Origin of the sequence: Micromonospora sp. DT31 (assembly GCF_049841795.1) — a bacterium.
Taxonomy (GTDB): Bacteria; Actinomycetota; Actinomycetes; order Mycobacteriales; family Micromonosporaceae; genus Micromonospora.
Genome location: NZ_JBNCKZ010000014.1, coordinates 1 through 113,916 on the forward strand (window position 1 = coordinate 1; position 113,916 = coordinate 113,916).

The 113,916-nt window shown below is 72.7% G+C and carries 97 protein-coding genes, 3 tRNA genes and 2 pseudogenes (1 of these 102 only partly in view); 68 read left to right on the forward strand and 34 right to left on the reverse strand.

Annotated elements, in window-relative coordinates:
- Window positions 1-825: 825 nt before the first annotated feature.
- The 6 genes and pseudogenes from ACLQ2X_RS21245 (at window position 826) to ACLQ2X_RS21270 (ending at window position 4,373) form a co-directional block, all read left to right on the forward strand.
- Window positions 826-1,614, forward strand: a complete 789-nt coding sequence (locus tag ACLQ2X_RS21245) for a peptidoglycan DD-metalloendopeptidase family protein (protein WP_425682826.1) — start codon at window positions 826-828, stop codon at window positions 1,612-1,614.
- Window positions 1,615-1,788: 174 nt separating this feature from the next.
- Complete coding sequence (locus tag ACLQ2X_RS21250) at window positions 1,789-2,742, forward strand: hypothetical protein (protein ID WP_425682827.1); 954 nt, start codon at window positions 1,789-1,791, stop codon at window positions 2,740-2,742.
- Between the two features lie 440 nt (window positions 2,743-3,182).
- Window positions 3,183-3,347 (forward strand): multiple cyclophane-containing RiPP AmcA, encoded by a 165-nt coding sequence (gene amcA / locus ACLQ2X_RS21255; RefSeq protein ID WP_425682828.1) that lies wholly within the window; start codon window positions 3,183-3,185, stop codon window positions 3,345-3,347.
- A pseudogene (locus ACLQ2X_RS21260) lies at window positions 3,344-3,609 on the forward strand (hypothetical protein). The gene amcA and the pseudogene ACLQ2X_RS21260 overlap by 4 nt, the downstream one beginning before the upstream one ends.
- Window positions 3,591-3,900, forward strand: a pseudogene (locus ACLQ2X_RS21265) (cyclophane-forming radical SAM peptide maturase AmcB); the annotation flags it as partial. The pseudogenes ACLQ2X_RS21260 and ACLQ2X_RS21265, both read left to right, overlap by 19 nt.
- A 227-nt stretch (window positions 3,901-4,127) precedes the next feature.
- The gene (locus tag ACLQ2X_RS21270; protein ID WP_425682941.1) at window positions 4,128-4,373 is read left to right on the forward strand and encodes a DUF4326 domain-containing protein; all 246 of its coding nucleotides are present in this window, start codon (window positions 4,128-4,130) and stop codon (window positions 4,371-4,373) included.
- On the opposite strand, the gene ACLQ2X_RS21275 is transcribed toward ACLQ2X_RS21270, so the two are convergent.
- Entirely contained in the window at window positions 4,363-5,247 is an 885-nt protein-coding gene (locus tag ACLQ2X_RS21275; protein WP_425682829.1) for a hypothetical protein, read from the reverse strand. The two genes, ACLQ2X_RS21270 and ACLQ2X_RS21275, sit on opposite strands and share 11 nt — an antisense overlap.
- 228 nt (window positions 5,248-5,475) lie before the next feature.
- Here ACLQ2X_RS21275 and ACLQ2X_RS21280 point away from each other — a divergent pair, with 228 nt between their 5' ends.
- Window positions 5,476-6,039 (forward strand): kinase, encoded by a 564-nt coding sequence (locus ACLQ2X_RS21280; protein ID WP_425682830.1) that lies wholly within the window; start codon window positions 5,476-5,478, stop codon window positions 6,037-6,039.
- A gap of 14 nt (window positions 6,040-6,053) precedes the next feature.
- Here ACLQ2X_RS21280 and ACLQ2X_RS21285 read toward each other — a convergent pair whose 3' ends face one another.
- Both ACLQ2X_RS21285 and ACLQ2X_RS21290 read right to left on the reverse strand, forming a co-directional pair.
- Window positions 6,054-6,350: a hypothetical protein gene (locus ACLQ2X_RS21285; RefSeq protein WP_425682831.1), complete on the reverse strand. Its 297-nt coding sequence runs from the start codon at window positions 6,348-6,350 to the stop codon at window positions 6,054-6,056.
- A gap of 263 nt (window positions 6,351-6,613) precedes the next feature.
- The gene (locus ACLQ2X_RS21290) at window positions 6,614-8,128 is read right to left on the reverse strand and encodes a sigma-70 family RNA polymerase sigma factor (protein WP_425682832.1); all 1,515 of its coding nucleotides are present in this window, start codon (window positions 8,126-8,128) and stop codon (window positions 6,614-6,616) included.
- Window positions 8,129-8,410: 282 nt separating this feature from the next.
- On the opposite strand from ACLQ2X_RS21290, the gene ACLQ2X_RS21295 reads away from it, so the two are divergent.
- Together ACLQ2X_RS21295 and ACLQ2X_RS21300 are read left to right on the forward strand one after the other, a co-directional pair.
- Window positions 8,411-9,313, forward strand: coding sequence for a ParA family protein (locus ACLQ2X_RS21295; RefSeq protein WP_425682833.1), 903 nt, complete (start codon window positions 8,411-8,413; stop codon window positions 9,311-9,313).
- 14 nt (window positions 9,314-9,327) lie between these two features.
- A complete protein-coding gene (locus tag ACLQ2X_RS21300; protein WP_425682834.1) occupies window positions 9,328-9,741 on the forward strand; it encodes a hypothetical protein in 414 nt (137 codons plus the stop codon).
- On the opposite strand, the gene ACLQ2X_RS21305 is transcribed toward ACLQ2X_RS21300, so the two are convergent.
- Complete coding sequence (locus tag ACLQ2X_RS21305) at window positions 9,713-11,866, reverse strand: HelD family protein (RefSeq protein WP_425682835.1); 2,154 nt, start codon at window positions 11,864-11,866, stop codon at window positions 9,713-9,715. The genes ACLQ2X_RS21300 and ACLQ2X_RS21305 overlap by 29 nt on opposite strands.
- A 197-nt stretch (window positions 11,867-12,063) precedes the next feature.
- Here ACLQ2X_RS21305 and ACLQ2X_RS21310 point away from each other — a divergent pair, with 197 nt between their 5' ends.
- Window positions 12,064-12,798 (forward strand): Clp protease N-terminal domain-containing protein, encoded by a 735-nt coding sequence (locus tag ACLQ2X_RS21310; RefSeq protein WP_425682836.1) that lies wholly within the window; start codon window positions 12,064-12,066, stop codon window positions 12,796-12,798.
- A 51-nt stretch (window positions 12,799-12,849) separates the two neighbouring features.
- Here ACLQ2X_RS21310 and ACLQ2X_RS21315 read toward each other — a convergent pair whose 3' ends face one another.
- Together ACLQ2X_RS21315 and ACLQ2X_RS21320 are read right to left on the reverse strand one after the other, a co-directional pair.
- Entirely contained in the window at window positions 12,850-13,368 is a 519-nt protein-coding gene (locus ACLQ2X_RS21315) for a hypothetical protein (RefSeq protein WP_425682837.1), read from the reverse strand.
- A gap of 100 nt (window positions 13,369-13,468) precedes the next feature.
- Window positions 13,469-13,648 carry a DNA repair protein gene (locus tag ACLQ2X_RS21320; RefSeq protein ID WP_425682838.1) on the reverse strand — a complete coding sequence of 60 codons (180 nt, stop codon included), beginning with the start codon at window positions 13,646-13,648 and terminating at the stop codon, window positions 13,469-13,471.
- 243 nt (window positions 13,649-13,891) lie between these two features.
- Between ACLQ2X_RS21320 and ACLQ2X_RS21325 the strand changes: the two genes are divergently transcribed.
- On the forward strand, window positions 13,892-14,542 hold the full coding sequence (locus tag ACLQ2X_RS21325) for a GNAT family N-acetyltransferase (RefSeq protein WP_425682942.1): 651 nt from the start codon (window positions 13,892-13,894) through the stop codon (window positions 14,540-14,542).
- Between the two features lie 226 nt (window positions 14,543-14,768).
- Here the strand turns inward: ACLQ2X_RS21325 and ACLQ2X_RS21330 are convergent, their stop codons facing one another.
- A complete protein-coding gene (locus ACLQ2X_RS21330) occupies window positions 14,769-16,223 on the reverse strand; it encodes a glycoside hydrolase family 3 protein (RefSeq protein WP_425682839.1) in 1,455 nt (484 codons plus the stop codon).
- A 124-nt stretch (window positions 16,224-16,347) separates the two neighbouring features.
- On the opposite strand from ACLQ2X_RS21330, the gene ACLQ2X_RS21335 reads away from it, so the two are divergent.
- Window positions 16,348-17,544, forward strand: a complete 1,197-nt coding sequence (locus ACLQ2X_RS21335) for an ROK family transcriptional regulator (RefSeq protein WP_425682840.1) — start codon at window positions 16,348-16,350, stop codon at window positions 17,542-17,544.
- 72 nt (window positions 17,545-17,616) lie between these two features.
- Here the strand turns inward: ACLQ2X_RS21335 and ACLQ2X_RS21340 are convergent, their stop codons facing one another.
- Both ACLQ2X_RS21340 and ACLQ2X_RS21345 read right to left on the reverse strand, forming a co-directional pair.
- Window positions 17,617-18,618 carry an ABC transporter permease subunit gene (locus ACLQ2X_RS21340; protein WP_425682841.1) on the reverse strand — a complete coding sequence of 334 codons (1,002 nt, stop codon included), beginning with the start codon at window positions 18,616-18,618 and terminating at the stop codon, window positions 17,617-17,619.
- The gene (locus ACLQ2X_RS21345) at window positions 18,615-19,619 is read right to left on the reverse strand and encodes an ABC transporter ATP-binding protein (RefSeq protein WP_425682842.1); all 1,005 of its coding nucleotides are present in this window, start codon (window positions 19,617-19,619) and stop codon (window positions 18,615-18,617) included. Before ACLQ2X_RS21345 ends, ACLQ2X_RS21340 begins: the two co-directional genes overlap by 4 nt.
- 94 nt (window positions 19,620-19,713) lie before the next feature.
- On the opposite strand from ACLQ2X_RS21345, the gene ACLQ2X_RS21350 reads away from it, so the two are divergent.
- Both ACLQ2X_RS21350 and ACLQ2X_RS21355 read left to right on the forward strand, forming a co-directional pair.
- Window positions 19,714-20,592 carry an ABC transporter ATP-binding protein gene (locus ACLQ2X_RS21350; protein WP_425682843.1) on the forward strand — a complete coding sequence of 293 codons (879 nt, stop codon included), beginning with the start codon at window positions 19,714-19,716 and terminating at the stop codon, window positions 20,590-20,592.
- A gap of 16 nt (window positions 20,593-20,608) precedes the next feature.
- Window positions 20,609-21,502, forward strand: a complete 894-nt coding sequence (locus ACLQ2X_RS21355; RefSeq protein ID WP_425682844.1) for a ribokinase — start codon at window positions 20,609-20,611, stop codon at window positions 21,500-21,502.
- 47 nt (window positions 21,503-21,549) lie between these two features.
- Here the strand turns inward: ACLQ2X_RS21355 and ACLQ2X_RS21360 are convergent, their stop codons facing one another.
- Both ACLQ2X_RS21360 and ACLQ2X_RS21365 read right to left on the reverse strand, forming a co-directional pair.
- Window positions 21,550-22,314 (reverse strand): hypothetical protein, encoded by a 765-nt coding sequence (locus ACLQ2X_RS21360; RefSeq protein WP_425682845.1) that lies wholly within the window; start codon window positions 22,312-22,314, stop codon window positions 21,550-21,552.
- 121 nt (window positions 22,315-22,435) lie between these two features.
- Window positions 22,436-22,918, reverse strand: coding sequence for a DUF6232 family protein (locus ACLQ2X_RS21365; protein WP_425682846.1), 483 nt, complete (start codon window positions 22,916-22,918; stop codon window positions 22,436-22,438).
- A gap of 38 nt (window positions 22,919-22,956) precedes the next feature.
- On the opposite strand from ACLQ2X_RS21365, the gene ACLQ2X_RS21370 reads away from it, so the two are divergent.
- Window positions 22,957-23,385, forward strand: coding sequence for a nuclear transport factor 2 family protein (locus ACLQ2X_RS21370; protein ID WP_425682847.1), 429 nt, complete (start codon window positions 22,957-22,959; stop codon window positions 23,383-23,385).
- Here the strand turns inward: ACLQ2X_RS21370 and ACLQ2X_RS21375 are convergent.
- Complete coding sequence (locus tag ACLQ2X_RS21375; protein ID WP_425682848.1) at window positions 23,331-23,855, reverse strand: DUF6232 family protein; 525 nt, start codon at window positions 23,853-23,855, stop codon at window positions 23,331-23,333. The genes ACLQ2X_RS21370 and ACLQ2X_RS21375 overlap by 55 nt on opposite strands.
- 98 nt (window positions 23,856-23,953) lie before the next feature.
- On the opposite strand from ACLQ2X_RS21375, the gene ACLQ2X_RS21380 reads away from it, so the two are divergent.
- Window positions 23,954-24,727 (forward strand): enoyl-CoA hydratase/isomerase family protein, encoded by a 774-nt coding sequence (locus ACLQ2X_RS21380; RefSeq protein ID WP_425682849.1) that lies wholly within the window; start codon window positions 23,954-23,956, stop codon window positions 24,725-24,727.
- A 70-nt stretch (window positions 24,728-24,797) separates the two neighbouring features.
- The gene (locus tag ACLQ2X_RS21385) at window positions 24,798-26,420 is read left to right on the forward strand and encodes an acetolactate synthase (protein ID WP_425682850.1); all 1,623 of its coding nucleotides are present in this window, start codon (window positions 24,798-24,800) and stop codon (window positions 26,418-26,420) included.
- Window positions 26,421-26,471: 51 nt separating this feature from the next.
- On the opposite strand, the gene ACLQ2X_RS21390 is transcribed toward ACLQ2X_RS21385, so the two are convergent.
- The 3 genes from ACLQ2X_RS21390 to ACLQ2X_RS21400 are packed head-to-tail and all read right to left on the reverse strand — an operon-like array spanning window position 26,472 to window position 27,576.
- Window positions 26,472-26,867 (reverse strand): PLD nuclease N-terminal domain-containing protein, encoded by a 396-nt coding sequence (locus tag ACLQ2X_RS21390; RefSeq protein WP_425682851.1) that lies wholly within the window; start codon window positions 26,865-26,867, stop codon window positions 26,472-26,474.
- Window positions 26,868-26,893: 26 nt separating this feature from the next.
- Complete coding sequence (locus tag ACLQ2X_RS21395) at window positions 26,894-27,193, reverse strand: DUF202 domain-containing protein (protein ID WP_425682852.1); 300 nt, start codon at window positions 27,191-27,193, stop codon at window positions 26,894-26,896.
- Window positions 27,190-27,576: a YidH family protein gene (locus ACLQ2X_RS21400; RefSeq protein ID WP_425682853.1), complete on the reverse strand. Its 387-nt coding sequence runs from the start codon at window positions 27,574-27,576 to the stop codon at window positions 27,190-27,192. Before ACLQ2X_RS21400 ends, ACLQ2X_RS21395 begins: the two co-directional genes overlap by 4 nt.
- Before the next feature lie 41 nt (window positions 27,577-27,617).
- Here ACLQ2X_RS21400 and ACLQ2X_RS21405 point away from each other — a divergent pair, with 41 nt between their 5' ends.
- From ACLQ2X_RS21405 to ACLQ2X_RS21420, 4 genes are all read left to right on the forward strand, one after another.
- Window positions 27,618-28,415, forward strand: a complete 798-nt coding sequence (locus ACLQ2X_RS21405; protein WP_425682854.1) for a GNAT family N-acetyltransferase — start codon at window positions 27,618-27,620, stop codon at window positions 28,413-28,415.
- A 2-nt stretch (window positions 28,416-28,417) separates the two neighbouring features.
- Window positions 28,418-28,831 carry a hypothetical protein gene (locus ACLQ2X_RS21410; protein WP_425682855.1) on the forward strand — a complete coding sequence of 138 codons (414 nt, stop codon included), beginning with the start codon at window positions 28,418-28,420 and terminating at the stop codon, window positions 28,829-28,831.
- A gap of 167 nt (window positions 28,832-28,998) precedes the next feature.
- Window positions 28,999-29,778, forward strand: coding sequence for an electron transfer flavoprotein subunit beta/FixA family protein (locus tag ACLQ2X_RS21415; RefSeq protein ID WP_425682856.1), 780 nt, complete (start codon window positions 28,999-29,001; stop codon window positions 29,776-29,778).
- Window positions 29,779-29,789: 11 nt separating this feature from the next.
- Entirely contained in the window at window positions 29,790-30,749 is a 960-nt protein-coding gene (locus tag ACLQ2X_RS21420) for an electron transfer flavoprotein subunit alpha/FixB family protein (protein ID WP_425682857.1), read from the forward strand.
- Between the two features lie 97 nt (window positions 30,750-30,846).
- Here ACLQ2X_RS21420 and ACLQ2X_RS21425 read toward each other — a convergent pair whose 3' ends face one another.
- The gene (locus ACLQ2X_RS21425; protein WP_425682858.1) at window positions 30,847-31,617 is read right to left on the reverse strand and encodes an anti-sigma factor; all 771 of its coding nucleotides are present in this window, start codon (window positions 31,615-31,617) and stop codon (window positions 30,847-30,849) included.
- Entirely contained in the window at window positions 31,571-32,176 is a 606-nt protein-coding gene (locus tag ACLQ2X_RS21430; protein WP_425682859.1) for an RNA polymerase sigma factor, read from the reverse strand. Before ACLQ2X_RS21430 ends, ACLQ2X_RS21425 begins: the two co-directional genes overlap by 47 nt.
- Window positions 32,177-32,415: 239 nt before the next feature.
- On the opposite strand from ACLQ2X_RS21430, the gene ACLQ2X_RS21435 reads away from it, so the two are divergent.
- From ACLQ2X_RS21435 to ACLQ2X_RS21470, 8 genes are all read left to right on the forward strand, one after another.
- A complete protein-coding gene (locus ACLQ2X_RS21435; RefSeq protein WP_425682860.1) occupies window positions 32,416-33,246 on the forward strand; it encodes a DUF4397 domain-containing protein in 831 nt (276 codons plus the stop codon).
- Window positions 33,243-33,908 (forward strand): class F sortase, encoded by a 666-nt coding sequence (locus tag ACLQ2X_RS21440; protein WP_425682861.1) that lies wholly within the window; start codon window positions 33,243-33,245, stop codon window positions 33,906-33,908. Before ACLQ2X_RS21435 ends, ACLQ2X_RS21440 begins: the two co-directional genes overlap by 4 nt.
- An 86-nt stretch (window positions 33,909-33,994) precedes the next feature.
- Entirely contained in the window at window positions 33,995-35,170 is a 1,176-nt protein-coding gene (locus ACLQ2X_RS21445; protein ID WP_425682862.1) for a cysteine desulfurase family protein, read from the forward strand.
- A gap of 37 nt (window positions 35,171-35,207) precedes the next feature.
- Complete coding sequence (gene mnmA / locus ACLQ2X_RS21450; protein ID WP_425682863.1) at window positions 35,208-36,281, forward strand: tRNA 2-thiouridine(34) synthase MnmA; 1,074 nt, start codon at window positions 35,208-35,210, stop codon at window positions 36,279-36,281.
- Between the two features lie 98 nt (window positions 36,282-36,379).
- Entirely contained in the window at window positions 36,380-36,523 is a 144-nt protein-coding gene (locus ACLQ2X_RS21455; RefSeq protein WP_425682864.1) for a hypothetical protein, read from the forward strand.
- A gap of 63 nt (window positions 36,524-36,586) precedes the next feature.
- The gene (locus ACLQ2X_RS21460) at window positions 36,587-37,591 is read left to right on the forward strand and encodes a methionine synthase (RefSeq protein WP_425682865.1); all 1,005 of its coding nucleotides are present in this window, start codon (window positions 36,587-36,589) and stop codon (window positions 37,589-37,591) included.
- A 36-nt stretch (window positions 37,592-37,627) separates the two neighbouring features.
- A complete protein-coding gene (locus ACLQ2X_RS21465; RefSeq protein ID WP_425682866.1) occupies window positions 37,628-37,996 on the forward strand; it encodes a VOC family protein in 369 nt (122 codons plus the stop codon).
- A 26-nt stretch (window positions 37,997-38,022) separates the two neighbouring features.
- Entirely contained in the window at window positions 38,023-39,048 is a 1,026-nt protein-coding gene (locus ACLQ2X_RS21470; RefSeq protein WP_425682867.1) for an ADP-ribosylglycohydrolase family protein, read from the forward strand.
- A 61-nt stretch (window positions 39,049-39,109) separates the two neighbouring features.
- On the opposite strand, the gene ACLQ2X_RS21475 is transcribed toward ACLQ2X_RS21470, so the two are convergent.
- A complete protein-coding gene (locus tag ACLQ2X_RS21475) occupies window positions 39,110-39,742 on the reverse strand; it encodes a type II toxin-antitoxin system PemK/MazF family toxin (protein WP_425682868.1) in 633 nt (210 codons plus the stop codon).
- Between the two features lie 222 nt (window positions 39,743-39,964).
- Between ACLQ2X_RS21475 and ligA the strand changes: the two genes are divergently transcribed.
- The 4 genes from ligA (at window position 39,965) to gatA (ending at window position 46,656) form a co-directional block, all read left to right on the forward strand.
- Window positions 39,965-42,118 carry an NAD-dependent DNA ligase LigA gene (gene ligA / locus ACLQ2X_RS21480; protein WP_425682869.1) on the forward strand — a complete coding sequence of 718 codons (2,154 nt, stop codon included), beginning with the start codon at window positions 39,965-39,967 and terminating at the stop codon, window positions 42,116-42,118.
- 151 nt (window positions 42,119-42,269) lie between these two features.
- On the forward strand, window positions 42,270-44,777 hold the full coding sequence (locus tag ACLQ2X_RS21485; protein WP_425682870.1) for a putative bifunctional diguanylate cyclase/phosphodiesterase: 2,508 nt from the start codon (window positions 42,270-42,272) through the stop codon (window positions 44,775-44,777).
- 101 nt (window positions 44,778-44,878) lie between these two features.
- Entirely contained in the window at window positions 44,879-45,184 is a 306-nt protein-coding gene (gatC, locus tag ACLQ2X_RS21490) for an Asp-tRNA(Asn)/Glu-tRNA(Gln) amidotransferase subunit GatC (protein WP_425682871.1), read from the forward strand.
- Window positions 45,181-46,656, forward strand: coding sequence for an Asp-tRNA(Asn)/Glu-tRNA(Gln) amidotransferase subunit GatA (gene gatA / locus ACLQ2X_RS21495; protein ID WP_425682872.1), 1,476 nt, complete (start codon window positions 45,181-45,183; stop codon window positions 46,654-46,656). The genes gatC and gatA overlap by 4 nt, the downstream gene beginning before the upstream one ends.
- Window positions 46,657-46,782: 126 nt before the next feature.
- Here gatA and ACLQ2X_RS21500 read toward each other — a convergent pair whose 3' ends face one another.
- Entirely contained in the window at window positions 46,783-47,007 is a 225-nt protein-coding gene (locus ACLQ2X_RS21500) for a hypothetical protein (protein WP_425682873.1), read from the reverse strand.
- A 193-nt stretch (window positions 47,008-47,200) separates the two neighbouring features.
- On the opposite strand from ACLQ2X_RS21500, the gene gatB reads away from it, so the two are divergent.
- Window positions 47,201-48,694, forward strand: a complete 1,494-nt coding sequence (gene gatB / locus ACLQ2X_RS21505; RefSeq protein ID WP_425682874.1) for an Asp-tRNA(Asn)/Glu-tRNA(Gln) amidotransferase subunit GatB — start codon at window positions 47,201-47,203, stop codon at window positions 48,692-48,694.
- A 109-nt stretch (window positions 48,695-48,803) separates the two neighbouring features.
- Complete coding sequence (locus ACLQ2X_RS21510) at window positions 48,804-51,161, forward strand: transketolase-like TK C-terminal-containing protein (RefSeq protein ID WP_425682875.1); 2,358 nt, start codon at window positions 48,804-48,806, stop codon at window positions 51,159-51,161.
- Window positions 51,162-51,212: 51 nt separating this feature from the next.
- Here the strand turns inward: ACLQ2X_RS21510 and ACLQ2X_RS21515 are convergent, their stop codons facing one another.
- From ACLQ2X_RS21515 to ACLQ2X_RS21525, 3 genes are all read right to left on the reverse strand, one after another.
- Window positions 51,213-52,826, reverse strand: a complete 1,614-nt coding sequence (locus ACLQ2X_RS21515) for a metallophosphoesterase family protein (RefSeq protein WP_425682876.1) — start codon at window positions 52,824-52,826, stop codon at window positions 51,213-51,215.
- A gap of 54 nt (window positions 52,827-52,880) precedes the next feature.
- Window positions 52,881-54,056 (reverse strand): PQQ-dependent sugar dehydrogenase, encoded by a 1,176-nt coding sequence (locus ACLQ2X_RS21520; protein WP_425682877.1) that lies wholly within the window; start codon window positions 54,054-54,056, stop codon window positions 52,881-52,883.
- Window positions 54,057-54,170: 114 nt separating this feature from the next.
- The gene (locus ACLQ2X_RS21525) at window positions 54,171-55,976 is read right to left on the reverse strand and encodes a SpoIIE family protein phosphatase (protein WP_425682878.1); all 1,806 of its coding nucleotides are present in this window, start codon (window positions 55,974-55,976) and stop codon (window positions 54,171-54,173) included.
- Window positions 55,977-56,114: 138 nt separating this feature from the next.
- Between ACLQ2X_RS21525 and ACLQ2X_RS21530 the strand changes: the two genes are divergently transcribed.
- A complete protein-coding gene (locus tag ACLQ2X_RS21530) occupies window positions 56,115-57,041 on the forward strand; it encodes a 2-hydroxyacid dehydrogenase (protein WP_425682879.1) in 927 nt (308 codons plus the stop codon).
- On the opposite strand, the gene ACLQ2X_RS21535 is transcribed toward ACLQ2X_RS21530, so the two are convergent.
- Entirely contained in the window at window positions 57,035-57,430 is a 396-nt protein-coding gene (locus tag ACLQ2X_RS21535) for a PH domain-containing protein (RefSeq protein WP_425682880.1), read from the reverse strand. The two genes, ACLQ2X_RS21530 and ACLQ2X_RS21535, sit on opposite strands and share 7 nt — an antisense overlap.
- Before the next feature lie 238 nt (window positions 57,431-57,668).
- Between ACLQ2X_RS21535 and ACLQ2X_RS21540 the strand changes: the two genes are divergently transcribed.
- Window positions 57,669-60,080 carry an EAL domain-containing protein gene (locus tag ACLQ2X_RS21540; protein WP_425682881.1) on the forward strand — a complete coding sequence of 804 codons (2,412 nt, stop codon included), beginning with the start codon at window positions 57,669-57,671 and terminating at the stop codon, window positions 60,078-60,080.
- A gap of 23 nt (window positions 60,081-60,103) precedes the next feature.
- On the opposite strand, the gene ACLQ2X_RS21545 is transcribed toward ACLQ2X_RS21540, so the two are convergent.
- A complete protein-coding gene (locus ACLQ2X_RS21545) occupies window positions 60,104-61,123 on the reverse strand; it encodes a LacI family DNA-binding transcriptional regulator (protein ID WP_425682882.1) in 1,020 nt (339 codons plus the stop codon).
- A gap of 313 nt (window positions 61,124-61,436) precedes the next feature.
- Here ACLQ2X_RS21545 and ACLQ2X_RS21550 point away from each other — a divergent pair, with 313 nt between their 5' ends.
- A complete protein-coding gene (locus tag ACLQ2X_RS21550; protein WP_425682883.1) occupies window positions 61,437-61,751 on the forward strand; it encodes a glycosyl hydrolase 2 galactose-binding domain-containing protein in 315 nt (104 codons plus the stop codon).
- A 239-nt stretch (window positions 61,752-61,990) separates the two neighbouring features.
- Window positions 61,991-62,164 carry a hypothetical protein gene (locus ACLQ2X_RS21555; protein WP_425682884.1) on the forward strand — a complete coding sequence of 58 codons (174 nt, stop codon included), beginning with the start codon at window positions 61,991-61,993 and terminating at the stop codon, window positions 62,162-62,164.
- An 85-nt stretch (window positions 62,165-62,249) separates the two neighbouring features.
- Here the strand turns inward: ACLQ2X_RS21555 and ACLQ2X_RS21560 are convergent, their stop codons facing one another.
- Entirely contained in the window at window positions 62,250-62,969 is a 720-nt protein-coding gene (locus ACLQ2X_RS21560; RefSeq protein WP_425682885.1) for a hypothetical protein, read from the reverse strand.
- Window positions 62,970-63,362: 393 nt separating this feature from the next.
- On the opposite strand from ACLQ2X_RS21560, the gene pglW reads away from it, so the two are divergent.
- The 6 genes from pglW (at window position 63,363) to ACLQ2X_RS21590 (ending at window position 81,683) form a co-directional block, all read left to right on the forward strand.
- Window positions 63,363-67,472 (forward strand): BREX system serine/threonine kinase PglW, encoded by a 4,110-nt coding sequence (gene pglW / locus ACLQ2X_RS21565; RefSeq protein WP_425682886.1) that lies wholly within the window; start codon window positions 63,363-63,365, stop codon window positions 67,470-67,472.
- Window positions 67,469-70,978 (forward strand): BREX-2 system adenine-specific DNA-methyltransferase PglX, encoded by a 3,510-nt coding sequence (gene pglX, locus ACLQ2X_RS21570; protein WP_425682887.1) that lies wholly within the window; start codon window positions 67,469-67,471, stop codon window positions 70,976-70,978. The genes pglW and pglX overlap by 4 nt, the downstream gene beginning before the upstream one ends.
- Before the next feature lie 754 nt (window positions 70,979-71,732).
- Window positions 71,733-75,530, forward strand: a complete 3,798-nt coding sequence (locus ACLQ2X_RS21575; RefSeq protein WP_425682888.1) for a phage resistance protein — start codon at window positions 71,733-71,735, stop codon at window positions 75,528-75,530.
- Window positions 75,527-78,271, forward strand: a complete 2,745-nt coding sequence (gene pglZ / locus ACLQ2X_RS21580) for a BREX-2 system phosphatase PglZ (RefSeq protein ID WP_425682889.1) — start codon at window positions 75,527-75,529, stop codon at window positions 78,269-78,271. The genes ACLQ2X_RS21575 and pglZ overlap by 4 nt, the downstream gene beginning before the upstream one ends.
- A complete protein-coding gene (gene brxD / locus ACLQ2X_RS21585) occupies window positions 78,268-79,569 on the forward strand; it encodes a BREX system ATP-binding protein BrxD (RefSeq protein ID WP_425682890.1) in 1,302 nt (433 codons plus the stop codon). The genes pglZ and brxD overlap by 4 nt, the downstream gene beginning before the upstream one ends.
- The gene (locus ACLQ2X_RS21590; protein WP_425682891.1) at window positions 79,566-81,683 is read left to right on the forward strand and encodes a DEAD/DEAH box helicase; all 2,118 of its coding nucleotides are present in this window, start codon (window positions 79,566-79,568) and stop codon (window positions 81,681-81,683) included. The genes brxD and ACLQ2X_RS21590 overlap by 4 nt, the downstream gene beginning before the upstream one ends.
- 49 nt (window positions 81,684-81,732) lie before the next feature.
- On the opposite strand, the gene ilvD is transcribed toward ACLQ2X_RS21590, so the two are convergent.
- Window positions 81,733-83,580 (reverse strand): dihydroxy-acid dehydratase, encoded by a 1,848-nt coding sequence (gene ilvD / locus ACLQ2X_RS21595; protein WP_425682892.1) that lies wholly within the window; start codon window positions 83,578-83,580, stop codon window positions 81,733-81,735.
- Between the two features lie 110 nt (window positions 83,581-83,690).
- Between ilvD and ACLQ2X_RS21600 the strand changes: the two genes are divergently transcribed.
- The 5 genes from ACLQ2X_RS21600 (at window position 83,691) to serA (ending at window position 91,828) form a co-directional block, all read left to right on the forward strand.
- A complete protein-coding gene (locus ACLQ2X_RS21600) occupies window positions 83,691-86,138 on the forward strand; it encodes a putative bifunctional diguanylate cyclase/phosphodiesterase (protein WP_425682893.1) in 2,448 nt (815 codons plus the stop codon).
- A 180-nt stretch (window positions 86,139-86,318) separates the two neighbouring features.
- Window positions 86,319-88,220, forward strand: coding sequence for an acetolactate synthase large subunit (locus ACLQ2X_RS21605; protein WP_425682894.1), 1,902 nt, complete (start codon window positions 86,319-86,321; stop codon window positions 88,218-88,220).
- Window positions 88,221-88,341: 121 nt separating this feature from the next.
- On the forward strand, window positions 88,342-88,857 hold the full coding sequence (ilvN, locus tag ACLQ2X_RS21610) for an acetolactate synthase small subunit (protein WP_425682895.1): 516 nt from the start codon (window positions 88,342-88,344) through the stop codon (window positions 88,855-88,857).
- 34 nt (window positions 88,858-88,891) lie between these two features.
- Window positions 88,892-89,905 (forward strand): ketol-acid reductoisomerase, encoded by a 1,014-nt coding sequence (ilvC, locus tag ACLQ2X_RS21615; RefSeq protein WP_425682896.1) that lies wholly within the window; start codon window positions 88,892-88,894, stop codon window positions 89,903-89,905.
- Window positions 89,906-90,229: 324 nt separating this feature from the next.
- The gene (gene serA, locus ACLQ2X_RS21620; RefSeq protein WP_425682897.1) at window positions 90,230-91,828 is read left to right on the forward strand and encodes a phosphoglycerate dehydrogenase; all 1,599 of its coding nucleotides are present in this window, start codon (window positions 90,230-90,232) and stop codon (window positions 91,826-91,828) included.
- Between the two features lie 113 nt (window positions 91,829-91,941).
- On the opposite strand, the gene ACLQ2X_RS21625 is transcribed toward serA, so the two are convergent.
- A complete protein-coding gene (locus tag ACLQ2X_RS21625) occupies window positions 91,942-92,298 on the reverse strand; it encodes a hypothetical protein (RefSeq protein ID WP_425682898.1) in 357 nt (118 codons plus the stop codon).
- 327 nt (window positions 92,299-92,625) lie between these two features.
- Window positions 92,626-93,498 (reverse strand): FAD:protein FMN transferase, encoded by an 873-nt coding sequence (locus ACLQ2X_RS21630; RefSeq protein ID WP_425682899.1) that lies wholly within the window; start codon window positions 93,496-93,498, stop codon window positions 92,626-92,628.
- 220 nt (window positions 93,499-93,718) lie between these two features.
- Here ACLQ2X_RS21630 and ACLQ2X_RS21635 point away from each other — a divergent pair, with 220 nt between their 5' ends.
- Together ACLQ2X_RS21635 and ACLQ2X_RS21640 are read left to right on the forward strand one after the other, a co-directional pair.
- On the forward strand, window positions 93,719-94,750 hold the full coding sequence (locus ACLQ2X_RS21635) for a 3-isopropylmalate dehydrogenase (RefSeq protein ID WP_425682900.1): 1,032 nt from the start codon (window positions 93,719-93,721) through the stop codon (window positions 94,748-94,750).
- A 175-nt stretch (window positions 94,751-94,925) separates the two neighbouring features.
- Window positions 94,926-96,023 (forward strand): branched-chain amino acid aminotransferase, encoded by a 1,098-nt coding sequence (locus ACLQ2X_RS21640; RefSeq protein ID WP_425682901.1) that lies wholly within the window; start codon window positions 94,926-94,928, stop codon window positions 96,021-96,023.
- A gap of 48 nt (window positions 96,024-96,071) precedes the next feature.
- Here ACLQ2X_RS21640 and ACLQ2X_RS21645 read toward each other — a convergent pair whose 3' ends face one another.
- Both ACLQ2X_RS21645 and ACLQ2X_RS21650 read right to left on the reverse strand, forming a co-directional pair.
- Entirely contained in the window at window positions 96,072-96,803 is a 732-nt protein-coding gene (locus tag ACLQ2X_RS21645) for a tyrosine-protein phosphatase (RefSeq protein WP_425682902.1), read from the reverse strand.
- Between the two features lie 61 nt (window positions 96,804-96,864).
- Window positions 96,865-97,329, reverse strand: coding sequence for a PRC-barrel domain containing protein (locus tag ACLQ2X_RS21650; protein WP_425682903.1), 465 nt, complete (start codon window positions 97,327-97,329; stop codon window positions 96,865-96,867).
- 318 nt (window positions 97,330-97,647) lie between these two features.
- Between ACLQ2X_RS21650 and cimA the strand changes: the two genes are divergently transcribed.
- Window positions 97,648-99,246 carry a citramalate synthase gene (cimA, locus tag ACLQ2X_RS21655; RefSeq protein ID WP_425682904.1) on the forward strand — a complete coding sequence of 533 codons (1,599 nt, stop codon included), beginning with the start codon at window positions 97,648-97,650 and terminating at the stop codon, window positions 99,244-99,246.
- A gap of 1 nt (window position 99,247) precedes the next feature.
- On the opposite strand, the gene ACLQ2X_RS21660 is transcribed toward cimA, so the two are convergent.
- Complete coding sequence (locus tag ACLQ2X_RS21660) at window positions 99,248-100,240, reverse strand: endonuclease/exonuclease/phosphatase family protein (protein WP_425682905.1); 993 nt, start codon at window positions 100,238-100,240, stop codon at window positions 99,248-99,250.
- Between the two features lie 264 nt (window positions 100,241-100,504).
- Here ACLQ2X_RS21660 and ACLQ2X_RS21665 point away from each other — a divergent pair, with 264 nt between their 5' ends.
- The 8 genes from ACLQ2X_RS21665 (at window position 100,505) to ACLQ2X_RS21700 (ending at window position 106,611) form a co-directional block, all read left to right on the forward strand.
- On the forward strand, window positions 100,505-101,023 hold the full coding sequence (locus tag ACLQ2X_RS21665; protein WP_425682906.1) for a hypothetical protein: 519 nt from the start codon (window positions 100,505-100,507) through the stop codon (window positions 101,021-101,023).
- A 192-nt stretch (window positions 101,024-101,215) separates the two neighbouring features.
- Entirely contained in the window at window positions 101,216-102,265 is a 1,050-nt protein-coding gene (locus ACLQ2X_RS21670) for an AAA family ATPase (protein ID WP_425682907.1), read from the forward strand.
- A complete protein-coding gene (locus ACLQ2X_RS21675; protein ID WP_425682908.1) occupies window positions 102,262-103,260 on the forward strand; it encodes a DUF58 domain-containing protein in 999 nt (332 codons plus the stop codon). Before ACLQ2X_RS21670 ends, ACLQ2X_RS21675 begins: the two co-directional genes overlap by 4 nt.
- Window positions 103,257-104,216 carry a VWA domain-containing protein gene (locus ACLQ2X_RS21680; RefSeq protein WP_425682909.1) on the forward strand — a complete coding sequence of 320 codons (960 nt, stop codon included), beginning with the start codon at window positions 103,257-103,259 and terminating at the stop codon, window positions 104,214-104,216. The genes ACLQ2X_RS21675 and ACLQ2X_RS21680 overlap by 4 nt, the downstream gene beginning before the upstream one ends.
- Before the next feature lie 47 nt (window positions 104,217-104,263).
- Window positions 104,264-105,124 carry a S1C family serine protease gene (locus ACLQ2X_RS21685; RefSeq protein ID WP_425682910.1) on the forward strand — a complete coding sequence of 287 codons (861 nt, stop codon included), beginning with the start codon at window positions 104,264-104,266 and terminating at the stop codon, window positions 105,122-105,124.
- 133 nt (window positions 105,125-105,257) lie between these two features.
- The gene (locus tag ACLQ2X_RS21690; protein WP_425682911.1) at window positions 105,258-105,554 is read left to right on the forward strand and encodes a hypothetical protein; all 297 of its coding nucleotides are present in this window, start codon (window positions 105,258-105,260) and stop codon (window positions 105,552-105,554) included.
- Between the two features lie 9 nt (window positions 105,555-105,563).
- Window positions 105,564-105,989 carry an alternative ribosome rescue aminoacyl-tRNA hydrolase ArfB gene (gene arfB, locus ACLQ2X_RS21695; protein WP_425682912.1) on the forward strand — a complete coding sequence of 142 codons (426 nt, stop codon included), beginning with the start codon at window positions 105,564-105,566 and terminating at the stop codon, window positions 105,987-105,989.
- A gap of 49 nt (window positions 105,990-106,038) precedes the next feature.
- Complete coding sequence (locus tag ACLQ2X_RS21700; protein WP_425682913.1) at window positions 106,039-106,611, forward strand: GNAT family N-acetyltransferase; 573 nt, start codon at window positions 106,039-106,041, stop codon at window positions 106,609-106,611.
- Window positions 106,612-106,649: 38 nt separating this feature from the next.
- Here ACLQ2X_RS21700 and ACLQ2X_RS21705 read toward each other — a convergent pair whose 3' ends face one another.
- Together ACLQ2X_RS21705 and ACLQ2X_RS21710 are read right to left on the reverse strand one after the other, a co-directional pair.
- Entirely contained in the window at window positions 106,650-107,552 is a 903-nt protein-coding gene (locus tag ACLQ2X_RS21705) for a 3-methyladenine DNA glycosylase (RefSeq protein WP_425682914.1), read from the reverse strand.
- A 34-nt stretch (window positions 107,553-107,586) separates the two neighbouring features.
- Complete coding sequence (locus tag ACLQ2X_RS21710) at window positions 107,587-108,981, reverse strand: hypothetical protein (protein ID WP_425682915.1); 1,395 nt, start codon at window positions 108,979-108,981, stop codon at window positions 107,587-107,589.
- Window positions 108,982-109,160: 179 nt separating this feature from the next.
- Between ACLQ2X_RS21710 and ACLQ2X_RS21715 the strand changes: the two genes are divergently transcribed.
- The 4 genes from ACLQ2X_RS21715 (at window position 109,161) to ACLQ2X_RS21730 (ending at window position 110,516) form a co-directional block, all read left to right on the forward strand.
- The gene (locus ACLQ2X_RS21715) at window positions 109,161-109,964 is read left to right on the forward strand and encodes a fumarylacetoacetate hydrolase family protein (RefSeq protein WP_425682916.1); all 804 of its coding nucleotides are present in this window, start codon (window positions 109,161-109,163) and stop codon (window positions 109,962-109,964) included.
- Between the two features lie 107 nt (window positions 109,965-110,071).
- Window positions 110,072-110,143 (forward strand) — tRNA-Gln (locus tag ACLQ2X_RS21720).
- A 75-nt stretch (window positions 110,144-110,218) separates the two neighbouring features.
- Window positions 110,219-110,291: transfer RNA gene (locus ACLQ2X_RS21725), tRNA-Glu, on the forward strand.
- A gap of 152 nt (window positions 110,292-110,443) precedes the next feature.
- Window positions 110,444-110,516 (forward strand) — tRNA-Glu (locus ACLQ2X_RS21730).
- Between the two features lie 119 nt (window positions 110,517-110,635).
- On the opposite strand, the gene ACLQ2X_RS21735 is transcribed toward ACLQ2X_RS21730, so the two are convergent.
- A complete protein-coding gene (locus tag ACLQ2X_RS21735) occupies window positions 110,636-111,322 on the reverse strand; it encodes an IclR family transcriptional regulator (protein WP_425682917.1) in 687 nt (228 codons plus the stop codon).
- Window positions 111,323-111,371: 49 nt separating this feature from the next.
- On the opposite strand from ACLQ2X_RS21735, the gene leuC reads away from it, so the two are divergent.
- The 3 genes from leuC to ACLQ2X_RS21750 all read left to right on the forward strand — a co-directional run.
- The gene (leuC, locus tag ACLQ2X_RS21740) at window positions 111,372-112,814 is read left to right on the forward strand and encodes a 3-isopropylmalate dehydratase large subunit (RefSeq protein ID WP_425682918.1); all 1,443 of its coding nucleotides are present in this window, start codon (window positions 111,372-111,374) and stop codon (window positions 112,812-112,814) included.
- A gap of 14 nt (window positions 112,815-112,828) precedes the next feature.
- The gene (gene leuD, locus ACLQ2X_RS21745) at window positions 112,829-113,416 is read left to right on the forward strand and encodes a 3-isopropylmalate dehydratase small subunit (protein ID WP_425682919.1); all 588 of its coding nucleotides are present in this window, start codon (window positions 112,829-112,831) and stop codon (window positions 113,414-113,416) included.
- Window positions 113,417-113,576: 160 nt separating this feature from the next.
- On the forward strand, window positions 113,577-113,916 hold the 5' portion of the coding sequence (locus ACLQ2X_RS21750; protein ID WP_425682920.1) for an HU family DNA-binding protein. It continues 266 nt past the right edge of the window; 340 of the gene's 606 nt are visible here — the first part of the coding sequence; its start codon is at window positions 113,577-113,579; the stop codon falls past the right edge of the window.

Here is a 113,916-nt window from a genome sequence, read left to right on the forward strand (position 1 = left end):
GGACTGACCCCCGACGACGATCGGAGCCAACGTCGGATTGCTGATGGTGTAGCCGGGCAACGGCTGGTCCCCGGGGGACTCGGAGGCCAGGGCGGCGGTGACGGCCTCGACGGCGAGGACGCCGGTCGCCGCGGACTCCGCCGCTTGCGCCGATCCGGCGCCGACTCCCGCCGTCATGAGCAGCGCCACCGCGACGGCCGCCGCACGTGAAGCACGCTGGGGAAGATTTAGCTTCATTACTCGATGCTCTCCTTACTGTTGGGTCTGCTAACTGCAACCAGTCACGGGAACCGCGTGCTGAGGAAGCAGATTGCCGTCCGGCCCTCCGGCCGGATCAGGTGCACGACGCGTAGACGCCTGCAGCGCCCACCAGAGGTGCGCGGCGGTGGAGATGCAGAGTCACGGGTGCGGTCCTTTCGCAGGTCGGGCGCTGAGCGAGGGCGTGCGTCAGCGGGGCGTGCGTCGGCGGGCATGCGCCATCGGGGCGTCCGAAGAGGGGGAACGGACGGCCGGTGAAAGGCGCTCAGATGCGAGGCGAACCGCTTTGATTAGCGGCCTGACGCGCCCAGCGGATGGGTCCGCCGATGCGGTCGACGGGTAGCCTGGCAGAAAATTTCAGCCAGCGGAAGATCTCATCAGCCTGAATGTTCGAGCGAGAGTGCGGCGCTCGACACAATGATGAGAAAGAGCTCGAGGGCCTGCCGCACATTGCGAGTACATTCCGCGCCCATCTTGAGCATGCACATTGACTTACCTGATTAGCCAACTGATAGTTCGAACGATCAGGCCCGAAGCCACTCCGGTCAGTTCGTTGGAAGGAGTCACATGAAGACTCGTGTCATGCGCCTGCTGGCGGTGGCGCTGCTCGCCACGCTCGGCGGGCTCGCCGCTCCCAGCTCGCCGGCGTTGGCCGCGCCCACGTTCAAGGTGCCGTTCCCCTGTGGGCAGGCCTGGTCCGGGCAGACCCGCTCGAACCACAGCCCCGCGAACGCGGTCGACTTCAACCGCACCGACGACGCCGGCGACCCGGTCGTCGCGAGTGCGCCCGGCACGGTCGACGTGGTGAAGAACCTGGGTGACACCAGCTACGGCCGCTACGTACGGATCAACCACGGCGGCGGCTACACCACCTACTACGCACACCTCAGCGGATTCAACGTCTCCGTCGGCCAGAGCGTGCAGCACGGGCAGGTCATCGGCTACGTCGGCACCAGCGGCAACTCCTCCGGCGCACACCTGCACTACGAGCAGCGCCTCGACGGCAGCGACATCAAGGTCCGCTTCAACGGCACCCTCGCCCTCTACTGGGGCACCCGCACCTACACCAGCGACAACGGCTGCTCCGCCCCGGCGCCCGGCACCGCCACCGGCACCGTCAACACGGCCAGCGCACCCCTGACCGTCCGCTCCGGACCCGGCACCGGCTACACCTCCGTCGGCACCGTCACCGACGGCACCCGAGTCACCATCTCCTGCCAGACCACAGGCACCAGCGTCACCGGCACCTACGGCACCAGCACCATCTGGGACCGCATCGGCACCGGCCGCTTCATCTCCGATGCCTACGTCTACACCGGCTCCGACGGCTTCATCCCCGGCGTACCTCGCTGCTGAGCCCTGGTCGGTCCTCGATCCCGCTGCCCCGAACGCCGGCAAACGCCGGCAGTCGATCTAAGGAGAATCCTCGTGCGAAAAGTACCGCCCGGAACGGCACGTTCACCCTGGCGGCGACGAGCCGCAATCGCCCTGACCTCGGCCCTCGCCCTGGTCGCTGGCCAACTGGGGGTCATGGCCGGCCCCGCGGCAGCCGATGGCGTGATCAACGGCAACCCGGCGTTCATCCAGTTCTACGTCAACAACGTGGAGAACCTGTCGCGGGTCGACGACGTCTGCCCGGGTGACTGGCAGGACCTCGTCTACTACATGAAGAGGTACCAACTGAGCCCGGACATCTACCTCGTGCAGCAGATCAGCGGCCAGACCCAGATCAACGCACTGGCCAAGCGGATGACCGACGAGCTGAAGGGGACGTACGTCGGTATCGCCGCCGTCGCCAACCCCACCGTCACCAACAATGGGTGCGACAAACCGCAGCAGACGACCGGCATCATCTACCGGCCCGGCCGCTTCGAGGTGGTCAATCAGGGCCGCTGGCGCGCCAACCGCCTCGATGGCAGCTGCATCAACGAAACCAAGGACCGCTCGGCCCACCTCGGCATCCGGTTCCGCGACACGATCGCCAACAAGTACGTCAGCGTCTCGACCGTGCACTTCCCGGTGAAAAGTACCGGCGGAAACGCCTGCATCGACCACAACATCACCGAGTCGGGCGCCGAAACCGCCGAACTCGGCGCCACCAACCTCAGCGTCTGGGGCGGTGACCTCAACATCAGTGACCGGGACGGCTCGACGTTCCGATCCTGGTACAACAAGGTCAACGGCGACCGCGGCGGCGCCCTGGGCTGGCGCGATGCCATCTACCACGCCTGCAACAAGGCCAACCCCGCCACCGTGGCCGCCTGTGCCGCCGCCAACGGGACCCTCGGCAACAGTGCAAACCGCTACGACTACCTCTTCTCCAAGCTGCCCGGCGGTGCGAAACCCCGGATCGAGAACGCCAAGACCATCAGCTTCGACGAGGGTGACGCCGCCGACAACTACTACACCAACAGCGACCGCGAGGACCGGAACTACTCCGACCACCGAGCGGTGCAGGCCCGGATCTTCTACACCGCCGGCTGATCCGCCGGACCGCCGGTAGCGCTGCGTCTCACCGTGGCCTCAAGGAGCTGCTCGATTTCGGCTCCTTGAGGCCACCGCGTGGCGACGCGACCGAGGCCGCCCGCAACGGTGCCTGACCCGCACCCGGGTACACGCGCCACGGGGGCGCGTGTGGCCGGCGTGCGCGCCGACGCCGGTAGAAGGCGACGCGCCGGTGTCGGAATCACCGACAGGGACCCGCAGATGGAGGGATCGATGAGCGGCGCACCACGCTCCGGCCTGGGCCGCCGCCTCGACCCGTCCTGGAGCGAACTGTCTCGACACTTTCCCCGCCTGCGTACCGCCACGGGGGCTGCGCGGGTGGGTGACCGGCGACCTGCTCCCGGCCGCCGTCGTGCTGCGGCGGGCTCGCCATCCCCCCGGCGAGCCCGCCGCTCACGGTCCCTGGTGGGGGCGGCGGCATGACGATGTACGTCTCGCGTAACGCGACGTCCGGCCAGTCCCCGCGCCCCGAGCCCGGGCGGACGTCCTCCCCGGGGCAGCTGAGGCACGCTGACCCGCCGCTGCTCACCTTCGTGTGGCGTAGGCTGTTCGCGCAGCAGGCCCGCGAGGGCGGTCGCCGGTGACCGGGCCGCAGCGCCGACTTGCGGCGCACCGGCTCGCGTCGGCCGAGGTGGAACATCTGCCGATGCGTCCGCTGTGGCTGTGCCGCCGATGCGGCAGCCGTGGCCCTGCGGCGCGGCGAAGCTCGCGCTCCTGGCCGAGTACCGAGAAGTGCCGGTGAGCCTGTTCGTCTGCCTGGCCGGCTGTCTGCACGACGCGATCGACGACCTGCACCGGCTCAACCCGAGCGTCACGGGCAGCGCCGCCGCAGATCCCTCCGCCTGATGAGCGACGCGGTCGCGCAGGCCTGCGCGGAGTCGATCGCCCAGCAGAACAGCGGTCATCCGGTGAGTGTCGTGTGGCACGGGGGCGAGCCCACCGCCACACCCATCGGGCTGTTCCGGGATCTCTTGGCCCGGTTCGAGGAGTTGCGGCGCGCGGGGCTGGTGCGTCACGAGATCCAGGCGAACGGCACGCTGATCAACCGCCAGTGGTGCGGAGCTGTTCACCACCTACGGGTTCGAGGTCGGGGTCGGCATCGACGGACCGGGCGCGTTGAACCGGAACCGCCTCGATCTCTTAATCCGCGGGTTCGGGGTTCGATTCCCTGGCGACGCACCAACGAACAAGACCCTGGCCTGGTGGTTCACACCCCGGGCCGGGCCTTGCTCGCGTACGCGGACGGTGGGTGGTCGTCCGGTGCCTTCTTCGGCATCCACGCGCGGCCGGCCGCCGGAGCCTACGCTGGCGGCGTGGTGGGGCAGCCTCGGGTCCGGGTGCAGGGGGATCTCTATCACCCGGTGGTGCCGCCTGGTGCCGTGTATGTGGGGCGGCAGGGGTTCGGGTTGCGGCGTTCTCCCTGGGCCAATCCGTTCAGCCTGCGAAAACATGATCGGGCGGAGGCGTTGCGCCTCTACCGGCAGTGGCTTGTGGGGCAGCCGGCCCTTGTCGACCGGGCGCGGCGGGAGTTGGCGGGGAAGCAGTTGGCATGCTGGTGCCGCGTGGAGGATGCGTGCCATGCCGACGTGCTGGCCGACGTCATCGGTTGATGTGCAGCCGGTATCGAGCAGGGGGTCGTCTCGGTGCGTAGACGCCGCCGATGCTGAAGGATTGCGGCCTTGCAGCCTGGTTGCCCACGTAGAACGCGACGTCGCGGTCGGCGGCGCAGAGCTGGGCGAAGAGCTTGTGCCTGAGCTGCTCGGCGGCTTCCGCGTCGGGGAGTTGGCGCAGGCGGCGTTGTAGGGCGACGAACTCCCAGTCCCAGAGCTTCTGACGGTGACCGCGGCATCGACGGTCCGCGCATCGGTAGCGGTAGGTGCCGGTGAAGCGTGGTGCGTCGAGCGGGCTGCGCTTCTCCGGTTCCAGCAGGTCGAACTGGTTGAGATAGCCGGCGATCTTCTTGCGATCCTCCGCCGACCAGCCGGGATGCCGCTTGACCTGAAGATCGGCGATGTCTGCCGCGCGGATCAGCGCGATCGACGGTGCCTTCGGGTCGTCGCGGGCCTGTTTGTTGAGCTGGCACATGGAGTCCTCGACGAGTGGGTCGAGGAGGTTTCGTCGTGACCGCCAACCGCCAAGGTGCCGTTCGGTGGTGATGGTGGCCGCGATCGGTTTCCAGCTCTCGCGCCGCTGGTCCTGCCTGGCTGGCAGTGCGTCGACGTGGACGATGTCGTACTTGTGGAACTTGCTGTCGTCGTCAAGAGCGCGGTAGTGGATCGGGTAGAGGCGAATCCAGCCCGTCCACGGTGGGTCGATGCCCAGTGCTCCGACGCAGACCGTCTCCCCGTAGCGCGCCGAGGGGTTGGGTGCCGCCTTGACCGTGATCAGGAGGCGGAGTTTGGCTGGGCGTGCCAGGGCAGGCCGCGGGTTCGGATCTTCGTCGGTGCCCGGTCCCCACAGCGGAAGTTGGTCCAACGGAACCACCTACCTTGCCGAAAGCTTCCATCCAAACACTTTGAGTTACATAGACAGTCTCACATTCGAGTGGGCAAGGGCCACCCGCGCGGACGCCATTCGGTCGCGGGTCCGGCGGCCGGCCGGCGCGTACTGGTCCGATGGCGCGCTGCACGACGTGGGCCGGTTGGTCGATAATTTTGCTGCCACCCGCACCGGGCACCTCGACCACGTCCCGTACGAGCCCGAGGAGGGACAGTGCTCGCTGAACCGACCGGCAGCCCGGAAACGATCCTCGTCTGCGTCAGGGGCAACTCCGGCGCAGGCAAGAGCACCATCGCTCGGGAGCTACGACGCCGGCACGGCCGGGGTTGCGCCCTGGTCGAGCAGGACTACCTGCGCCGCATCCTGCTGCGCGAGCGGGACAAGCCGGGCGGCGCGGCACCGGCGTTGATCGGGCAGACCGTCCGGTTCGCCCTCGACCACGGCTATCACGTCGTCCTGGAGGGCATCCTGTACAGCGGGCGCTACCGCGGCATGCTGACCGCCCTACGGGACGGCCACCGAGGACGGTCACTGTTCTGCTATCTCGACGTGTCCCTGGCCGAGACGCTGCGCCGGCACCTCACCCGCCCGCAGGCCAACGAGTTCACCAGCGAGCGGATGAGCGGCTGGTACGCCGCCCAAGACGTCCTGGGCTGGCCCGACGAACTCGTCCTCCCCGAGACCACCGGGCTGGAACAGGCCGTCCCGGCAATCGCCGCTGCCGCGGGGCTGCCCCAGACCGGACGCGACGACGACCTGCTGCCGAATGTTCCGTAGAGCGGTCCGGCCGGCTACCGGTGATGCCGTTCGAGCCAGCCCTCGATGGTGGTGAAGTCGTGTCCGGTCAGCCCGAGACCTGGGTCGACCCGATGCAGCAGGGCCGGACCCGCGTGATGAGTCGACACCCACTGCTGATCGGTGTGGGAGATCTCGTCGTCGACCCAGACGAAGGGGCGTCCCTGCGCCCACTCGACCAGTCCGCGGGTCTTCCAGTGCAGGACACCGACCTCGTCGGAGTCGGGCCAGTCCACAACCGGCAGGGTCGGTAACCCCAGCAGGGGCGCGAGCACGTCGTTCGCGTCGCTCATCCAGGTCGTCGCCCACACCAGATCACAGGGCAGGGCCTTCAGCCGGCGGCCGTGTTCCGGATCGACCCTGTGCAGCAGGGATGAGCGTCCGCCGGTAGGGCCGGCGCCTCGGTGCGGCCATGCGACGTGCCCGGCTGAGCCGGCGTTGGTGTTCCGAACGGGGTGAGGGTGCCGTCCACGTCGAGGAACAGCAACGGGTGCGGCGGGGGAGCGGACATGACCCAGGAGGCTAACCCGCACCCCGCCGCACGGCCCTGCGGCCCTCAGTAGTCGATGTTGATGGCGGCGATCTGGCGGCTGCCGTTGGAGACGATGGCCGGGCCGGCGAAGCGGGAGCCGGCGTAGGTGAGTGCCGTCTTGTGGCCGGGGCTGTTGAACCAGGCCTCGATCATCTGCTCGGGTGTGGCGGTGCCCGACGAGGCGAACAGGACCTCGTGACCGCAGTGCTGCAGGCCGCTGCCCGCGTCCAGGTTCTTCCGTACGCAGGTCTCCGCGTCGCGGTGCTGCGCGGTGCCAAGCTTGACCTCGGCCAGCCCGAGCGCCTGACGGCGCTCGTTGAGCAGCACCAGCAGCCGTCGTTCCGCGGCCGACACGCCCGTCGAGGTGGTGGTGGACGTGTTCGCGGGTTTGGCCGACGACCTGGTCGGCCTCGGCGACGTGGTGGGCCGCACCGACCTGCTGGGGCTGGGGCGTGCGGTGGTCGGGGACGGCCGGGCCGCGGTCGGGGAGGGTGTGAGCACCGGTTCGGCGGCGGGCTCGGTGACGGCGGCCGGCGGCTGCACGGCCGCCACGCTCGCCGGCTGACGCGCGGCGTCCGGGTAGGTGGCGGCGATGATGCCTGCCCCGCCGAGCACGGCGACGGCGGCGACCGCGCCGACCAGGGTCTTGGGCAGGGCCGCGAGGCCGGACCGCCGTACCCCGGCGGTCGTGGCGTGTGCGCCCGGTCGGGCGAGGTGCGGCGTGCCGGCGGCGGTGTGCAGCGTGGAGGTGACGTCCGAGGCGAGGCCGGTCGGCGGCGGCGTGAGTGCCAGGCCGGCCAGCAGCCGCTCGGCGGGGACCAGATCCGCCGCCACGTTCGGGCAGTGCGCGCAGGTCCGCATGTGTCGCGCGAACCGCTTGCGCCACAGTGGCGAGGGCCGGCCGTCCCAGTCGGTGGCCGTGTGCGCCAGACCAGCGCAACCCGGCCGGGCGGTCAGGGCCCGCACCACCAGCCGGGCGGTGTCGAGCTGGGCCTTCATCCGGGCGACGCGGACGGTCACGTGGTGGGGTTCCAACCGGAGGGCGTCGGCCAGGTCGGCGCGGGAGAGGTGCCCGGCCTCGACCAGCCACCACAGGGACAGCAGGTGACGGTGGTCGTCGTCCAGCCAGCGCGTGGCCAGGACGACCTCCCGGCGCTGGTCGGACAGGCGGAGCTGGGTGAGGGTCAGGTCCTCGAAGTCGGAACCCGGGACGATCATGTGGTCGATGTCCTCCGACGGCGCGGGTGTGGTGTGCCGGCGTCCGGTGTGGGTGCGGATCTCGTTCATGGTGACGGCCACCAGCCACGACCGGAACTGCTGCGGTTCGCGGACACCCGCCAGCCCGCGCACGACGTTCAACATCGTGTTCTGCACCACGTCGTCGACGTCCGCCGACCGGTTCAGGGCCCGGCCGACGATGTTGTAGACCAGCGGTAGACAGTGCGAGACCAGCTCGTCCATCGCCGTTCGGTCGCCGCGGCGGGCCGCGTCCACCACCGCCGACATGTCGGCCCTGCCCGGGTACGGGTGATAGGACACGCTCACAACCTCGCCTTCGCGGAACGATCTCGTACACCGTGGAGACTGTCCGGTACGCGGTCAGGTCACAGAAAATGCGTGACGTGTCGGAGCGCTCGACTACGGTCTCCGCCATGCCATTGATCACAATCACCGACGACGTCACAGGCGCGCCGGGCGACCCGCCGTCAGCATCCGCGCGGTGCCCACCTCGGCAGTGAGCACGAACGGCGGATGCGGGCGGGTGCTCACCTCGACCGGGGAAGCCGATTGCTGCGATCATGGGCTGATGCGGGACGCGGCATGAGCATCACGTCGGTGATCAACTATAAGGGCGGGGTCGGCAAGACCACCATCACCGCGAACCTGGGCGCCGAACTCGCCGCCCGTGGCCGCCAGGTCCTGCTGATCGACCTCGATCCCCAGTCCAGCCTCACCTTCTCGTTCTACCCGGCCGCCGACTGGGAGCGGGACCTCGCCTACGAGAGGACCATCCTGCAGTGGTTCGGTTCGGTGCTGGCCGAGGAGCCCACCGACCCGCTGCACCCGTACGTGCTCACGCCGGAACCGGCGAACGCGCTGCTGCCCGACGGCGGTCGGCTCGACCTGGTCGCCTCCCATCTCGGACTGGTCGATGTGGACCTGGACATCGCCGCGGCGCTCGGCGGGTCGCGCTTCCAGCACGGCAGCCCGCACTTCCTGCCGCTGCACCGGGCGCTCGCCGACGCGCTCGCCGCCGAGGAGTTCGCCGGCTACGACGACATCCTGATCGACTGCGCGCCGAACTTCACCATGGTCACCCGCACCGGCATCGTCGCCAGCGAGCACATCCTGACCCCGGCGAAACCCGACTATCTGTCCACACTCGGCATCGACTACCTGCGCAGCAAGGTCTCCGAGCTGGTCCGCGACTTCAACCGGGTCGCCGCGCCCGGACCGACGATCGACCCGCAGTACCTGGGCGTGGTGTTCACTATGATCCAGTACGCCGGGGGCGGGCCGATCAACGCCTCGCGCAACTACATGAAGCACACCGACAGCCTGGAGGTCCCGGTTTTCCGGCAGACCATCCGGGAGAACAAGACCCTGTTCGGCACGGCCGGCGAACGGCGACTGCCCGCCGTGCTGGTGCCGAACGCCAACGAGACGGTGCAGCACGAGCTTCGGCAGCTGGCCAGCGAGTTCCTGGCGCGCACCCGCCTGTGAGAAGGAGAGTCCCGGTGTCCAACCCCGCCGACCTGGCCCATGCCGTCCTGCTGCGGGTGGCGGAGTTCGTCCGCGCGCTGCCCGCCGACCAGCTCGCCGCGCTGGCCGACGGCACCGCGAAGCTCGCCGTGGTCGACCGGACCCGGACGCGGACCGCCGCCCGGCCCGCCGCCACGACCGCGGCCGGCGTGGACGCCGACCGGGTCCGCGCCGACCTGGCGGCGATCGGTGACCGCGCGGCCGGCGCGCGGTACCTGGCCGACCTGAAGCTCACCGTGGCGAAACTGCGGGCGCTGGCCAAGGAGTTGGGCATCGCGGTGCCCGGCAAGGCCAGGAAGGCCGACATCGAGGCCGACATCGTGCAGTGGACGGTGGGCCGGCGGCTGGACTCGGCGGCGATCAGCCGTCCGTCGGAGGCTCGGAGCTGACCCCGTCCTCCGGCAGGAGGGTCGCCCGCACCTCGGCGAGCACGTCCGCCCAGAACGCCGGCGGGGCGGCGCCGCGCAACTGCCCGGCGAGGTGCTCGGCCAGCCGGCGTGCCTCCCGCCTGGTGAACGCCGCCGTCGCCTCGTCGCCGAGCGGCGGCCGCGGCCGGGCCGGGGCGTCCAGCGGCACCGGGTCGCCGGTGCAGACGATGTCGAGGTGCCCGATGGTGCGGGTCAGCGCCACGTAGAGCAGCCGGTGCCCGCGCTCGTCGCCGGCCACGATCTCCGCCGGCTCGACCACCACCACCGCGTCGAACTCCAGGCCCTTGGCCTCCTGCGGGCTGATCAGGTTGATCGCCCCGCCCAGTTCGCCCCGGTCGGCGCTGCTCCAGGCGATGCCGTTGGCGGCCAGCGCCGCCTCGACCGGGCGTCGCTGCCGCGCCGGGCAGACGACACCGACGAACCGGCCGGCCTCGGCGTGCTCCCGCGCCACCGCCACCGCCCGCCCGGCCAGTTCGGCCAGGCCGACGCGGTGCACCCCGGTCTCCGCCGGCCCGTCCCGGACCACCTCCACCGGCGCCACACCCGGCGCGGCCACCGGCAGCAGCGCCGCCGCCGTCGTGTACGCCTGCCGGGGTACGCGGTAGCCGTAGCGCAGCGGGGCGATCTCGACCGGATGCACGGCGGGCAGATGCGCGAGCACCTCGTCCCAGGAGTCGCGCGCCCAGGCGCCGGTGGACTGGGCGAGGTCGCCGACCACCGTCAGCGACCCGGTGGCGCTGCGCCGGGCCACCGCGCGCAACTGCATCGGGGACAGGTCCTGCGCCTCGTCGACCACCACGTGCGCGTACCGTCGGCCCGGCCCGTCGATCAGGTGCGCCAACTCGTCCAGCAGCGGCAGGTCCGCCGCCGACCAGGTCTCCCGGGACAACCGGTCCGCGCCGCGCCGGTGCAGCGCCGTCACCTCGGCCGGGCTGAACGCGTCCCCGGCGGCGGCCCGCAGCCGGGCGGACGAGCCGAGCAGGTCGCGCAGCAGGCCGGTCGGCGTCTGTTGTGGCCAGAGCCGTTCGGCGAGGTTGTCGACCGCGTCGGACCGGCCGGGGTTGACGCCGGTGCGGTCCGCCACCAGGGTGGCGAGCCGGTCGCGCAGCAGCCGCCGCCGGCCCGCGTACGGCAGGGCGGCGGCGCGCGCAGCGGCGAGTGCCTCGGCGACCTCGGCACCGGGCAGCGTGACGAACCGGCCGCCGACCAGCAGCCGTTCGGCCGGGTCGGGGGCGCCGACCCGAGCGTCCAGCGCGCGGGCCAGCAGGCCGGCCATCCGGGCCTCGCCCTTGATCCGGGCGACCGCGTCGGGTTCGACGCGCCCGCGCGGGACGTCCGGGGCGAGCCGGCCCACGTCGCGCAGGTCCACCCCGTCGTCGCCGAGGGTGGGCAGGAGTCGGCCGATGTAGCGCACGAACGTCGGGTGTGGACCGACCACCAGCACGTCCTGGGCGGACATCTCGGCCCGGTGCTGGAACAGCAGCCAGGACACCCGGTGCAGCGCCACGGCGCTCTTGCCGGTGCCGGGGCCGCCCTCGATCACCAGCACCTGCTCGCGCGGGGCGCGGATCAGCGCGAACTGGGCGGCCTGGATGGTGGCCACGATGTCCCGCATGGTGCCGGTGCGCCCGCGGCTCAACTCGGCAAGCAGGTGGGCGTCCACGGCCTCGGCGATCTCGGCGAGGATGGTGTCGGTGAGGTCGTCGATGGTGTTGCCGGTGCAGGTGAAGGCGCGCTTGCGGCGTACCCCGGCGGGGTTGTCGGGGGTGGCCTCGAACCATCCGGTGGCGGCCGGGGCCTGCCAGTTGACCACCAGCACCTCGCCGTCGGCGTCCCGGATCAGGTGTCGTCCGACGTACCGGGTCTCGCCCGCCTCGTCGTCGATCCGGCCGAATGCCACTGCGTGGTCCGCCACCCCGAGTGCCCGGACGGCGGCGTCGGCGTAGCGGCGCAGGTGGGCGGCGGCGGCGCCGTTGGCGGCTGCGGACGGCATCCGGGCCAGTTCGTCGCGACGCCGGTCCCGCTGGGTGGCCGCGGCGTCGAAGTACGCCTGCTCGGCGGCGATGTCGGCTGACCTGGACACCACGCGGCCCCCTCTCCCGCCGGCGCTGACGGTCCGGCCGACGGTCGGATCACCGTACCGTCCCTCGGGTGGTGGCCGCACGGCCCGCGGAGACGGCTCATCGGGTTGTCGAACGTCGATCGACCCGGTCCGGACATCGGACTCGCCCGCATCGTCAACCCAGCGTTGACGGCACGGGTTCGTCAACCTATGGTTGACGCATGACCGAAGCAGAGCCGCTCAAGATGACCCATCCGGTGCGCCTCGACGACCTGATCGCAGGCATCAAGAAGGCGCACGCCGATGCGCTCGACCAGCTCGCCGGCGCGGTGCTCGTCGCCGACCACCTGGACGACGTCGCCGACCACCTCATCGGGCACTTCGTCGACCAGGCGCGCCGCTCCGGGGCGTCGTGGACGGATATCGGCCGCAGCATGGGAGTGAGCAAACAGGCCGCGCAGAAGCGCTCCGCCGCCAAGGCCGAGGCCGCGGCGGTCGACCCGAACGGATTCGGCCGGTTCACCCCGCGCGCCCGCAACGTGGTGCTGGCGTCGCAGGAGGAGGCGCGCGCGGCCGGCAACGACGAGATCACCCCCGGGCACGTCGCGCTCGGGCTGCTCGTCGAGCCGCAAGGGCTGGCGGCCGCGACGATGGCGGCCCAGGGCGTACCCCCGGATCGGCTTCGGGAAGCCGTCACCGCGACGCTGCCGGCGCGGGCCGACCGGGTGCCGGACCTGATCCCCTACGACGCGCGGGCCAAGAAGGTGCTGGAGCTGACGTTCCGGGAGGCGCTGCGGATGGGGCACAACTACGTCGGCACCGAGCACATCCTGCTCGCACTGCTGGAGGAGGAGGGCGGCGACGGCGTGCTGCGCGGGCTCGGCCTGCAGAAGTCGGCCCTGGAGCCGGCGTTCGAGGCGGTGCTGGCCGAGATCGCCCGCAACGGGGCGGCCTGACCGGCACGCCGGGCACACGGCCACGGGGGCCGTGTGCCCGGCGTGCCGGAATCAGTCGGCGGTGGGGAAGCCGTAGCGGGCGGCGTGCTCCGGGTCGGCCGGGTCGACCTGACGGATGCCGGCGTCGGCGAGGCGTTTGTTCACCTCGTCGAGGTGTTCCCGGACCAGCCGGGCCTCCTCCTCGGTGACCCGGCCGCGGTGCGGTCGCCCGGCGTGCTCGACCGTGCCGTAGTCGATCTTCTCGGTGGCGCGGCGGGCCTTCGGCGGCTTGACCCGCTCGGCGGTGCGCAGCAGCCGCGCCATCGGCACGTCGGTGGCCATCGCGTCGAACTCGCTGGCGGTCAGCACCACCCGGCGCGGCTCACCGTCGCCGTGCCGGTCGTGGATCTCCACCACGGCCACGTCGAGCGCGGCGTCGTCGATGCTCTCCACCTCGACCGGGGTGGCGTCCAGGCGCACGGGGCCGGCGACCAGGTCCGGGTGCTCCAGCACGACGACCTTGACCACCTCGTCGTCGGCGCCCAGCACCTGGCCGGTGAAGTCGGAGACGTGGATCGTCTTCTTGCCCATGCGCGGAGCTTCTCCTGTCGTAGGCCGAAATCGGACCACAAGACGCTACCGCACAGGTGTGCGAAGTCCGGACGCGCGGCGGCCGGTGTGTCGGCGGACGTCAGCCCGTGGTGAGGCCGTGCCAGGCGGAGGTGGGCTGCGTGTTCCGCTCGGTCCACGAGGCGGCCCGGTGGCGGACCCCCCGGTACGCCCGCTGTGCGGGGAAGCGTCCGGCGTCGGCGATGTCCTGCCAGCCGCGTTCCGCGTCCTGCTGGAATCGGTCATTCGGTTCGTGAGGCATGACCACTACCGTCCCAGAGAAACTTGTCCATGTATGGAAATGGATGTGACGCGGGCCCGGCGTCCCCGGTTCCCGGAAGCGCCGGAGCCCTGCGGCCGGCGGCGGACGAAAAGATCGGCGTCCGTCGCTGGCGTGCCGACCCTCTACCCACCGGGCGGGCGGCTCAACCCATGCCCGGCAAACGGGTTCCGCCCGCACCGGCCTACCACCGCGGCGTACCATGATCACGTGCTGGATCGGCGGATGTTCCTCCACCTGGCGACCTGGCTGGGTCAGTGGCCCGCCGGTCCCGGGTTGCACGTCGTCCGGTCGCACCGTCGGGCCCGCCCGGCCTGGGACGGCCGGCTGCGCCCGGCCATCGCGGTCGCGACCGGCGACAGCACCGTGCTCTCGGTGGCCACCGACCGGGTGGAGGCCGTCCGCGCGCTGGTCCGGCGACGGCCGCCCGGCGAGTGGCTCGCCGAGCTGCCGGCGACCGTGGGCACGCCGGAGTTCACCGCACACACCTCCGTGCTGCGCTGGTGCGTCGACCCGGCGCCGCTGCCCGAGGTGGGGGAGTGGTTACCACCAACGCTGCCCGACCTGCCGCCCTGGCTGAAACTGTTCGACCGGGAGGTGCTGCTGGTCCGGGACGCCGACGGCGCATACCTGGCCGGGGCGGGCATCAAGCGGCACGACGCGTACGGGCACGAACTGGCGGTCGGCACGGTGCCGGCGGCGCGCGGGCGGGGGCTGGCTCGGCGCCTGGTCGCGCAGGCGGCCCGCCGGGTGCTGGACGAGGGGGCGGTCCCCACCTACCTGCACGACCCGGTCAACCACGCCTCCGCCCGGGTCGCCGAGGCGGCCGGATTCCCGGACCGGGGTTTCACCTCGTTCGGCGTCTTTCCCCGCTGACCGGTCGGCGCGGACCGTGGATCCCGGGCCGGATCCACGGTCCGCCGCCTTTCCTCCCACGGGCCCCGACATCGGTAACGCTATGTGCGTATCGGGGCGGCGGGCAAGGGGTGGCGCGCGCGTTCCTCCTGTCCGGTTGCGGACTTGACCTGGGGAATCGCTGATCCCCCCGCGATCGGCGTCGGTGACGCAGCGTGTGGATCAGGGTGGGCGCCGTCGGGCCGGCTCAGGCGGCCAGGCCGAGGGTCCGCGCCGCCGCGCGCCCGTTGGCGTAGCTGGCGCCGTAGGTGGCCACGAACGCCCGCGCGGCGCTCGGCCGCCAGGTGCCCGGCCAACCCATCTCGACCACCGTCACCGGATGGGCGGCGGCCAGCGCGTCGACCAGATCCCGCGCCCCGGGCAGCCGATGCAGGTGCCGCCCGACCAGCACGAGCGGGCGGACGCCGGCGAGCCGACGCAACTCGGCCGCGTCGGTCTCGCCGGCCACCGCGCTCACCTGCTCGACCTCGGGGGGCAGGTGCGGGCCCAACCCCCACGGCACCCGCCCCTCCGCGATGGTGGAGGTGGCGTGCACCTGCACCACGAGCGGCGTACCGATGCCGCCGAGATCACCCTCCACGCGCACCGCCCGCAGCGCGGCGGCGTACCCGAGCCCTTCGACCGGCGGGGGCGGGGCGTCGACGGGCCCGACCCCGGCGGCGAGGGCGGCGACCCGGCCCGCCGCCTCCTCGACCCGGGACCGGGTCAGCCGGCCGTCGCCGAGCGCCGCGACGATCTCCGCGGCCACCCGTTCGACCAGGTCGGCGTCGACCCGCGCGCCGATGCACAGCAGGTCCGCGCCGGCGGCCAACGCGCGGACCGCGCCGGGACCGGCGCCGCCGGCGACAAGCACCGCGCCCTTCATCTCCAGCGCGTCGGTGACGATCGCGCCGGTGAAGCCGTACTCGACGCGCAGCATGTCGTGCAGGACAGCACGGCTGAACGTGGCCGGCCCGTCACCGGTCAGCGCCGGCACCCGGATGTGGGCAGTCATCACCGCGCGAACGCCCGCGTCGACGGCGGCGGCGAACGGCGGCAGGTCACGTTCCCGCAGCACGGCCGGGGGTACGTCGACGGTGGGCAGCTCGTGGTGGGAGTCGGCGACGGTGGCGCCGTGCCCGGGGAAGTGTTTGGCGCAGGCGGCCACACCCGTCGACTGGAGACCGGTGACCGCGGCGGCCGAGTGGACCGCGACCCGCTTCGGGTCGGCGCCGAACGAGCGGGTGCCGATCACCGGGTTCTCGTCGGCGGTGTTCACGTCCACCGTGGGCGCCAGGTCGAGGGTGACGCCGAGGGCGGCCAGGTCCGCGCCGATCGACGCGTACACCTGCCGGGTGAGGTCCGGGTCGTCGACCGCGCCGAGCGCGGCGTTGCCCGGGTACGGGCTGCCGGTGGCGTGGGCCAGCCGGGTCACGTCGCCGCCCTCCTCGTCGATGGCGACGATCACGTCGGGGCGGCCGGCGCGCAGCGCCGCGGTGCAGGCCGCCACCTGGGCCGGGTCGTGGACGTTCGTGCCGAACAGGGTGTGCCCGGCGAGCCCGTCGGCGAGCAGGTCGACCGCCCAGTCCGGCGGAACCGGCCCGGGATGGGCGGCCAGCAGCGTGCCCAGCGCGAGCCGGCGCAGTCCTGGATCCAACCCCACGAGTGTCCCCTTTCCCTGCCGGGTCGTCCGAGCTGCCCCGATGGGGGTGGCCGATACGCTGGCGGGCGCCCCACGGCAGGCGTTTTGTGGTTAGCAAACTTTACTGAAAATCGAGGACGTTGGCATGAGTGCGACCCGGCTGCCCGGCACCCCCCGACTCCTGCGGGCGCTCAACGACCGTGCGGCGCTGGAGCTGCTGTTGGAGCGCGGCCCGCTGACCCGGGCCCGGATCGGCGAGCTGACCGGGCTGTCCAAGGTCACCGCGTCGCAGCTCGTCGAGCGGCTGGAGGAACGCGGCCTGGTCGCCCGGGTCGGTGAGCAGGCCGGTGGGCGGGGCCCGAACGCCCAGCTCTACGCGGTCCGGCCGGGCAGCGCGTACGTGGTCGGCGTGGACGTGGGCGCGGAGCGGGTGGTGGCCGCCTGCGCCGACATCACCGGCGCGGTGACCGGCCGGGTGGAGCAGTCCACCCGGGACACCGACGACCCGGTGGGCGTGGTGCACAACGCGGTGGTGCAGGCGGCCGGCAGCGCGGGGGCGGAACTGTCCACCGTCCGCCGGGTCGTGCTCGGCACCCCCGGCCTGGTCGACCCGCAGACCGGCGACATCACCTTCGCGTTCAACCTGCCCCGCTGGCACAGCGGCCTGCTCGCCGCGCTCCGCGAGGACCTGGACACCCCGGTGGTGTTCGAGAACGACGTGAACCTGGCCGCGGTGGCCGAGGCGCAGTCCGGCGCGGCGCGGGGCACCGCCGACTTCGTCCTGGTGTGGGTGGACGCGGGCGTCGGACTGGCGATCATGTTGGGCGGGCGGCTGCACCACGGCAGCAGCGGCGCGGCCGGCGAGATCGGCTACCTGCCGGTGCCCGGCGCGCCCATCCCGCGGGACGCCGCCAAACGGGCCAAGCCGGCGTTCCAGCAACTCGTCGGCGCCGACGCGGTGCGGGCGGTGGCCGCCGACCACGGGTTCGCCGTGGCGATGTCGGCCGAGCCGGGCGTGGCCGCGGCCGAGGCGGTACGCGCGGCCGTCGCCGCGGGGGCCGCCGGTGAGCCGATGCTCGACGAGCTGGCCCGCCGGCTGGCCCTCGGCGTGGCGAGCACCTGCGTGGTGCTGGACCCGCCGCTGGTGGTGCTCGCCGGCGCGATCGGGCAGGCCGGTGGGGCGGCGTTGGCCGACCGGGTGCAGCACGAGGTGGCCGCGATCACCCTGGTGCGGCCCCGGGTGGTGACCACCGGCCTGCCCGAGGAGCCGATCCTGCGGGGCGCGCTGCGCACCGCGCTGGACGCGGTCCGCGACGAGGTGTTCGGGTCGACGGTCGGCTGACTCCCGTCCGTCCGCCCGCCCCATGCGAAGGAATCTTTCACCAGCCGCTCTCCGTTCGCAAGGAGTTGCCGATCAGATGAGGTCGCGGCGGCGGAACACGGTGAACGCGCCGGCCACCAGCGCGCCGGTGAGCGCCAGCAGAACCACCAGCCCCGACATCCAGGTCACCGTGTAGGAGCCGTCGCAGAAACCGTCGAACCCGGTGGTGCAGCCACTGCCGTCCCAGAACCGCACCCCACCGGTCAGCCAGGCCGCCAGATAGCTGGACAGCATGAACCGGTCCGACTGGCCGACATCCAGGATCTCGAACACCATCCGTGCGCCGAGTTCCCACACCACGAGGTACGCGGCCACCGCGCCGAGCGCCGCCGACGTGTGCCGCCCCACCGTCGCTATCGCGAACCCGAGTGCCGCGGCGAGCAGCACCAGCGCCAGCCCACGCCCCCATTGCCCGGCCAGCGAAGACCAGTCGGTGCGCCCGATCAGGCCGGACGCCTGGCCGATCAGCCAGAACGCGCCGAGGTATGCCGCCGACGCCAGCACCGACAGCCCGAGCACCCCGCCCAGCAGCGTGCCCAGCTTCGCGGCGAACACCGCCGACCGGCGTGGCCGCCACAGCAGCAGGTTCATCACCCCGCCCGAATTCAGGTCCGCCCCGATGTACGAGGCGCCGACCAGGAAGCCGAACAACACCAGGAAGGCGATCAGGAAGTAGAGCAGCGATTCGGCCTCCTCGGCGAAGACGAAGACGTCGACCAGGTAGTCGGCCGCGGTCGGCAGGCTCTCCGCCCGGGCCGGGTCGATCTGGGCGCAGTCGCGGGGCAGGTACTCGTCCTCACCCGGGCTGAGGCTGCTTTCCTTGATCCGCACGCAGCGGTCGAACGCCAACTCCATCTCGCGCACATCATTGGCGGCCCGCACCTCGGCCCGGCTCAGCTCGACCGCCGTCGGCCGGTGCGAACCGCCGAGCGTGATCACCGCGGTCAGCGCGAAGGCAACGCCCAGCAACACCACCATGAGCTGCACGAAGCGTCGGGCGGCGAGCCGCTCCAACTCGGCACGGACAAGGTTCACGCGTCCACCCCCGGGGTCTCCCGTACGTCGAGGTCGATCACTCCGTCGTACGCCGGCGTGCCGTCCACCTGCCGTGGCAGCGCGGCCTGCTCCCGGTCGGCGGTCAGCTCCAGGAAGACGCTCTCCAGATCCGGCCGCAGCGGAACCAGCTCGCGTACCCACAGCCCCTGCTCACCCAGCGTGCGGCTGATCGCCTCCGGGTCGACCACGCCGGTCACCACCAGATGGTCCGGGTGGGCCGTCACCGACAGGCCGGCGCGGCCCAGCACCTGCTCGGCCCGTTCCGGCTCGGCCACCCGCACCTGCCACTGGTGCTGGTCGAACCCGGCGAGGACCTCGTCCACCCGCCCGTGGGTGACCCGCCGGCCCCGACTGATGATCGTCACGTGGTCGCAGATCACCTGGATCTCGGCGAGGATGTGACTGGAGAGCAGCACGGTCACCCCGGCCTCCGCCAGCGACCGGGTGAGGTCACGCATCTCCCGGATGCCGGCCGGGTCCAGCCCGTTCGCCGGCTCGTCGAGGATCAGCAGCTCCGGGTCCTTCAGCAGGGCCGAGGCGACCGCCAGTCGTTGCTTCATGCCCAGCGAATAGCCGCGCACCCGCTCGTCGCCCCGGTCGCGCAGGCCGACCCGCTCCAGCACCTCGTCCACCCGGCTGGTCGGCACGCCGCCGGCCAGGGCCAGCAGGCGAAGCGTCCGGTGGGCGGTGAAGTTGGCGAAGAACTGCGGGCTCTCCACGATCGCGCCGACCCGGCCGGCGACCTGCGGCAACCGCTCCGGGGAGTCGACACCGAGCACGCTCATCCGGCCGGCGTCCGGGCGGACCAGCCCGAGCAGCGCGCGCAGCGTGGTGGTCTTGCCGGACCCGTTCGGCCCGAGGAAGCCGTGCACCTGGCCGACCTCGACGAGCATGTCGAAACCGTCGACGGCGACGCGGCGCCCCCGACGCAGCGTGTGGAACGTCTTGCGGAGACCGGCGATCTCGATGGCCGCGCTCATCCGCGCACCCTCCGGCAGCGGTCAGGCATGGCTTGTTCCTCCGGCGACGGTGACAGGTGACACGGCGCCCCACCCTATGGCGGCGGCGCCACCCATGGGGGGCGGCCGGCCGGCTGCGTGGTTGGATGGTCGGGTGACTGGTGACCTGATCCCCGGCGCCGCGGGCGCCGCCGCCCCCTCGACCGTGGACGCGGATCTGGTGGTCAGCCTCGACGGGGTCGCCGTCAGGCGGTCCGGCACCGCGCTGGTGCACGACGTCGACTGGCGGGTCGAACTGGACGAACGGTGGGTGGTGCTCGGGCCCAACGGCGCGGGCAAGACCACCCTGCTCAACCTCGCCGCCGGCCGGTTGCATCCGAGCAGCGGCATCGCCCACGTGCTCGGCGAGCGCATCGGCCGCACCGACGTCAACGAGCTGCGCACCCGGATCGGCCTGTCCACCGCGACGCTTGCCGAGCGGATCCCCACCGACGAGCGGGTCACCGACGTGGTGGTGACCGCCGCCTGGTCGGTTGTCGGCCGGTGGCGGGAGAACTACGACCGCGCCGACGAGGCGCGGGCCGCCGCGCTGCTGAGCCAGCTCGGCGTCGGCCACCTCGCCGACCGCGCCTACGGCACGCTGTCCGAGGGCGAGCGTAAGCGGGTGCAGATCGCCCGCGCCCTGATGACCGACCCGGAACTGCTGCTGCTCGACGAGCCGGCCGCCGGGCTCGACCTGGGCGGTCGGGAGGATCTCGTCGCCCGGCTCGCCGAGCTGGCGTACGACCCGGACGCGCCGGCGATGGTGCTTGTCACCCACCACGTCGAGGAGATCCCGCCCGGCTTCACCCACGCGCTGCTGCTGCGCGAGGGGGCAGTGGTGGCCCAGGGCCTGCTCACCGACGTGCTCACCGCCGACAACCTGTCGAAGGCGTTCGGCCTGCCGCTGGTCGTCACGCGGTCCGGTGACCGCTGGGCCGCCCGCGCCGCCTGAGCGACGGGACGCCACCGTGTCGCAGACCCGGATCGCCGTCGTCGGCAGCGCCAACATGGACCTGGTCGGCATCGCCGCCGCGCTGCCCCGCCCCGGCGAGACCGTGCTCGGCGACGACTTCGTCATGCTGCCCGGGGGCAAGGGCGCCAACCAGGCGGTCGCCGCGGTACGCGCCGGAGCGTCAGGCGTCTTCCTCGGCGCGATCGGCTCGGACTCCTTCGGCGTGACCTTGCGCGCCCGGATGACCGCCGCCGGGGTGGACACCAGCCACCTGCGGGTGGTCTACGGGCCCTCCGGGGTGGCCCTGGTCATGGTCGGCGGCGCGGGGGAGAACGCCATCCTGGTCACCCCCGGCGCGAACGCCGCGTTCACCGCGCCGACCGCGGAGGAGCTGACCGCCGTACGCGAGGCCGACGTGCTCGTCGCGCAGCTGGAGGTTCCGGTGGAGACGGTGACCGAGGCGGCCCTGGCGGCCCGGTCCGCCGGCACCCGGGTGGTGCTCAACGCGGCGCCGGCCCGGCCGGTGCCGGCGGAGTTGCTGGACGCGACCGACCTGCTGGTGGTCAACGAACCGGAGGCGCAGGCGCTGACCGGCCGGGGCCGGGACGAGCCTTCGGCGCTGCTCGACCTGGTGCCCCGGGCGGTGCTCACGCTCGGCGGCGACGGCGCCTGGTTCGTCGACCGGGACCGGCCGGCGACGCACGTGCCGGCGGTGCCGGTGGACGTGGTCGACTCCACCGCGGCCGGGGACGCGTTCACCGCCGCGCTCGCCGTGGCCTGGGGGGAGGGCCGGGACCTGACCGAGGCGGTGCGGTGGGCGGCGGCGGCCGGCGCGGCCTGCGTCCGCAAGCTCGGCGCGTCCGTGGCCCTGCCGGACCGTGCCGAGATCGACGCGTTGTTCGGCGGGTGATGACAGGGGCCCCTCCACTGCCGGCGGCGTGGGGAAGGGGCCCTTCCTCACACCTCGTCGGTGAGGCGCTCGCCGCGGCGGCGCAGCATGCCGAGCCCGGGGATGCCGGCCACCGCGAGCTTGAGGTCGCGGGTGACGTCCAGCAGGTCGTGCAGGTCGGGGCCGACCCGGTCCAGGGTGGCCAGGATCGGCAGCACGTCCGAGGTGAGGTGCTGCTTGAGCTTCGGCAGTTCGTCGACGAGCCGGATCGCGGCGGTCACCTCCTCCGGGCTGAGCTGCTCGACGAAGCGGGCCGCCATCGGCGCGGCACGGCGCAGCGTCGACTCGTACGCGGCCAGCAGCTCACTCGCGGTGCCGGCCGCCTTCTCGGCGGTGGCAAGCGTGCCGGCCGCCCGCGCTGTCACGGTGACCGCCTCGTCCACCACGCCGGCCGCGCTCCGCGCCACCCGGTCCGCCTCGCCGACCACCACGCCGGCCGTGGCGGACACCCGTTCGGCCTCGGCGACCACCACCGCGGCCGCGGCGGCCACCTCGGTCGCGGTGTCGATCGCGCCGGTGGCGGCGGCGCTGATCACCGCGACCTCGCGGACCGCCGCCTCGGCGTCGGTGAGCACCCGGTCGGTGCGGTCGAGTGTGCCCTCGATCCGGTCGACCACCCCGTCGATCCGCCGGACCAGCGCCTCCACCTGGTCGAGCACGGCGAACGCGCGGGCCGGCACCCCGGCGAAGGTGGCGGCGGAGCCGAGCGCCTGGTCGAGGGCGGAGCGGGTGAGGCCGAGTACGGCACCGGGCCGGGGGAGTGGGATCGCCATGCGGACCAGTGTGCGTCGTCGCGGCCACCGGCGCCGGTCGACGCCGGCGCGGAGCGGCCCCGGTCACGGCCGGGGGTGGCGGAAGTCGGGTCGCCCGCGCCGGTGTCGGCGGGACGCCGGGTCACCGCCGGTCGCCCTGTTGCTCGACGGCGCGTTGCACGGCCCGGTAGATCTGCCCGAACCGCAGCGCGTCGGGCGTGCGGACCAGCATCGTCTCCTGCCCCTGGTGCTGTACCCACAGTTCGTGCACCCGGTTGCCGCGCTCGTAGGAGCGGTCCAGCCAGCCGAGCGGCACCTCCAGGAACGGGGTGAGGGCCAGCCCGATCACCACGAACGCGGCCAGGATGACCAGGGCCAGTTTCCACTGGCCACGGTCCTGCGCCGACCAGGCCAGCGACAGCACGCAGACCACGGCGACCAGCGGCGGCAGCGACAGCAGCAGGACCAGGATCCCGCGTCCCAGGACCCGTCCCCGGACCGCCAGCGTGGTCGTGCCCCGGGCGTGCCAGACGTACGTGACGTCGGCGAGCGCGACGACCTGCCCGCCGGAACGGATGGCCTGCGAGGTGACCTGGACCGCCTCGTCCCGGTAATAGAGGGTCATGAATCAGCCTAACCGCGCGGACCGGTAGCGTGGCGGGCATGACGGGGCATGATGGGGCGGCAACCGGCGACGAGCAGGCGCGCAACGTCGAGGTGGTACGGCGTTACCTGCGGACCTTCGTCACCAAGGACCTGGCCGAGTTGGCCGAGGTGGTCGACGAGGACGTGGAGATCTACGGTTCCGGCACGGCGGTACGCGGGCGCCGCTATCCCGAGGCCGCCGTCTCCTCGCCCGGCCTGACCGTGCTCGACCAGGAGATCAAGGAGATCTTCGCGGCCGGCGACCGGGTGGTGGTGTCGGTGGCGCAGACCTACCGGCGGGACGCGACCGGGGCGACGACGGTGCAGAGCGCCTGCAAGATGTACCGGTTGGCGGGCGGGCGCATCGTGCAGTTCTGGGGCGAGCAGGACACCTACGGCCTGCTGCGTGGGCTGGGTCTGCTGCTGGACGAGCCGGTCACGTTCTGACCGGGGGCGGGCCGGCCGGGCGCGCTCTCCATCGCCCGCTGCACCGCGCGGTAGATCTGGCCGAAGCGCAGCGCGTCGCGGGTGCTCAGCAGGCACACCGGCCGGCCCTGCCAGCGCGCCCACATCTCCATCTCCCGGCTGCCCCGGGTGTAGGAGCGGTCGAGGTGTTCGAAGAGCACGTCGGCGAGCGGGCCGACGGCGAGGCCGAGGAGCACCGACACCCCGACGATGGCGATGGTGACCACGGCGGACCGATGCAGCCAGAGGGCCAGCGCGATGCCCAGCAGCGCGGCCACCAGGGGTCCGACGAGCGCCGCCCCGATCGCGCCCCGGCCGGCGAGCACCCGCCAGGACCGGTCGCCCCGCCGGTGCCACACCGTGGTCAGTTCGGCAAGCGGGTAGGTGTGCTCGTCGACCCGTACGGCCGTGGAGGTGACCCGCACGGACCGGTCGTCGTAGTACGTGATCATGGCTGCGCTCCCGGTAGCGGGACGGACACCACACTGTCTACCCCAACGAGGCGAGTCGTAAGGTTGGCACGCGACTTCGACGAGGAAGTGAGGGCAGCGTGGGCGAGCTCGTCAGGCTGGACGTGAAGGACGGCATCGGCACCATCCGGCTGGAGCGGCCGCCGATGAACGCGCTCAACACCCAGGTGCAGGAGGAACTGCGCGCCGCCGCGGCGGCGGCCACGGCCGACGCGCAGGTGCGCGCCGTGATCGTGTACGGCGGTGAGAAGGTCTTCGCGGCCGGCGCGGACATCAAGGAGATGGCCGATATGTCCTATGTGGACATGGCGGAGCGGGCCGCGGACCTGTCCAGCGCGTTGGGCGCGATCGCGCGGATCCCCAAGCCGGTGGTCGCCGCGATCACCGGGTACGCGCTGGGTGGCGGCTGTGAGCTGGCGCTGGCCTGCGACTGGCGGATCGTGGCCGAGGACGCCAAGCTCGGCCAGCCGGAGATCAAGTTGGGCATCATCCCGGGCGCCGGTGGCACCCAGCGGCTGGCCCGACTGGTCGGCCCGGCCCGCGCCAAGGACCTGATCATGACGGGCCGGATGGTCGACGCGGCCGAGGCGCTGCGGATCGGTCTGGCCGACCGGGTGGTGCCGGCCGCGGAGGTCTACGACGCCGCCGTGGCGTACGTGAAGCCGTTCCTGACCGGACCGGTGCAGGCGCTGCGGGCGGCGAAGGCGGCGGTCGACGGCGGCCTGGACATGGACCTCACCTCCGGCCTGGCCTGGGAGAGCCAGCTCTTCGCGGCGCTGTTCGCCACCGACGACCGGCGTGAGGGCATGGCGGCGTTCGTGGAGAAGCGCAAGCCGGGCTTCACCGGCCGCTGACGCGAGGGCTGTTCACACGCACGCTACCGGCCAGTAGCGTGACAGCGGTCGGGCGACGAGAGGGAGTGGCATGACGGAACGGGTCGAGGGTCACGGTGGCGAACTGGCCATCGCGGCGCTGCGCGCGCACGGCGTACGGGAGATGTTCACGCTCTCCGGCGGGCACGTCTTTCCGCTCTACGACGCCGCCCACCGCACCGGGTTTCCGATCTACGACGTGCGGCACGAGCAGTCCGCCGTGTTCGCCGCCGAGGCGGTGGCCAAGCTCCAGCGCCGCCCCGGTCTGGCCGTGCTCACCGCCGGCCCCGGCGTGACGAACGGTGTCTCCGGCCTGACCAGCGCGTTCTTCAACGCCTCACCGGTGCTGGTGCTCGGCGGGCGGGCACCGCAGTTCCGCTGGGGCTCGGGCAGCCTCCAGGAGATGGACCACCTGCCGCTCGTCGCCCCGGTGACCAAGCACGCCGAGACGGTGTTCAGCGCCGACGACATCCCGCGGGCGGTCTCCGCGGCGCTGACCACCGCGCTGACCCCGCACCGGGGGCCGGTCTTCCTCGACTTCCCGCTGGAGGCGGTCTTCTCGGTCGGTGACGCCGACGTGCCGGCGGTGACCCCACCGGCGCCGATCGAGCCGGACCCGGACGAGGTGGCCCGCGCCGCCGCCCTGATCGCCGGCGCGTCCCGGCCGGTGATCATCGCCGGCTCGGACGTGTACGCGGGTGACGCCGTGGAGGCCCTGCGGGCCGCCGCCGAGGCGCTGCGGGTGCCGGTGTTCACCAACGGCATGGGCCGGGGCGCGCTGCCGCCGCAGCACCCGCTCGCCTTCGCCAAGGCCCGCCGGGTCGCCCTCAAGGGCGCCGACGTGGTCGTGGTGGTCGGCACCCCGCTGGACTTCCGGCTCTCCTTCGGCGATTTCGGCGACGCGCAGGTGGTGCACGTCGTCGACGCGCCCAGTCAGCGGGCCGGGCACGTGCAGCCCGCCGTCGCGCCGGCCGGTGACCTGCGGCTGATCCTGGGCGGCTTCGCCGAGCACACCGGCGACCGGGCCGACCACACCGACTGGATCGCCGAGCTGCGCACCGCGGAGGACGCGGCGAGGGCCCGCGACGCCGAGGAGATGACCGCCGAGACCGACCCGATCCGCCCGGCCCGCGTCTACGGCGAACTGCGCCGGGCGCTCGCCCCGGACTCCATCACCATCGGCGACGGCGGCGACTTCGTGTCGTACGCCGGGAGATACCTGGAGCCGGCCCAGCCCGGCACCTGGCTCGACCCCGGCCCGTACGGGTGCCTGGGCACCGGCATGGGCTACGCCATGGGTGCCCGGGTCAGCCACCCGGACCGGCAGATCTGCGTGCTGATGGGCGACGGCGCGGCCGGCTTCTCGCTGATGGACGTGGAGTCGCTGGTCCGGCAGAAGCTGCCGGTGGTGATCGTGGTCGGCAACAACGGCATCTGGGGGCTGGAGAAGCACCCCATGCGCGCGATGTACGGCTACGACGTGGCCGCGGACCTCCAGCCGGGGCTGCGCTACGACAAGGTCGTCGAGGCGCTCGGCGGTGCGGGCGAGACGGTGGACAAGGCCGCCGACCTCGGGCCCGCGCTGGGGCGTGCCTTCGACTCGGGCGTGCCGTACCTGGTCAACGTGCTGACCGACCCGGCGGACGCGTACCCCCGTTCGTCGAACCTGGCCTGAGTGGCGGCGGGCCGCCGGCCGGGTGACCGGCGGGCGGCCCGTGGCCCGGGCTCAGACCTCCGGGCGGTCCCGTTCGTCCGGCGGGCGCAGCTCGCCCTCGCGGCGACGCAGGTCCTCCTCCCAGAGCCGCAGCCGCTCCTGGTCCTCCTGGCGGGAACGTTCGTCGAGCGAGGCGAGGAACTCGGGGTCGTCGTCGGGCGCGAGCGGACGGCGGGCCGGGCCGGCGGGACCGCGCACGCCGGTGACGCCGGCCGGGCCGTTCGGGCGCTCGCGGCCGACCAGGAACCAGGCGATCGAGCCGACAAGTGGGAAGAGCAGGATGACAGGCACCCAGATCGCCCGGGGCAGCGCCTTGACCTGCTCCTTCTCGGCGGAGAGGCAGCTGATCAGCGCGCAGGCGGCGAGGGCGACCTGGATCAGAAAGAGCAGCACGTAGACGCGGACCATGCCCCATGATGGCTCACCCGAGCAGGTCAGCGCACCCCGCCGAGCAGGTGGGCGACGCCGAGCAGGGCCAGCCCGGCCGCGCCGAGCGCGGTCAGCGGCACCGACCAGCGGGCCGGCCGGCGCGGCCCGACGCCGGTGGCCCGGCGCCAGTTGACCACCAGCAGGGTGAGCCAGATCGCCACCGCCGCCCCGGCCAGCGCCGCGTCCACCGCCCGGCCCCCGAACGCCGGGCGGAGCTGGAGCAGCAGCACCGCGGTCAGGGTGAGCAGCGTCCGCCGCCAGGCCAGCCGGGTCCGCTCGGGTTGCAGGCCGGGGTCGCGGGTCACGTGCGCGGTCCGAGCAGCAGGGCGACCACCAGCAGCGCCGCGCCCACGGCGACGGCCAGGGCCAGCACCGCCGGGAACCGCGACGCGGGCAGCTCCTCGCCCAGCCGCATGGCCCGTTCGGTACGCGCCCAGTGGTCCACCGCCCGGATCGACACCGCCGCGCCGATCAGCAGCAGCCCGACGGCGAGGGCCTCGCGCAGGTGACTCAGGGGCAGCGGCGGCAGGAACTGCGCGGCGGCCAGCCCGCCCGCGACGAACGCCAGCCCGGTCCGCAGCCAGGCCAGGAACGTCCGTTCGTTGGCGAGCGAGAAACGGTAGTCCGGTGGGCTGCCGACCGAGCGCAGCTCACGCGGGTCGAACCACTGCCTGATCGACTCCCACACGCCGTCGATTATCCGCTTTGCCCCCTGCCTAGCCTGAGGGGATGACCGATCTTGACGCGCGAACCCTGCGGAACGCCTATGACAGCCAGATCCGTCCGGAGCTGCCGGACCCGTTGCCGGCCGGGGTGACCGTGGAACGCGACGGTCCGCTGTTCCGCGTCGTCGGCCTGGACCACCGTGGCTTCCTCACCTACCGCACGCTCGACGGCCTGGCCGGCGCCGAGCTGGACGCGCTGATCGCCCGGCAGGTCGAGTTCTTCCGGGCCCGGGGCGAGGCGGTCGAGTGGAAGCTCGCCGGTCACGACGAACCGGCCGACCTGGGGGACCGGCTGCGCGCCGCCGGTTTCGTCCCGGAGGACGAGGAGACCGTCGTGGTCGGCCCGGTCGCGCCGCTCGCCGCCGCCGTCCCGGTGCTTCCGGACGGCGTACGCCTGCGCGAGGTCACCGGCCGTGCCGACCTGGAGCGGATCGCCGCCATGGAGGAGGAGGTCTGGCACGACGACCGGGGGCACCTGGTGATCGGCCTGGGCCGGGAGATCGACGCCGACGGGCAGTCGATCACGGTGGTGGTGGCCGAGGCGGGGGAGACGGTGATCAGCGCCGGCTGGATCCGCTACCAGCGTGGCACCGGTTTCGCCAGTCTCTGGGGCGGTTCGACGCTGCCGCAGTGGCGCAGGAAGGGCATCTACCGGGCGCTGGTGGCGTACCGGGCGCGGCTGGCGCAGCAGCGCGGCAAGACGTTGATGCAGGTGGACTGCTCGCCGGACAGCCGGCCCATCCTGGAGCGGCTCGGTCTCGTTGCGGTCACCACCTCCACGCCCTACGTCTACACTCCGTGATCATGGAGCGGTTGACGGCGGACGAGCGGCTCACCCTGAAGACCGGCGCGTTCGGGGCCGTCTTCCTGGTCTCCAACGCCGTGCCCGGGGTGCTGGCGATGGTGCGGGAGAGCTTCGCCGCCTCCGGGGCGCTGGCCGAGGTGGGGGGCGTGGTCAAGGAGGCGCTCACCACCGGCCCGCTGCCGCAGCTGCCCCGGGGCCCGGTCCCGCAGGTCGAGTCCGTGGTGCTGCCCGCGTTGGGCCGGTCGGTGGAGATCCTGGGCGCCAAGTCGCCGGGCGACGTCGAGACGTACCGGTCGGTGGTGCTGGCCGCGGCGGAGCGGGTGGCGCGGGCGCACCGGGGGATCGAGCCCGCCGAGGCGGCGGCGATCGAGAAGGTGCGGCGGGCGCTCGACGAGCCGACCGGGCAGTGGTGAGTTGCGTCACTCCGGGTCACCGGGGTGGCCATACTACTTGCGGGTAACCTTGGCTCGTGGGCAAGTGCACAGCGCCCCGCGGTTGACCGACGTTGCGTCACGCGGGAGGCTGCGCCCGTGACCGGGCGAGTGATCGCTACACCAAACAGGAGGGTCGTCGAAGCGCGATGAACATCGTCGTACTCGTCAAGCAGGTGCCCGATTCGGGCGCGGACCGCAACCTGCGTGCTGACGACAACACCGTCGACCGCGGTTCGGCGAACAACGTCATCAACGAGATGGACGAGTACGCCATCGAGGAGGCGTTGAAGATCAAGGAGGCGAACGGCGGCGAGGTCACCATCCTGACCATGGGTCCGGACCGGGCGACCGAGTCGATCCGCAAGGCGCTCTCCATGGGCCCGGACAAGGCGGTCCACGTCGTCGACGACGCCCTGCACGGTTCCTGCGCCGTGGCCACCTCGAAGGTGCTCGCGGCCGCTCTCGGGCAGCTCAACGCCGACCTGGTTCTCTGTGGCGCCGAGTCAACCGACGGCCGGGTCCAGGTCATGCCGCACATGATCGCCGAGCGGCTGGGCGTGGCCGCGCTCACCGGCGCGCGCAAGCTCACCGTCGACGGCGGCACGCTTACCGTCGAGCGGCAGACCGAGGAGGGCTACGAGGTGGTCACCGCCTCGACGCCGGCAGTGGTCTCGGTCTGGGACACCATCAACGAGCCGCGCTACCCGTCGTTCAAGGGCATCATGGCGGCCAAGAAGAAGCCGGTGCAGACGCTCTCCCTGGGTGACCTGGGCGTGGCCCCGGCCGAGGTGGGCTTCGACGGCGCCACCAGCGCCGTGGTCGAGCACTCGAAGCGCCCGCCGCGCTCCGGCGGCGAGAAGATCACCGACGAGGGCGAAGGCGGCGTGAAGCTTGTCGAGTTCCTCGCCACCGAGAAGTTCGTGTGAGGGGTCTGGACATGTCTGAGGTTCTCGTCGTCGTCGAAGCCACCCGGGAATTCGGCGTCAAGAAGGTCACCCTTGAGATGCTCACCCTCGCGCGCGAGCTGGGCACCCCGAGCGCGGTGGTGCTCGGCGGCGCCGGCGCCGCCGAGGCGCTGGGCGCCAAGCTGGGCGAGTACGGCGCGGAGAAGATCTACGCCGCCGAGGGCGAGGAGATCGACGGCTACCTGGTGGCGCCCAAGGCCACCGTGGTCGCCGAGCTGGTCAAGCGGGTCCAGCCGGCCGCCGTGCTGCTCGCCTCGTCCCAGGAGGGCAAGGAGATCGCCGCCCGCCTCGCGGTGAAGCTGGACAACGGCATCCTGACCGACGTGGTCGGCCTGGCCGCCGACGGCACCGCCACCCAGGTCGCGTTCGCCGGCTCCACCATCGTCAAGGCCAAGGTCACCAAGGGCCTGCCGCTGGTCACCGTCCGGCCGAACTCGCTCAACCCCACCCCGGCCGCGGCCACCCCGGCGGTCGAGCAGCTCACCGTGTCGGTCACCGACGCGGACAAACTCGCCAAGGTCGTCGACCGGGTCGCCGAGCAGAAGGGCTCCCGCCCCGAGCTGACCGAGGCGTCGGTGGTCGTCTCCGGCGGTCGCGGTGTCGGCAACGCCGACAACTTCAAGCTGGTCGAGGAGCTGGCCGACCTGCTCGGCGGCGCGGTCGGCGCGTCCCGCGCGGCGGTCGACTCCGGGTTCTACCCGCACCAGTTCCAGGTCGGTCAGACCGGCAAGACCGTCTCCCCGCAGCTCTACGTCGCGCTGGGCATCTCCGGCGCGATCCAGCACCGGGCCGGCATGCAGACCTCGAAGACCATCGTCGCGGTGAACAAGGACGGCGAGGCACCCATCTTCGAGCTGGCCGACTACGGCGTGGTCGGCGACCTGTTCAAGATCGTCCCGCAGGCCGCCGAGGAGATCCGCAAGCGCAAGTGAGCATGGCGTGGAGAAGGCCGCCGCCCGGATCATCCGGGCGGCGGCCTTTCTCGTAGGGAGCTGATCGGCGGGCCGGGGAGCTGAGCCGGCCCGCCGATCAGCCCGTCAGGGTGCCCCTCAACAGGCTGTCGCCGGAGTGGCGGGTGTTGTTGTCGAACTGCTCGGCGCTGATGTCGACCACGGTGTAGGTGCGCAGATCCACGTTCGGGGGAATCGGCAACAGCGCCTCCCCCGATCCGTTGCTCAGCGTGCCCACGGAGAACATCTTCATCGTGCCCGGATCGATCAGCCAGACCTCGTAGTACCCCGGAATGCGCGGGAGATTCGCCACGTGCAGATGCAACTGGTTGTCCCCGAGCACGCGGGCGTCGCCGGAGGCGTCCTTCGGCGTCGCGCCGAACGCGGCAAGCGGCGCGCTGGCCAGGACCGTCGGCTGCGGGTCGGGCTCGTCGGTGCCGGTACCGAGCACCGCGGCGGTGCCGGCCACGCCGATCACCGCGGCGGCGGTGGCGGTGACCACCGTGGTCGCCCAGTTCGGCCAGCGCCGCCCCCGGCGGGTACGCCGTCGCGCGCCGGGCGCCGCAGCCGGCTCGACCGGGTCCGCCGGGCGCGGCACGCGCCGATCGGCGAGCGTCGGCAACTCCTCGGCGGCGCGGATCTCGGCGACGATGCCCTGCCACAGGTGCTCCGGCGGGTCGGGCAGGTCGGTCAGGCCCTGGGTGCTCGCGCCGAGCCCGGCGACGTGCTGAAGCGTCTCCATCTCGCCCCGGCAGTGGCCGCAGGTGTCCAGATGGGTGGCTTCACCGTCAGCGGCCTCGCTCTCACCGAGCGCCAGAAAGACCAGCCGGTCGTGGTCCAGGTGCTGCACCGTCCACCTCCCATCTGCGTTTCAGGCTCTGCATGCCGCGTCGGATGTGACTCTTGACCGTGCCGAGCGGCACTCCGGTCACGGTCGCGATCTGCTGGTGTGTCAGGTCGTCGTAGAACGCCAACTCCAGCATCCGACGTTGCTCGTCGGGGAGCCGGGCCAGCTCGTCGGCGACCACCAGCCGGTCGACCACCGTGTCCGGGTCGGGACCGGTGGCGGCCGGCTCGGGTAGTCGCCGCACCGTCTCCACCACCCTGGTCTCCCGGGCCGCGGCCCGGATCCGGTCGACCGCCTTGCGTCGCCCGATGCCGAGCAGCCAGCCGATCAGCGAACCCTTCGTCGGATCGAACGTCTCGCGGCCGAGCCAGGCGGCGACGAACGTCGCCTGGGTCACGTCCTCGGCGTCACTGCGGTTTGCGAGCGTCGTGGTGGCCAGGTGCAACACCGCCCGGCCGTATCGGTCGTACGCCTCTCGCAGGGCTGCCTCGTCGCCGTCGCGGAATCGCGTCGCGAGGTCGTCCTCGCCCGGTGGTTCGGGGCCCTGCCTGACCGCCGTCACCGGGCGGCTCGCCTTCCGTGGGGCATACCCGACTGTAACTCCCACAGCCCTCACCCCACTCTCCGGTGTGTCCGCCGCGACCCCCCGTCACCTTTCCTTCGTCGCCGTGGGGTCGGACGGATGCGTGCCGGGGAGGAAAAAGAAAACGGATTCGGGCGCATCCGGGGGTGCCGGAGCCGGCGTAACCCGTTCTGCAAGCCAGGCCTGACGAATCAGCATGAACCACCAGGAGGCAGACAATGCAGTACGCGATGTTCCGTCGGGTCGCCGCGGGCGGTGCGGTAGCCGCCCTGACCTTCGCCGGAGTCGGCGCCGCCACCATGAGCCCGGCCTACGCCGCCTCGTCGAAGGTCTCCGTGGTCCACGGCATCCCGGACACCCCGGTCGACGTGTACGTCAACGGCGAGAAGACGCTCAACAACTTCAAGCCCGGCGACGTCGCCGGCCCGCTCACCCTGCCCGAGGGCGATTACGACATCGCCCTGACCAAGCCCGGTGAGGCGATCGACAAGGCGATCCTGAAGGTGGACGACGCCGCGGTGCCGGGCGGGGCCAACATCAGCCTCGCCGCCCACCTCAGCGCCGACGGCAAGCCGCAGATCACCCCGTTCGTCAACGACGTGTCCAAGGTGGGTGCGGGCAAGGCGCGGCTGATCGTCCGGCACACCGCCGCCGCCCCGGCCGTCGACGTGCGGGCCGGCGGCAAGCCGGTCTTCGAGGGCCTGACCAACCCGAAGGAGGCCAAGGCCGACGTGGCCGCCAGCGCCGTGAAGGCGGACGTGGTGCTCGCCGGCACCGACACCGTCGCCATCGGCCCGGCCGACCTGAACCTCAAGGAGGGCACGGCCACCATCGTCTACGCGATCGGCTCCGCCGAGGCCAAGAACCTGGACGTGGTGGCGCAGACCATCAGCGGCCTGCACTCGGCCCCCGGTGGCGTGCCCAGCGGCACCGGCGGCCAGGCCGGCACCGGTGTGGACACCTGGTGGTACGTGCTGGCCGGCGCCGGCGTGCTGCTCCTGGTCGGCGGCGGGGCGCGGGTGGCCACCGCCCGGACCGGTCGCCGATGAGGCTGGGTAACCGCGGGGCGCTGGCGGCGATGGCCGCCGGCGCCGCCGCGCTCACCCTCGCCACGGTGGTGGCGTGCGGGTCCCAACCCGCCGAGGACGTCGGCGCCGACGAGGCGGCGGCCCTGGCCACCGCCACGCCCACCCCGACACCGTCGGCGGCCGACCAGGGGTCGGTGCCGGTGAACCCGGGCGCGCTGCCGTCGGACGGCGCGATCGTGCCGCCGGTGAAACTGCGTATCCCGCCGATCAAGGTCACCGCCACGGTCAACCCGGTCGGCGTCAACGAGCGCACCGACGAGTTCGAGGTGCCGCCCAGCGTGGACCAGGTCGGCTGGTACCGGTACGGCCCAGGGCTGGAGGCCGGATCCGGCTCGGTGGTGATCGCCGGGCACGTGGACAGCGCCGACCAGGGCAAGGGGGCGTTCTTCCGGCTCCGCGAACTGGGCCGGGGGGACATCCTCACCGCCACCGGCTCCGACGGCGAGGAGCGCCGCTACCGGGTGGTGGCCCGGGAGGAGTACCGCAAGTCGAAGATCCCGCTGGACCGCTACTTCGCCCGCGACGGCAAGCCCCGCCTGACGTTGATCACCTGCGGCGGGCCGTTCGACGCGAAGACCCGCAGCTACCGGGACAACATCGTGGTCACCGCGGTACCCGCCTGAGACACCGGACCGCCCCGTCCCACTCCCGCCGGGAGGGGCGGTCCGGCCCCCGGCTGCGGATCCGCGGGCCGTTAGGCTGAACGGTGATGGCATACCTGGATCACGCGGCGACGACCCCGATGCTCGACGAGGCACTCGAGGCGTATGTCGCGACCGCCCGCGAGGTCGGCAACGCGTCGTCGCTGCACGCGGCGGGTCGTCGCGCCCGTCGGCGCGTGGAGGAGTCCCGGGAACGGGTGGCCGCCGCGCTCGGCGCCCGCCCCTCCGAGGTGATCTTCACCGGGGGCGGGACGGAGAGCGACAACCTAGCCGTGAAGGGCATCTTCTGGGCCCGCCGGGCGGCCCACGCGGACCGGGCCCGGGTGGTTTCCAGCGCCGTCGAGCACCACGCCGTGCTGGACGCGGTGGACTGGCTGGTCGAGCACGAGGGGGCGCAGGTCGGCCGGCTGCCTGTCGACGCGACCGGGCGGCTCGACCCGGAAGGGCTGCGCGCCGAGCTGGCCGAGCACGGCGAACGGGTCGCGGTGGTCACCGCCATGTGGGCGAACAACGAGGTCGGCACCGTCCAGCCGGTGACCGAGCTGGCCGCGGTCGCCGCCGCGTACGGGGTGCCGTTCCACACCGACGCCATCCAGGCGGTCGGGCAGGTGCCTGTCGACTTCGCCGCCAGCGGGGTGTCCGCGCTCACCGTGACCGGGCACAAGCTCGGCGGGCCGACCGGTGTGGGTGCGCTGCTGCTGGCCCGCGACGTGGCCGCGACGCCCCTGCTGCACGGCGGCGGCCAGGAGCGCGACGTGCGCTCCGGGACGCTCGACACCGCCGGCATCGTCGCGTTCGCGGTCGCCGTCGAGGTCGCGGTGAAGGGCCAGCAGCAGTACGCGACCCGGGTCGCCGCGCTCCGCGACGAACTTGTCGACCGGGTGCGGCGGGCGGTCCCCGAGGTGGTCTTCAACGGCGACCCGGCCGACCGGCTCCCCGGCAACGCGCACTTCTCCTTCCCGGGCTGTGAGGGGGACGCGCTGCTGCTGCTGCTGGACGCGCACGGCATCGCCTGCTCGACGGGCTCGGCCTGTTCCGCCGGGGTGGCCCAGCCCTCGCACGTGCTGCTGGCGATGGGCGCCGACGACGACCGGGCCCGGTCGTCGCTGCGCTTCACGCTCGGGCACACCAGCACCGGCGCGGACATCGACGCGCTGATCGCCGCCCTGCCGGCCGCGGTGGAACGGGCCCGCCGCGCGGCCGCCCTCCGCACCCCCCGCTGATCCGGATACGCTCGGTGCGGATGAGGGGAGTGGGCCGGTGAGGGTTCTGGCGGCGATGTCGGGCGGGGTGGACTCCGCCGTGGCGGCGGCGCGGGCGGTGGAGGCCGGTCACGACGTGACGGGCGTGCACCTGGCACTGGCCCGCAACCCGCAGACCTACCGCACCGGCGCGCGGGGCTGCTGCACGCTTGAGGACTCCCGGGACGCCCGCCGTGCCGCCGACGTGCTGGGCATCCCGTTCTACGTGTGGGACATGGCCGACCGGTTCCACGACGACGTGGTCGACGACTTCGTCGCCGAGTACGCCGCCGGCCGTACCCCGAATCCCTGCCTGCGCTGCAACGAGAAGATCAAGTTCGCGGCGGTGCTGGACCGGGCCGTCGCCCTGGGCTTCGACGCCGTGGTCACCGGTCACCACGCCCGGCTCGGCGCGGACGGGCTGCTGCGGCGCAGCGTCGACGCGGCCAAGGACCAGTCGTACGTGCTGGCGGTGCTGACCCGCGCGCAGCTCGACCGGTCGATCTTCCCGCTCGGCGACTCGACCAAGGTCGAGGTGCGCGCGGAGGCCGCCCGGCGCGGCCTCGCCGTGGCCGACAAGCCCGACTCGCACGACATCTGCTTCATCGCCGACGGCGACACCCGCGGCTTCCTCGCCGAGCGGCTCGGCGAGGCGCCGGGCCAGGTGGTGGACGCGCTCACCGGCGCGGTGGTGGGGCAGCACAGCGGCGCCTACCAGTACACGGTGGGGCAGCGGCGCGGGCTGCGCCTGGACCGCCCGGCGTCGGACGGCCGGCCCCGCTACGTGCTGTCCATCACCCCGACCACGAACACGGTGACGGTCGGCCCGGCCGAGGCGCTCGAGGTCTCCGACGTGCGTGCCACCCGCCCGGTGTGGACCGGCGGGCCGCGCCCGGACGGCCCGATCGAGTGCGAGGTGCAGTTGCGGGCGCACGGTGACGTGGTGCCGGCGGCCGTCGAGGTCGACACCGACGGACTGCGGGCGTCGCTGCGCCGGCCGGTCCGGGGTGTCGCGGCCGGTCAGGCGATCGTGGCCTACCGGCCGGACCCGGCCGGCGACGTGGTTCTCGGCTCCGCCACCATCACCGGCTGACCTGGCAGATCCGCCGTATCGCCCCCGGGCCTGCCCGGGTCGACGAGAATCGGGCTGGTCTTACAGGCGGTGAGCCAGTTCTTCCTCAGCCTCGCCGAATGGCTCGGCCAGACCGGCGCGTTCGGCGTCTTCGCCGCCTCTGCGTGGTGGCGTTCGTCTTCGTCTGGCGGCTGCTGCCGGAGACCAAGGGCAGGCCGCTGGCGCAGATCCAGCAGATGTGGCTGGACGAGGCAAACCGCTGACCGGCCGCGACCGGTCGACCGGCGTCGCGCAACCGGTCGCGGACCACCGGATACCCTTCGCCCGTGACAGATCACGCGTGGTCCTGGCCCGCCGCAGCAGCCACCGGCATCGGCTCGCTGCCCGGCACCGACATCGCCGAGGCGCAGCGGATCGTGCTCGGTGAGCTGCCCGCCCTGCCGCACCTGCCCGAGCTGCCCGCCCGGGGGCCGGGCGCGGACCTGGTCGGCCGCACCGCCGGCCTGCTGGTCGAACTGCCGGTCGAGCTGTACGCGGCCCGCTGGCGGGTCGCCGCGCGCCCGGGGCGGGACCTGCGGCGCGCCCGGGACCTGATGGAACGCGACCTGGACCAGCTCGCCGAGCAGGCCGAGGAGTACGCCGGCCCGGTCAAGGTCCAGGCCGCCGGCCCGCTGACCCTGGCCGCCGCGTTGGAGCTGCCGATCGGCGGTCCGATGCTGCGCGACCCGGGCGCGGTGCGCGACCTGGCCGGATCGCTGGGCGAAGGGTTGCGGGGGCACGTCGCCGCGGTGGCCCGGCGGCTGCCCCACGCCTCGGTGCTGCTTCAGCTCGACGAGCCGTCCCTGCCGGCGGTGCTGGCCGGTCGGGTGCCGACCGAGAGCGGCCTCGGCACCCACCGTCCGATGGAGTCGGAGGTGGCCCGGGCCCTGCTTGGCGGCGTGCTGGAGGCGGCCGGTGTGCCGACGGTGGTGCACTGCTGCGCGCCCGACGTGTCGCTGGAGCTGATCCGCTCGACCGGCGCGGTCGGCGTCGCCCTCGATCTGTCGCTGGTCACCGACCTCGACCCGCTCGGCGAGGCGATCGACGCCGGGTTCGGCCTGCTGGCCGGCGCCGCGCCGACGCTGCCGCCGCCGACCGGCCGGCCTCCCACGTCGGCCGAGGTGGCCGACCGGGTCCGCCGGGTCTGGGACCGGCTCGGTTTCCCCCGCAGCCGGCTGGTCGGGCAGGTGGTGGTCACGCCCGCCTGCGGCCTGGCCGGGGCCACCCCGGCGTACGCCCGGGCGGTGCTGGCCGCCTGCCGGGACGCGGGCCGCCGGCTCGCCGAGGAGTGACATTCTCCGTCGTACCCCGGGGGCAGAATGACCGGCATGATTGGACAACTGCGCTCCACCGTGATCGATTGCCCAGACCCGCGCGCACTTGCCGGCTTCTACGCCGAGCTGCTCGGCCTGCCGCTGTCCGAGGAGAACTCCGACGGCGACGAGTGGGTGGTGCTCGGTGGCTCGCCGGGGCACCAGCCGCGACTCGCCTTTCAGAAGGCGCCGGGCCTGCGCGCCCCTGACTGGCCCGACCCGGAGCGTCCGCAGCAGTTCCACCTGGACGTGACCGTGGACGACATCGAGGCGGCCGAGCAGGCGGCGTTGGCGCTCGGCGCGCGGCGGCTGCCCGGCGAGGGGGAGGGCTTCCGGGTCTACGCCGACCCGGCCGGTCACCCGTTCTGCCTCTGCTGGGACTGACCTCCCGTTCCTTGCGCGGTCGAGGCATGATCACCACCGTGACCGCCTCCACCGCACGTCGCGCCGCCGGCTCGCTGTTCGGCCTGGCCTACGGCGACGCCCTGGGCAAGCCGACCGAGTTCCTCACCGTCACCGAGATCGTCCGGCGCTACGGCCCGGACGGTCCGCGCGAGCTGACCGGTGATCCGGCGCTGGTGACCGACGACACCCAGATGGCGCTGGCCGTGGCGTGGGCGTTGCACGACGCGCCCACGTACACGGCCGGGGTGGTGGAGCCGCTGCTGCGGCAGCGCTTCCTCGACTGGGCGGCCAGCCCGGAGAACAACCGCGCCCCCGGGATGACCTGCCTGCGCGCCTGCGGTGAGCTGGCCCGGGGCGCCCGCTGGCAGGACGCCACGGTCGCCGGTTCGAAGGGCTGCGGCGCGAACATGCGGGTCACCCCGGTCGGGCTGCTCGACGTCGACCTCGACACGATGGCGGGGCTGGCCCAGCTCCAGGCCGGCCTCACCCACGGGCACCCGACCGGGCTGGCGGCCAGCGAGCTGACCGCGTACGCGGTCCGGCTGCTGCGTGACGGCGCGGCGTTGCCGGAGCTGCCCGGCCGGCTCACCGCGCGGGCCCGGGAGCAGCGCTCGGTCTACCGGGAAGACTGGCTCGGTGACCTGTGGCGGCACTCGGGCGCGGGTGACCCGGCCGGGTTCGTCGCCGAGGGTTGGGACGAGTGCCTGCGGACGCTCGACCGGCTGGCGGCCGCGCTGGCCCGGCCCGACGACGGCGGCGACCCGTGCCGGCTCACCGGCGAGGGGTGGGTGGCCGAGGAGGCGTTGGCCACCGCGCTGCTCTGCGCACTGCGGCACCCGGACGACCCGGTCGCCGCGCTGGCCCGGGGCGCGACCACCGCCGGCGACTCCGACTCCATCGCCGCGCTGGCCGGCGCGTTCGTCGGGGCGGCGCACGGGATGGCCGCCTGGCCGCCCGGTTGGGCCGGGCGCATCGAGTACGCCGACCAGCTCGGCGCGCTCGCCGACGCGTTCGACAGCGGCGTGCGCTAGCGGACGAGGGGCGCGCGTCCGCCGGCGACGAGGGCGCGGGCCCTCGCCTCCCCGGGGCGGCTCAGCCGGTGAGGTGCGGCAGTCGGCTGACTCCGCGCCACAGGGCCGGGTCGCAGGTGCCGGCCCGGTCGGCGAAGGCGGTAAGCGGCACCGGGATCGGCTCGCTGACGTCGAGGAAGCTGTCGTGGTCGGCGTCCGGGTCCCAGTCCCGGGTCGGGATCGGCAGATGGTCGTCCCGATCCGACTTGTCCTGGCTGGTGATCTTGAGTACGTCGGCGTCCCGGCCGTCGACCCGCAGCACAAGGCAGGGGCGCACCTTGGATCCGGTCGCGTCGGCGTAGGGCACGTCCGCCCACCAGATCTCCCCGGGCCGGGGCGTCGGCCCGGTCGGCCGGTCGGTGCCGCGCGGCCTCGGCGCCGTGCCGGCCCGGGCGCGGTCGCCGCGCGGGACTGCCCCGGCCCGGTCGCGGCCCGGCCGCCCGGTACCCGGTCGGCCCCGCTCGTCGGATCGGCCCCGCTCGTCGGATCGGCCGCGCTCGTCGGATCGGCCGCGTCGGGTGCGCGGCCGCCGCCGGTCGCCGGTCCGGCCCGTGCCGGTGGACCGCTCGGCCACCCGGCGACGCCACTCGTTCCACAGCCAGCCGGCCGCAACGCAGGCCACGATCACCAGCGCCCAGATCACACCGTCGCGCATGTGTACCCCGCCCTCCGTCCGTTCCGCCGCCGCGATCGTCGCACGGCCGGCCGCCGGCCGCCCGACGGCGCGACACGCGCCCACCCGGGCACCGATTCGCCTGCTCACCGCGCGGGTGGCCGGACGGTTGTCAGTCCCGACCGATACCGTTCGGTGGACGCGCGAGCAGCACGGGAGCGCGAGCAGCACGGGAGGTCGTCAGCGGTGACTGAAGGAGCAGCGGTGTCCGAGGAAGCAGCGGCGCCCGAGGAAGCGGTTCCCACCGCGGTCGACGCGGCCCAGGAGGCGGCGGCCGGCGCCGAGCCAACCCCGCAGGCGCGGGACCGGCACGCCACGCTCAGCCAGGAGCTCACCGAGCACCAATACCGCTACTACGTGCTGGACGCGCCCACCATCACCGACGCGGAGTTCGACCGGCAGCTGCGCGAGCTGGAGGCGTTGGAGGCGGAGTTCCCGGCGCTGCGCACCCCCGACTCGCCCACCCAGCGCGTCGGTGGCACCTTCTCCACCGACTTCACCCCGGTCACCCACGCCGAGCGGATGCTCTCCCTCGACAACGCCTTCGCCGACGAGGAGCTGGCCGCCTGGGCCGAGCGGGTCGAGCGCGACGCCGGCGGTCCGGTGCCCTACCTGTGCGAGCTGAAGGTCGACGGACTGGCCATCAACCTGACCTACGAGAACGGTCGGCTGGTGCGCGCGGCCACCCGGGGCGACGGCCGCACCGGTGAGGACGTCACCGCCAACGTGCGCAGCATCGCCGACGTCCCGGCCCGGCTCACCCCGGCAGACGACTTCCCCGACGTGCCCGAGCTGCTGGAGGTGCGCGGCGAGATCTACTTCCCGGTGACCGCGTTCGCCGACCTCAACGCCGGCCTGGTCGAGCAGGGCAAGGCGCCGTTCGCCAATCCGCGCAACGCCGCCGCGGGCAGCCTCCGGCAGAAGGACCCGAGGGTCACCGCCTCCCGTCCGCTGCGCCTGGTGGTGCACGGCATCGGGGCGCGAAAGGGCTTCCGGCCGGCCACCCAGTCCGAGTCCTACGCCGCACTCAAGGCGTGGGGGCTGCCGACCAGCGACCGTTGGAAGGTGGTGCCCGACCTGGCCGGGGTGGCCGAGTTCATCGCCTGGTACGCCGAACACCGGCACGACGTCGAACACGAGATCGACGGCGTGGTGGTCAAGGTCGACCCGGTCCCGATCCAGGGCCGGCTCGGCTCGACCAGCCGCGCCCCGCGCTGGGCGATCGCCTTCAAATACCCGCCGGAGGAGGTCAACACCACGCTGCTCGACATCGACGTCAACGTGGGCCGCACCGGGCGGGTCACCCCGTTCGCCGTCCTCGAACCGGTGCGGGTGGCCGGCTCCACGGTCGCGCTCGCCACCCTGCACAACGCCCGCGAGGTCGAGCGCAAGGGCGTGCTCATCGGCGACACGGTGGTGCTGCGCAAGGCCGGCGACGTGATCCCCGAGGTGCTCGGTCCGGTGGTCGAGCTGCGGCCGGCCGACGCCCGCCCGTTCGTCATGCCGACCGACTGCCCCGCCTGCGGCACGCCGCTGGCGCCGGCCAAGGAGAGCGACGTCGACATCCGCTGCCCCAACTCCCGCAGCTGCCCGGCGCAGCTGCGGGAACGGGTCTTCCATCTGGCGGGCCGGGGCGCGTTCGACATCGAGGTGCTCGGTTACAAGGGCGCGGCGGCGCTGCTCGACGCCGGGATCATCACCGACGAGGGTGACCTGTTCGACCTCGACGCGCAGCGGCTGAGCCAGTCGCCGTTCTTCGTCAACAAGGACGGCAGCCTCGGCAGCAACGCCACGAAACTGCTCGACAACCTGGCGGTCGCCAAGGAACGCGACCTGTGGCGGGTGCTGGTGGCGTTGTCCATCCGGCACGTCGGCCCGACCGCCGCCCAGGCGCTCGCCCGGCACTTCCGGTCGGTCACCGCGATCGAGGAGGCCAGCGAGGAGGAGCTGTCCTCGGTGGACGGCGTCGGCCCGACCATCGCGGCCAGCCTGAAGGAGTGGTTCGCCGTCGACTGGCACCGCGACGTGGTGCGCAAGTGGGCCGACGCGGGCGTGCGGATGGCCGAGGAGGCCGGTGACGAGGGACCACGCCCGCTCGACGGCGTCACCGTGGTGGTCACCGGCACGCTCACCGGGTTCAGCCGCGACCAGGCCGCCGAGGCGATCCAGACCCGGGGTGGCAAGGTGACCGGGTCGGTGTCCAAGAAGACCGGTTTCGTGGTCGTCGGCGACAACCCCGGTTCCAAGGCCGACAAGGCGGCCACCCTCAAACTGCCGATCCTGGACGAGGACGGGTTCCGGGTGCTGCTGGAGTCCGGGCCGGACGCGGCCCGCCAGGTGGCCCGGGTGCAGGACTGACAACCTGGTCACCCGGCGGCCACGGCACATACCAAGTTAATTACGACTACGACCGATTCGTGACTGTCGTGTCGGGGAAATCGGCCCGGAGGGCGTTTCATTGGCGTACGGCGTGTGACGGCGTACGCCAGGATCGTTCCCGGGAGGTGCGATGGAGACCGGCGACCCGCGTAACTCCGTCCCGCCCGGGCGGACCGGGCCGTTCTACGGCTTCGTCGCCGCGATCGGCGCCGTCGCCGTGGTCGTCTCGGCCGGGCCGCTTGCCGCGCTGCCCGGCCGGCTCGCCGAACTGCCCGCCGCGTTCTGGACCATGGCGGCGCTCGCGGTGGCCTGCGACGCCCGCCCGTTCGTCCCGCCCGGCCGGCGGCAGACCTCGGCGGTCTTCCCGTCCACCTGCTTCACCTTCGCGATCCTGCTCGGTTGGGGCTTCGGTCCGGCGGTCGCCGTGCAGGCGGTGGCGGTGGCGGTCAGCGGCTGGCGCCTCGGGTACGCCCCCTGGCGCACCGGCTTCAACGCCGCGCAGTACGCGTGCGCGTTGGCCGCCGCGTACGCGGTCAGCCGTCTCGGCCCGGGTGAGCTGTTCGACGGCGGCCGGCTGCGCTGGACCGAGGTGGCCGCGGTAGGCGGTGCGACGGTGGCCTGGTTCGTGGTCAACTACGGTCTGGTCAGCTCCGCCGTCCGGCTGCGGTTCGGCGGCCGGTGGTGGCCGAACGTCCGCAGCGGGCTGGCCTACGAGCTGGTCTCCACCGGCTCGCTGCTGCTGCTCGCACCGGTGCTGGTGACCGCCGCCCGGGCCAGCGCGGCGCTGATCCCGCTGGTGCTGGTCCCGCTGTTCGCCGTCTACCGGATGGCCCGACTCTCCGACGAGCGGGAGGAACTCGCCGACGCGGACCCGCTCACCGGCCTGCCCAACCGCAAGGCGCTGCTCACCGAGGTGGCCGAGCAGGTGCACCTGCACGCCGAGCGGGCCGCCCGGGGGGAGCCGGACGCGCGCCTGGCGCTGCTGCTGCTCGACCTGGACCGGTTCAAGCACGTCAACGACGCGCTCGGGCACGCCGTCGGGGACCGCCTGCTGGTCGAGGTGAGTGCCCGGCTGACCGACGTGGTCGGTGGGCGTGACCTGGTGGCGCGGCTCGGCGGCGACGAGTTCGCCATCGTCGTACCCCGGCTCACCGACCTCGACCAGGCCCGCGAACGGGCCGACCGGGTGGTCGCCGCGCTCGCCGAGCCGGTGCCGCTGGACGGGCTGCCGCTGGACGTGGGCGGTTCGATCGGGATCGCGCTCTTCCCCGACCACGGGGAGGACTTCGCCACCCTGATGCGGCACGCCGACGTCGCCATGTACGACGCGAAGCACCGCAACGACACGGTGGCGGTCTATGCGCCGGAGTCCGACCACAACTCGGCCGAGCGGCTGAGTCTCCTGGCCGACCTGCGCCGGGTGCTGGAGTCGGAGCCGTCCGCGCCGGCCGACGCGGCGACGGGCGTACGCGGGAGCGACGGCGCGGCCCTGCCCGCTGGGCTGCCGGCGGCCCGCGATCCTCGACCGGCCGGTGATCCCTACCCGGCCGGCGGTGACGGCCGATCCGGCACCAGTTGGCGGCGGCGACCGCGGCGGCGGCGCGTCGAGGTCGAGGCGCGGCACGACGACGACCTGATCGAGCAGATCATCACCGGTGCCGACCCGGTGCGTCGCCGCACCGCCGCCGCGTCCGGGCGGCGGGGTGACGGCGTCCGGGCCGCCCCGGTCGCCGGGGACGTCGCCGGCCACGTGGCGGCCGCCGTGAGCGCCGGCGCGCCCGGCGTCATCGGGCCCACCGCCGACGGGACGGTCGTGGCCGCGCCACGGGAGCCGGCCGGCGACGCGGGCGAGATCACCATGTACTACCAGCCGCAGATCGCCATCGCGACGGGCGAGGTGGTCGGCGTGGAGGCGCTGCTGCGCTGGCGGCACCCCCGCCGGGGCATGGTCGACCCGGGCGAGCTGATTCAGGTCGCCGAGCAGAGCGCGGTCATGCGGCTGCTCACCCGCCGCGTGGTGGACGACGTGGTGCAGCAGCTCGCCAAGTGGTCGGCGGCCGGGCTGACGTTGCGCGCGGCGCTCAACGTCAGCGTCCGTGACCTGCACACCGGTGAGATCGCCGACCAGATCGCCGACCGGCTCACCAGGTACGGGGTGGCGCCGCAGCGGCTCCAGGTGGAGATCACCGAGGGCGCGCTGATGGCCGACCCCCGTCGGGTGCTGGCCAGCATCACCCAGCTGCACCGGATCGGCGTCGGCATCGCGCTCGACGACTTCGGCACCGGCTACTCCTCACTGCAACACCTGCGCCGGCTGCCGCTGTCCGAGGTGAAGGTGGACCGGTCGTTCGTGTTGGGGATGGCCGAGGATCCGGACGACGCGGCGATCGTCCGCTCGATGATCGAGCTGGCCGGCGCGCTGGGGTTGCGGGTGGTGGCCGAGGGGGTGGAGGACGAGCGGACCTGGCGGCTGCTGCACGCTGCCGGCTGCGACGTGGCGCAGGGCTGGTTCCACGCCCGGCCGATGCCGGCGGAGGACCTGGCCACGTGGCTGTCGCGCTACCGCCCGGTGCGTCCGGCGGAGACCGCGAGCCGGGGCGCGACGGTGGCGCAGGGGGAGTCGAAGGCGTCGTCGTGACGGCGGGACAATAGACTCGCTCCGGTCACCGCGCGTCATCGCTGCGCACGCGCGGCCGGCCCACCGCAGACGTCTCAGGACAGCCACGAAGGGGGCACCCGATGGCCGCCATCTCCCGCGAGGAGGTCGCGCACCTCGCGCGACTGTCGCGGCTCGCCGTCACCGAGGAGGAGCTGGACACCTTCGCCGGTCAGCTCGACGTGATCCTCCAGTCCGTCGCGCAGGTAGGCGAGGTCGCCGCGGGGGACATCCCGCCCACGTCGCACTCGGTGCCACTGACGAACGTGCTCCGCGAGGACGTGGTGCGGCCGGGCCTGACCCCCCAGGAGGCGCTGTCGGGCGCCCCCGACGCCGAGGAACAGCGGTTCCGCGTCCCGCGGATCCTGGACGAGGATGTGGCCTCATGACCGACCTGACCAAGCTCAACGCCGCGGACCTCGCCGGGCTGGTGGCCAGCGGCGAGACCTCCGCGGTCGAGGTCACCCAGGCGCACCTGGACCGGATCGCCGCCGTCGACGACCGGGTCCACGCGTTCCTGCACGTCGACACCGAGGGGGCGCTGGCCGCCGCGCGTGCCGTGGACGAGCGACGCGCCGCCGGCGCGGAACTGGGCCCGCTGGCCGGGGTGCCGGTCGCGGTGAAGGACGTGCTCACCACCAAGGGCGTGCCCACCACCGTCGGGTCGAAGATCCTGGAGGGCTGGCGTCCGCCGTACGACGCGACGATCGTCGAGCGGCTGCGCGCCGCCGGCACGGTGATGCTCGGCAAGACGAACATGGACGAGTTCGCGATGGGCTCCTCCACCGAATACTCGGCGTACGGCCCGACCCGCAACCCGTGGGACACCGACCGGATTCCGGGCGGCTCCGGCGGTGGCAGCGCGGCGGCGCTGGCCGCGTACGAGGCGCCGCTGTCGATCGGCTCGGACACCGGCGGCTCGATCCGCCAGCCCGGCGCGGTCACCGGCACGGTAGGCGCGAAGCCCACCTACGGCGGCACCTCCCGCTACGGCCTGGTCGCGTTCTCGTCGTCGCTGGACACGCCGGGCCCGTGTGCGCGTACCGTGCTCGACGCCGCGCTGCTGCACCAGGTCATTGCCGGCCACGACCCGCGTGACTCCACCTCGATCCCGGCCCCGGTGCCGGACGTGGTGGCCGCGGCGCGGCTCGGCGCCACCGGCGACCTGACCGGGGTGAAGCTGGGCCTGGTCACCGAGTTCACCGGTGAGGGGGCCGAGCCGGGCGTGCTGGCCGCGTTCCGCGAGGCGGCCGAGGCGTTGGCGAAGTTGGGCGCCGAGATCGTCGAGGTCTCCTGCCCGCACTTCTCCTACGCGCTGCCGGCCTACTACCTGATCGCGCCGAGCGAGTGCTCGTCCAACCTGGCCCGGTTCGACGGTGTCCGGTTCGGCCTGCGGGTCGGCGACGACGGCAACCGGTCGCTGGAGGAGGTCATGTCGCTGACCCGGGAGGCCGGCTTCGGCCCCGAGGTCAAGCGCCGGATCATGATCGGCACGTACGCCCTCTCGTCGGGCTACTACGACGCCTACTACGGGCAGGCGCAGAAGGTCCGCACGCTGATCACGCGCGACTTCACCAACGCGTTCGAGCGGGTCGACGCGCTGATCTCGCCGACCACGCCGTTCGTGGCGTTCCCGATCGGGGCGCGCACCTCCGACCCGTACCAGATGTACCTGGCCGACCTGTTCACCATCCCGACGAACCTGTACGGCGGCCCGGCCATCTCGGTGCCGTGCGGCCTGTCCGACGGCCTGCCGGTCGGTTTCCAGATCATGGCCCCGACGATGGCCGACGATCGGATGTACCGGGTCGCCGCCGCGCTGGAGGGCGCCGTCGGCACGCTCACCCCGCCGGCGTTGTGATCTCCCCGGGGCTCGGGCGGGGTGGCCGCCTGAGCCCCGGCCCACCCCACTCCGACCGCCGGCGCGGGCACGCCGAGGGCCACCGCCCCGACCACCGGCACGGCGCCGGTCGTCACCGGCCCCTGCTCATCGGTCCTTCCGCTCGCGACGCCCGGAACCGGTCAGCCAGCGCGCGACGAGGATTCCGATGAGCGCGCCGCCGGCGCCGGGGCCCTTGTCGAGCAGCAGAGCCCAGAAGCTCTCGGGGTCGTCGGAGAGGGACCACTGGACCGCGCTGACCGTCACCGCCATGACGAGGACGGCGACCATGCCCACCACCACCTGCCGAACGTGCGGGAAGAGTGGCGTCATCTGTGGTTCACCGCGTTCGCGCCGTGCCGACGAGCCGTCCCCCGTATTCGTCATGGTCGACACGTACCCCTGAGCCGGCTCGCCCATGCTGGCGTGGCGGGGCCCGGACGGCGATCTCGAAGCCCGGCAGCGGGGTGGCCGGGCCGGCCGATTAGGCTGGAACGGTTCTGTCCGGATCGCGCCTGGAGCTCAGATGACGACGACACTGCCCGCGTACGACGAGGTCGTGGCGCGCTACGAACCGGTGATCGGCCTGGAGACCCACGTCGAGCTGGGCACGAACACCAAGATGTGGTGCGGCTGCCCGACCGACTTCGGCGGCGAGCCGAACACCCGGGTCTGCCCGGTCTGCCTGGGCCTGCCCGGCTCGCTGCCGGTGGCCAACAAGGCGGCCATCGAGGCGACCATCCGGATCGGGCTGGCGCTGAACTGCTCGATCGCCGAATGGTGCCGGTTCGCCCGGAAGAACTACTTCTACCCGGACATGCCGAAGAACTTCCAGATCAGCCAGTACGACGAGCCGCTCTGCTTCGACGGCTACCTGGACGTCGAGGTCAACGGCGAGCTGGTGCGCATCGGCATCGAGCGGGTGCACCTGGAGGAGGACACCGGCAAGACGCTGCACGTGGGCGGCGCCACCGGCCGCATCCACGGCGCCACCGAGTCGCTCGTCGACTACAACCGGGCCGGCATCCCCCTGGTCGAGATCGTCACCAAGCCGGTCCCGGGCATCGGCGCGCTCGCGCCCGAGGTGGCCCGCGCGTACGTCGCCGAGCTGCGCGACGTGATCCGCTCGCTGGGCGTCTCCGACGTGCGGATGGAGGAGGGCTCGCTGCGCTGCGACGTCAACACCTCGCTGAACCTGCCGGGCGAGGAGTGGGGCACGCGGACGGAGACCAAGAACGTCAACTCGCTGCGCTCGGTGGAACGGGCGGTCCGCTCGGAGATGCTGCGTCAGGCGTCGGTGCTGGACGCGGGCGGCCGGATCACCCAGGAGACCCGGCACTTCCACGAGGACACCGGCGACACCACGTCGGGCCGGTCGAAGGAGACCGCCACCGACTACCGGTACTTCCCGGAGCCGGACCTGGTGCCGCTGGCCCCGGACACCGCGTGGGTGGCCGAGCTGAAGGCCGCCCTGCCGGAGCTGCCGCGGCTGCGCCGCAAGCGGATCCAGCAGGACTGGGGCCTGTCCGACCTGGACATGCAGTCGGTGGTCAACGCCGGTGCGGTCGAGCTGATCGAGGCGACCGTGGCCGCCGGCGCCACCCCCGCCGCGGCCCGCAAGTGGTGGCTGGGCGAGCTGTCCCGCCGCGCCAACGAGACCGGCGTGGACCTGGCCGCCGTGGGCGCCACCCCGGCGCAGGTCGCCGAGCTGCAGGGTCTGGTCGACGCGGGCAAGCTCAACGACAAGCTGGCCCGCGCGGTGCTGGAGGGCGTGGTGGCCGGCGAGGGCTCGCCCACCGAGATCATGGTCGGCCGCAACCTGGAGGTCGTGTCGGACACCGGCGCGCTCACCGCCGCCGTCGACGAGGCGATCGCCGCCAACCCGGACGTCGCCGACAAGGTTCGCAGCGGCAAGGTCGCGGCGGCCGGCGCGCTCGTCGGCGCGGTCATGAAGACCACCCGCGGGCAGGCGGACGCCAAGACCGTCCGCGAGCTGATCCTGTCGCGCCTCGGCGCCTGACGTGTGAGGAAGGGCCCCTTCTTAACGCCTGGTGCATGGGAAGGGGCCCTTCCTAACGCCTCGCCACCCCCGCAGAGGGCGTCAACGGCGACGCCCGGATGGAGTCACCGTGAACCAGCACGACCTCGACATCCTCGACGAGATCCAGCGCCGGGTGCTCTGGCTCGCCACCCGCATCGTCGACGCGGCCAACCACGACCGGGACACCGGCGACGGGGTGAAGGTCGGCGGCCACCAGGCATCAAGCGCCTCGCTTGTCACCGCGATGACCGCGCTCTGGTTCGCCCACCTGGACGCCGAGGACCGGGTCGCGGTCAAGCCGCACGCCTCCCCGGTGTTCCACGCCGTCCAGTACCTGCTGGGCAACCTGGACCGGTCGTACCTGCCGAAGCTGCGGGCGCGCGGCGGCCTCCAGTCGTACCCGTCGCGCACCAAGGACCCGGACGCGGTGGACTTCTCCACCGGCTCGGTCGGCCTGGGCGCCGCCGCGCCGCTGTTCGCCGCCGTCACCCGCCGCTACGTCGACGCGCACTTCGGGGCCCGGCCGCACTCCCGGTTCGTGGCGCTCATCGGCGACGCCGAGCTGGACGAGGGCAACATCTGGGAGGCGGTCGCCGACCCGGCCACCACCGGGCTGGGCAACGTGATGTGGCTCGTCGACTTCAACCGGCAGTCGCTGGACCGGGTAGTGCCGGGCATCCGGATCAACCAGTGGCGCGGCCAGTTCGAGGCCGCCGGCTGGCACGTCGTCGAGGTCAAGTACGGCCGCCGGCTGGCCGAGGCGTACGCCCGGCCGGGTGGCGCGGTGCTGCGCGACTGGATCGACCTGATGCCCAACGAGCAGTACCAGTCGCTGTTCGGGCTGGCCGGCCCGGCGTTGCGCTCGCGGTTCCTGGACGGCGCGCCGGACGAGGTGGCCGCGTTCGTCGCCGACATCCCCGACGACGAGCTGGGGCCCCTGGTCACCGACCTGGGCGGGCACGACCTGCAGGCGATGCTCGACGCGTACGCCCAGTGCGACGCGGTCACCGACCGGCCGAGCGTGGTCTTCGCGTACACGGTCAAGGGCTGGGGCCTGCCGATCGCCGGCAACCCGCGTAACCACTCGGCGTTGCTGACCACCGACCAGGTCGACGTGCTGCGCGCCGCGCAGGGACTGACCGCGGAAACCGAGTGGGACCGCCTCGACCCGGCTTCCCCGGCCGGCATCCGGGTCGGTGAGCGCCGGGAGGCGCTGTCCCGCCCACCGCGCGAGCGGGCGCTGGGCGTCACCGTCCCGGAGACCACCCGGGTACGCGTGAACAAGCCGGTCTCCACCCAGGAGGTCTTCGGCCGGGTGCTCGTCGACCTGGCCCGCGACCCGCAGGTGGCGCCCTACCTGGTGACCACCGCGCCGGACGTGGCCACCTCGACGAACCTGGCCGGGTTCATCAACAAGACGGGCGTCTTCGCCCCCACCGAGCAGCGTTCCTGGACCGAGGACCGGATGCTGCGCTGGACGGAAAGCCCGGCCGGGCAGCACATCGAGCTGGGCATCTCGGAGATGAACCTGTTCCTGCTGCTGGGTCAGCTCGGCCTGGCGTGGGACCTGTCCGGCCAGCCGCTGCTGCCGGTCGGCACGGTCTACGACCCGTTCGTGCTGCGCGGCCTGGACGCGTTCCTCTACGGCACCTACTCCGGTTCCCGCTTCGTGGTGGCCGGCACCCCGTCCGGCATCACCCTGGCCCCCGAGGGTGGCGCCCACCAGTCCACCATCACCGCGTCCGTCGGCCTGGAACTGCCCGGGGTGACGTTCCTGGAACCCGCGTACGCCGGCAGCCTCGACTGGCTGCTCTGTGACGCGCTGGGGCAGATCGCCGCCGGGGCTCTCCCGCCTGCCACCGCCGCCCCGGCCGAGGACGGGGCGTACTACTTCCGGCTCAGCACCCGCCCGGTCGACCAGGCCCCGTTCGAGGCGGCCCGGGCGCGACTCGGCGACGCGGTGCTGCGCCGGCAGGTGGTGGCCGGCGCGTACCGGCTCGTGGACGCGCACCAGGCGTACCCGGATCTGGCCGACGCCCCGGTCGTGCAGCTCGCGGCCTCCGGCGCGGTGCTTCCGGAGGTCCTGGCCGCCGCCGCGGAGCTGGCGGAGGAGGGCGTCGCGGCGCACGTCATCGACGTGACGAGCCTCGACCGGCTGTACCGGGCGTGGCAGCGGACGCTGCGTCAGGGCGTGCGGACCGCCACCGTGCCGAGCGTGCCCGGGGCGCTGCGGTCGGCGTTCGCCGACCGGGTGCCGGTGGTGACCGTGCACGACGCGGCCTCGCACGCGATGGCCTGGCTCGGCTCGGCGGTCGGCGCCCCGGCGGTGCCGCTCGGGGTGGACGAGTTCGGCCAGTCCGGCAGCGTCCGGGAGCTGTACGAGCTGCACGACCTGCTGCCGGGCAGCATCGTCAACGCCGCCCTGGCCGCGCTCGCCCTGCGCTGACCGCCGCCTGCGCTGACCGCCGCCTGCGCTGACCGCCGGCGCCGCCGACGGTCAGCCGGTGGTGGTGGGGCTCGGGCTGGTCGCGCCCGGCGACGGCGACTCCGACGGGCCGCGGGTGGGGGTGGGGGTGACCGGCACCTGGTCGCCCTGCGCGGGGTCGCGGATGATGTGCCGTTCCAGGTTGACCTGCGACTGCCCGGTCCCGCCCACGGTGATCTCGTCGTACGCCTGGAGCAGCTTCTGCTGGTCGAAGTAGAGCACCGTCATGGTGAGCGGGGTCGGTTTCTCACCCTCCAGACCGCGCAGCCCGGCCCCGCCGGTCGAGCCCTGCACCATCAGGGTGGTCGGCTGCTCGCCGGGCACCTGCGGCAGCTTCGAGACCTGGCGGGCGTGGGTGTGCCCGGACAGCACCAGCGGGCAGGCGCCGGACAGCGGCCCGGCCGACGCGGGGTCGTGCACCAGCGCGAGGTCCACCTTCCGCGGCGACTTGCGCACCGTACCGGCGAGCTGCTCGCCGGCACCGATCATCTGGTCGGCCACCGGGGCGGTGAGGCCGCTGCCGGCCGGGGACGTCTCCTTGTCCGGCGTGAACCGGGGATCACCGACACCGGCGATGGTCAGCCCACCCACCGTGGTGATCGAGTTGTTCAACACGATCGCGTTCGGCTGCTCTGCCACCGCGGCGGCCGTGCGCGGCGAGTCGTGGTTGCCGCGGATGAACACGTACGGCTTCTTGAGCAGGCCGATCGAGCCGACGAAGGACGCCTCGGGCTCGCTGCCCCAGTCGGTCATGTCACCGGTGTCGATCACCACGTCGATGCCGAACTGCTCGACCACCGTACGGATCAACTGCCAGCCGGTCGGGTTGAGGTGCATGTCCGAGACGTGCAGCACGCGCGTGGTGCCGGGTGACGGCTGCATCACCGGCAGCGCGGACACCGTGGTGTAGAGCTTGCTGACGTTGCCGACGAGCCGTTGCAGCTGCTCGGCGTACTTGGTGTAGTCGTTGGCGATCCGCCGGGCGTCACCCACGATGGCGGGCGCGTTGACCAGCAGGCCCTCGTACCGGGGTTCCTCGATCGACTGTGGTCGCAGCGTGGCGGCGCCCAGGCCGAGGCTGCCGGCGGTGACGACGAGCGCCAGCCCACCCGCCCAGGCGGTGCGCCGGACGTCCCGGAAGACCAGTGCGGCCAGGATCAGCGTGGCCAGCACCGCCGAGGCGAGCGTGCGCAACCCGAGCCGCAGAATCCCGTCGCGGACGTCCTGCACCGCCGAGTGGCTGGCCCGGCTGATGCTGGCCGGGTCGCCGAGCAGGGCCTCCGTGCGCCCCTGGTCCAGCGCGCCCACCTCGACGGTCAGGTAGGCCGGCCCGTCGTGGCTGTCCAGCAGCAGCGCGCCCAGCGGCGGGATGTCGACGGTGGTGCCGCCGTCCAGCGACGGGCTGAGCTTCAACTCGGCGCGGAACGGGCCGATGTCGGTGGCGATGTGGCCACCGGCGTACGTGCCCGCCGCGATGCCGCCGAGGGTGACGGTGAGCAGGGCCAGCGCGGCGCCCAACCGGCGCAGCCAGGGGCCCGGCCGCCACGCCGTCCAGCGGCGGGCACGTCCGCTCGCCGGGGACGTGGCGTCTCCGGCGCGCGGCGATTCGTTCTCCTGGCCGTCCATGCTGAGATCCTGACCTGCCCCTTGCGCGATCTTGACAAACCCGCTGGCGACGGATCAGCTCCGACCGGCTCCGCCGTCGGCGAACACCAGCCGCAGGAGCCGATCGTCCTCGGCGGCCGGCCGGCCCCGGCCGTCCCGGTTGGAGGTGCTGACCCAGAGTGAGCCGTCCGGGGCCACCGCGGCGGCCCGAAGTCGACCGTACCGGCCGGTGAGCAGGTCGCGCGGCTGACCGAGGACAGTTCCGGTGCCGGTCAGCTCGACCAGCCAGAGACGTTGCCCACGCAGGCAGGCGGCGGCCAGGACCCGCTGTACCGCGGCCAGCCCGGAGCAGGACGCGTCGCCGGTGGGCCACTGGGCGATCGGGTTGACGTAGCGCCTGTCGTCGCCGCGCCCCTCGACCGTGGGCCAGCCGTAGTTGCCGCCCTTGGTGATCTGGTTGATCTCGTCCCAGGTGTTCTGGCCGAACTCCACCGCGTACATCCGCTTGTCCGACGTCCAGGCGAAGCCCTGTACGTTGCGGTGCCCGCTCGACCAGACCGGCGAACCGGCGGTCGGGTTGCCCGGCGCCGGCTTGCCGTCGGCGGTGACCCGGAGGATCTTGCCGCCGAGGCTCTTGGCGTTCTGCGCGTTCTCGGTGCGGCCGGCGTCCCCGGTGCTGACGTAGAGGAAACCGTCCGGCCCGAAGCCCAACCCGCCGCCGTTGTGGTTGCCGGCCTTCGGGATGCCGGTGAGGATCGGCGTGGGTGGCTGCCCGAGCTGCATCTTCGCGACCCGGTTGTCGCCCTCGGCGGTGTGGTAGACGAAGATCGTGCGGTCCCGCGCGTACGTCGGGGACACCGCGATGCCCAGCAGCCCGCCCTCCCCGCCAGCGGCGACGCCGGGGACGGTCTGCACCGGCCGCACGGTCAACCCGTCCGGGCCGGACTCCGGGCCCACCTGGAGGATGCGACCCTTGTCCCGCTCCGTGACCAGCGCGGTGCCGTCGGGCAGGAACGCGATGCCCCACGGCACCTCCAGCCCCTTCGCCAGCACCGTGGCCACCACCTGCTGACCGGCCCCGCCGGGGCTGGTCGTGCTCGACGGCGTGGGCAGGTTGGGCGGCTCGCCGGCCGGGTCCGGATCGGGCTCGCCGAGGGCGCAGCCGGCGGTGCCCAGCAGCAACGCCGCGCAGGACGCCGCCAGCGCCGTCCGGAGGCGGCCGGTTCGGGGGTACGCAAGACGCGGGCTCACCCGGCCCAGCCTAGCCGGGCGGTCCGGTGAACCGGGCGGGTCGAACGCCACGCCCCTCCCGGGCGACCCCGCACACGGCGCGCCGGGCGTGCCGGACGACGGCCGTGCGGCGGCTCAGGCGGCCCGTAGGGCGAGCAGGGCGACGTCGTCCTCGCGGCGGTCGGCGGCGGCGAGCAGCCGGTCGCACAGCAGGTTCAGCGGCACGCCGGGCCCGCCGTCGGTGATCTGCTGGAGCAGTTCCGCCTGCCCCTCGTCGATCGGCTGGTCCCGACGCTCGATCAACCCGTCGGTGTGCAGCAGCAGCGTGTCGCCGGGGGCGAGGAGAAGCGTCCGGCCGGTGCGCCGGGGCGGACGGGCCAGGCCGAGCAGCGGACCGCGTCCGGTCGCCACCGAGACGGTGCCGTCGACGCGGATCACAAGCGGTGGCGGATGGCCCGCGTTGCACCACGAGACGAGCAGGCCGTCGGCGGTCGGGCGTACCCGGGCCAGCACCGCGGTGGCGACCGTGGGTACCCGGAGCCCACCCATGGCCCGGTCGAGGTGGGCGACCAGCTTCTCCACCGGGTCGACCCGCCCGTACGCGTTGCCGCGTACCAGGTTGCGCAACTGGCCCATGGTGGCCGCCGCCTCGATGTCGTGACCGGCGACGTCCCCGATCGCGGCGACGAGTTCGCCGTCGGGCTGGACGAAGGCGTCGTACCAGTCGCCGCCCACCTCCACCCGGTCGGCGGCCGGCAGGTAGCGCGCGGCCAGCTCCATCCCCGGCACCGCTGGCAGCGTGGGCAGCATGCTGTGTTGCAGCACCTCGGCGACGTGCCGCTGCTCGCCGTAGAGCCGGCTGTTGCCGACCGCCTGGCCGGCCCGTACCCCGAGGTCCTGCGCGGTGCGCAGGTCGCTGTCGTCGAAGCCGCGTCGGCCGGGCCGGTTGACGAGCGTGACCGCGCCGATGACCCGGCCCCCGGCGGCGGTGATCGGCACGGTCAGGTGGGAGCCGACGCCGAGCCGTTCGGCAAGCGACACCAGTTCCGGTTCCGTGGTGCCACGGGCCACGTCGTCGAGGTCGGCGGCGCCGCGCATCACCGGCCGCCCGGTCCGCAGCACCGCCCGGATCTGTGACGCCGGGCCGAGGTTGGTGGTCAGCAGCAGGGCGAAACGGGCGAGGTCGCTGCCGCGGTCGGTGTCGCGGTGCACGCCTGTGACGCTGCGCGGCCGGCCGGCCGGGTCGACGAGCGTGATCAGGCACCAGTCGGCGAGCAGTGGCACCATGGCGTGCGCGAGCCGGTCGACCGCGGTGGCCACGTCGAGCGTGCCGCCGAGCATCTCGCTCATCCCGGCCAGCATGGCGAGCCGGTCGTGCGCCTCCTCGGCCCGCCGGCGGGCCCCCTCCGCGCCGCGCAGGGCGATCCGCAGCCGCAGCTCCGAGGAGCAGGCGGCGGCCAGGTCGGCGAGCGTCCGCATCTGCTCCCCGGTCCAGGCGCGCGGTTTGCTGTCGATGGCGCAGAGCGAGCCGAGCACCCGGCCGTCGAGGTCGGTCAGCGGCATCCCGGCGTACGCCACGACGCCCAGGTCCTTGATGGCCAGGTTGAGTCGGACCCGGGGGTAGAGGCGGGCGTCGGGCAGCACCAGCGGCATCTCGATGTCGACCACGTGCTGGCAGAGCGAGTGGCTCAGCGGGGTCTGGCGGCGGTCCGCCCACGGCTCGGGCAACCCGGCCGCGCCGGGAAAGAACTGGCGGTCGGCGTCGACGAGCGAGACCAGCGCGACCGGCACGTCGAGCAGGTCGCCGACAAGCCGCGCGAACCTGTCGAAGGACTCGTCGGCGACGGCGTCGAGGTCGGTCTCGGCGAGGGATCGCAACCGATCGCGGTCGGAGAGCGCCGGAATCGGCACGGTAGCCCGGGCCGGGCCGTCCTCGCTCATCGCCACCGTCCCCAGCAACCGGAACGCCGGCCGGCGTCCGCTTCGGTTATACCCTGCCGTGCGCGCGTGTCACCGGTGGCGGGCATTCGTCACGACCCACGCCGCGCCGCGGAGTCCGGGCGGATATCGTCGGCGATCGTGAAGGTATGGATTCCGCACTCCGAGGGCCACCGGTTGATCGGCGAGCTGCCGCCCGGCGTCACCGTGGAGGTGCTGGAGGACCCGGACCGGCTTCCGTCGTCCCCGGCCGGGGTGCGGTTCTGGGTGCCGCCGTTCCTGTCCGGGCCGGCGGTCGGGGCGCTCCTGCCCGAGCTGCCCGACGTCGAGGTGGTGCAACTGCTGTCCGCCGGGGCGGACGCCTGGGCGGGTCGGATCCCGGATGGTGTGACGTTGTGCGACGCCCGGGGCGTGCACGACTCGCCGACCGCCGAGTGGGTGGTCGCGGCGATCCTGTCCGCGCTGCGGGGGTTCGCGCCGCTGGCCCGTGCCCAGGCGCGGCACGAGTGGGCGTACGACGAGGTGGCCCCGACCGACGAGCTGGCCGGTAAGCGGGTGCTGGTCGTCGGCGCCGGTTCGATCGGCGCCGCGGTCCGGGCCCGGCTCACCCCGTTCGAGGTGGACTTCACCCTGGTCGCCCGTACGCCCCGGCCGGGCGAGGGCGTGCACGGCGTGGACGAGTTGCCGGCCCTGCTGCCCGACGCGGACGTGGTGGTGCTGCTGGTGCCGTTGACCGACCGGACCCGCGGGCTGGTGGACGGCCGGTTCCTCGCCGCCATGGCGGACGGCGCGCTGCTGGTCAACGCCGCGCGGGGGCCGGTGGTCGACACTTCGGCGCTGGTTGCCGAACTCGCCTCGGGGCGGCTGCGGGCGGCGGTGGACGTCACCGACCCGGAGCCGCTGCCCGCCGACCATCCCCTGTGGGACCTGCCGAACGTGCTGCTCACCCCGCACGTCGCCGGCTCGGTACGCGGCCTGCTGCCGCGGGCGTACCGGCTGGTGGGGGAGCAGCTACGCCGGTACGCGACCGGGGAGGAGCTGGCGAACCGGGTGGTCGACGGCTACTGATCGGACTGCTCCTGGTGGGTGCGGTCGGGCAGGTCCTGCCCGGTGGCGGAGATCAGCGTGGGCAGGTCGGCGGCGCGTACCGCCGGCAGCACCACCACCTGGCCGTCGTCGAGTCGGGCGACGGCGCGGCCGCGGGAGTCGCCGGCCAGCTCGGCGACCCGCGTCCAGGGCACCCGCTGCTGGCCCAGGAGGGCGCGCAGGCGCAGCTCGCGGGCGTCGGCGTCGGTGCCCGCACGCCACGCCCAGATCGCGATGGCGAGCGGGACGAGCAGCACCCACAGCAGCCACCAGCGGGCGGTCGCCAGCGGCAGCGCGCCGATGAGGGCGACGATCGCGGCGACCAGGATGGCCTGGTTGTGGCGGAAGCGGACGGTGTCGGTGCGGCTCACCCCCCGATGATTCCACCTGGCCGGCTCCGCCTCCCCGGCGGGCGTCCCGATCGCCGGATCGGCGGAACTCGGTGCCGGGCTGTGATGCATGTCACTAGCTTGCTGACGTCACCGTGTGCGTCCGGGATCGTTGCTAGGCGTATCCGCATCGGTCTCCGACGATGCGGTCCGACCGCTGTTCCGCCGCACGCCGTACCGCAACCGCACCGCCCCGTGCCCCCTCACGAAGGCGACCGCCGTGCCCGTCCACCCCTGCGCCGTTGCCCGCCGGTTCCTGCTCCGACCGCTGCCCCTGCCCGAGCTCGCCGTGTGGCTCCTCGGCGCGATCTTCCTGCTGGCGGGCGTCGCCGCAGTCGTGCCCGGCGTCGCGGCCGCCGCGCTGGCCGTGGCCGGCGGTTCGGCCCTCGCCTGCGTCCGGCTCGCCTGGCTGGCCGGCGCCCCGCCCGCCGCCGCCCCGCCGCCCCGACCCACCTCGACGGAGCCGCCCGGCGCCGCCCCGACGCGGCACGACCGTCCGGGCGCGCCGGTCCCGACGCGACGACCCGACCCCGCTGCCCGGCCGGCGGACCAGCCCGTGCCCGGTACGGCGACCGGGCGGCACGCCCGTCGACGGACGCTGTCCCGCCGGGTCGCCGCGATCCTCGACGCCGCCGTCCTGGTCTCCGGGCTCACCGTCGCGGTGCTGCCGCTGACCGGTACGGCGCAGCGGTTGCCGGTCGCGCTGGCCGGGATGGGCCTGGCCACGTCCCTGTACGCGACGGCCCTGCTGGCCCTGCCCGGGCGCTCCCGGCTGTCCGGGCGCGAGCTGCTGCGCCGTACCGTCGACGTGCTCGCGCTCGGCGTCAGCCTGGTCTTCGCCGGCGGGATGCTGCTACCGGGCGGGCCGGTGCCGCCGGCCGCCGGGATCGTCACGGTCGGCGCGACGGCGGCGTCCGCAGTGCTCGTGGTGACGGCGCTCGCCGAAGGCCGCCACCGGCCGGGGGCCGCGCGTTGTCAGGCGGGCGCGGCGTGCACGATCGGAGGGCTGGCGCTGCTCGTGGTGCTGCTGGCCTACGGTGCCCCGGGGCGGGCGCTGCCACTGGTCGCGCCGGCGCTGGTGGCCGGGGCGCTGCTCACCGCCGCCGGGGCGCGGCGGGCGGCGGCCGGGGACCGGGCGCGTCCGGAGACGACGTCGGCCGCCCGGCTGACCGCGCCGGCTGCCTGGCCCCGGCTGACCGCGCCGGCCGCGGTCGCCGGGCTGGCCGCCGGTGTCCGTCTCGCCACGGCGGGGGAGATCAGCGTCGGCGCCGTCGCCCTGGGGCTGTCGGTCCTCCCGCTGATCGTGGCGGGTGAGCTGTTCGCCGCCGCCGACCAGCACCGCCGGGTACGGCGGCTCGCCGCCCGGGAGGCGTGGTTGCGGCGGCGGCTCGGGGCGGGCGGCGGGGCCGGCGAGCCCGCACCGCTGGCCCCGGCGGACCTGGTGCGGGCGGTGTCGCACCGCAGCGGCGGCGCGCTGCTCGTCATCGACCTGCACGGCGACGAGACGGCCCGGCCGGACGGCTCGGTACGGGCCGAGGTGGCGCGTCGGCTGCGGGCCGGTTGCGGCGCGCACGACCTGGTCGCCCGGCTCGGCGACGCCGAGTTCGCGGTGCTCACCGACGTCGGGCCGGTGCTCGCGTACGCGCTCGGCACCCGACTGCTGGCGGCGCTTGCCGAGCCGTACCCCCGGCCCGACGGCGGGACGATCCGACTGCTGGTGAGCGTCGGACTGGCCGAGACCCGCGGCGGCGACCCGGAGGACGTGCTGCGGCAGGCCGGCCTGGCCCGCCGTCGGGCGGTGCAGCTCGGCCGGGACCGGGTCGAGTGGTACGACGCCTACCTGGAGGAGCAACTGGTCCGCCGCCTGGATCTGGAGCGGGAGCTGCCCGGCGCGCTGGCGCGGGGCGAGCTCGACCTGGTCTACCAGCCGGTGGTGGAACTGGCCGACCGGATGCCGGTGGGCACCGAGGCGTTGCTGCGCTGGCGCAGCCCGGTGCTGGGGACCGTGCTGCCGCTGGAGGTGCTGCCGGTGGCGACCGACCTCGACCTGATCGGCGAAATCGGGCGGTGGGTGCTGGACCGGGCCTGCCGGCAGCTCGCCGCCTGGTCCGACGGGGGCCGGGAGCTGTGGATGGCGGTGAACGTGACCCCGCGGGAGCTGGCCGCGCCGGACTTCGTGGCCCGGACCGCGACGGCGCTGGCCGCGTACGACGTGGCGCCGGAACGCCTGGTGGTGGAGGTCGCCGAGCCGGTGGTGGGCGCCGACCTGTCCACCGTGGTGGCCCGGCTGGCCGGGCTGCGCTCGATCGGCGTCCGCACCGCGCTCGACGACTTCCGTGCCGAGCAGGCTTCGCTCGCGCAGTTGCGCCGGCTCCCGGTTGACCTGTTGAAGGTGGGTCCCCACCTGGTCGGGCCGGGCGTGGACGGCCAGCGCCCGCTGATCGACGTGGTGGCGAACCTCGCCGACCGGCTCGGTGTGGAGCTGGTGGTCGAGGAACTGGAGTCGGACGGTCAGGTCGCCGGGGCGCGACGGGCCGGCTGCCGGTACGGCCAGGGCTTCGCGTTGGCCCGGCCGGCGACCGCGGAGCGGGTCGAGGCGTGGTTCGAGGAGTTCCCGCTGGCCTCACGCTGAACCGCAGGCCTCGCTGAATCGGTTCAGCGATCCCGTGGTGGGGCGGTGCTGCCGCGCGGCGTCAGGTGCGCGGTCTCGTCCTGCGCCACGGACGCCGGTTCACCGGCGACCACCGCGAGGAGCCGACGGGCGGCGTGCGCGCCGTACGCCGGGATGTCCCGGCCCAGCGCGGTCAGCGGCGGGTGCACGAGCCGGCAGAGCGGGGAGTCGTCCCAGGCCACGATGGACAGGTCGCCGGGCACGGCCAGGCCCATCTCCTGGGCGACGGCGAGCCCGGCGACGGCCATCACGTCGTTGTCGTAGATCACCGCGGTCGGGCGGTGGGCGGAGCTGAGCAGCCGGCGGGTGGCCCGCGCGCCCTCCTCACCCGTGTAGTCCGACCAGACCGTGCTGGTCTCGTGCAGCCCGAGCCGACGGCAGACGCCGGTGAACGCCTCGGTGCGGATCTCGGTGTGCAGCAGCGTGGGCAGGCCGCCGACCCGGGCGATCCGGCGGTGCCCGAGCGCCGCCAGGTACTCCACCGCCTCGACCAGGGCCGCCGCGTCGTCGGACCAGACGCTGGCCAGGCTGCCGGTGTGGCCCGGTCCGCCGATCACCACCGCCGGCAACTGCAGTTCCTCAAGGGCCGGCACCCGCCGGTCGTCGGTACGCAGGTCGCAGACGAGGACACCGTCGACCCGGCGTTCGGCCCACCACCCGCGGTAGACCGCGATCTCCGCCTCCTGGTCGGCGACCACCTGGAGGGTGAGCGCGTACGAGCGGGCCGACAGTTCGGCCTCGACGCCGCTGATCAGCGCCATGAAGAACGGCTCGATGCCCAGCGTCCGCGCCGGCCGGCACAGTGCCAGCCCGACCGCCTTGGCGGTGGCGCCGGAGAGGGCGCGGGCCGCGTTGCTCGGGCGGAAACCCAGTTCCGCCGCGATGGCCAGGATGCGCCGGCGGGTCGCCTCGGAGACGCCGGGTTGTCCGTTCAGCGCGTACGACACCGCGCCCTTGGAGACCCCGGCGCGCCGGGCGACGTCGGCGATGGTGGGCCGCTTCACCGAGGCGCTCCTCCACTGTGTCCTGCCCTGGCGGGCGTTTCCGGTCGTCGGGAGCGGCCGGGGCTGTGACGCTACTGCACTGCCGCCGGTCGCCCAGCCCGCGTGGCGTACCGGCGGACCGCCGGGAGCGGGGTGGCTTGTCCGGTTCAGATTAGGGCGGGCCGGTCGGCTCCCTGGCCCGGACGCCCGCGTTGACCGGCCGTTGACGGTGCCGTGACCGGATCGTACGGTGGCTTCACTTACCCGGTTCAGTCCGTGTGCCCGACCGTCGTGCCGCCCGCGATCCGCGGAGGCATGGGAGTGCGGTGACGTCGTGAGCCCTCACCTGCCGCTGCACGACGGCTGGACGCTGCGGGCCGAGCCCGGCCCGCAGGTGCCGCCGCGGATCGCCGGGAGGACGGCCCCGGCGACCGTGTCCGGCTGCGTACACACCGACCTGCTGACCGCCGGCCTCATCCCCGACCCTTACCTGGACGACAACGAGAACCGGCTCACCTGGATCGGGCACGCCGACTGGACCTACCGGACCAGCTTCGACCGGCCGCCCGCCGGCGACCGGATCGACCTGGTCTGCTCCGGCCAGTCGAGCCAGTCGAGCCGGTCGACGGTGGCCTGCGGGTCCGGGTGACCGCCCGGGCCGTGCTGCGCGACCTGACGCTGTTCCCGGACCGCCTCGATCCGGCCGCGCAGGTGGGCCGGGCGCTGGTGACGCTGCTGCCGGGGGAGAGCGCGACGTTCACGGTGCGCGCCGCCGCCCCGCTGCGTGAACGACATGTAGGGAAGGGTCCCCTGTTAACGCCTCCGGTAGAGGAGGGGACCCCTTTTAACACTCGGGTTCGGCGGGCACGCGGCGGGTACCAGGACGGCATGACTGATCCGGTGGAGCTTTCCGAACTGCACGCCGGGGGCGCCGACCCCGACCACGCCACGCCCGACGACCCGCACGCCGACCTCGACGGCACCGACGAGGAGTCACCCGCGGAGGCCGGGTTGCCCATCGACGGCACGGCACCGGCCGAGGAGGACCCGATCCGGCCGTGACCCCCGGCCCGCTCACCGGTGCCCCGAGGTTGTACATGGCGCGGGGGAGACCCTCACAGCGTCGCGGCGGTAGCGCCCTGCCCCGCTAGCCGGGCAGTGCGGCGAGACCGGACAGCAGCTCCCAGCGTTCGGCGTCGGTGAGCACCGCGTACGCCGGCTCGTCACGGCGGTCGGTGTCCGTCTCGATCGCGGCGCGCTCCGGCCCGTCCGGCAGGGCGCGGATCTCGTCGGCGGTGAGCCCGGCGGCCCGCCATGCCGCCCGGTGCGCGTCGGCGCGGTGGTGGCGCAGCGAACCCAGTCGGGTGACCAGCAGCAACGCCGGGGGCGCGTCCGCCGGTTCGTACGGCGGGGACATGGCGCGAAACGCCGGGCCGCCGGTGGCCTGCGCGTGCGCCAACACCCGGCCGACCAGGTCGGCGAGGCGGGGCACGATGCTCAGGCCGGGCAGCACCCCGGGCAGCGTGGACCACAGCTCCTCGGCGGCCTCGCCGGTGGCCCGCTGCGCGAACAGCGTCAGCTCCCGGCCCAGCTCGGTGAGGTGCCAGGCGCCTTCGTCGTCCCGGACGAAGATGCCCTGCGTCAACTCCTCGTCCATGCTGCCGGAGGTGTAGATCAGGCCGTCGGCCAGCGCCTCGGCGGGTATCGGCCGGGCCAGCACGCCGGAGAAGAAGCTGTTCTCCGCGCCGAGGGTGCAACCCCGTTCGGCGTAGAACGTCTCCATCCGGGCGCGGGCAGCCCAGAGGGCGCCCACGTACACCCGGTCGATGGCCGGTCGGACCAGTCGCGCGTAACTCACCGTCTCCACGACGGCGGACCCTACCGGCCGCGGAGCGTTAAGAAGGGCCCCCTCCTCTACCGGAGGCGTTAACAAGGGGCCCTTCCTTGCTCACTCGGCAGGGTTGGCACTGCCGCCCTTGCCTACGGGTCGCGGATGCCGGGAGGTAGCGGCTCGCACATCCAGCGTTCTGGTGCGATCGAGGGGCCAGAAGACCGGCACGGCGGTAGGTGCGGCCGCATGGGCTCAGCCATCCAGTCAGACGCGTACGCCTCCGGTACGGGTAGTGATCGGCCCTGCGGAGTGTGCTCAAAGAAGTGTCAAATAGTCGACTTTGGAGAGTGCCGGGTGGCCGGTACCGTCCACGGGATCCAACACAGCTGAATACGTGGGGAGTGGCCGTCATGACTGCGCAGGTGCGGCATGCGTGAGGACTCACCGCGCTGGGAGCAGATCAATCCGAGTGCCTACGTGCACGAGCAGGACGGTCTGCGTGAATTGGCGTCGTACCTTCCGGACGCCGAGCCATATCACGTGTGGGCAAACGTCGAGTTCGTGGGCACCGACGGCTCGATCAATGAGATCGATGCCCTGGTGCTCACCCGCAGTGGCCTCTATGTGCTCGAACTCAAGCACTGGCAGGGCCGGATCTCCGGCGACGGCCAGCGGTGGCGGCGCGGCAGGTCCCGCCTGGACAGCCCACTGATCCTGACCAATCGCAAGGCCAAGCGGCTGCGCAGCGTCATCGGCCAGTACGCGCCATCCGGGGCCCGTATTCCTTTCGTGCATGCGGCGGTCTTTCTGCATGCCCGCAACATGCGTTGTGAGCTGGACGAAATCGGGCGACAGCACGTCTATGGCCTGGACGGCAACGACACCGAATTGCCCAGCCTCAAGCAGATGCTGCTGGCTCCGCCGACGGATCCCCGTCATTTCGTCGACGCGGTACGTGGCCGGCAGATCGTCGATTTGGTACGGGGCGCCCGGATCCGGCCGTCCGTGGCCGAACGGCGGGTCAACCAACTCATGCTGCACCAGCGTCCCTTCGCCGAGGGCATCGGTTGGCAGGACTTCCTCGCCGACCACACCGTGGACACCTCACTGCTGCGGCGGGTGCGGTTCTATCTGACCAGCAGGGCGGCGGAGGAGGACGTGCCGGCGATCCGGCGCGCCGCCGAACGCGAGTTCCGGCTGTTGCAGGGCATCCACCACCCGGGTATCGCCCGCGCGCTGGATTTGGTCGAGCATCCTTGGGGCCCGGCGGTGGTGTTCGACCACCGGCCCGAGTGGCAGCGCCTCGACCAGTGGCTGGCCGAGCGCGACGGACGGCTCCAACTGGCCCAGCGGTTACAACTTGTTCAGGATCTCGCTGAGGTCGTGGGGCACGCCCACTCGCGCCGGTTGTCGCACCGCTCGCTGAATCCCCGCGCGGTGTACGTCTGCGACCCGGACAGCGCCCGCCCCACGCTTGTGGTCACCGACTGGCAGACCGGCGGACGGCTTCCCGGTACCCGAATGACCTCGTTCGGTTCGCCGACCGACCCGGCATCTCTGGAACTGTTCTTCGACGATTCGGTGCGCCGTTACCAGGCGCCCGAGGCGGCGACCCTCGACGACCTGCCGGGCCACCAGCTCGACATGTTCTCTCTCGGCGCGCTGGCGTACCGGATTTTCGCTGGTGTGGAGCCGGCGACGTCGGCGGAGGAGTTGGTCGCCGCGGTTGCCGGCGGCGGTCTGCGACTGGACGCGGTCGCCGACGGTATGCCGAAGGCGTTGGTGGAGATAGTCTACGACGCCACCCGGGGCGATCCGGGGCCGCGAATGCGGCGGGTCACGGACTTCCTCGCCGGCCTGGAACTGGTTTGGGAGGAACTGACCGCGCCGGAGCCGGAACCGGTGGTGGACCCCCTGCGGGCCCACCGGGGTGACGTGCTCGACGGCGGGCTGACGGTGCTCGGCCGGCTGGGCAGCGGCTCCACGGCGGTCGCCCTCTTGGTGACCGAAGAGACCGCGGCGGATCGGCGGCCGGTGGTGCTCAAGGTCGCCCGGGACGAGCAGTACGCGGAGCGCTTCGCCGCCGAGGCCCGCACCGTCGACAAGCTGCGTGACTCGCGGGTTGCGGCGTTGGTGCGCGGCCCGGTCAAGGTGGGCGGCCGGACCGCGCTGCTGCTGGAGAACGCGGGCGAACGCACCCTGGCCGAGGACTTGCGCGGCGGCCGGCTGGCGCTGGACCTGCTGGAACGGTACGGCCGGGATCTGCTGGAGATTGTCGCCTTCCTGGACGGGCAGGGCGTGTGGCACCGGGACATCAAGCCGGCGAACCTGGCTTCGCGCCCGCGCCCGAAGGACAAGCAGCCGCACCTGTGCGTCTTCGACTTCTCCCTGGCGGCGGTTCCCGCCAACCAGCTCACTGCCGGCACGACCGCCTACCTCGACCCGTTCCTCGGGCCGCCGCGCCGGCTGCGTTACGACGCCGCCGCCGAGCGGTTCGCCGCCGCGGTGACGCTCTACGAGATGGCCACTGGGACGCTGCCGCGGTGGGGCAACGGCGCGAACCCGGCAGCCATCAGTGACGAGGTGACTCTCGACCCGGCGGTCTTCGACCCTTCGGTCGCGGACCGTCTGGTGGCCTTCTTCGCCAAGGCGCTGGCCCGGGATGCGGCGGACCGGTTCGACACCCTCGACGAGATGACCGACGCGTGGCGGGCGGTGTTCCGGGAGATCCCCGAGCCGATGACCCCCACGGATGACACCGGCGGCGTCGCGCCGTTGAGCCGGGCCTCGTCGTTGGAGGCGGCCGAGTTGACCGCCCGAGCCCGCTCGGCGCTGGAGCGTCTCGGCATCGGCACTGTGGGTGAACTGCTGGACGCCGAGCCGTCCGCGCTGACTCGGGCCAGGGGCGTCCCGGATGCCACCCGCAAGGAGATCCTGGCGCGTAGCCGGGAACTGCGCGACCTGCTCGCGACGCCCGAGCCGGCGGCGCCTGCACGCACCGACGCGCAGCACGTCGAAGCGCTCGCCGTTAGCCTGCTGCCATCCGAGACCGGTCGCATCTCCTGGCACCGCACGGCTGTACAGGTGTTGCTCGGCCAGGCCGCCGACGAGGACGGCCATTATCTGCGGTGGCCGTCTCAGGCGGACGTGGCCCGGGTTGTCGGCAAGCAGCAGCCGGACGTGTCCCGCCTGTTGAAGCGGGTCGTCGCCCGCGACTGGCAGCCCAACTCGGCGCTCGGGCTGGTCCGCGACGAGATCGTGGCTCTGTTGGACGCGCGGGGCGGGGTGGCCTCCGGCGAGGAGATCGCCGAGGCGTTGAACGTCACCCGTGGTTCCTACACGGCCGAACCGAAGCGCACTGCCCAGGCGATCGGCCTGGTCCGGGCGGCGGTGGAGACTGAGTTGGCGCGGGGCGGTGACGCGCGGCTGGCGATGCAGCGGCTGCGCGGCGGTGACACCGTCCTCATCGGCCGGGAGCCGGACGACCCGGGCACCGAGCGCACGGCCGACGACCTGCTCGGTTACGTGACCCGGCTCGGCCGCCGGGCGGCGGCCCTGGCGGGTGCGGACCCGCTGCCCAGCAGGAGCCGCGCGGTGGAGGAACTGCGCGCGCTGGAGGCGCCGCCGGACGGCATGCCGCCGCTGGGCGAGGCCCGGCTTCTCCAACTCGCCGCCGCCGGCAGCGGTGGCGAGGCCGCGGTCAACGCGCAGGGCCAGCTCTACCCGGCGGAGCGGATGCCCGCCGAGCGGGCGCTGCGCCTGGCCGCCGGCGCGCTCGTGGGCCAGAAGCTCGACCCCGAGACGGTACGCGCCAGAGTGCGCGCCCGGTTCCCACGAGCCCAGGAACTGCCGAACCGGCCGAAGCTGGACGAGATGCTGCGGGAGATCCCGCTGTTCTGGGACGCGAGCATCGGTCGTTTCGTCCCGCCGGACCGCACCTCGTCGCTGACCGGCACCCGCAAGGGCAGCACAGTGGGCCCGATCCTGGCACCGGGTGCCGCCGCCCGGGCCCGCAGGCGGCTCGCCGACGTGATCGACCGCAACGGCTTCCTGGTGGTGCTCACCTCGATCCGGCGCCCCGGTCGCGCTCGCCAGGCCCTGCTGGACCGTTACGACCTCGTCGAGGTCGACGTGACCGCGATCATGCTGGAGCGGCTGCGCGCGCTCAACTTCCCCTGGGAGGCGATCGTCGCCGCCGACACAGGCACCCCCACCGACGCCGATTTCCGGTCGCTGGTGGAGCTGTTCCAGCACGACGTGATGCCGGCGGTCGAGGCCGCGCTCGCCGATGCCGACCGGCCGGTGCTGATCACCGAGGCCGCGCCGCTGGCTCGGTACCAGCAGCTCCGGCTGGTCCAGGAACTGGCCGACCCGACCCGCCCTCGTCCGGCCGCCCGACTGCTGCTGGTGCCGCTGCGCAGCACCGAGTCGGTGCAGCTCGACGGGCAGCAGCTTCCGCTCACCTCGCCGGCCAGTCAGTCGCTGTGGCTGCCGGACGAGTGGGACACCCCCATCCTGGAGAGGACCGCCCCCCGATGATTCCGCTCAAGGCGTTGCAGGCCCAGGTCATCGCTCTCACCGACGACCTGCGCGGGCAGGTCGCGGAGGACTCCGAACTGGAGTCGTCGCTGCGCAAGGAACACGCCCAGGCGGCCGAGGCCCGGCGTACGGCGGGGACGTTCGAGACCTGGCTGGACGACGTCGTGGACCAGGCGGCGGTGGCCTGGGTGCTCGGCTGCGTGTTCGTTCGCTTCTGCGAGGACAACGAGCTGGTCGAGCCGCTCTGGATCGGTGGTCCCGAGCCGGTCGCACCCGTCGGCCGGGCGATGCAGCACCGCCAGCAGCACCTGATCGACAACCCCCGCCACAACGACCGGCACTGGTTGCGCGAGGCGTTCGACTATCTGCGTGGGCTGCGCGCCACCGGCAAGATCTTCGACGAGCACAACCCGGTGTGGCGGTTCGGCATCTCCGGCGAGGCGGCGGAGAAGCTGTCGGAGTTCTTCCGGCGCGGGCCGGGCCTGGTGTCGCTGCGTGTCGAGGACCTGAACACCCGCTTCCTCGGCGACCTCTACCAGGACCTGTCGACGCACGCGAAGAAGACGTACGCGCTGTTGCAGACGCCGGACTTCGTGGAGGAGTTCATCCTCGACCGCACGTTCGAGCCGGCGGTACGCGAATTCGGGCTGCCGGAAACCTCGGTCATCGACCCGACCTGCGGGTCGGGGCACTTCCTGCTGGGCGCGTTCGGCCGGCTGGTGGACAAGTGGCGGGAGCGCGAGCCCGCCACCGACATCCGGGTGCTTGTGGAGCGGGCGCTCGGCCAGGTGACCGGGGTGGACATCAACCCGTTCGCTGTGGCCATCGCTCGGTTCCGGCTGCTGATCGCCGCGATGAAGGAGTGCGGGCTCACCTCGCTGGAACGCACGCCGTCCTGGCCGGTCCGGGTGGCGACCGGCGACTCCCTGTTGCAGTGGGGGCGTAAGTCGCGGCACCAGGGCGACATGCTCGCGATGCTGGAGGGGCGGGACGCGTTCGCGTACGCGACCGAGGACGCCGACGTGCTCGCCGACTACCTGCGCGAGGGGCAGTACACGGTGGTGGTCGGCAACCCGCCGTACATCACGGTCGCCGACAAGGCGCGCAACCAGCTCTACCGGGAGATCTATCCCGACGTCTGCCACCGGCAGTACGCGCTGACGGTGCCGTTCGCCAAGCGTTTCTTCGACCTGGCGAGGCAGTCCGACGAGCACGGCGAGGGCGCTGGCCACGTCGGCCAGATCACCGGCAACGCCTTCATGAAGCGCGAGTTCGGCAAGAAGCTCATCGAAGACTACTTCGCGCACAGGGTTGAGTTGACCGAGGTCATTGATACGTCGGGTGCCTATATCCCCGGCCACGGAACGCCGACAGTCATTCTGATCGGCCGAGCAAATGGCTGTCGTCGGCCTACGGCGGTCCGCGCTCTTCTTGGGGTAAGAGGGGAGCCCGCCCCTCCTCAAGATCCCGCCAGAGCCATCGTTTGGTCGGCAATCAGGACGCAGATTAATGGTTCGGCAAGCGAGTCGGCTTGGGTCAGTTCGGTGGACCTTCCTCGTCAGCAGCTTAACTCATTCCCGTGGAGCCTTGCGGGCGGTGGGTCCCTGGGTTTGATGACGGCAATCGAACGTGGCTCTCGGCGGAAACTATCCGACGAAGTCGACAACATTGGATTCGGGGCGGTAACGCGCGAAGATGATGCCTTCGTTCTGAATGAAGGCGCCCTCCGGCGCTTCGGTGTCCCAAAATTCTATCGGCGAGCGATGGTCGAAGGCGAACAAACCCGCGACTGGCTTGTCTCGTCTAGTGTGAACTGTGTCTGGCCCTACAGCGAGACCACCCTTGAGGCTGATCTTGAACCGAGTGTGGAGCGGGTGCTGTGGCCGAATCGCCGCCTTCTCATTGAGCGGGTTGCATACGGAAAGACGCAAATCGAACGCGGCCTTGCCTGGTTCGAGTTCTCGATGTTCTTCCGTCGACGCTATGCCTCACCCACATTGCTCACCTTCGCTGATGTCGCGACACACAACCATTTCGTCGTCGACGGTGAATCCCGGGTATTCAATCGGCACTCGCCGGTGATCAAGTTGCCGGAGGGGGCGACGGAGGATGATCACCTGCGGCTGCTCGGGGTGTTGAACAGTTCCACCGCCTGCTTCTGGCTCAAGCAGGTGAGCTACCCGAAAGGCGGTGATCCAATTGGAGGCGACGGAGCAAGAGTCAGCGCCGAGCCATGGTCCGACCGCTACGAGTTCACTGGCACGAAGCTTCAGGAGTTTCCGCTGCCCGCGGCGTACCCGTTGGAGCGGGCGCGGCTGCTCGACTCGCTGGCGCAGCGGCTCTCCCGGCTGACCCCGGCGGCGGTCGCGGAGGCCGGGGTGCCGACCCGCGAGCGGCTGGCGGCGGCGCACGTCGACTACGACGACACCCGGGCGCGCATGATCGCGTTGCAGGAGGAGTTGGACTGGGAGGTCTACCGGCTCTACGGGCTGCGTGACGACGATCTGACCTGCGCCGAGCCACCGCTGCTCGCGTTGGGGGAACGGGCGTTCGAGATCGTGCTGGCGCGGCGGATGGCGGCCGGCGAGGTGGAGACGCAGTGGTTCGCGCGGCACGGGTCGACACCGATCACGGAGCTGCCGGCGCACTGGCCGGACGACTACCGGGCGTTGGTCCGGCGGCGGATCGAGGCGATCGAGTCGGACCGGAACATCGCGCTGATCGAACGGCCGGAGTGCAAGCGGCGGTGGGCCACCGAGGGCTGGGGCGCGATGCAGGCCAGGGCGCTGCGGGACTGGCTCCTCGACCGGCTGGAGGCGCCCGAGATCTGGGGCGACCGGCCGATACCCCAGTCGGTGGCCCAGCTTGCCGACCGGGTACGCCACGACGACGACTTTCGCGCGGTGCTGGAGCTGTGGATCGGCCGTGACGACTACGACCTGACGAAGACGCTGGCGAAGCTGGTCGCCGACGAGCACGTGCCGTTCCTGCCCGCCTACCGCTACAAGCCCACCGGGCTGCGGAAAAGGGCGCAGTGGGAGCGGACGTGGGCGCAGCAGCGGCTGGAGGACGCTGGCGAGGACGTGGACATCAAGGTGCCGCCGAAGTACACGTCGGCGGACTTCGTCAAGCCGTCCTACTGGCGGGCGCGCGGCAAGCTCGACGTGCCGAAGGAACGCTTCGTCTCGTACCCGAAGGCGGGCCGCGACGGCGACGTCACGGAGCTGCTCGGTTGGGCGGGGTGGGACCACCTCGCCCAGGCCCAGGCGCTGGCGACCGTCTACCTGGACCGCAAGCTCCAGGCGGCGTGGCCGGCGGAACGCCTGCTGCCGTTGCTGGCGGGCATCGCGGAGCTGGAGCCGTGGCTGCACCAGTGGTACGCCGACGAGCGGCCCGACTTCCCCGGCTCCCCGGCCCAGTTCTTCACCGACCTTGTCGACGCCGAACTGTCCCAGCTCGGTGCCCATCGGGGCAGTCTCACGGTCCTCCAGGGCATCGCCGGCTAGACGCGGATGCGGGCTCGCCACGGTGGTGCAACGCCGTGGAGGTCCGCCCGTCGGCCAACTGATCTTATTCCCGTGAACGCATGAAGTTCGTCGGCCGAACATTCACGTTAGCTGATCTCAGTTTGGTTTGTTGTTGACCGAGCCTGCCTGCTACCTGTGTCCGGTGCATTACGTCAAGGGCCACTACCGGGACGGGCGCTGGGTGCGCCCGCACTACCGTCGAAGCAGAGCCTCTGCCTCTGCCCACCCCCAGAGTGCCCGCACGCGGGTACGCCGCCACCAGCGCAGCGACGGTACATGGGTGCGATCACACTATCGGCAGAGTCCATCAACACCGACGGAGCCCAGCGGCGGGGATGGCAGCCTGTGGATCTTCGGCGGCTTCCTGTTGTTTCTGTTGTTGTTGTTCCTGTCCTTGTGACCCGTTAAGCAAAGGCTGCGGCCCACCGAGTCGCAGCCGGCGGGTGCCTCCCGGTGCCTCGCGCGTGCGAGGAAGGAAAAAACCTGTGCAGGGAGTAGTCCGTCGACGGTTGACCTGTCCAGAATCTGACTCATTTTCGTCGCGGCCATCGCTCGCCGCCCAAGGCATGAGCCAACCTGATCTGCGGTTCCTCGGGCGATCGGCTGATGGAAGGTCAGCGTTCTGCGGCGCTTTCCGTCAGTTGGGCAGGATCACGTCCAATCGGTGCGCTGCCAAGCAATCAGGTCGATGGGTAGCGTGTCGGGCACCCTGGGGAGTCTTGGAGGAGTACCTGTGACGCTGCTGCGCGACCTGATCGACATCCCGACGTCCGTCGGCGAGGGCGACTTCGTGGTGAAGGCGGCCGAGGGCGCCGACCTGCACCGGTACGTCGTCACCGACCAGCTACGCGACAACTTCGCCACCGCGTTGCAGCGGATCGGCCACGCCGTCACCACCGGCCGCTCCCAGGCCATGTTCCTGCACGGTTCGTTCGGCTCCGGCAAGTCGCACTTCATGGCGGTGTTACGGGAGATCCTGGCGCACAACCCCGAAGCCCGGAAGATCAAAGGGCTGGAGGGGCCGGTGGTCGCCGCCGACTCCTGGCTGCCCGGCCGGAAGTTCCTCGCCCTGACGCTGCACATGCTGGACGCGCGTTCGGTCGAGCAGGCGATCCTCGAGGGCTACCTGCGCCAGATCACCGCCGCCCACCCGGATGCCCCCGTGCCCGCCGTACACCGGTCCGACGCCTTGCTGGACGACGCCGCCGGCCTCCGGCGGACGCTGGGTGACGACAAGTTCTTCGCGGCGCTGCGCGGCGGTGCGGCCGCGCCCGGCGCGGGCGGCGGTGGCCTGGCCGCGTTGCGCGCCCAGGCCGAGGGGTGGACCCCGCAGCGGTACGCCGAGGCCGCCGCGCAGCCGCCCGGCACGAAAGGCCGCGACGCGCTGGTCAGCGCGCTCACCCAGACCTTCTTCAGCGGCGCGGTGCACAGCGCGGAATACCTCGACCTGGACACCGGCCTCGCCGTCATCACCCGGCACGCCAAGTCCCTCGGGTACGACGGCATCGTCCTCTTCCTCGACGAGCTGATCCTGTGGCTGTCCGGCCGGATCGCCGACTACACCTTCGTCAACACCGAGGGCGCCAAGCTCAACAAGCTTGTCGAGTCGGCCGACGCGGCCCGGCCCCTGCCACTGATCTCCTTCGTCGCCCGCCAGCGCAACCTGGAGGAGTTCCTCGGCCCGCAGGTCGGCGGCACCGAGCGGGAGGCGCTGGCGCACGTCATGCGCAGCGTCCAGGGCCGACTCGGGGAGATCGTCCTCGCGGACACCAACCTGCCGGAGATCACCGAGAAGCGACTGTTGCACCCCAACGACGAGGCGGCGCGGGCGGTCATCGACAACGCGTTCGCCACCGTCCGCCACAACCGCGAGGTGTGGGACACCCTGCTGCTCGGGGCGCAGTACGGCGACGCCGGCATCGGGTCCGACGCCACCGCGTTCCGCCAGCTCTATCCGTTCTCACCGGCGCTGGTCGCCACCCTGGTCGCGTTGTCGCAGGCGTTGCAACGGGAGCGGACCGCGCTCAAGGTGATGACCGAGCTGCTGGTCGAGCGGCGGGACACCCTACGGGTCAACGACCTGATCGGGGTCGCCGCGCTCTTCGATCCGCTGGTGCTGCACGGCGAGTTGCCGGATCGTCCGAAGCTGCGTCAGCAGTTCGACGCGGCCCGCAACCTCTACCTGCGCAAGCTGCGCCCGTTGCTGCTCACCCTCAACGGCATCGACGAGGAGCGGGCGGCCGGCCACACGCAGTTCCAACTCGACGACAAGCTGGTCAAGACGATCCTGCTCGGCGCGCTGGTGCCCGAAGTGCCGGCGCTGCACAACCTGACCGCCGCCAAACTGCACGCACTCAACTTCGGCTCCATCGCCTCACCGATCCCCGGATACGAGAACACGATGGTGCTCACCCGGTTGCGCAAGATCTCGCAGGACGCCGGCGAGCTGCACCTCACCGACGACCACGACCCGGTCGTGTCGCTCAAGCTGCACACCGTCGACTTCGACAAGCTGCTCGACCTGGTGCCGCACAACGAGACCTCGGCCGGCGTACGGCAGCAGTTGCTCCGCGAGCTGATCAGCGCCGAGATGGGACTGGCCGGGGCCGAGGGCAGCCACGGCGAGTTGCAGCACCCCCGCGAGTGGCGGGGGCGACGACACATCGTGCAGGTCAAGTTCGGCAACGTCCGGGACCCGCTCACCATGCCGGTCGCCGCCCTGATCGCACCCGGCGAGGCGTGGCGCATCGTCGTCGACTATCCGTTCGACCCGCAGGATCTGCCTCGGAACGCCGACCGGGCGCGCATCGACGAACTGCCACGTGGCTCCAACACGGTCTTCTGGCTTCCGCTGTACCTGACCGACGACATGATGAGCCGGGTCGCCCAGCTCGCAAAGATCAATTACCTGCTCGGTGTGGGTGGCGCGGGAGAGCGGCTGAACACGCTCGCCGCCGACTGGCCCCAGGCCGAACGGCAACAGGGCCGGGTCTACCTGCTGCAGCGGCAGACCCAGCTCCGCGACGGCCTGATCACCGCGCTCAAGCAGGCGTACGGCGCGGCGAACCCGCAGCCCTCCGACGTCCACGCCGACAGCGTCGCCGTGCTGCACACGCTGGCCGACGGGCTACGTATCGGCGACCCGAGGGGCGGCACCCTCGCCGACGCGTTCCGCAACCTCACCGGTGAACTTCTCGACTGGTCGTACCCGGGCACCCCGGCGCTGCCCGTTGACGAGAAGCCGCTGGCCCGCGCCGACCTGTCGAAGGTGTTCGACTACGCCAAACGTGCCGCTGCGGATCCCACCCACGGCGTCTCCATCGACAACCCGGCCGATCAGAAGACGCTGCGCCGCATCTGCAACCCGCTGCAACTCGGTGAGGTGGTCGACCACCGCTACGTCCTCGACATCAGCACCTGCTTCTGGAGTCGGCACCTGCTGCAGGAGGCGGCACGGCAGGACCACCGCGACCGCTGGCCGGTGCACGCGTTGCGCAAGCTGCTGGACCTGCCGAAGGCTCGCGGCTTCGACCGGGAGCTGCAAAATCTGATCATCGCGGTCTTCGCGTTCGAGCAGCAGCTCAGTTGGTACGACAACGGCGGCAAGATCAGCGTCGCGACGATCAACGGGGTGGAGGACCGCTTCGAGCTACGCCACCCGCCGATGCCGGACGACGAGACGTGGAAGGCGGCGGTGAGCTTCGGTCAGCCCTTCTTCGGCGAGGTGTTGCCCCGGTTCCGTAACCCGGCCAACCTGGGCGCCCTGGCCGGCACCATGCGCGGGGTCGCCACCCGGTACGCCCCGTCCGCCGGGCGCCTCGTGGAAAGGCTGGAGTCGCACGCGAAGCTTCTCGGCCTCGACCCGCTCGCCGACTCCGGCCGCCTGGCCACCGCACGGCGGGTCGCGCAGCTCCTCACCGAGGTCGCCCAGGAGCCCGACGACGTGGTGCTCGTCGCCGTGGTCGCCGAGGGCGAGCGGCGCCTCGGCGGCGTGGACGGCCACGCCGCGAGCCAGGTGTTCAAGCGGGCGCAGGAACTCACCCACGCGCTGACCGACGCGCAGTGGTCGGTGATCGACGCGATCAGCCGGCGGGCAGCGGCGCAGGACGACCCGCGTGCCCGGAGCATCATGGACCAGTTGCACGCCGCAGGTCGGGACGAGCAGCACGGCACGGACCTGGCCGAAGCGCTGCGGCGAGCGGTCGAAGCGTCGGTCGACATGCTCGCCGAGCAGCGACCGGTGGCCCCGCTCCCGCCGCCCCCGCAGGATCCACCGCGGTCCGGCACCGCACGGGGTAACCAGGATCCGGTCGTTCACCCAGGGTCCGTTGCCGTCCCCCCGCGGATCCCCGAACAGCGAGGAAACGGCAGCAACACCCCCGTCGACCCGACACCGGCGGTTCCCGGGGAGACGACAGTCCACGACCTGGATGCGCTGGAGGCGGTTGTCATCGGGATGCGAGCCGCGGTCTCCGCCGGCCGTCCGGTGTCGATCGTCTGGCGGGTCGTCCAACAGGAGCGGCAGGGATGAGCGTGCCACGGGCCACCGTCCGCCCGGCGGCGGTGCGCCGCAAGGTCGAAGCATGGCTCGCCGAGCGGGATGACACCGACGCCATCGTGCTCCTCGCCCGACCGCAGTGGACCGACGATCCGCTGCTCACCGTGGGAGGCAGAAGCGTGCGGGTCGTTCCCTGCCCGACGCCGCTCGCGGCGCGTGCCGCCCTGGCCGACCGGCCACCGCACGAGAAGCTCGTCCTCCTGACCGATCTCACCGACCACGAACTGGGGGATGGGCTGCTCGCCCACGTCAGCCTCCAGCAGGGGCGCAGCGTGGATCCCTGGGACCTGGTCAGCCAGACGTTCGGAGGTCGGGTGCGTCCGGACTCCACCCTGGCGCGTACCGGGCGGTGGGTTGCCGACGCCTTGACCGAACTGGCGCCGGCCGACGGCTGGCCACCCCCGACCGGCACGATCCTGACCCGTGAGCATGCGCTGAGGCACCTCACCGGGACGGTGCTCGGACTCGAACCCGACGGGCTGGACGCCGCGGGACTGCTGCACTGGAGCACTGACGCCCCGGCGCAGATGCGCTTCGGTGAACTGCCGGCCGAATGGGTCGACGGGCTCGGCGCGTTCCTGGTCGAGGTCGCCGGCCCGGTCGCGGTGCCGGTGCTGGCAACGGTGCGTGCCGGGCACGGAGTAGACGCCATCCCGCTCGGACTGCTGGCCGGGGTGCTCTGGCCGCGCGAACCCGCGCAGGCGTCAGATGTCGAACTCGCGGTTGCCCGCACCCGACTGGAGCCGCGCTTCACCGGCACCCGGCTGACCGAGACCCAGGCGCTGGCCTACACCGAGGCCGCTGAAGCCTGGATCTACCGTGCCCTCGACGACGAGGCGGTCCGGCACGACGCGCACCGGCTGCTGCGGCGGGCCGAGGACATCGCGGGGGAGATCGGCGTCGCCGGTCGGCTCGCCGCCTCGCCCCTGCTCCCGGCGGGATTCACCCAGCGGATGCGAGCCTTCGGCGCCGCCGTGCGGCTGGCCCTTCCGATTACCGGAGCGGCGGTGCCGGCCGGTGACCTGATCGAGCGGGCACAGGACCGGTTGGCCGAGGTGGAGGCGCACCGGTCGGCGGACCGTACTCGGGTGGAGACCGCGCGGATGGCGGTCCGGCTCCTGCGCTGGTTGGCCTCGCCTGAGCAGGCGCCGCCCGCCACCATGCTCGACGCCGTGCACCGGCAGGTCCGCGAGGACGGCTGGGTCGACCGGGCCCGGCTCGACATCTTCGACGGCGACGTCGACCCGCAGGTCGGCGAGGCGTACCGGGCCCTGCACCAGGCGGTGCACGCCCGCCGGTCCCGTCACGATCGTGAGTTCGCCGAGCTGTTGCAGGACACCACAGGCGCGGAGCGTGACCCAGGTGCCCTGTTGCGGGTGGAGGACGTGCTGGACCGGGTGATCCAGCCGATCCTGGACCACGGCCGGCGCGTCCTGTTACTGCTCCTGGACGGCATGGGAGCGGCAGCCGGAATCGAGATCGCCGAGTCACTGGGGCGCAGCGGCGCCTGGACCGAACTCACCCCGCACGGCGGCCAGCGCACCGGCGCCCTCGCCGCCCTGCCCACGGTCACCGCCGTCAACCGGTGCAGCCTGTTCACCGGCAGGATCAAAGTCGGCGACCGTGGCGACGAGTCGAAGGGGTTCACGGCCCGTTTCCCGGGCGCGGTGCTGCTGCACAAGGCCGACCTGCGGACGCCGGCTGGTCTGGCCGTCGACCGCGAGGTCGCCGCCTCGATCGAGGATCCGACTGTCCCGCTCGTCGCCGCCGTCATCAACACCATCGACGACGCGCTCGACCGCAGCGACCCGGGCACCGTCGAGTGGAGTGCCGACACGGTCAAGGGGCTGCGCGACCTGCTTGCCGTCGCCCAGGACCGGATCGTGGTGCTGGTCTCCGACCACGGGCACGTCGTCGATCGCGGCTCCGAGGCCGTGCTGGGCAAGTCGGACGCCAGCGAGAACCGTTGGCGTCCGGCCACCGGTGAACCGCAGGACGGTGAACTGCGCTTCGAGGGCAGCCGGGTTGCCCTCGAAGGTGGCCGGGTGATCCTGCCCTGGCGGGAGGAACTGCGGTACGGCCCCCGGAAGGCCGGCTACCACGGTGGCGCGAGCCCGGCTGAGGTGGTCATTCCACTCCTGCTCTTCGCCTCCGGAGACGACGAAGCCGTTCCCGGCTGGGCGGGGGCGCCGGTCGCCAGCCCGAACTGGTGGCGGGAACCGGTCCGGCAACCCGCGCGCGACGAGCAGGTCACCACGCCTGTCCCTCGCACAGCGGCAGCACGCCCGACCCGCCGACCCCGAGCGGCCGTCCAGGACGAGAGCCTCTTCGACGTACCGGCGCAGGCGCCGACGGCACCGATCCCACCCCCGCCTGTCGGTCCGCCGGCTCCGACCGACCCGGCGTCCGCGCTCGTCGAGGCGCTGCTCGCCAGTCCGGTATACGCGGACCGGCGGGGAAGCCGGGCGCCGATCCCGGACGAGCGGGTGGCCGCGATGGTCACCGCCCTCCTGGCCGGAAAGGGCCGGGCCACCCTGGAGACGCTGGCGACCCGCGCGGGCGTGCCGGTACACCGCATGTCCGCCACCTTCACCGCGCTCCGGCGGCTGTTGCAGGTAGAGGGTTACCCGGTCCTCAGCCTCGACCCGGACGGGCGAACGGCGAAGTTGGACATCCCCCTGATGATCGAGCAGTTCATGCTGGCGCCCTCATGACGGTCGAGGTCAGTGCCCGCCGCCGGCGTGACATCATCGACGCGCTACGCCGGGGCGTGGTGCCCGCCAATGGTCTGGATGCGCTCGCGGTCGGCCTCGACCGGTTCACCGTCGCCCTCGACGAGGACTTGGACCGGGTGGCCGGTGCGGGCAGCGTGTTCAAGGCCGTCCGAGGTGAGTACGGCGCCGGGAAGACCTTCTTCACGCGGTGGCTCGGCGAACGGGCGAAACGGCGCGGCTTCGCGGTGGCCGAGGTGCAGATCTCCGAACTCGAGACACCGCTGCACCGGATGGAGACGGTGTACCGGCGACTCGTCGAGCAGTTGGCCACCGAACAGTTCCCACCGAGCGCGCTGCGGCCCGTACTCGACAACTGGATCTTCGCCTTGGAGGAGGATGTCCTGGCGGCCGGCACGGCGACCGAGGCGGACGCCGAAGCGCTCGACCGCGCGGTGGGTGCGCTGCTCGAAACCCGCTTGGCGGACATCTCGCGCAGCACCCCCGCCTTCGCCGCGGCACTGCGGGGCTACCGCAGCGCGCTCGCGGACGGCGACGATGTCACCGCCGGTGGCCTCGCCGCCTGGCTGGGCGGGCAGCCGCACGTCGCGGCGGCCACCCGACGATCCGCCGGGGTGAAGGGCGACCTTGACCACTTCGGTGCGCTCAACTTCCTGCGTGGCCTGCTGACCGTGCTGAGCGACAGCGGCCACCCTGGTCTGCTTCTGGTACTCGACGAGGTCGAAACGCTGCAGCGGGTTCGCGCGGACGCCCGGGACAAGGCGCTCAACGCCCTGCGCCAGCTCGTCGACGACATCTACGCCGGCCGCTTTCCCGGGCTGTTCCTGGTGGTCACCGGCACCCCGGCGTTCTTCGACGGCCCGCAGGGCGTCCAACGGCTCGCCCCGCTCGCTCAACGGCTCGCCACCGACTTCGGCCCGGAACCCCGCTGGGACAATCCCCGCGCCACCCAACTCCGGCTCCCCGGCTTCACCGAGGACTCACTGGTTCAACTCGGCGCGCGGGTCCGGGAGATCTACGGCGGAGAACGGGTGCCCACCTTCGTTGACGACCGTTACCTCGGTGAACTTGCCCGCGCGGTGGCCGGGCGGCTGGGCGGCCAGGTCGGGGTGGCGCCCCGCGTCTATCTCAAGAAACTCGTCGCGGATGTCCTGGACCGCGTTGACCAGTTCCCCGACTGGGACCCGCGGCAGCACTACGGACTGACCCTGCGGCCCGATGAACTGACCGACGTCGAGCGGAACGCGGTCGCGGCCGACGACGTCGAGTTGTCGATGTGAGCGAGGACGTCCCGCTGGACCCGGTGCTCCTGCATCACGTGGTCAACAGCCTCGGATGGCCGGACCTACGTCCGTTGCAGCGTGCCGCCCTCGCGCCGGTGACGCGCGGCGACGATGCGCTGCTGCTCGCCGCGACCGCCGGGGGCAAGACCGAGGCGGCGATCTTCCCGCTGCTCACCCGCATGGCGGGTGAGCGCTGGAGCGGCACCTCGCTGCTCTACCTGTGCCCACTGAAGGCACTGCTCAACAACCTGCATCCGCGGCTGGAACGGTACGCCGGATGGCTGGGACGCACTGTCGCACTGTGGCACGGCGACGTGAGCGCGACGGCTCGTCGCCGGGCGTTGTGGCAACGTCCTGACATTCTGCTGACCACACCAGAATCGATCGAGTCCATGCTGGTGAGCACGAAGGTCGACCACCGGCTCTTCCTCGCCGGTGTGCGCGCGGTAGTGGTGGACGAGGTGCACGCCTTCGCCGGCGACGACCGCGGTTGGCATCTGCTGGCGCTACTCGAAAGGCTGGCCCGGGTGACCGGCCGGCCCCTGCAGCGGGTCGGACTTTCCGCCACTGTGGGCAACCCAGACCAGCTTCTCACCTGGCTGCAGGGTTCGGGGGCGGGCAGCCGTCCGGGCACGGTCGTCGCCCCCGACCGGGTCACCGACGTCCGTCCCGTTGGTGGACCTCCGCCAGGCGAGGTCGAACTCGACTATGTGGGGTCGCTGGCCAACGCTGCCGTTGTCGTCGCCGCCCTGCACCGTGGGGAGAAGCGGCTGGTTTTCTGCGAGTCCCGGCAGACGGTCGAGGAACTCGCCGAGTTGCTACGCGAACGCGGCGTGACCACCTTCCTCTCCCACGCCTCGCTCTCGCTCGACGAACGGCGCCGGGCAGAACAGGCGTTCGCCGAGGCCAGGGACTGCGTCATCGTGTCCACCAGCACGCTGGAACTCGGCATCGACGTGGGCGACCTGGATCGGGTGATCCAGATCGACTCCCCGACGACCGTGGCATCGTTTCTACAGCGACTCGGCCGTAGTGGGCGCAGACCGGGCAGTTCGCGCAACTGCCTCTTTCTCTGCCGCAGCGCAACGGAGCTGACCAGGGCCGCGGCTCTGCTCTCACTGTGGGGCGACGGCTGGGTGGAGCCAGTCCTTCCACCGCCTGAACCTCGTCACATCGTCGCCCAGCAGATGCTCGCGCTCTGCTTGCAGGAGGGTCGCGTCGGGGACCGGCTCTGGACGCAGGCATGGAACGGTCTGCCCCCGTTCGACCGGAGCGCCGAGCCGGTCGTGCGCCATCTGACGGAGCAGGGGTACCTCGACAGCGACAGCGGGTTGCTGTTCGTCGGCCTGCAGGCAGAACAGCGGTTCGGGCGGCGGCACTTCATGGAGTTGACCGCTGTGTTCACCGGCCCGCCGGAGTTCACCGTCCTGCACGGGCGGCAGGAACTGGGGCGAATCGATCCGAGCCTGCTCACCGAGGAGGTGCGGGGCGACCGTCGACTGCTGCTGGGCGGCCGGAGTTGGCGGGTCAACTACGTCGACTGGCAACGGCGGCGCTGCTTCGTGGAACCCGCGGACGGCGGCGGTCGGGCCCGGTGGACCTCGCAGGGCTGGCTCGGATCGAGCTATCCGTTGACCCGAGCCATGCGGCAGGTGCTACTCGGGAAGGACCCGCCGGTGCGGTTGACCACGCGGGCGGCGAGCCGACTCGCGGCGACCCGTGAGGAGCGTTCGTCCCTGGTCCACCCGGGCGGCACCTGTGTCGTGCGTGCGCGCGGCGATCTCCACTGGTGGACCTGGGCTGGCCTACGCGGCAACGCTACGTTGGCCGCCACGCTCGGCGAGGCGGTCGATCCCGCGCAGCGTTTCGACGACTGCGCCATCCGGCTTCGCCAGGACGTGACAAGGGACCAGTGGCGGGCCCTGGTGACTGACGCAGGTGAGCGCTTGTGTCTTCCGGACATCGACCGGCGGGCCGTCGCCGGTTTGAAATTCGGCGCGGCCCTGCCCGAGCGACTCGCGGTCGCGACTCTGGCCGTACGGCTCGCCGACCTTGACGCGGCGGCGGCGGTGCTGACGGAACCGGTTCGCTTTTCGGAACTGGAGTGTTAAGACGGGCCCCCTCCTCTACCGGAGGCGTTAACAAGGGGCCCTTCCTTGCTCACTCGGGGACGCGGCGGTAGGCGCCGTCGCTGGCCGAGGTGGCCATCGACGCGTACGCGCGCAGCGCCGCCGACACCGGGCGCTGCCGGTCGACAGGGGTGTACGGGCGGTCCCGCTTCTCCTCGGCCACCCGGCGGGTCGCCAGCTCGTCGTCGGGCACGTTCAGCGCGATCGACCGGCCCGGGATGTCGATGACGATCTCGTCGCCGTCGCGGACCAGCGCGATCGTCCCGCCGGAGGCGGCCTCCGGGGAGACGTGCCCGATGGACAGGCCGGAGGTGCCGCCGGAGAACCGGCCGTCGGTCAGCAGCGCGCAGGAGCGGCCGAGCCCGCGGCCCTTGAGGAAGGAGGTGGGGTACAGCATCTCCTGCATGCCGGGGCCGCCCTTGGGGCCCTCGTAGCGGATCACCACCACGTCCCCGGCGACGACCTGCTTGGCGAGGATCGCGGTGACCGCGTCGTCCTGCGACTCGTAGACCTTGGCGGGGCCGCGGAAGGTCAGGCACTCCTCGGGGACCCCGGCGGTCTTCACCACGCAGCCGTCGGGTGCGAGGTTGCCGTGCAGGATGGCCAGCCCGCCGTCGGCGCTGTAGGCGTGTTCCCGGTCCCGGATGCAGCCGCCGGCCGCGTCGGTGTCCAGCGACGACCAGCGGTTGGTGGTGGAGAACGCCTGGGTGGTGCGTACCCCGCCGGGGGCGGCGTGGAACAGTTCGACCGCTTCGGGGGTGGCGGAGCCGCCCCGCACGTCCCAGTCGGCCAGCCACTGGTCCAGGCCGGGGGAGTGCACGGCGCGCACGTCGCGGTGCAGCAGCCCGGCGCGGTCCAGTTCGCCGAGGATGGCGGGGATGCCGCCGGCCCGGTGCACGTCCTCCATGTGGTAGTTCGGGGAGTTCGGGGCGACCTTGGCCAGGCAGGGGACCCGCCGGGAGATGGCGTCGATGTCGGCCACGCCGAAGTCGAGTTCCGCCTCGCGGGCGGCGGCGAGCAGGTGCAGCACGGTGTTGGTGGAGCCGCCCATGGCCACGTCGAGGGCGACGGCGTTCTCGAACGCCGCCCGGCCGGCGACGGCGCGGGGCAGCACCGTGGCGTCGTCGTGGTCGTACCAGCGCTTGGCGATGTCCACGACGGTGCGTCCGGCGTTGACGAACAGCGACCGGCGCGCGGCGTGGGTGGCCAGCACCGAGCCGTTGCCGGGCAGCGCCAGGCCGATGGCCTCCGTGAGGCAGTTCATCGAGTTGGCGGTGAACATGCCGGAGCAGGAGCCGCAGGTGGGGCACGCGGAGCGTTCGATCTCGTCGAGCTGGCCGTCGGTGACCGCCTCGTTGGAGGAGGCGATCATGGCGTCGATCAGGTCGATCTTGCTGTGCACGATGCCCTCGATCGCCACCGTCTTGCCGGCCTCCATCGGGCCACCGGAGACGAAGACGGTCGGGATGTTGAGCCGCAGCGCGGCGAGCAGCATGCCCGGCGTGATCTTGTCGCAGTTGGAGATGCAGACCAGGGCGTCCGCGCAGTGGGCGTTGACCATGTATTCGACCGCGTCGGCGATCAGCTCCCGGCTGGGCAGGGAGTAGAGCATGCCGCCGTGGCCCATGGCGATGCCGTCGTCCACGGCGATCGTGTTGAACTCCCGGCCCACGCCGCCGGCCTCGGCCACCGCGTCGGCGACCAGGCCGCCGAGGTCCTTGAGGTGGACGTGACCGGGTACGAACTGGGTGAAACTGTTGGCGATGGCGACGATCGGCTTGCCGAAGTCGTCGTCGGTCATCCCGGTGGCCCGCCACAGGGCCCGGGCGCCGGCCATCGTCCGACCATGGGTGGAGGTCCTCGACCGCAGCTCAGGCATGACAACCAGTCTGACACCATCCGCGGGGCGGCCCGCCGCCGCGCACCCTGTGTCCCAACAGTTGCACACCGAGGGCCCCACGGGGTGTGCGAATCCGGCAGAGTTGACGCGTGCAGTCGTCCCCGGTGGTGGTGACCGTGGCGGCGCTGAGCGGGTTCACCGCGACCGGCGCCGTGGTGCTGCTGGCCGCGTCCGCCAGGCGTCGCACCGGCCCACGCCGGGGGGCCCACCTCCTGCTCGCGCTCGCCGCCGCGGTGGCTCTGCTCAGCCTGTTGGTCGGCCTCGGCGTCCTGCTGGTCGCCGGTGAGCACCTGACGCACCGGCACGGCCGGCGCAGCGACTGGACGGTGGTGGTGGGGGTGGGCACCGCGCTGGCCGGGCTCGGCCTCGGTGCCGCCCTGCTCCGGCTGCCCGGCGCCGTCGCGACCCGGGCCGCCACGGCCCGGCTGCTGCTCGACGGCCTGATCATGGGCAGCGCGTTCTGGTTCGTCGGCTGGGTGATGGTCAGCGCGCCCACCCGGCTGCTGGGCGCCGCCACCCCGCCGGCCGGCCTGCCCGTCCTGCTCGCCACGATCGCCGCCGCGCTCACCGCCGGGCTGACCGTGATGCTGGCGCTGCGCGCCACCCCGCCACGGGTGTGGCTGACGCTGCTCGGGGGTGGCGCGGTCGTGGTGACCACGGGCGGGCTCGGCGTCACCGCCGGGCTCTTCCGGGGCGGTCCCGGGATGGCCCTGACCGGGGTCGTGGTGGCCGCCGCAGGTCTGGCCGCCACCGCCGTCGCCGGGCGTCGGGCCGACCTGACGCGGCTCGACCTCGATCTCATCCGCCGCGACGGCGAGTACGCCTTCGTGCCGATGTTCGCCATCGCCGCCGCCGCGATGTACCACCTGGTGCAGGGGGGCCGCTTCGACGGGTACGGCATCGTGGCCGGCTCGGTCGAGGGGTTCGCCCTGGTGACCCGGCAGTACCTCGCACTCAACGACGTGCGCGGCTACGCGGTCCGGCTGGCCGAGCGGGAGGCGCACTTCCGCGAGCTGGCGCACACCGACGCGCTCACCGGCCTGGCCAACCGGCGAGGGCTGCTGCGTGCACTGCACCGCAGCGCCGGTGCCGGCGTGCCCTGTGTCCTGCTGGGGCTGGACCTCGACGGCTTCAAGAACGTCAACGACATGCGCGGGCACGATGTCGGCGACGCGGTGCTCGTCGAGGTGGGGCGGCGGTTGCGGGGCAACCTGCGCCCCGGTGATCTGGCCGCCCGGCTCGGTGGCGACGAGTTCGCGGTGCTGATGCCCGGTGCGGCCGAACCGGGCCCGGTGGCCGACCGGCTGCTCGGGGTGCTCGGGCGCCCCTACGAGGTGGTGGAGGGGCCGGTCTTCCTCTCGGTGAGCATCGGGGTGGCCGCCGGGCAGGGGGAGCACGACGTCGAGTTGCTGCTGCGCAACGCCGACCTGGCGCTGCGCTACGCCAAGCAGCGGGGCAAGAACCGGATCGAGCGCTACGACGCCACGTACGACCAGTTGCTCAGTCGACGTACCCGGGTGGAGCACGAGCTGCGGGGTGCCATCGAGCGCGACGAGCTGCGGCTGGTGTTCCAGCCGGTGGCGTCGCTGCCGTCGGTGCGTCCGGTGGGTGCCGAGGCGCTGCTGCGCTGGCGCCACCCGGAGCTGGGCAACGTCCGGCCGGACGAGTTCATCCCGCTGGCCGAGGAGTGCGGGATGATCGCCAAGCTGGGTGTGTGGGTGCTGCACCAGGCATGCCATCAGCTCTCCCGCTGGCTGGCCGACGGGCACGACGTGTGGGTGTCGGTGAACGTCTCCCCGCGTGAGCTGCACGCCCCGGAGTACGTCGTCCAGGTCGCCGACGCGTTGCGCGCCCACCGTGTGCCGCCGCAGCGGCTGGTGCTGGAGGTGACCGAGCACGCGGTCGCCACCGACGTGGACGAGCTGATCCGGCGGTTGACCGCGCTGCGGTTGACAGGCGTACGCATCGCGCTCGACGACTTCGGCGCCGGTTACTCCTCGTTGGGTCAGCTCCGGCGGTTGCCGATCGACATCCTCAAGATCGATCACAGTCTGGTCGCGGAGCACGAGCCGGTCCGGCCGGTGGGTCGGGACGGGCCGGCGTTCGCGCCGATGGTGGACATCGTGATGCGCCTGGGCCACCAGTTCGGGTTGGAGGTGATCGCCGAGGGGGTGACCAACCCGGCGGAGTTGGCCGCCGTGGTGGCCGCCGGCTGCCGGTTCGGTCAGGGGGCGCTGTTCGGCTGGGGCGTACCGGCGGAGCACCTGGAGGCGATGCTGGAGGCGGCGACCGCGCCCGGCAACAGGTCCATCGCGGTGCGGCCTCCGTCGCCGCCCTCGCCGGTCGGCGCTCCGTCGCCGCTGCCGCCCCGGCTGCGTGACAACCCGCCCGCGCCGCTGCCCGTCCAGCTGCCCTCGTGGGACGTGTCGCCGCAGGTGGAGCCGGATGTGAAGAGGGCGGGTGGGGGCGACACGCCCACGTCCGTGAACCAAAATGTGGGATCAGTTGACTCATCGCGTGAGATGCGTCAGGCTTGACCGCATGACGTCGAACTGGTCGCCGCGAGTACTTACCTGAGCGCACTCTCCCACCGAGAGTGCGCTGGCCCCGTGCATCCTGCACGTGGGCTTTTTTGTTGCCGTCGGACCATCGCCGGGACCGCCGCGTCCCATCCTGTGAAGCGCGTCACCCACTCACCGCCGAAGGCTTGAACCGCCATGACGAGACCCACGCCAGAAACACTCGCCAACTCCGCCCGGCGGGCCCGCTCGGGCACCGGCGCGGCCGGTGACTCCGACAACGCCGCCGCCTCCCGGCCGGGCCGGGGCGCTCCGGCCGGCGACGCCGCCACCACGCCGGTACGCCAGCCGGCCACCGCGCAGGTCTCCGGCGCCGGTTCCCTGGTGCGATCGCTCGAGGCGCTCGGCGTCGACGTGGTCTTCGGCATCCCGGGTGGTGCCATCCTGCCGGCCTACGACCCGCTCTACGACTCCACCGTCCGGCACATCCTGGTCCGCCACGAGCAGGGCGCCGGGCACGCGGCCACCGGCTACGCGCAGGCCACCGGCCGGGTCGGTGTCTGCATCGCCACCTCCGGCCCGGGCGCGACGAACCTGGTGACCCCGATCGCCGACGCCTACATGGACTCGGTGCCGATCGTGGCGATCACCGGCCAGGTGGCCCGGCCGTCGATCGGCACGGACGCCTTCCAGGAGGCCGACATCCAGGGCATCACGCTGCCGATCACCAAGCACAACTTCCTGGTGCAGACCGCCGACGAGATCCCCCGGGTGCTGGCCGAGGCGTTCCACCTGGCCGCGACCGGCCGGCCCGGCCCGGTGCTCGTCGACATCCCGAAGGACGTGCTCCAGGCGCCGGCCACCTTCTCCTGGCCGCCGACGCTCGACCTGCCCGGCTACCGGCCCACGCTGCATCCGCACGGCAAGCAGATCCGCGAGGCGGCCCGGCTGATGACCGGTGCCCGCCGCCCGGTGCTCTACGTCGGCGGCGGCGTGCTCAAGGCCGGGGCCACCGAAGGGCTGCGCCGGCTGGCCGAGCAGACCGGCATCCCGGTGGTGACCACCCTCATGGCGCTTGGCGCGTTCCCCGACTCGCACCGCCAGCATTTGGGCATGCCCGGCATGCACGGCACGGTCGCCGCGGTCTACGGCCTGCAGAAGGCCGATCTGATCGTGGCGCTGGGCGCCCGGTTCGACGACCGGGTGACCGGCAGGCTGGACTCGTTCGCGCCGGACGCGACGGTGGTGCACGCCGACATCGACCCGGCGGAGATCGGCAAGAACCGGCACGTCGACGTCCCGATCGTGGGCGACGCGCGGCACGTGATCGACGAGTTGGTCGCGGCGGTGACCGCCGAGCAGGCCGCCGGCACGTCGACCGACCTGACCGACTGGTGGACCCAGCTCGACGACCTGCGCCAGCGGTACCCGCTGGGCTTCGAGGAGCCGTCCGACGGCACCCTCTCCCCGCAGTACGTGATCAAGCGGCTGGGTGAGATCGCCGGTCCGGATGCGATCTACGTGGCGGGTGTCGGCCAGCACCAGATGTGGGCCAGCCAGTTCATCTCGTACGAGAAGCCGCAGACCTGGCTCAACTCCGGTGGGCTGGGCACCATGGGTTACGCCGTCCCGGCCGCGATGGGCGCCAAGGTGGGCTGCCCGGACACCACGGTCTGGGCGATCGACGGCGACGGCTGCTTCCAGATGACCAACCAGGAGCTGGCGACCTGCGCGCTGGAGGGCATCCCGGTCAAGGTCGCGGTGATCAACAACGGCAATCTGGGCATGGTGCGGCAGTGGCAGACCCTGTTCTACGGGGAGCGCTACTCCAACACCGAGCTGGGCACGCACAAGCACCGCATCCCGGACTTCGTCAAGCTCGCCGAGGCGCTCGGCTGCGTCGGGTTGCGCTGCGAGAACGCCGCCGACGTGGACAAGACCATCGAGGCGGCCATGGCGATCAACGACGCGCCGGTGGTCATCGACTTCGTGGTCGGCAAGGACGCGATGGTCTGGCCGATGGTGGCCGCCGGCACCAGCAACGACGAGATCATGTTCGCGCGGGGTGTGCGCCCCGCCTTCGACGAGGACGAGCTGTAGTCATGGCCGAACGCACCGAGCGCAGCGAGGGCCGTGAGGGCATGACGAGGAAGGTGCCGGTCATGGCCGAACGCACCGAGCGCAGCGAGGGCCGTGAGGGCATGACGAGGAAGGCACTGTAATGACGATGCACACGTTGTCCGTGCTGGTGGAGAACAAGCCGGGTGTCCTCGCCCGGGTCTCCGGGCTGTTCTCCCGGCGCGGTTTCAACATCGACAGTCTCGCCGTCGGCGAGACCGAGAACCCGGACGTCTCCCGGATCACCATCGTGGTCAACGCCGAGTCCTCCCCGCTGGAGCAGGTGACCAAGCAGCTCAACAAGCTTGTCAACGTACTCAAGATCGTGGAGCTGGACGCGCAGGTCGCGGTGGCGCGGGAGCTGCTGCTGGTCAAGGTCCGCGCGGACCGCGCGGCCCGCGCCCAGGTGTTGGAGACGGTCGGCCTGTTCCGCGCGCGGGTGGTCGACGTTGCACCTGACACGTTGACGATCGAGGCCACCGGCACCCCGGACAAGCTCGACGCGTTGCTGCGGGACCTGGAGCCGTTGGGCATCAAGGAGATGGTCCAGTCCGGCACCGTCGCCATCGGGCGCGGTTCGCGCGCCATCACCGCCGGCCCGTCCCTGCGCGCCGCCTGATCCGCACCCACCAGTTCGTACGAAAGGGAAGTCCATGAGCGTTGAGGTGTTCTACGACGACGACGCCGACCTGGGCCTGATCCAGGGTCGCAAGGTCGCCGTGATCGGGTACGGCAGTCAGGGTCACGCGCACGCGCTGTCGCTGCGCGACTCCGGCGTCGACGTGGTGATCGGCCTGCCCGCCGGGTCGAAGAGCCGACCCAAGGCCGAGGAGGAGGGTCTGCGGGTACTCACCCCGGCGGAGGCGGCGGCGGAGGCCGACGTGATCATGATCCTGGCGCCGGACACCGCTCAGCGCGGCCTCTACGCCGAGGCCATCGCGCCGAACCTGACCGCGGGCAAGGCGCTGTTCTTCGGGCACGGCTTCAACATCCGGTACGGCCTGATCAAGCCGCCGGCCGACGTGGACGTGGCGATGGTCGCCCCGAAGGGCCCCGGTCACCTGGTCCGCCGCCAGTACGTCGACGGCAAGGGCGTGCCCTGCCTGGTGGCCGTCGAGCAGGACCCCAGCGGCAACGCGCTCGGGCTGGCCCTGGCCTACGCGAAGGCGATCGGTGGCACCCGGGCCGGCGTGATCCGGACCACGTTCACCGAGGAGACCGAGACCGACCTGTTCGGCGAGCAGGCGGTGCTATGCGGTGGCGCGGCGGCGCTGGTGCAGACCGGTTTCGAGGTGCTCACCGAGGCCGGCTACGCCCCCGAGGTGGCCTACTTCGAGTGCCTGCACGAGTTGAAGCTCATCGTTGACCTGATGTACGAGGGCGGCATCGCCCGGATGCGCTACAGCATCTCCGACACCGCCGAGTACGGCGACCTGTCCCGCGGCCCGCGGGTGATCGACTCCCGGGTCAAGGAGGAGATGCGCAAGATCCTCGGCGAGATCCAGTCGGGTGAGTTCGCCCGCGAGTGGGTCGCCGAGGACGAGGCGGGCCGGCCGAACTTCGCCAAGTGGCAGGCCGAGGGCGCGGCGCACCCGATCGAGGAGACCGGGCAGAAGCTGCGCGGCATGATGAGCTGGGTGGACCGGCCGATCACCGAGACCGCCTGATCAAAGCATCCTGCCGGGCGGGTCGCCCGGCGCGGCAGGACAGTGGTGAGCGGCACCCCGCAGCGGCCGAACCGTGCCTCGGCGGGGTGCCGCTCACCAGCACGTTCGTCGCCCTCGGAGTGACGTTGCGTACCGCCCGGGCGGGGCGCGGCCGCGTGTGAGGGCACTCACCCCGCACTCCGGGGTACGACCACCGGCCCGCCACCTACGATCCCAGGGGTAGGTGCGCAGTCGGCACCTGACGGCCATGGCACGGCTCAGCGCAGGGCGCAGCGCGGCGTCCCGCCGCCCCGGACCAACCGCATACGACGTCTACGAGGACCGATGAATCCTGTCGTACTGATCGCCGAAGAACTCGCCCCCGCCGCCATCGAGGTGCTCGCCCACGACTTCGACGTGCGACACGTGGACGGCACCGACCGCCCGGCTCTGCTCTCCGCCCTCTCCGAGGCCGACGCGGTGATCGTACGCAGCGCCACCCAGATCGACGCCGAGGCGGTCGCCGCCGCGCCGCGCCTGAAGGTGGTCGCCCGGGCGGGCGTCGGCCTGGACAACGTCGAGGTGCCGGCCGCCACCGCGCGGGGCGTCATGGTGGTCAACGCGCCCACCTCCAACATCGTCTCCGCGGCCGAGCAGGCCGTCGCGCTGCTGCTCGCGGTGGCCCGCAACACCGCCAGCGCCAGTGCCGCGCTCAAGGCCGGCGAGTGGAAGCGGTCCAAGTACACAGGCGTCGAGATCCAGGGCAAGACCGTCGGCGTGGTCGGCCTCGGCCGTATCGGCGTGCTGTTCGCGCAGCGCATCGCCGCGTTCGGCACCCGGCTGATCGCATACGACCCGTACATCCAGCCGGCCCGCGCCGCGCAGCTCGGTGTCCGGCTGGTCGGCCTGGAGGAACTGCTGCGGGAGAGCGACTTCATCTCGATCCACCTGCCGAAGACGCCGGAGACCGTGGGCCTGATCGGCGAGAAGGAGCTGGCGATCGTCAAGCCGGGTGTCCGGATCGTCAACGCGGCCCGGGGTGGGCTGATCGACGAGCAGGCGCTCGCGGACGCGATCGCCGAGGGCCGGGTCGCCGCCGCCGGCGTCGACGTGTACGCCAAGGAGCCCTGCACCTCCTCGCCGCTGTTCGCCTTCGACAACGTGGTGGCCACCCCGCACCTGGGCGCCTCCACGAACGAGGCGCAGGACAAGGCCGGTCTCGCGGTCGCCAAGAGCGTCAAGCTGGCGCTTCAGGGCGAGTTCGTGCCGGACGCGGTGAACGTGCAGGCCGGCGGCGTGGTCGCCGAGGACGTCCGCCCGCTGCTGCCGCTGGCCGAGAAGCTGGGCCGGGCCTTCACCGCCCTGGCCGGCGGGGTGGCCGCCAGCGTCACCGTCGAGGTGCGCGGCGAGATCGCCTCCCACGACGTGTCGGTGCTCAAGCTCGCCGCCACGAAGGGGCTGTTCAGCTCGGTGGTGGAGGAGCAGGTCACCTACGTCAACGCGCCGCACCTGGCCGCCGAGCGGGGTGTCGAGGTCACCCTGACGACGCCCGGCGAGACCGTCGACCACCCGAACCTGGTGACCGTGCGCGGCGCGCTGCCGGACGGGCGGACCGTCCGGGTGTCCGGCACGGTGGCCCACGCCGGTGCCCGCGACGTGTTCAAGCTGACCGAGGTGGACGGCTTCGACGTGGAGATCGCGGCGGAGGGCATCCTGCTGTTCCTGCGTTACGTCGACCGGCCGGGCGTGGTCGGCACGGTCGGCACGCTGCTCGGCGAGGCGGGCGTCAACATCGCCGCCATGCAGGTGGCCCGTCGGGAGGCCGGCGGTGAGACGCTGATGACGCTCACCGTCGACCAGGCGCTCGGCGCCGACCTGCTCACCTCGGCGGCCGACTCGATCGGCGCGGTCTCGGCCAGCGCGGCCGACCTGCGCGACGTGTAGTCCGCTGCGGACGATCGGGGCCCGGCCGGTGACGGCCGGGCCCTTCGTCGTCGTGGCGGCTGGCCGTCAATGGACGGCCGGTTGCCGAGGGACGGCCGGTCGGGGGTGCGGTGTCAGGACCGGGCGCGGGCCGGCGGCGGGTAGACCGAACCGTCCTGGGCGTCGAACAGCATCAGGTCGTGCTCGCCGGCGAGCCGTTCGATGTCCAGCAGAACCTGATCCGGGCAGGTGGGGTGCAGGTTCATCTCGATGTGGTCGGCGGCCGCGTGCAGCGGCGCGACCTGCCACGGGCTGTCCGGCCGGTCCGGCTGGTCGGGGTAGCTTCCGGTGATCGCCCGGTAGAAGGCGACGAGCCGGGGGTCGGGGTGCTGCCGACTGTGCCAGCCCTCGCGGCAGTCCCGCACCGCCGCCCGCACCTGCTCCGGTGTCGCCCCGTTCGGCAGGGCCCACACGCTCAGATCGAAACTCACGGCGGACAGCGTGCCATCCCGGGCCGGGCCCGTCACCCCTGCCCCACCGCAGGTTCCCCGCTGACCGTGCAGACAGGACCGGGCCGCGTCCGCTGTGGAACTCTTGCGTCGAGTTGCGTCGATTAGCTAGCGTATCGGGGCGGTCTCCGGCTGAGTCGATCCCCGACCCGTCTTCGGGTGACGCGGTCGGGCGCCCGGCCCGTCGGTCCCGCACCCCTCGATTGCGCGAGCCACGCGCACTCGTCGCTGACCGGCCTCCACGGTCGTTGCCGAGACCGTGGGGGCCGATCGCGGTCCACGCGGCCCCGGGTGCGGCGGCCCGGCGCGTCAGCGCCTGTTGTGCGCGAACAGCGGGCGGTAGTCGCAGTCGCCGCGGAACCAGGCCAGACCGGCGGGGCCGGCGGCGTACAGCGCGGTGGCGTAGGCGTCGGCGATCGCCAGGTCCCGCCCGACCACTGTCGCGGCCACCAGCCGGTCCGTCGGCTCCCCGGTGTGCGGGTCGACCACGTGTCCGCGCCGCCCGGTGACCCCGGAGGTGCCCACCGCGCCGGAGGTCATCTCCAGCACGACCGGGGTCCGGCGCGTGTCGGTGGGGTGGTGCACCGCGATCCGCCACGGGCCGCCGTGCGCGGCCCGGCCGCGTACGGTCAGGTCGGCGCCGGCGAGCACCGCGTAGTCGTGGATGCCGGCGGCGCGCAGCCGGGTGGCCGCCCGCTCCACCGCCCAGCCGCCGAGCAGGCCGCCCGGGTCGAAGCCGCCGGGCACCGCCCAGGCGTCGAACCAGCCGTCGGTCGCTGCCCGCATCGCCGCGCAGAGGTCCACCAGTTCGGCCAGCGGCGGGTACGAGTCTGGGCTGATCTCGTCGCGGCGCAGCCGCGACACCAGGCTGTCCGGCCGGTTCGGGCTGTAGGTGAGGTCGATGGCGCGCAACTCGGCGACGGCGTCCCGCAGCGCCTCGCCCACGCAGCGGTGGCCCAGCCAGCCGGGCGCGTTGAGCAGCAGCGTGTACTCGGCGGTCGAGGTGGTCACCGTGTGCCGGACGCTGATCCGGTCGTACCCGGTGGCACCGGACCGCTCGACGCGGTGGTTGTTGGCACCCAGGCGCAGGTCGGGGCGGAGTGGGCGGAACGCGGCCTGGTCGATCCACCGCGTGCGTGGTTGCTCGTCCGCCCAGTGCGCCCGCCGGTGCTCGATCCGCATCACGCCTGCCCCCTCACTGGTCGCCGCCGCGTCGCGGCGGTGCCGGTACGGGTCCCCGTCAAACCCGTGAATCCCGACCCTAAGCAGTGGACATGACCGCACCATGAGTGCTGCCTGGGAGCATGCTGTGATTCCATGTTCCCGGATGGTGGAAGAATCGTACCGGGACGCGGGACGCCGACGTACCGTTGCCGGCAGCACGACGAGGTGAGGAGATCAGGTGGCACGCATCGCGGTGGTGGCCGGTGACGGGATCGGGCCCGAGGTGGTCGCGCAGGCCCGCAAGGTCCTCGACGCGGTGCTGCCCGGCGTCGAGGCCACCGAGTACGACCTCGGTGCGGCGCGTTGGCACCGCACCGGCGAGGTGCTGCCCGACTCCGTCCTGGACGAGCTGGCCGGGCACGACGCCATCCTGCTCGGCGCGGTCGGCGAGCCGACCGTGCCGCCGGGCGTGCTGGAACGCGGCCTGCTGCTCAAGCTCCGTTTCGCCTTCGACCAGTACGTCAACCTCCGCCCGTCCCGGCTCTGGCCCGGCGTGGCCGGCCCGCTGGCCGCCGTCAAGCCCGGCGAGGTGGACCTCGTCGTGGTCCGCGAGGGCACCGAAGGGCTGTACGCGGGCGCCGGCGGCAGCCTGCACCGGGACACCCCGGCCGAGGTCGCCACCGAGGAGAGCCTGAACACCCGGCACGGCGTCGAGCGGGTGATCCGCGACGCGTTCGCCCGCGCCCGCCGCCGGGAACGGCGCAAGGTGACGCTGGTGCACAAGACGAACGTGCTCGCCCACGCCGGTTCGCTCTGGTCGCGGGCCTTCGCGGCGGTGGCCGCCGAGCACCCCGACGTGACCACGGAATACCAGCACATCGACGCCGCGGCGATGTTCCTGGTGACCAATCCGTCCCGGTACGACGTGGTGGTCACCGACAACCTGTTCGGCGACATCCTCACCGACATCGCCGCCGCGGTGACCGGTGGCATCGGGCTGGCGGCCAGCGGCTGCATCAACCCGGAGGGGCGCTATCCGTCGATGTTCGAGCCGGTGCACGGCTCCGCCCCGGACATCGCCGGCAAGGGCGTCGCCGACCCGGTCGCCGCGGTGCTCTCCGCGGCACTGCTGCTCGACCAGCTCGGCCACGCCGACGCCGCCGCCCGGGTGACCGCCGCGGTCGGCGCCGAACTGGCCGCTCGTACGCCCGGGGCGGCGCTGCGCACCGAGGAGGTCGGCGACCGGCTCGCCGGCTTCGCCGTAGCCTGACCGGGCCGACCCTCCCTGGCCCGGTACCCGGGCCGCCAGACCCGTGTCCCGGGCGCGCTCCCGCTCCGCCGGTCGGCGGAGCTATCCGCTGAACGACCGTTCGGGGTAAGTTTCTGGCACCAGTGACGTCGGCGTGCGATCCCGCATGCCGTGGACCCGCAGGGAGGTCAGCGCGATGAGCGGTGGTGACAAGCTCGATTTCGAGATCCGTCCGAATCCCGCGCCGGTATCCGCCGCCGACCGGGCCGCCCTGCTGGCGAACCCGGGCTTCGGCCGGGTGTTCACCGACCACATGGTCACCATCCGCTACGCCGAGGGCAAGGGTTGGTACGACGCCCGCCTGGAGGCCCGCGCGCCGATCCCGATGGACCCGGCCGCGGCGGTGCTGCACTACGCGCAGGAGATCTTCGAAGGGCTGAAGGCGTACCGCACCGGCGACGGCGCGGTGACGATGTTCCGTCCGGAGTCCAACGCGGCCCGGTTCGCCGCCTCCGCCCGCCGGCTGGCCATGCCGGAGCTGCCCGCGGAGACGTTCGTGGAGTCGCTGCGTCAACTGGTCGAGATCGACCGGGAGTGGATCCCCGAGCACGAGGACGCCAGCCTCTACCTGCGGCCGTTCATGTTCGCCAGCGAGGTCTTCCTCGGTGTGCGCCCGGCCAACGAATACCTCTACTGCGTGATCGCCTCGCCGGCCGGCGCGTACTTCGCCGGTGGGGTGAAGCCGGTGACGGTCTGGGTGTCGCCGGACTACACCCGGGCGGCGCCCGGCGGGACCGGCGCGGCCAAGTGCGGCGGCAACTACGCCGCCTCGCTCGCGGCGCAGGCCGAGGCGATCGAGGCCGGCTGCGACCAGGTGGTCTTCCTGGACGCGGTCGAGCGTCGGTTCGTCGACGAGCTGGGCGGCATGAACGTCTTCTTCGTCTACGACGACGGCACGCTCGTCACCCCGCCGCTGGGCGGCACGATCCTGCCGGGCATCACCCGCGACGCGATCCTCACGCTGGCCGCCGAGGCCGGGCACGAGGTGCGGGAGCGGCCGGTCAGCTTCGCCGACTGGCAGGCGGACGCGGCCAGTGGCCGGTTGCGCGAGGTCTTCGCCTGCGGCACCGCCGCCGTGATCACCCCGATCGGCGGGGTGCGGTTCCCGGACGGGGAGTTCCTCATCGGCGGCGGTGAGCCGGGCCGCACCACCACCGCGCTGCGGCAGAAGCTCGTCGACATCCAGCGCGGTCGCGCCGAGGACCGCCACGACTGGGTGACCCGGGTCCTCTGACGACCTCCCGCCCCGGCACCGCCCGCACGGGCGGTGCCGGGGCGCGGGTCAGTCGAGCAGGTGGGTGCGCAGGGCGTCGAGCTGGTGCTCGGCCACGCCGGCGTGGATCAGGTAGCCCTCGACCGAGCCGTGGCCGGCGCGCAGTTCGGCGAGGAACAGCTCCATCGCCTCGGCGGGGGAGGCCAGGAACGGCAGGGGTGGGTCCGCCGCGTCCGGCAGCGTCGTCCGTACCCAGGTCTGGAACCGTTCCGACGCGGCGGTGCTCAGCGCGTAGTCGGCGACCACGTCGTCGTCGGGCACACCCAGCACGCTCAGGGTGAGCGCGCAGACGATGCCGGTGCGGTCCTTCCCGGCGACGCAGTGCACCACCACCGGGGCGTTGGCGCTGTCCGCGATCAGCCCGATCGCCTCGGCGAGCCCGGCGGTGCCGGTACGCGCCAGGTCGGCGTAGCGGTCGGCCAGGTAGCGGGCGAGGCTGGGCCCGGCGGGGTCGAACCGCTGCGCGCCCCAGTCGTCGTGCTCGGGGTGGATGTGGCGGTAGGCGAGCCCGTCGTACGCCGGCACCCGGCCGTCGCGTTCCACCTCGGTGGGCCGGCGCAGGTCGATCACGGTGCGGATGCCCAACGCGGTGAACGCCGCCCGGTCGGTCTCGGCGACGCGGTGCAGCGAGTCGGAGCGGTAGAGCCGGCCACGTCGCACGGTGCGGCCGTCGCGGGTGGTGTAGCCGCCGACGTCGCGGAAGTTGAACAGCGTGGGGAAGGGGTTCTCCGGTGCGTCCATCCTCGACACGGTAACGACCGACGGGGGCGCGTGTACGCCCCCGTCGGTCGGGTGTCGGGTGTCAGGCGCGCGGGGGGACGTCAGGTGGCAGCGCGGAGTGGTTCTCGCCGTAGTAGCCGCCGAGCCGGTCCCGGAACGCGGGGTCGGCGTGGCTGCTCTCGTCGTACTCCGGAGCGGCCTTGATCTGGTCCTTGGCCCGGTCGACGTACACCGTGCGCGCGTCGTGGTCGACCAGGTCGACGGTCCCGGCGGGCAACATCACCTTCTTGCCGAAGATCCACGGCCCGGTGTCCACGACCAGGTAGCTGTCGTCGACGTCGTGGCTCGCCCGGTCGATCTTCCCGATGCCGCCGTCGGTGGCCTCGACCGCGTAGCCGGTCAGGTCGGCGCTGGCCACGCCGGCGGTGTCCCGGTAGCGCCACGGGTCGAAGGCGCCGGCCGGTGCGCCCCCGGCGATCGTGCCCCGGCCGTCGTCCAGGACCGGCTCGGTGCTGCCGTGCGTGGCGTGCGGATCCAGTCCGTCCATCTGCCGTCCTTCCGTCCGCAACGCCGCGACCCTCGCGACGCCGTCCTGCCCCGACGGATTTACCCACGCCGTCGGGGGGTCAACCCGCCCGGCCGAGGGTCCCGGCCGCGGCGGTGGCCACGCTCACCCCGACGCTTGTCCCGAAGTATGGAATACGGCTCCCATAATCGCACGGAGGTGGCAGAGTACGGGGCATGACCAGCCTCGCCCTGATCATTAGCAGCTAGCGCGCCGGCCCTTCCTCGCCGAGCGCGCCGACCTCCCGCATTCGCGGGGGGTCTTTTTGTTTCTCCCCGCAGGCCCGAGATGAGGACTTCGATGACCTTCCAGGTGTACGACACGACGCTGCGTGACGGCGCGCAGCGCGAAGGGCTCACCTACTCGGTGGTCGACAAGCTGGCGGTGGCCCGCCTGCTCGACGACCTCGGGGTCGGCTTCATCGAGGGCGGCTGGCCGGGTGCGGTGCCCAAGGACACCGAGTTCTTCCGGCGGGCCCGCACCGAACTGGAACTGCGGCACGCGGTCCTCGTCGCGTTCGGCGCCACCCGCAAGGCCGGCCTGGCGGTGGAGGACGACCCGCAGGTGCGCGGGCTGCTCGACGCGGGCACCACGGCGGTGGCGCTTGTCGCCAAGGCGGACCTGCGGCACGTCGAGCGGGCGCTGCGCACCACCGCCGAGGAGAACCTGGCCATGGTCCGCGACACCGTGTCCTACCTGGTGGCGCAGGGACGACGGGTCTTCGTCGACGGCGAGCACTGCTTCGACGGCTTCCGGCACGACCCCGGCTACACCGCCGCCGTGGCGCAGGCCGCGCTGGACGCCGGTGCCGAGCGCTTCGTGCTCTGCGACACCAACGGCGGCATGCTGCCCTCCCAGGTCACCGCCGTGGTCGAGGGAGTGGTCGCGCGTACCGGGGCCGCGCCGGAGCGGCTCGGCATGCACGCCCAGAACGACACCTCCTGCGCGGTGGCCAACACCATCGCCGCGGTCGAGGCCGGCGTCCGGCACGTCCAGGGCACCGCGAACGGGTACGGCGAGCGCCCGGGCAACGCCGACATCTTCGCCGTCGTCGCCAATCTCCAGCTCAAGCTGGGCATGCCGGTCCTACCGGAGGGCTGCCTGGAACAGATGGTGCGGGTCTCGCACGCCATCGCCGAGATCGCCAACATCGCCCCCGACACCCACCAGGCCTACGTCGGGGCCGCCGCCTTCGCCCACAAGGCGGGGCTGCACGCGAGCGCGATCAAGGTCGACCCGTTGCTCTACAACCACGTGGACCCGTCGGTGGTGGGCAACGACATGCGGATCCTGGTGACCGAGATGGCCGGCCGGGCCAGCATCGAGCTCAAGAGCCGCGAGCTCGGTCTGGACCTGGCCGGCCATCCGGAGGCGCTGTCCCGGGTCACCCGCCGGGTCAAGGAACTGGAGGCGGACGGCTGGTCGTTCGAGGCCGCCGACGCCTCGTTCGAGCTGTTGGTCCGCTCGGAGCTGCCCGGCGCGGCGCCGGCCCGGCCGTTCGCGCTGGAGTCGTACCGGGTGCTTGTCGAGCACCGCGAGGACGGCTCGGTGGTCTCCGAGGCGACCGTGAAGATCCGGGTACGCGGTGAGCGGGTGATCGCCACCGCCGAGGGCAACGGCCCGGTCAACGCGCTGGACGAGGCGTTGCGGGTGGGACTGGCCCGGCACTATCCGGAGCTGCGCGAGTTCGAGCTGGCCGACTACAAGGTGCGCATCCTGGAGGGCAGTCACGGCACCGGGGCGGTGACCCGGGTGCTTGTGGAGACGGCCGGCGCCGGCCGGGACTGGACCACCGTGGGCGTGCACCACAACGTGGTCGAGGCCAGCTGGCACGCGCTTGTGGACGCGCTCACCTACGGCCTGCACCGGGCCCGCGTGCCGGGTGGAAGCGCGGCCTGACTCAGCCGGCCGGCAGGCGCAGCGTGGCGAGCAGCGCGCGGTGGTCGCTGCCCGGCACCGGGAACGTGCCGGCGGAGCGCGCCGCGATGCGCCTGTCGACCAGCACATGGTCGATCGCGACCGGCGGGAGTGGGTCGCCGTCGCACGGGCCCCAGGTGCCGGCGAACCCGGCCCCGGCCGCGTCCGCCGCGTCGGTGTAGCCGGTGGCGATCAGGTCCCGCAGCGCCGCGTGGTCGAGTGTGGCGTTGAAGTCCCCGGCCAGCACGCTGAGCCCGCCGTGCGGGGTGGCGTGCGGCTGGGCCCGCTGGTCGGTCCACCAGTCCGGCACCACGTCCACCGCGTAGGGCGCGGCCGGGTGCGCGGACTCGACCCGCAGCGGCGGCGCACCCGGCACCTTCACCGTGGCGTACGCCTGGGTGAAGAAGAACCCCTGGTTGCGCCGGTGGCCGCCGTCGCGCAGCGGGTGACGGGCGTACACGCCGGACCCGGTGGCGCCCACCTCCGGGCTCAACGACCGGTGCGGCAGCAGCGTGGCCAGGCCGAGCCGGTCCAGGCCGGCTGCGAGCGCCGGCGTGAGCTCCTGCACCGTGAGCACGTCCACCCGCCGGGCCCGGATGAGGTCGACCAGCGCCGCGGCGTCGGCCGAGCCGAGGCGCAGGTTGGCGGTGAGCAGCCGTAGCGTCGGACCGTCGGCCGGGGGCCGATCGCCGGGAAGCGCGCGGGGCGCGACCGCGCCGATCAGCGCCAGCGCGGCGACGGCCGCGACCACCGCCGGCGCCCGGCGCCGCAGAGCGAGCGCCGTCACCGCGACGGCCGGGGCCACGGCGGCGACGTACGGCGTGAAGGCGATCGCCAGCACCAGCGGACCGCGTTCCCACCCGGTCAGGCGCACCAGTGCCCAGGCCGCGAGTGGTGCCCCCGCCAGCCAGCACGCGACCGTGGCCCACCGGCCGCCCCGGGCGGCCACCCGCGCCCGGTCCGGCATCGTGATCATGGCGAGCAGGCTACCGCAATGCCGTCCGAAAGCATTTCATGCATGATTTCCCGCAATTCCAGAGTATCTTTTCGATCGGCCGACACGCAATAAACGCTATTGACCCCCCGTATTTTGCGGTGCTAGGTTCCACCTGGTTGAGACGTCGCGACTCTCTGTAATAAAGCCAGCTCAACGGCGGTGTACTTACCCAGCGGATGCACGATGATCCGCAATTATTCGCGCGCAGTCGCCGTATCACCACGGTCCACAAAGGGAGAACTCATGGCCACATTCTTCAAGCGGAAGGCGACGGTCGTGGCCCTCGCCGCGCTGTCCCTCACCCTGGCTGGTGGAGGGATCGCTGCCGCACAGCCGGAGGCCAAGCCGCAGCCCGCCCCCCGCGCGTCCTCGGCCCAGCCGCCGGTGAGCGCCGTCGAAAGGCAGGCCGCCCGGTCCGCGATGCGGGCCACCCTGGCCCCACCGGCAGCGGGTCAGGTCGCCTGGGCGGTCGTGGCGGCCAACGGCACGCTGTTGCAGCACTCCGGCAACGTGGTGTCCGCGTTCCGGTTCACCCCCGGGCCGGGGGTCTCCGCCGGGCAGTACCAGGTGCTGCTCGACTACAACGTCTCCGGCAAGGCGTACGTGGCCACGATCGGCACGAACGACACGGCGAACGTCCCGCCGGGCGGGGAGATCTCGGTCGCGCCCCGGACGCTGACCCCGAACGCGATCTTCGTGCAGACCCGCTCCTCGGGTGGCAGCGCCACGGACCGGCCGTTCCACATCGTCGTCACCAGCTGAACCCCCCGACCACGCGCCGACCCCCGCCCCGGCGGGGGTCGGTGTCGTGTTCCGTCCCGGTCCGGTGCGCGGCGCGACCGTTCGCGCCGTTGCCGCCGGAACGGGGAGATGCTGCCCGTCCCGTCCTCCGAGCACCGCCGAGACGCCGATAATCCGACGTTTGTCGCAGGTCAGTCACGGGAAGCAAGCACCGTGACGGACATCTCGGACACCTTGGCCAGCGCGCCCAGCCCGGTCGATGCCGATGCGGGCAGCGTCGAGCTGGAACAGACCCTCTTCGAGGTCAAACGCGTGATCGTCGGGCAGGATCGGCTCGTCGACCGTCTGCTCACCGCGCTCATCGCCGACGGCCACTGCCTGCTGGAGGGCGTGCCGGGCGTGGCCAAGACCCTGGCCGCGCAGACCCTGGCCACGGTGGTCGGCGGCACCTTCTCCCGGATCCAGTTCACGCCCGACCTGGTCCCCTCGGACATCGTCGGCACCCGGATCTACCGCGCCTCCACCGAGACGTTCGACGTGGAACTCGGGCCGATCATGGCGAACCTGGTGCTCGCCGACGAGATCAACCGCGCTCCGGCCAAGGTCCAGTCGGCCCTGCTGGAGGCGATGGCCGACCGGCAGGTCACGATCGCCGGCCGCAGCTGGCCCGTGCCGGACCCGTTCCTGGTGCTGGCCACCCAGAACCCGATCGAGTCCGAGGGCGTCTACCAACTGCCCGAGGCGCAGCGGGACCGGTTCCTCATGAAGATCGTGGTCGGCTATCCGAGCGACGCCGAGGAACTGGCCATCCTCTACCGGATGAGCACCGAGCGTCCCACCGCGCGCCCGGTGCTCGACCCGGACCGGCTGCGCGAACTCCAACGCCGGGCCACCGACGTGTTCGTCCACCACGCGCTCGCCGAGTACGTCGTCCGGCTCATCCTGGCCACCCGCGACCCGGAACGGTTCGGCCTGCCCGACCTGGCGCCCCTGCTGGCGTACGGGGCCAGCCCCCGGGCCACGCTCGGCCTGGTGGCGGCCGCCCGCGCGCAGGCGCTCATCCACGGCCGGGACTACGTGCTGCCCGAGGACATCCGGGAGCTGGCGGTGGACGTGCTGGCCCACCGGTTGGTGCTCTCCTTCGACGCGGTGGCCGACGGGATCTCCGGGGAGGACCTGGTGCGACGGATCGTGGAGGCGGTGCCCCCACCCCGGCTGGTGACCGGCCCCGCCCGGACGACGCCGGACCTGGCGGCGGCGTGACCCGCCGGGTGGACCCCGGACCGGCCGATCCCGGGCTGGCCGACCTGGCGCCCGACCAGCGGCTGCGCCGGCTGGAGCTGACCGTGACCCGACGCCTCGACGGGCTGCTGCACGGCCGCTACCGGGGGCTGCTGCCCGGCCCCGGCAGCGAGGCGGCCGGCAGCCGCGAGTACCGCCCCGGCGAGGACGAGGTCCGGCGGATGGACTGGGCGGTCACCGCCCGCACCACGATCCCGCACGTCCGGGAGGTCGACGCCGACCGGGAACTGACCACCTGGCTGCTCGTCGACGCCAGCCCCAGCATGGAGTACGGCACCGCCGCGCTGGACAAACGGGAGCTGGCGGTGGCGGCCGTCGCCGCGGTCGGCTTCCTCACCGCGGGGGTGGGCAACCGCCTCGGCGCCCAGGTGCTCAGCTCGGACGGGCTGCGCCGGTTCCCGGCCCGCAGCGGGCGCATCCACCTGCTCGGGCTGCTGCGCGCGTTGCTCGGCGCCCCGCGTACCGCGGATCGGCCCGACCCGGGGTCGACGGCGCCGGGCCTGGCCGACGGCCTCGACGGCCTCCAGCGGGTCGCCACCCGGCGAGGGCTGGTGGTGGTCGTCTCCGACTTCCTCGACGACCTGCCCGACGATCCGCAGGCGTTCCCGCCCTGGGTGGCCGCGCTGCGCCGGCTGGCCGTGCGGCACCAGGTGCTCGCCGTCGAGGTGACCGATCCGCGCGAGCTGGAACTGCCCGACGTCGGGCTGATCACGCTCATCGACCCGGAGAGCGGCCGGCACCGCGAGGTGTGGACCGGCGATCCGGGGCTGCGCGACAGGTACGCGCGGGCCGCCGCCGCCCAACGCGAGCAGGTGCGCGGCGCACTGCACCGGGCCGGCGCGACCCACCTGGCGCTGCGTACCGACCGGGACTGGTGTGCGGACGTCGTCCGGCACGTGCACGAGCAGCGCCGGCTCGCCACCGCCCCGGCCGCCGCCCGGGGAGGTGTCGGATGACCTTCCAGTCACCGGCCCGACTGTGGCTCCTGCTCGCCGTCCTCGCGCTTGTCGCCGGCTACCTGGCGGTGCAACGCCGGCAGAGCCGGTACGCGGTGCGGTTCACCAACCTGCGACTGCTGGACCGGGTCGCCCCACGGCGTCCGGCCTGGCGTCGGCACGTACCGGCGGGGCTCTTCCTGGCCATGCTGGCGCTGCTGGTGGTCGGCTTCGCCCGGCCCGAGGCGGAGGTGCGGGTGCCCCGGGAACGGGCCACCGTGATGGTGGCGGTGGACGTGTCCACCTCGATGCTCGCCGGCGACGTGGACCCGGACCGGTTGACCGCGGCGAAGGAGGCCGGCCGGCGGTTCGTCGACGGGCTGCCGGACGAGTTCAACGTGGGACTCGTCGCGTTCGCCGGCAGCGCGGCGGTGCTGGTGCCGCCGAGCACCGACCGGGAGGCGCTGCACGAGGGGCTCGAGCGCCTCGCCGAGGGCATCACCGGCGTGCAGGGCACCGCCATCGGCGAGGCGATAGGCACGTCGCTCGGCGCGGTCAAGAGCCTCGACGCCACGGCCGCGAAGGACCCACCGCCGGCCCGGATCATCATCCTCTCCGACGGTGCGAACACCTCCGGGACCGACCCGATGGAGGCAGCGGAGCAGGCGGTGGCCGCCAAGGTGCCGGTGCACACCATCTCGTTCGGCACGCCCGGCGGTTCGGTCGACCGGGGTGGTCGGGCGATCCAGGTGCCGGTGGACGGGCAGACGCTGCGGGCGGTCGCCGAGCAGACCGGCGGCGGCTTCCACGAGGCGTCCACGAGCGCCGAGCTGAAGGACGTCTACGAGGACATCGGCACCTCGGTGGGTTACCGCACGCAGCGGCAGGACATCTCGGCCCGCTTCATCGGCCTCGGACTGATCCTGGCCGTGGGCGCCGCCGGCGGCTCGCTGCGGTGGTTCTCCCGCCTGCCCTGACCCGCACCGCCCGACCGGACGACGGCACGACACGTGAGGAGCCAGGCATGGCAGTGCAGACCGGACTCGGCGAGCCGCGGGGCCCGTGGTTCGTCTCGCCCGAACTGGGCCCGGACGGGCGTGGTCCCCACGACGTACCCGGGTCGTGGCCGGACGCGGGCCGGCAGGGCTGGCGCAGTCGGCTGTTGGGCGTGGCGGCGGTGGTCGCGCTCTCCACCGTCTCCGGCGCGGCGGCCGGCACCTGGGCGGCCGATCGGGGGGCGCCGGGTCCGACCGCCGCGTCCGCCGCCCCGGTGCCGGCGGAACTGGTCACCGCCGCCGGCAAGACGGTGCCCGGGGTGGTCTCGGTGCTGGTCGGGAGCCGGTCCGGGGCCTCGGCGTCGGGCTCCGGCTTCGCCATCGACAACGAGCAGCACATCGTCACCAACGACCACATCCTGGCCCGGGGTGGGGGCGGGGCGGTGACGGTGGAGACCTCGGACGGGCGGCGTTTCCCGGCGGAGGTGGTGGGCCGGGAGCCAGGCAGTGACCTGGCCGTGCTCAAGGTGCCCGCCTCGGCCGGGCTGCCGCCGCTGCCGCTGGCCAAGGCGAACTCGACCCGGGTGGGTGAGCCGGTGCTGGCGGTCGGGTCGCCGCTGGGGCTCTCCGGCACGGTGACCGCCGGTATCGTCAGCGCGCTCGGTCGGCAGGTGCGCATCGGCAACGGCCGGCACACCGCGGTGCAGACCGACGCCTCCATCAACCCGGGCAACTCCGGCGGGCCGCTGGTCAACGCCCGCGGTGAGGTGGTGGGCGTGAACACCGCCATCGCCACCATCGACGGCAACGGCTCGATCGGCATCGGGTTCGCCATTCCGATCGACCAGGTCCAGCAGACCGCCGACACGATCATCGGCCGCGGCGGCTGAGCCAGCCGTGCCGCGTGGCGGCTACCTGCGCGGACGTGCAACGGGCGCTGGACGGGAACGGGCAACTGTCGGATATCTGGCGTGGGAGCATCCGGGCATAGAAATATTACGCTGCGTATGAATACTGGCGGAGGTGGAGCAAGCAGTCATTGCGGCCCTCCTCCTGGTGGGCCTGATCATCGGCGCCGGCGTCGGCGCGTCGTACGCCCGCGCGCAGCGGGGTTGGAAGGACTACCAGACCATCCGGACCAGCGTGCCGGGCGCGCGACGCAGCGCCTGGCTGGCGATCCGGGGCGTGGTGGTCAAGTTCGCCGTCATCGCCCTGCTGCTGGTCGGCGCGGCCGCGTACGCCGCCGCCGACGGGGACGAGGAACAGCCCGGCCCCACCCCGACCGGAACCCCCACGCCGAGTCACCGTGCCGGGCGCTAGCCTCGGGGCGTGGACGACGGACTGCGGGTGACCGACCGGATCGTGGTGCCCGCCGTCGAGCTGCGCGAGCGCTTCTCCCGGTCCTCCGGGCCGGGTGGGCAGGGGGTCAACACCACCGACTCCCGGGTGGAGCTGAGCTTCGACCTGGCCGCCTCGCCCAGCGTGCCGGAGGCGTTGCGGGAGCGGGCACTGACCCGGCTGGCCGGCCGCCTGGTCGACGGGGTGCTGACCGTGACGGCCAGCGAACACCGGGCGCAACTGGCCAACCGGGAGGCGGCCCGGGAACGGATGGCCGCACTGCTGCGCGAGGCGGTCGCGCCGCCGCCGAAACCGCGTCGGCCGACCCGCCCCTCCCGGGGCGCGAAGGAACGCCGGCTGGCTGAGAAGAAGCGCCAGTCCCAACGCAAACGCGACCGTCGGGTGGACGGCGACTGACCGAAAACGGGTTGAGGGGCTGGCGAGTCCGATCGGAGAATGTCGCTCCGTGATCGACTTCTCCGTCAAGCCCACCCTCACCGGCGAGCGGGTGGTGCTGCGACCGTTCCACGACGAGGACCTCCCGGCCCTGGCCACGATCCTGGCCGACCCGGAGGTGGCCCGGCTGACCGGTAGCCCGCCCGGGGAAGGCTTCGAGCCGACCCGGCTGCGCGCCTGGTACGGCACCCGCAACAGCCAGCCCGACCGGCTCGACCTGGCCGTGGTCGACCGCGCCACCGGCGTCTGCGTCGGCGAGGTGGTCCTCAACGAGTGGGACCAGGTCAACGCGAGCTGCAACTTCCGCACCCTTCTCGGCCCGGACGGCCGGGACCGCGGCCTCGGCACCGAGGCGGTCCGGCTGGTCGTCGGGTACGGCTTCGAGCGCCTCGGTCTGCACCGCGTCGGGTTGGAGGTGTTCGCGTTCAACCCGCGGGCGCGGCGCGCGTACGAGAAGGTGGGTTTCGTCGCCGAGGGCACCCTGCGGCAGGTGCTGCGCGACGGTGACGACTGGGTGGACGCCACCGTCATGTCGATCCTGGCGCAGGAGTGGGCGCGGCACCGGGGGCACCCGCAGGGTTGAATCGCAGGCGTCGAAGCGGTCCGATGCCCACGGGAGCGTCAGGGGGCCGCCAGCAGCGTCGCGCACACCTCGACAAGCCGGGCGCGGAGCCGGCCCGCGCGCTGCGCGAACTCGCGTTGACGAAGAACGTACTCGGCCTTGCCCTCGGGGGTCTCGACGGCCACCGCCGGTTCGCCGTAGGACGAGAAGTCGTACGGCGAGGCCCGCATGTCGAGCAGCCGGATCTCCCGCGCCAGCTCGAAGCAGTCGAGTGCCAGGTCCCCCGGCACCGCCGGGCCGAGCTTCGTCGCCCACTTGTGGCAGTCCATCGAGGCGTGCAGGCAGCCGGGCTGATCCAGCTCGACCTGGCTCGCCCGGGTGGGCCGGAGCCGGTTGAGGTGGACCGCGTCCGGGGTGAAGAACCGGAACGCGTCGAAGTGCGTGCACCGGATCTGATGCGACTCGACCACCGCGTCGGTGCCCTCCTGCCCGAGTCGCAGGGGCAGCGGATGGCGGTGGGCGCGCTGGCGGTACACCATCGCCCACTCGTGCAGCCCGAAGCAGCCGGTGAAGGCGGGCCGGGACGCGATCGAGGACAACAGGCGGTGGATGAAGCGCACCGAATCGGCCCGGTCGGCGAGGAACGCGGCCACGTCGAGGCGTACCACTCCGTCCGCGTCCGTCGCGTACCAACGCCACTGCCGGTGCGGGGCCGGGCCGTCCGGTCCCGGCTCCAGGACGACACCCACGCCGGGATGCCACCGCCGGAGCACCGACGGCCGGGTGCCGTAGTAGTCGTACAGGAAGTCGTCGATGGCGTGCCGTTCCCCGGTGACCTTCCGGGCGCGGTGCCCGGCGGTGAGCGCGTCGGCGCGCTCCTCGTGGGCCCGGGACAGCGACGCCCAGACCGGGGCGGGCAGCGCGCGCCATCGGCCGGGCGCGGTGGTGCGGGCGGCGGTCACGGACCCCAGGGTACGACCGCCGGCCCGCCCGGCCTCACGCCACGTCCACCCGCACGCCCGCGGAGAACACGCCGCTGCGCAGTTCCAACCGCTTCAGCGGCTCGCCGTCGCGCACGGTGAACACCAGCGGCAGCAGCACCCGCCGGCCCGCGGCCACCGGCTGGGAGAACACGTCCCGACCCAGGTTCGCCACCCGGGTGGCGTCCTCGTCGGCGGGCACCCAGTTCCCGTCGGGCAGGTACGCGCGTTGCAGTTGGCCGTGCCAGGTCTGGTTCTGCGGCGTGACGTTGCGCACGCCGACGGTGGCCAGGCACGGCCGGCCCCCGCCCGGCCCCGCCGGCAACACGTCGGTGCCGCAGCTCATCCGGTAGACGGTGAACTCGAACGCGGTCTCGCGCAGCGGTTGCCCCAGCCCGCCGGTGACGCTGCTGCCCACCCACGCGCCGCTTGTCGGCTGCTTGGTCGTGTCCAGTGCGGCGACCCGCTGCGTGGCCGACCACGCCGCCGCGCCGACCACACCGGCCAGCACCGCCGCCGCCATGCCGACCACCAGCCAGACCGGTGGCCGACGACGCCGGGAGGCGGGCGCCGGCAGCGCCGGACGCGGGTAGACGGTGCCCCGTTCGGCGGGCTGTGCCGCCGCGCCGCCTGCCGCCGTGCCACCCGGCGGTCCTGCCGTGGCCCCTGCCGCCGTGCCGCGGCGGCGCCGGACCACCCACCACAGCGCGCCCGCGGTGACCACCAGCAGCGCGGTGAACGCGGCCAGCAGAATCGGCGGACGACGCCAGGTCGGGGCGGCCGTCAGCTGCGCCGCCGGGGTCGCGCCGGACCGCGCCCAGGTCGCCGTGGCGCAGTCGTAGGGACGGGTGCCGTCGGCACCGTAGACGCAGGCGGGCGCGGTCACCGACTTTCCGGGAGCGGTGGTCGACAGCGCGGTGTGCAACGTGGTGGTGCTCCGCGCCGGCAACCTCACCCGCCAGGTCACCTCGCCGGCGTTCGCCCCGGCGGGTCTGGTGTTCTGCCCGCCGCCGCTCACCGCGGTGGCCCGGGACCCGGCCGGCAGCTCCTGCCGGACCATTGCCTCCACCGGCGCGCCGCCGGCGTTGCGCACCTCGATCCGGTAGCCGGGCGCCGGGGTGCCGGCGGCGCCCATCGCCACGCTCACCTGTGGCATCGTCGGTCGTACCGGTGCGGGACCGGTCGTCGGCACCGCCGGAGGGGCTGCCGGTACGCCGGTGGGGATCGGGGTGGCCGCTGCCGGAACCGGCCGCGCGGGCGTGGCCGCCGGTGGGCGGGCCACGGCGGCGGCCGGGGCCGGATGGGCGGCCGCCCCGGGCGCTGCCGGGGGGAGCGCCGGTAGGGCGGCGATGATGCCGAGGCAGTTGACGAACACTGCCAGGGCCCTGTGGTGTCGTCTCGATGCAGGCATACGAACGAACCTCCGGCTCCGAAGCTATGGGCCGGGAGCCGGCGGGCGGGTACGAAGCCGGCATTCCCGCCCCGGCCGGCGCGGTCCGGCGTACCCTGCAGGGCGCCGCGGGGGAGGCCGCGGCGCGCCGGATGCCGGTGCCCGGCGGGCGGGGTCCGGGACGGGGATAGATTGGCCGGGTGCGTATCGCTCGTTTCGCTCATGCCAAGGGAATGTCGTTCGGGGTCGTCGAGGGCGAAGCGGAGGCCGGGCCGCAGGCTCTGACCATCGCCGAGATCGAAGGCCACCCGTTCGGACAGATCCAGTTCTCCGGCGCCCGCTGGGCGCTCTCCGACGTGCGGCTGCTGTCGCCGATCCTGCCCAGCAAGGTGGTCTGCGTCGGGCGTAACTACGCCGAGCACGCCGCCGAGCACGGCAGCGAGGTGCCGAAGGAGCCGCTGCTCTTCCTCAAGCCGTCCACCTCGGTGATCGGCCCACGGGACGCCATCCGCCTGCCGATCTTCTCCAAGCAGGTCGAGCACGAGGCGGAACTCGCCGTGGTGATCGGCGCTCCGGGGGCCCGCCGCGCCGACCGGGCCACCGCCGAGAAGGCCATCTTCGGCTTCACCTGCGCCAACGACGTCACCGCGCGGGACCTCCAGCGCTCCGACGGGCAGTGGACCCGCGCCAAGGGCTTCGACTCGTTCTGCCCGATCGGCCCGTGGATCACCACCGGGCTGGACGTGCGCGACCTGGAGGTCCGCTGTGAGGTGGGTCGCAACCCGGAGGAGATGGAGGTACGCCAGCTCGGGCGCACCAAGGACATGGTCTTCGACGTGCCCGGCCTGGTGTCGTACATCTCGCACGTGATGACGCTGCTGCCCGGCGACGTGGTGCTGACCGGCACGCCGGCGGGGGTTAGCCCGCTCACCGAGGGGGATACGGTCACCGTGCGGATCCAGGGGATCGGGGAGCTGAGCAACCCGGTCGTCCCCGTCGCCTGATTTGGTCCGATGCCTCGTTTCCGCTGGTCAGGCGGGTTTCGAGGGGTTGGATTTGGCCTGTCGGCACCGGGAGGGTAAAGTTCATTCCCGGCGCCGCAAGGGGCCAATGGGGTATGGGGTAATTGGCAGCCCGACTGATTCTGGTTCAGTTAGTCTAGGTTCGAGTCCTGGTACCCCAGCGCTGCCGCGGGTTCGCGAGAATCCCGGCCGCTGGATTCCGTCAGTTCACCGCTGTCGGAGTGCAAGAAGGTTCTGGCCCCGTCGTCTAGTGGCCCAGGACGCCGCCCTCTCAAGGCGGTAGCGCCGGTTCGAATCCGGTCGGGGCTACAGCACCGTGAGCCCGTCCCGTTTCCGCGGGGCGGGCTTTCTGCTGTCCGGTGCGACGCGCACGGCGGCGACCCCCGCGGCGGCGCCCGTCGTGGTGCCGCTAGACTACTGCCGCACCGCCCGGCAGGGCGGGTGAAAGCAGGAAAGTGCCTGGCCCCGTCGTCTAGTGGCCCAGGACGCCGCCCTCTCAAGGCGGTAGCGCCGGTTCGAATCCGGTCGGGGCTACGTCACCGAACGGCCCGTCTCGCCCCGCGAGGCGGGCCGTTCGCATGCTCACCGGCGCGGGGAAAGCCACGATCCAGGTACGGCCTGGGCCGTCCCGTACCAGGATCCCGCGGCCGGGGTCAGAGGCCGGAGAGGCGTTGGCCGGCGCGCACCACGGCCATCGCGTGCCGTTCGCCGGGGCGGCGGCCGAGACGCTCGATCGGGCCGGAGATGCTGACCGCGGCGATCACCCGGCCGGTCCGGTCCCGGATCGGGGCGGAGACGCTCGCCACACCGGCCTCCCGTTCGGCGACGCTCTGCGCCCAGCCGCGACGACGGACCTCGGCCAGGGTGCGCCCGGTAAACTTGGACCGGGGGAGCAGGGGCATCACCGCCTCCGGGGGCTCCCAGGCGAGCAGGATCTGCGCCGCCGAGCCGGCGACCATCGGCAGCACCGAGCCGACCGGGACGGTGTCCCGCAGGCCGCTGGCGCGCTCCGCGGCGGCCACGCAGATGCGCTCGTCGGCCCGCCGCAGGTAGAGCTGGGCGCTTTCTCCGGTGGCGTCGCGCAGCGCGGCGAGCAGCGGCTCGGCGGCGGTCAGCAGCACGTCCGGGGCCGCGTTGGCCAGCTCGCCCAGGCGTGGACCCGGGCGCCAGCGGCCCTGGGTGTCCCGGACCAGCATCCGGTGGATCTCCAGCGCCTGTGCCAGCCGGTGCGCGGTGGCCCGGGGCAGCTTGGTGCGTTCAACGAGTTCGGCCAGGCTGGCGCCGTCGACACAGGCGGCCAGGATGACCACCGCCTTGTCGAGAACGCCGACACCGCTCATACTGTGTCCCACAAGCCGAAATTTACCTCCCAGAATTTAGGATGTCCAGATGGTGGGAGTCACTCAACCGAGGACCCTGGCCGAGAAGGTCTGGGATGCCCATGTGGTCCGCTCCGCCGCCGGCGAGCCGGACCTGCTCTTCATCGACCTGCACCTGCTGCACGAGGTGACCAGCCCGCAGGCGTTCGACGGGCTGCGCCTGGCCGGGCGCACGGTCCGCCGCACCGACCTGACGGTTGCCACCGAGGATCACAACACCCCGACCGGGTACGACGACCCGGCGTTCCGCTCCCGGCGCGGCGACCTGCTCACGATCGCGGACCCCACCTCCCGCACGCAGATCGAGACGCTGCGCCGCAACTGCGCCGAGTTCGGCGTCCGGCTGCACCCCCTGGGCGACGACAACCAGGGCATCGTGCACGTGATCGGCCCGCAGCTCGGCCTCACCCAGCCGGGCATGACGATCGTCTGTGGCGATTCACACACCGCCACCCACGGCGCGTTCGGCGCCCTGGCCTTCGGCATCGGCACCAGCGAGGTCGAGCACGTGCTGGCCACCCAGACGCTGCCGCAGACCCGCCCGAAGACCATGGCGGTGAACGTCGTCGGCCGGCTCGCCCCGGGCGTCACCGCCAAGGACCTGGTCCTCGCGCTGATCGCCCAGGTGGGCACCGGCGGCGGGCGGGGCCACATCGTGGAGTACCGCGGCGAGGCCATCCGCGACCTCTCGATGGAGGGGCGGATGACGATCGCCAACATGTCCATCGAGTGGGGCGCCAAGGCCGGCATGATCGCGCCGGACGAGACCACGTTCGCGTACCTGAAGGGGCGGCCCCACGCCCCCCAGGGCGACGACTGGGACGCGGCGCTGGAGTACTGGCGGACGTTGCCCACCGACGACGGCGCGACCTTCGACACCGAGGTCACGCTGGACGCCGACCGGATCACCCCGTTCGTCACCTGGGGCACCAACCCGGGTCAGGGCGTGCCGCTGGGTGCGGCCGTGCCGGACCCGGAGGAGTTCGTCACCGAGCCGGAGCGGGTCGCCGCCCGTCGCGCGCTGGAGTACATGGACCTCTCCCCGGGCACGCTGATGCGCGACCTGGCGGTGGACGTGGTGTTCGTCGGCTCCTGCACCAACGGCCGGCTGGAGGACCTGCGGGCCGCCGCCGACGTGCTGCGCGGGCACCGGGTCGCCGACGGCGTACGCATGCTCGTGGTTCCCGGCTCCGCCGCGGTCCGTGAGGCCGCCGAGGTCGAAGGGCTGGACAAGGTCTTCACCGACGCCGGCGCCGAGTGGCGCTTCGCCGGCTGCTCCATGTGTCTGGGCATGAACCCGGACACGCTGAAGCCCGGCGAGCGCTCCGCCTCGACCTCCAACCGCAACTTCGAGGGCCGTCAGGGCCGGGGCGGGCGCACCCACCTGGTGTCCCCGCCGGTCGCCGCCGCCACCGCCGTGGTCGGCCGGCTGGCCACCCCCGCCGACCTGTAAGAAGGGCAGCCGAGATGGACAAGTTCACCACCCACACCGGCACCGGCGTGCCGCTGCGCCGGTCCAACGTGGACACCGACCAGATCATCCCCGCCGTGTACCTCAAGCGGGTGACCCGGACCGGATTCGCGGACGGTCTGTTCAACGCGTGGCGGGAGGACCCGTCATTCGTCCTCAACGATCCGGCCCATTCGGGTGCGTCGATTCTGATCGCCGGCCCCGAGTTCGGCACCGGATCCTCCCGGGAGCACGCCGTCTGGGCGCTGCGGGACTGGGGCTTCCGGGCGGTCATCGCGCCCCGCTTCGGCGACATCTTCCGCGGCAACGCGCTCAAGGAAGGCCTCCTTCCGGTCGAGCTGGAATTGAAAGCCGTGGAAGAGCTGTGGGATCTCGTGGAATCCGAGCCGGCCACGCCGATCACTGTCGACCTCGCCGCCCGGCAGGTCCATGCCGGAGACGCCACCTGGGCGTTCCCGCTGGACGACCACAGCCGCTGGCGGCTGATGGAGGGCTTGGACGACATTGGACTCACCCTCCGGCACGAGGCCGACATCGCCACGTACGAGGCCACTCGGCCGGAGTTTCTGCCCTCCGTAGCCTGACCTGGCACCGCTATTCGCCCCCACCGGCCCACCCGGTGGGGGCGAATCCGTTACGACACAAGGGCTTTTTTCCACCGAATGTTTGTGTCCAGGCAGCACAGGGCATACCGTGCGCGCAGAATGGCTCGCGTCGAGTCAGTTGCACAATCGGGAGGAAGTCGTGAACAAGGCCGAGCTCATCGAGGCGCTCGCCGTTCGCCTGGGGGACCGGAAGACGGCGACGGCCGCGCTCGACGCGGTACTCGCTGAGGTCCAGGCGGCGGTCACCAAGGGCGAGAAGGTGGCGATCACCGGATTCGGGGCGTTCGAGAAGCGCGTCCGGGGTGCCCGAACAGCGCGCAACCCGCGTACCGGCGAGGCGGTGAAGGTCAAGAAGACGTCCGTCCCGACCTTCCGGCCGGGTGCGGGCTTCAAGGAGATGGTGGCCAGCGGCAAGGTGCCCAAGGAGGGCGCCGCCGCGAAGAAGACCACCGGGGCCGCCAAGGCCACGGCGGCGAAGA

What these genes read in the sequence shown, in the direction of transcription:
- ACLQ2X_RS21245 (WP_425682826.1), top strand. Translation starts at nt 826, where the DNA reads ATGAAGACTCGTGTCATGCGCCTGCTGGCGGTGGCGCTGCTCGCCACG.
- ACLQ2X_RS21250 (WP_425682827.1), top strand. Translation starts at nt 1,789, where the DNA reads ATGGCCGGCCCCGCGGCAGCCGATGGCGTGATCAACGGCAACCCGGCG.
- amcA (WP_425682828.1), top strand. Translation starts at nt 3,183, where the DNA reads ATGACGATGTACGTCTCGCGTAACGCGACGTCCGGCCAGTCCCCGCGC.
- ACLQ2X_RS21285 (WP_425682831.1), bottom strand. Translation starts at nt 6,350, where the DNA reads ATGAGCGACGCGAACGACGTGCTCGCGCCCCTGCTGGGGTTACCGACC.
- ACLQ2X_RS21295 (WP_425682833.1), top strand. Translation starts at nt 8,411, where the DNA reads ATGAGCATCACGTCGGTGATCAACTATAAGGGCGGGGTCGGCAAGACC.
- ACLQ2X_RS21310 (WP_425682836.1), top strand. Translation starts at nt 12,064, where the DNA reads ATGACCGAAGCAGAGCCGCTCAAGATGACCCATCCGGTGCGCCTCGAC.
- ACLQ2X_RS21315 (WP_425682837.1), bottom strand. Translation starts at nt 13,368, where the DNA reads ATGGGCAAGAAGACGATCCACGTCTCCGACTTCACCGGCCAGGTGCTG.
- ACLQ2X_RS21320 (WP_425682838.1), bottom strand. Translation starts at nt 13,648, where the DNA reads ATGCCTCACGAACCGAATGACCGATTCCAGCAGGACGCGGAACGCGGC.
- ACLQ2X_RS21325 (WP_425682942.1), top strand. Translation starts at nt 13,892, where the DNA reads ATGTTCCTCCACCTGGCGACCTGGCTGGGTCAGTGGCCCGCCGGTCCC.
- ACLQ2X_RS21335 (WP_425682840.1), top strand. Translation starts at nt 16,348, where the DNA reads ATGAGTGCGACCCGGCTGCCCGGCACCCCCCGACTCCTGCGGGCGCTC.
- ACLQ2X_RS21345 (WP_425682842.1), bottom strand. Translation starts at nt 19,619, where the DNA reads ATGAGCGCGGCCATCGAGATCGCCGGTCTCCGCAAGACGTTCCACACG.
- ACLQ2X_RS21350 (WP_425682843.1), top strand. Translation starts at nt 19,714, where the DNA reads ATGGGGGGCGGCCGGCCGGCTGCGTGGTTGGATGGTCGGGTGACTGGT.
- ACLQ2X_RS21360 (WP_425682845.1), bottom strand. Translation starts at nt 22,314, where the DNA reads ATGGCGATCCCACTCCCCCGGCCCGGTGCCGTACTCGGCCTCACCCGC.
- ACLQ2X_RS21365 (WP_425682846.1), bottom strand. Translation starts at nt 22,918, where the DNA reads ATGACCCTCTATTACCGGGACGAGGCGGTCCAGGTCACCTCGCAGGCC.
- ACLQ2X_RS21370 (WP_425682847.1), top strand. Translation starts at nt 22,957, where the DNA reads ATGACGGGGCATGATGGGGCGGCAACCGGCGACGAGCAGGCGCGCAAC.
- ACLQ2X_RS21375 (WP_425682848.1), bottom strand. Translation starts at nt 23,855, where the DNA reads ATGATCACGTACTACGACGACCGGTCCGTGCGGGTCACCTCCACGGCC.
- ACLQ2X_RS21385 (WP_425682850.1), top strand. Translation starts at nt 24,798, where the DNA reads ATGACGGAACGGGTCGAGGGTCACGGTGGCGAACTGGCCATCGCGGCG.
- ACLQ2X_RS21390 (WP_425682851.1), bottom strand. Translation starts at nt 26,867, where the DNA reads ATGGTCCGCGTCTACGTGCTGCTCTTTCTGATCCAGGTCGCCCTCGCC.
- ACLQ2X_RS21405 (WP_425682854.1), top strand. Translation starts at nt 27,618, where the DNA reads ATGACCGATCTTGACGCGCGAACCCTGCGGAACGCCTATGACAGCCAG.
- ACLQ2X_RS21410 (WP_425682855.1), top strand. Translation starts at nt 28,418, where the DNA reads ATGGAGCGGTTGACGGCGGACGAGCGGCTCACCCTGAAGACCGGCGCG.
- ACLQ2X_RS21415 (WP_425682856.1), top strand. Translation starts at nt 28,999, where the DNA reads ATGAACATCGTCGTACTCGTCAAGCAGGTGCCCGATTCGGGCGCGGAC.
- ACLQ2X_RS21420 (WP_425682857.1), top strand. Translation starts at nt 29,790, where the DNA reads ATGTCTGAGGTTCTCGTCGTCGTCGAAGCCACCCGGGAATTCGGCGTC.
- ACLQ2X_RS21435 (WP_425682860.1), top strand. Translation starts at nt 32,416, where the DNA reads ATGCAGTACGCGATGTTCCGTCGGGTCGCCGCGGGCGGTGCGGTAGCC.
- ACLQ2X_RS21440 (WP_425682861.1), top strand. Translation starts at nt 33,243, where the DNA reads ATGAGGCTGGGTAACCGCGGGGCGCTGGCGGCGATGGCCGCCGGCGCC.
- ACLQ2X_RS21445 (WP_425682862.1), top strand. Translation starts at nt 33,995, where the DNA reads ATGGCATACCTGGATCACGCGGCGACGACCCCGATGCTCGACGAGGCA.
- ACLQ2X_RS21455 (WP_425682864.1), top strand. Translation starts at nt 36,380, where the DNA reads ATGGCTCGGCCAGACCGGCGCGTTCGGCGTCTTCGCCGCCTCTGCGTG.
- ACLQ2X_RS21465 (WP_425682866.1), top strand. Translation starts at nt 37,628, where the DNA reads ATGATTGGACAACTGCGCTCCACCGTGATCGATTGCCCAGACCCGCGC.
- ACLQ2X_RS21470 (WP_425682867.1), top strand. Translation starts at nt 38,023, where the DNA reads ATGATCACCACCGTGACCGCCTCCACCGCACGTCGCGCCGCCGGCTCG.
- ACLQ2X_RS21475 (WP_425682868.1), bottom strand. Translation starts at nt 39,742, where the DNA reads ATGCGCGACGGTGTGATCTGGGCGCTGGTGATCGTGGCCTGCGTTGCG.
- ACLQ2X_RS21485 (WP_425682870.1), top strand. Translation starts at nt 42,270, where the DNA reads ATGGAGACCGGCGACCCGCGTAACTCCGTCCCGCCCGGGCGGACCGGG.
- gatC (WP_425682871.1), top strand. Translation starts at nt 44,879, where the DNA reads ATGGCCGCCATCTCCCGCGAGGAGGTCGCGCACCTCGCGCGACTGTCG.
- gatA (WP_425682872.1), top strand. Translation starts at nt 45,181, where the DNA reads ATGACCGACCTGACCAAGCTCAACGCCGCGGACCTCGCCGGGCTGGTG.
- ACLQ2X_RS21500 (WP_425682873.1), bottom strand. Translation starts at nt 47,007, where the DNA reads ATGACGCCACTCTTCCCGCACGTTCGGCAGGTGGTGGTGGGCATGGTC.
- gatB (WP_425682874.1), top strand. Translation starts at nt 47,201, where the DNA reads ATGACGACGACACTGCCCGCGTACGACGAGGTCGTGGCGCGCTACGAA.
- ACLQ2X_RS21515 (WP_425682876.1), bottom strand. Translation starts at nt 52,826, where the DNA reads ATGGACGGCCAGGAGAACGAATCGCCGCGCGCCGGAGACGCCACGTCC.
- ACLQ2X_RS21525 (WP_425682878.1), bottom strand. Translation starts at nt 55,976, where the DNA reads ATGAGCGAGGACGGCCCGGCCCGGGCTACCGTGCCGATTCCGGCGCTC.
- ACLQ2X_RS21555 (WP_425682884.1), top strand. Translation starts at nt 61,991, where the DNA reads ATGACTGATCCGGTGGAGCTTTCCGAACTGCACGCCGGGGGCGCCGAC.
- pglW (WP_425682886.1), top strand. Translation starts at nt 63,363, where the DNA reads ATGCGTGAGGACTCACCGCGCTGGGAGCAGATCAATCCGAGTGCCTAC.
- pglX (WP_425682887.1), top strand. Translation starts at nt 67,469, where the DNA reads ATGATTCCGCTCAAGGCGTTGCAGGCCCAGGTCATCGCTCTCACCGAC.
- pglZ (WP_425682889.1), top strand. Translation starts at nt 75,527, where the DNA reads ATGAGCGTGCCACGGGCCACCGTCCGCCCGGCGGCGGTGCGCCGCAAG.
- brxD (WP_425682890.1), top strand. Translation starts at nt 78,268, where the DNA reads ATGACGGTCGAGGTCAGTGCCCGCCGCCGGCGTGACATCATCGACGCG.
- ilvD (WP_425682892.1), bottom strand. Translation starts at nt 83,580, where the DNA reads ATGCCTGAGCTGCGGTCGAGGACCTCCACCCATGGTCGGACGATGGCC.
- ACLQ2X_RS21605 (WP_425682894.1), top strand. Translation starts at nt 86,319, where the DNA reads ATGACGAGACCCACGCCAGAAACACTCGCCAACTCCGCCCGGCGGGCC.
- ilvN (WP_425682895.1), top strand. Translation starts at nt 88,342, where the DNA reads ATGACGATGCACACGTTGTCCGTGCTGGTGGAGAACAAGCCGGGTGTC.
- ilvC (WP_425682896.1), top strand. Translation starts at nt 88,892, where the DNA reads ATGAGCGTTGAGGTGTTCTACGACGACGACGCCGACCTGGGCCTGATC.
- serA (WP_425682897.1), top strand. Translation starts at nt 90,230, where the DNA reads ATGAATCCTGTCGTACTGATCGCCGAAGAACTCGCCCCCGCCGCCATC.
- ACLQ2X_RS21630 (WP_425682899.1), bottom strand. Translation starts at nt 93,498, where the DNA reads ATGCGGATCGAGCACCGGCGGGCGCACTGGGCGGACGAGCAACCACGC.
- ACLQ2X_RS21640 (WP_425682901.1), top strand. Translation starts at nt 94,926, where the DNA reads ATGAGCGGTGGTGACAAGCTCGATTTCGAGATCCGTCCGAATCCCGCG.
- ACLQ2X_RS21645 (WP_425682902.1), bottom strand. Translation starts at nt 96,803, where the DNA reads ATGGACGCACCGGAGAACCCCTTCCCCACGCTGTTCAACTTCCGCGAC.
- ACLQ2X_RS21650 (WP_425682903.1), bottom strand. Translation starts at nt 97,329, where the DNA reads ATGGACGGACTGGATCCGCACGCCACGCACGGCAGCACCGAGCCGGTC.
- cimA (WP_425682904.1), top strand. Translation starts at nt 97,648, where the DNA reads ATGACCTTCCAGGTGTACGACACGACGCTGCGTGACGGCGCGCAGCGC.
- ACLQ2X_RS21660 (WP_425682905.1), bottom strand. Translation starts at nt 100,240, where the DNA reads ATGATCACGATGCCGGACCGGGCGCGGGTGGCCGCCCGGGGCGGCCGG.
- ACLQ2X_RS21665 (WP_425682906.1), top strand. Translation starts at nt 100,505, where the DNA reads ATGGCCACATTCTTCAAGCGGAAGGCGACGGTCGTGGCCCTCGCCGCG.
- ACLQ2X_RS21680 (WP_425682909.1), top strand. Translation starts at nt 103,257, where the DNA reads ATGACCTTCCAGTCACCGGCCCGACTGTGGCTCCTGCTCGCCGTCCTC.
- ACLQ2X_RS21685 (WP_425682910.1), top strand. Translation starts at nt 104,264, where the DNA reads ATGGCAGTGCAGACCGGACTCGGCGAGCCGCGGGGCCCGTGGTTCGTC.
- ACLQ2X_RS21710 (WP_425682915.1), bottom strand. Translation starts at nt 108,981, where the DNA reads ATGCCTGCATCGAGACGACACCACAGGGCCCTGGCAGTGTTCGTCAAC.
- ACLQ2X_RS21735 (WP_425682917.1), bottom strand. Translation starts at nt 111,322, where the DNA reads ATGAGCGGTGTCGGCGTTCTCGACAAGGCGGTGGTCATCCTGGCCGCC.
- leuC (WP_425682918.1), top strand. Translation starts at nt 111,372, where the DNA reads ATGGTGGGAGTCACTCAACCGAGGACCCTGGCCGAGAAGGTCTGGGAT.
- leuD (WP_425682919.1), top strand. Translation starts at nt 112,829, where the DNA reads ATGGACAAGTTCACCACCCACACCGGCACCGGCGTGCCGCTGCGCCGG.